The following is an 88,228-nucleotide window of genomic DNA, read 5'->3' as shown; positions in this document are numbered from 1 at the left end:
AGCGACGTCTTGCCATGGTCCACATGCCCAATCGTGCCAATGTTGCAGTGCGGCTTGTTCCGCTCGAATTTCGCCTTCGCCATGGCTTTGTCCTGCTACCTCGTTTGAGACTCGTTTCTGCCGACGCAAGCCCCGCGCCCCTGCCGGCGCGAAGGAAACCCCGCGTTCAACCCCACCGGCCACCCGCACGTGCTGGAGCGGGTGACGGGAATCGAACCCGCACAACCAGCTTGGAAGGCTGGGGCTCTACCATTGAGCTACACCCGCGCCGTGAGGCACCGACCAACCAAGTCCCCGCCGCCCGGTCGGGGGAGTGATCCCGTGGTGAACGGGCGGGCGAGATATGGAGGGGGTTGGATTCGAACCAACGTAGGCGTGAGCCAGCGGATTTACAGTCCGCCCCCTTTAGCCACTCGGGCACCCCTCCGCAGCCGCCGACCGAAATCCAGGTCAGCGGGAGCGCGCGGACTATCCGCATTGACCACCCCGTGTCAACGGAGGGCGCGATTTCGCGTAACGCTTGCTTCGCACGCAACACTGGTGAGGATGCGGCCCATGCGACGCCCCCCGAAGCGGCCTGAAGGCCGCACCCCCAACCGTCCCGCGGGACCCCCGGCCGCCCGCGGCCCTGCGTCGCGCCCCGATCGCCCCGGTGAGGCCCCGCGCAAACCCGCGCGCGGCCGCCCGGAGCGCGACGCCGAGGAGCCACGCAAGCCGCCTCGCGCCGCCCGCCCCGAGGCCAGTGACGCCCCACAACGCCCGGCCCGTGGCCGTGCCGAGCGGATCGGCGAGGCGACGCGCAAACCCGCCCGCGCGAGCGACAGCCCGCCCAAGCCACCGCGCGGCCGCGCCGAGCGCTTCGGCGAGGACCCGCGCAAGCCGGCCGCCCGCCCGCGCTTGGACCGCAACGCCGAGGCGCCGCCGAAATCCCGCCACGGCCGCCCCGACCGCCGGGGCGAGGAACCGCGCCGCCCCGGCCGTGGCCGCCCGGAACCAGTCGCCGCCCCCGTGCCGCCGCCCGAGCCGGTGCCCGAGCCGCCGCGCCCCGGTGCGGGCGCGGGGTCGGGCGCCTATTGGATCTATGGCCATCACGCGGTGCTCGCGGCGCTGTCGAATCCGCGCCGCAAGCCGCGCCGGCTGCTCACCACCACCGATGCGGAACTCGCCCTGCGCGACGAATTCGACGGCCCCTGGCGGGTCACCCCCGAACGCGCCGAGCGCAGCCGCTTCCAGACCTTCCTGACCGAGGATGCGGTGCATCAGGGCATCGCGTTGCTCGCCGAACCGTTGGAGTCGGTGATCCTGGAAGACGCCATCGAGGCCTCCGACGGCCCGGTGCTGCTGCTCGACCAGGTGACCGATCCGCGCAATGTCGGCGCCACGCTGCGCGCCGCCGCGGCCTTCGGCGCCGCCGCCGTGGTGTTGCAGGACCGCCACGCTCCGCATGAGACCGGCACCCTCGCCCGCGCCGCCGCCGGCACGCTCGACATCGTGCCGGTGGTGCGGGAGGTGAACCTCTCGCGCGCCATCTCGACCTTGCAGAAGGCCGGCTTCTGGGTGCTGGGCCTGGCCGGCGACGCCAAGCGCACCCTCGCCGAGGCCGCCCCGCGCGACCGCCGCGTGGCACTGGTGCTCGGCGCCGAGGATGCCGGGCTGCGCCGCCTGCAACGCGAGACCTGCGACGAGCTGGTGCGCCTGCCGATGGCCGAGGGGGTGGAGAGCCTCAACGTCTCCGCGGCGGCGGCGGTGGCGCTGTACGAGATCGTCCGCCGCTGAGCAGGCGAGCACCGGGTGGCGGATACGCTCGCACCGGCGCTGTGGGGTGGAAGGTTGGAGGGGCGCCGCCCCTCCAAACCACCCCGCCAAAGGCCTGAGGCCTCTGGACACCATTTTTCCGACCCGGCCGAGGGACAGCGCTGGATTTTGATTGTTGTTCTTGCTATGTTCTTATCGCCAACGCACGAGGTGCGCTTGGCGCATGCAAGGCCGATAAAAGCTTAAAATCCTAAAATCTTAAAGTGTGCAAAATCAATACATTGGCACATTTTGGCCCGCGCAAAGCGCCCGCTCCCGATGCTGATGGGTGCATTCATGCCCAGCACCAGATCGAGGTATCCAGGGACCCTTAAGCCTTTGCTGGGGGCGTGAGGCTCTGCCTCACGCGGAGGGGCAAAGCCCTCTCTGGTTCCGCCGTGCAACAGCACGATCCTGGCGCGTCTGACGCGACGCCCCTCTCGGCTCCTGCGGTCTGGATACAGGGCCCTTGGCATCACCAAACGGCGTCTGATGAGCGGCGCGTTGCGGCGCCGGCCGGGCTGCGGCATCGTTCCGGCGGCACGGACGATGCGCGGGCCCGGCACGACGGGCCCGGCAGGATGGGGAAGGAAACACGAATGGCATCCGACGCCGCCGAGGCCATTCTCGAAGCGCGCCGCGCGCGGCGCATCCTCGCCCCGCTCGGCGCCATCGCGCCGCAGACCATCGAGGCCGGCTATGCCGTCCAGAAGGAGGTCGCCCTGCGCCTGGGCGGCCTGCCCCCGGCTGGCTTCAAGATCGGCGCGACAACGAAGCAGATGCAGGCCTATCTCGGCCTGCCCGGGCCGTCCGCCGGCTTCACGCCCAAATCCGGGCTGCGCGGCAGCCCGGCCACCGCCCGCCATGCCGATTTCCTGAACCCCGGCGCCGAATGCGAGGTCGCGGTGCGGCTGGCGCGCGACATCGCCCCCGGCCCCTGCACGCGCGACCAGGCGGCGGCAGCCGTCGGCGAGGTCTTCGTGGCGATGGAAATTGTCGAGAAGCGCTATGACGACCTCGGCAAGCTCGGCACGCCGACGCTAATCGCCGACCAAGTGTTCCATGCCGGGGGTGTGCTCGGCACGCCGGTGGCCGATTGGCGCGCCGTCGACCTCGCCGCCACCCGCGGTCGGCTGTGCGTGGATGGGCAGATGCGCGGCGAGGGGGTCGGCGCCGACCTGCTCGGCCATCCCTTCGAGGCACTGGCCTGGCTCGCCGCCTCTGCCGGCGCGGCGGCCTTCGGCGGGCTGCGGGCGGGGCAGGTGGTGTTCCTCGGGTCGGTCACGCCGCCGATCTGGCTCGATGGTCCCTGCACGGTGGTGGTGGAATTCGACACGCTGGGGCGGGTCGAACTGACGCTGAGTTGATCGCGCGGCACTCGGCCGGCACCGGGGCTTTGGCGGGCGCTGTGGCGCCCGGCCAGGTGTCATGCACCCCGATCGTCACCGCCGGTTAACCATTCGCGGTGCAATTTCCCCCTGCGGCCCGCTGAGCCACGACCATCGCCAAGAAGGCGGATGACCCGAGAGGGAAAACGCCATGCGGCCTGCCGGTTGGAATCACCTGAGCGACGACGTGCAATTGGTCCTGTCACGTGAGGCGCTGCGCCGCGCCGCCGAGACGCTGGCCGACCATGCCGAAATCCTGGCCCGGGAAATGGAGGACGGTGCGCTGCTCGATCGCGGCGGCCCGGATGCGCTGCGGCTGTTTGCCGCCGTGGTGCGCAGCACCAATCGCGACGCCTTCGGCGAGATCGGGCACGCCTGATCCGCCGCTCGCCGCCTACTGCCCGTACAGGATGTAGTTGATGGTCAGGTCGATGGTGACCTGGTCCTCCGCCGTCCCGGGCGGGAAGGGCGGCAGCTGCGCCCCGCGGAACACGCTCTGCGAATAGAAATTCAGGCGGATGGAGCGCGAGGCGGTGCGCAGTTCCACCCCGCGCACGCGGCCATCCGGCCCGGTCTGGATGCGCACCGTCACCGGCCCCTGTTCACGCAGATCGATCGCCTCGCGCGGGTAGTGCAGGTTCTGGTCCAGCCATTGCCGGAAGGCATTGCGCCAATCCGGACCGGCCTGGGCACCGCGTACCCGTAGCTGCTCGGTATCGCCAGGCCCGGCCGTGGTGGCGCCGGGGCTGAGGTCCAGCCCGCGCCGCGGCGCGGCCGACCGGCCGGGATCGCCTAGATGGATCGGCGGTCGCCGCGTGAGGTCGAGCGGCGGGAGTCGCTCGGCGGTCTGCGCCGGGGGGCTCGGGGCGGGCGGTGGCGGTGGCGGCGGCGGCGGGAGTGGTAAGGGCTGCGGCGCGGCGGGGCGCTCGGCGAGCACCGGCGGCCGGGCGGGCTGCGGCGGCGGCGGCGTGCGCTCTGGCGCGGGCGGCGGCGGTGGGGCCGGCGCCTCGACCTGGCGGCGCGGCGGTGGTGGCGGGCTCTCCGGCGCCGTGACGACCGGCGGCGGGGTGGGCGGCGGCTCGGCGGGGCGGGGCGGCGGCGGCGTCGGGCTGGCGTCGGCCACGCGCGGCGGCGGTTCGGCGATCGGCGGTGGTGGCGGCAGTGGTTCGGCCACGCGCGGCGGCGGCGGCACGGGCGGCGTGGCGGGCCTGGGCGGCGCGGCGGGGCTCGGCGGCACCTCGGCGAGTGGCGGCGGGGGCGGTGCCGGTGGCGGGGCGAGGATGGTGACCGGTGCTTCCTCGGGCGCCTCGGCGCCGCGCGGCGCCTGGTCGGACCCGCCCTGGAACACGACGGCGAAGGAGGGCGGCGGCAGTTCCTGCGGTGGTTTGCTGCGTGGGTCGAGGTCGAGCAGGATCGCCACCACCAGGGCGATGTGCAGCAACGCCGAAATGAGGCCGGTCCAGCGCAGCGTGCGCCGGCCACGACGGCGCCGCGCCAGCGGGCCGAGCGGCTCGGGCATCGACATGGCGGCCGGCGGGGGCGGCAGCCGGCGGTCTCGCGGGGACAGACGCATCGGGAGGTCGGGCAACCCCTGGCATATGGACGGCAGTCACGCCGAATCGAGAATCCGGACGTCTTGCCGCATGGAAGCGCTCTGCTACACCAAGGCGGCGCGCCGGGTTAGCACAGTGGTAGTGCAGCGGTTTTGTAAACCGAAGGTCGGGGGTTCGAATCCCTCACCCGGCATGTTCCCGGAACAATTCGCATCACGATACGACCAGCCGGCAGCCCCGGTTGCGCCTCGGCTTCGCCCGTCATTGCGCGCCTGTTCCGCCCTCGGATGGGGGCAAGGCAAGCCTGGGTGGCGAAGGACGCCTCCGCCTTCCTCCGACCCTCACCCCGGCGGCGGCAGCGCACGATCCGCCCGGCAGCGCGACAACGGCAGGGCTTCCGCCGCCAGCACCCGCACCACCCGCTGCCCCGGCGCCGTCTCCAGCGTCAGGCAGGCGCAGCCATAGCCATAATGGCCGTTGGTCTCGACCCAGCCGCGCGTCGACATGTCCGGGACCTCGTCCATCCCCGCCACGGGGTCGCGCCCCTGCACCGAGAGCACCCATTCGCCGTCCCGGTCGCGCAGCCACCAATTCGCCGGGGTGGGATTCACCAGCCAGCCGCAGCGGCGTTCCGGCTTCGCCTCGGCCGGCAGCGCGCCGCCCAGCACCAGCATCGCCACACCCAGAACCAATCCCACACGCCGCATCGCGTCGCCCTCCGTGGCCGGCATCCTGCCGGGGCCGCGGCGACGGCGAAAGCCCGGTGGCGGTCGCCTGACAGCAGTCCGGGGCGGGGCTATAGCGGCGGTATCCAGCATGGGATCTGAACCTTGCGTCACATCGCCCTCGCGCTTTCCCTCTGCGGCGCGCTCGCCACGCCCGCCGCCGCGCAGACCCTGCGCATCGGTATGGCCGCCGAGACCACCGCGGCCGACCCGCACAACTACGCCGCCGCGCCGAATTCCACCTTCCGCGACCATGTCTTCGACGGGCTGACCGCGCTCGATGCGCGGCTGCGGCCGGGCCCGGCGCTGGCCACCGCCTGGTCGCGGCGCGACGACCGCAGCTGGGTGTTCGAGTTGCGCGAGGGCGTCACCTTCCACAACGGCCAGGCCTTCACAGCCGATGACGTGGTCTTTTCCTATTGCCGCGTCCTCAACAACGAGGCGGAGGTGGTCGGCTCCTTCTCCCGCGAGATCCGCCGCATCGCGGCGATGACCGTGGAGACGCCGCACCGCCTGGTGATCCGCACGGCGGAACCCGAGCCGCTGCTGGCCTCCGACCTCGCCTCCGTCGCGATCATCCCGCATGGCACGCGCGGCGGGCTGACCTTCACCCCGGAAGGCTGCGGCCGCGAAGGCCCGTGGCCCGGCGTCGCGGAGTTCAACGATGGCAGCGCGGCGATCGGCACCGGCCCCTTCCGCCTGCGCCGCTATGACCGCGCCAGCGGGATCGTGCTGGCCCGCAACGACGCCTATTGGGGCGACAAGCCGCATTGGGCCGAGGTGCGGCTTCGCCCGATCACCGCCGCCGGGCCGCGCCTCGCCGGGCTGCTGGCGGGCGACCTCGACGTGGTGGAGGCCCCGGCCACCGCCGACGTGCCGCGTATCCGGCAGAACCCGGCCTTCGCGCTGGCCGTCTCGCCCACCACGCGGCTGATCTTCCTGCAGATGGACCAGCGCGCGAACGCGCCCTTCGTACAGGGGCCGAACGGGACGAACCCGCTGCGCGACGTGCGGGTTCGCCAGGCGCTGTCCATGGCGATCGACCGCCGCGCCATTGCCGAGCGCATCATGGATGGGCTCGCCACCCCGGCCGGGCAGTTGCTGCCCGAAGGCATGCGCGGCACGGTGCCCGGTGCCGGGATGCTGCCCTATGACCCCGCCCGGGCGCGCGCGCTGCTGGCCGAGGCAGGGGTGGCGAATGGCCTCTCCTTCACGCTGCACGCCACCAACAACCGCTACGTCAATGACGCGCGGATCGCCCAGGCGCTGGCGCAGTATTTCCAGCGCGTCGGCGTGACGGTGGCGGTTGATGCGCTGCCGTCCAACGTGTTCTTCGCCCGGCGCGGGCGCAAGGAATTCTCGGTGCCGATGGGCGGCTGGGCGGCCTCCGCCGAGGAGACGCAGCTGTTCTTCCGCGCCTGGATCACCACCACCGATCGCGACAAGGGTTTCGGCATGAGCAATTACGGCGAGTTCTCCGACCCGGAGATCGACCGCCTGGCGCGCGCCGCCTTCGCCACCATGGACGAGGCCGAGCGCGAGCAGCTGATGGAACAGGCGAGCCGGCTGGCGATCGAGCGGCTTCCCGTGCTGCCGATCCATTTCGAGAATGCCGCCTGGGCCTTCCGTCGCGGCCTGGTCTTCGAGGGCCGCATGGACCAGACGACGCCGGCGCAGTCGATCAGGCCGGCGTCATGATCGACACCGAGGTCATCGCCCGCGCGCTCGCCGCGCCGGGCCGCAGCGCCACGCCGCTGACCGACCCGCTGCACGGCAAGCCTGTCGTATTGCAGGCCTATCGCGCCGCCGGTTTCACGCCCGATTCGCCGGTGGTGTTCGTACAGCACGGCATGGGCCGCAATGGCGACGAGTACCGCGATTTCTGGATCGAGGCGGCGGATCGGCACGGCTTGCTGATCCTCGCGCCCACCTTCGCCGCCGAGACGCACCCCAACGCCGAGCCCTACAATAATGGCGGCGTGCTGGACGCAGCCGGAGCGGTGACGCCACGCGAGGGCTGGGCCTACCGCCTGCCGGCGCGGGTCTTCGCGGCGGTGCAGGCGGCAGGCGTCACGCGGCGGCGCCAGGCCTTCCTGTTCGGCCATTCGGCGGGGTCGCAATTCGCCCATCGCATGGCGTCGCTGACCGACCGCGCGCCCTTCTGCGCCATCGGCTGCGGCAATGCGGGGTGGTATTCGCTGCCGCTGCTCGACCGCCCCTTCCCCGAAGGGCTGGGCGGGTTGGGGCTGACCGATGCCGATCTGGAAGCCTGGCTTGCCTATCCGCTGCTGATCCTCGCCGGGGATGCGGATGTGGAGACCAGCGGCCCCTCGCTGCCCTCCAACGCGGAGGCGGTCGCCCAGGGGCCGCACCGCTTCGGCCGGGCGCACAACTACCTGCGCGTGGCGCGAGAGGAAGCCGCCCGCCGCGGCGTGCCATGCCATTGGCGGATCGAAGTCGTGCCGGGCATAGGCCATGATGGCGATGCCATGTCCAAGGTCTGCGCGGCGATCTGGTTCGAGGGCCATCAGCCGGATGCGGCGCGCATGGCGACGCTGGCCGGCAAGGTCGCGCTGTAGAGCAGCGCCCGATCAGGTGGAAACACCTGATCGGGTGAAGATGCCCGCAAAAACAATAACCTGGCGTGGATTCCGTGAGCCGGAACGAGCGCGAGCCGCTCCGGGCTTCGCGCCGGGGCGATCCGCGAGGTGGCAATTCGCACCGCGATGAACCATCTCTGTTCCCATGAACCTGATCGCCCCCGGCCCTGTCCTGTTCATTCCCGAAAAGCGCCCGGCCCCGCCTTCCGAGCGGCCGCTGAAGGTCGTGTCCCCCTTCGAGCCCAATGGCGACCAGCCAACGGCCATTCGCGAGATGGTCAGCGGCATCCGGCAGGGCGAGCGCGACCAGGTGCTGTTGGGCGTGACCGGCTCGGGCAAGACGTTCTCCATCGCCAAGGTCATCGAGGAGGTGCAGCGCCCAGCCCTGGTGCTGGCGCCGAACAAGACGCTGGCCGCGCAGCTCTATGGCGAGATGAAGTCGTTCTTTCCCGACAACGCCGTGGAGTATTTCGTCAGCTACTACGACTACTTCCAGCCGGAAGCCTACGTCCCGCGCACGGACACCTATATCGAGAAGGATTCCCAGATCAACGAGCAGATCGACCGCATGCGGCATTCCGCGACGCAGGCGCTGCTCGAACGCAATGACGTGGTGATCGTCGCCTCGGTGTCCTGCATCTACGGCATCGGCTCGGTCGAGACCTACAGCCGCATGGTCGTGAAGCTCGAGCGCGGCGGGCGGATCGACCGCGATGCGCTGGTGAAGGGGCTGGTCGAGCAGCAATACCGCCGCAACGACACCTTCTTCGCCCGCGGCACCTTTCGCGTGCGCGGCGAGAGCGTCGACATCTGGCCGTCGCACCTGGATGACCGCGCCTGGCGCATTTCGCTGTTTGGCGACGAGATCGACGGCATTCGCGAATTCGACCCGCTGACCGGCGAGATCACCGGCGAGATGGAACGCGTCTCGGTCTATGCCAACAGCCACTACGTGACGCCGCGCCCGACGCTCACCCAGGCGATCAGCCAGATCAAGATCGAGCTGAAGGAACGCCTCGCCGTGCTGGAGGCCGAGGGCAAGCTGCTGGAACGCCAGCGCCTCGAACAGCGCACCATCTTCGATATCGAGATGATGGAGACGACGGGGTCCTGCAAAGGGATCGAGAACTACTCGCGCTACCTCACCGGCCGCCGGCCCGGCGACCCGCCGCCCACGCTGTTCGAATACCTGCCGGACAATGCGCTGCTGATCGTCGATGAGAGTCATGTCACCGTGCCGCAAATCGGCGGCATGTATCGCGGCGACTTCGCGCGCAAGGCGATCCTGTCCGAATTCGGCTTCCGCCTGCCCTCCTGCACCGACAACCGGCCTTTGAAGTTCGAGGAGTGGGACACCTATCGCCCGCAGACGGTGTTCGTTTCCGCGACACCAGGCCCGTGGGAAATGGAACGCACCGGCGGTGCGTTCGCCGAACAGGTGATCCGCCCGACCGGCCTGGTCGATCCGGTCTGCGATATCCGCCCGGTCGAGGGCCAGGTGGACGATCTGCTTGCCGAATGCCGCGAGGTGTCGAAGAAGGGCGGCCGCGTGCTGGTCACGACGCTGACCAAGCGCATGGCCGAGGACCTCACCGAATACATGACCGAGGCCGGCATCCGCGTGCGCTACCTGCACAGCGATGTCGATACGCTCGAACGCATCGAAATCATCCGCGACCTGCGCAAGGGCGTCTTCGACGTCCTCGTCGGCATCAACCTGCTGCGCGAGGGGCTCGACATTCCCGAATGCGCGCTGGTCGCGATTCTCGATGCCGACAAGGAAGGATTCCTGCGCTCCGCCACCGCGCTGATCCAGACCATCGGCCGCGCCGCGCGCAATGTCGAAGGTCGCGTCGTGCTCTATGCCGATGTCATGACCAACAGCCTCAAGCGCGCGCTGGAAGAGACCGAGCGCCGCCGCACCAAGCAGACGGCGTGGAACGTCGAGCACGGCATCACGCCGACCACCATCAAGCGCGAGATCGCCGACGTGCTGCGCGATGTCTCGCAGGGCGACTACATCACCATCGAGGCGGTGGTGGGCGAAGAAGAGACGAATTTCGTCGGCAAGGATCTGCGCGCCTCCATCGCCGAGTTGGAACGCAAGATGCGCGCCGCCGCCGCCGAGCTGGAATTCGAAACCGCCGCCCGGCTGCGCGACGAGATCAAGCGGCTGGAAGCGCTCGACCTGGGGCTGGAGCCGAACCTCGCCGGGCGGTCCCTGCGCGAGGCGACGCCCAAGGCCGATTGGAAGCCCAAGCCGATGGGCCCGGGTGGTGGTGGCTACGACCCCAAGAAGCTGAAGGGTGGCGCGCGCAAGCGGCGCGGCCCCTGACGCGATCGTGAAACCGGGGGCAGCCCTGCCCCTTTTCTGCCAGCCTCGCGACACACGCGTCGATTGTACTGCTCCCATCGAACACCATCGATGGAGGCACATCATGAAACGCATTCTGGCCGTCGTGCTTCTCGGGCTGAGCGTCACCGCCTGCGCCGACCCCGCGGGCAACCGCGCGCTGATCGGCGGCGGCCTCGGCGCCGGCGCGGGCGCAGGCGTCGCGGCACTGACCGGTGGGTCGCCACTGGTAGGCGCGGCAATCGGCGGTGCCGGCGGCGCGCTGGTGGGCGCGGCGACGACGCCACGGCCGCGGCGCGGGTATTACGACTGACATGGGGGCCTCGGAGAGGGGCTCTGCCCCTCTCCGAACCTCACCCCGCCAAAGGCCCCAGGGCCTCTGGACACCTCGACTTGACGTTGGGCCCGACGGTCCCACGAAAATGGAAAGGTCTCGCCGGGCACAATGCCGAGCAATGCGCTGGGTACCGGGTGAGACACGCGCTCAGCTCGGAGAAGCGCCCACCCTGCCCAACACCAAGCATCGGTTCCCAAAGGCCTCGGGCAGAGGGGCCCCTCCCATTGGCGTTGCTTTGCACCTTCAATAGATCCCCGCGGTGAGGTGAGATCGGGAGAAAGGCAAAGCCCGTCTGCGGTTCCAACCGTCATGCGTATGGGTCGGCGCCCTATGGCCCCACCCGCTCCAGCAGATACGCGAAGAACGGGTTCCAGGTGACGCGGGTGAAGAAGCCGGCATCCATCACCAGCACGCCGCGTTCCCCCCGCACCGCCAGCACACCCAGCGCGACGCCCATCGAATCCGTCGGATCCGGTGCCCCGCCATACAGCCCATCCGAGGCCGGAAACGGCAGCGCAACATGCGACAGCGAATAGACGTCGCGTGGCCAGTCGATGCCGAGCGGCTGCGTCGCCTCGATGTCGCTGCCCGGCACGATGCGGCGCGCCGTCGCGGCAACCGTCACACCGTCATTGCCCACCACCGTCACCGCGTAGCGTCGCGTCGCCGGGGGCAGGATGCGGTCCAGCACGCGATCGATGCCGGTTGCGAACAGCGGCCCGAACCGCATGCTGCGATTGAGGTCGAACAACACCAACTCGCTGCCATTGTCAGGCAGGCGATCATACAGCCGCGTCAGCACCGCCGGCGTCGACACCGTCGCATCCACCACCGACTGGAAGGTCAACACCGGCGGCAGCGCCGCCAGCCGCCCCGCTTGCGCCAGCCGGTCGAGTTGCGCATCCAACGCGCTGGTCAGCCGATAGGTCTGCCGCGCCGCGTTGACCGGGAAGGAATTGAACTTGAACGGGTTGAACTCCGGCAGGATGTCGAGCCAGGCCGTCTTGGCGAAACGCGGCAGGAAGGCGGGCAAGCCTGCCAGCCCGGCAAAGCGAGCGAAGGCCGTCACGCCCACCATCGGCGACAGCAGCACGAGCCGATCGGCCCGCGGCAGTGACGGATTCTCGACCGCATCCAGCGCGTGCTTCAGCGCCAGCGCGCCGCCATTCGAATAACCCACCAGATGCAGCGGCCCAACCGGCACGCGCGCCCGCGCCGCCCGCACCGCCAAGCGCGTCGCCGCCATCCAGTCTTCCCACACCGCCTCGGTCAGCCCGCCCGGCACTATGCCGTGGCCCGGCAGGCGAATGGCGACGGCCAGGTATCCCCGCTCACGATACGCCTCGGCCAGGTGCCGCAGGCTGTAGGGCGCATCCGTCAGCCCGTGCAGGAACACTGCGACGCCGGCCGGCGGGCCGGCGGGCTCCAGCACGAAGGAACGGTTCCAGTCGCTCGCCAGATTAGCCGGATTCACCGGGCTGCCCTCGAACCAGCGATTGGTGGCGACGCGATCCGTGATGTCGAGCCGCTCCGTCACGGCGGCGCGCGTCGCCGCGAAGGCGGCATTCTCGGCGGCCATCCAACCTGTCCAGTCGCTGTGGTCGAGCGCGGCGACCGACAGCTCCGGCGGGACGAATTCGTGCCACGGGCCAAGCGGTGGGCCGCTCTGCACATCCCACACGCGCACGCCGACGAAAAGCAGCAGCAGCAGCACCACCGCCACCACGGCACGGCGCAGGCTGCGCGACAGGAAACCGATCATGACAACTCCGTGCAGACCTTGCGCCCTGCATCGCGCCGATGGAGGGTGGAGCGCAACCTGCAAAGCTCACCCTGCAACACGATGACCGGGCTCGAATGATCACTGACAGCGCCCTTCGCACCATGGCCGGTGTCTGCACCGCCATCCTCGTTGCCGCGGCGTTGTCGCTGGCGCAGTCGGTGCTCGCCCCCGTCGCTTTCGCGCTGTTCGTCATCGCGCTGGCCTGGCCGTTGCAGCGCGGGCTGGAGCCACGCCTCGGCGGGGCGGTCGCAATGATCGTCACGCTGCTCGTCAGCCTTACGGTGGTGGGGGTGATGGTGTTCCTCGCCTCCTGGGGCTTCGGGCGCGTCGGCGCCTGGGTGGTCGCCAATGGCGCGATGCTGCAGGAACTCTATCTGCGCAAACTGGAATGGGCGGCAGCGCAAGGGATCGAGATCGACCCCATCATCGCCGAACATTTCAACATGCGGTCGCTAGTCCGCCTCGCGCAGGAAGTGCTCTCGCAACTCCAGGGCCTGCTGACCTTCGTCGCCGTCACGCTGGTGTTCATGATCCTCGGCCTGCTCGAGACCGGCGCCGTGGCACGCAGCCTCGCGACCATGGGCAGCACCGCCGAGGCGATGCTCGGTGCGCTGTCAGAGACCTCGTCGAAGCTGCGCACTTACATGGCCGTGCGCACGGTGATGAGCGCCTTCACCGGCCTCGCCGTCTTTGCCTTCGCCTACGCGATGGGGCTCGAGCTCGCCGCCGAATGGGGCGTGATCGCCTTCGTCCTGAACTACATCCCCTTCATCGGCTCCTTCCTCGCCACCTTGTTCCCGACGGTCTTCGCCATCCTGCAATTCGGCTCCTGGCAGGCGGCGATCGCCGTCTTCGCCTGCCTGCAGGTGATCCAGTTCCTGTCGGGCAGCTACATCGAACCGCGGCTTGCCGGCGCGCGACTGGCCATCTCGCCTTTCATGGTGCTGGTGGCGGTGTTCCTCGGCGCCTTCCTCTGGGGCGTGCCGGGCGCCTTCATCGGCGTGCCGGCGCTGATCGCTGCGCTGACCATCTGTGAGCGCTTCGACGGCAGCCGCTGGGTCGCCACGTTGCTGTCGGGCAAGCAATGAACGGAGAGGCGGCCTTGACGAACAGGCTTTCGCGCCGCCGCGGCATCGGCGTGATGGCGCTGTTCATGGCTCTCCTCGCGCTGGTCGGCTGCGGCAACATCCATCGCCTCGACCCGCCGCCGCTCGCGGCGACGCAGGCACTGCCCATCGTCGGCATCGCCAATGCGCGCTTCTGGCCCGATGCGGAAACCGAACCGCTGCTGCGCGAGATTGTCCAGCTCAATCAGCGCCAAGCCGCGATCGCCGGTCCGCGTCAGGCACTGGCGGCGCGGAATTTCCTCGCTTTGTCCGGCGGCGGCGACAACGGTGCCTTCGGCGCCGGGCTGCTGGTGGGTTGGACCGCCTCCGGCCGGCGCCCCGCCTTCGATGTCGTCACCGGCATTTCCGCCGGCGCGCTGATCGCGCCCTTCGCCTTCCTCGGCCCCGCCTATGACGCGCAGCTGCGCGAGGTGTTCGCCGACGTCGCCCCGCATGACGTGATCCAAATGGGCAGCCTGGTACGCGCCGTGCTGTTCGGCGAGGCGCTGGCGGACACCTCGCCGCTCTATCGCCTGATCGCACGGCATGTGAACGAGGCGATGATGGCGGCCATCGCCGCCGAATACGGTCGCGGTCGGCTGCTGCTGATCGGCACCACCAATCTCGACCTCGGCCGGCCGGTGCTGTGGAACATCGGTGCCATCGCGGCGAGCGGCCACCCGCAGGCGCTGGAGCTGTTCCGCCGCATCCTGCTTGCTTCCGCCTCCATCCCCGGTGCCTTCCCGCCGGTGCTGGTCGATGTGGATCTCGATGGTCACGCCTATCAGGAAATGCATGTCGATGGCGGGGCGGCGCTGCAGATGTTCCTCTACCCGCCGACGCTCTCGCTGCGTCCCGTGACGCGCGGCCGGCCGGAGCGCGAGCGCACCGCCTGGGTAGTACGAAATGGGCGGCTCGATACGGAGTGGTCGTCGACCAATCGCTCGATCCTCGGCATCGCGTCGCGCTCGGCATCGACGCTGCTGCATTTCAGTGCTGTCAACGACATCACGCGCATCTACCTCACCACGCAGCGCGACGGGGTTAATTTCCGCCTCGCCTATATCGGCCCGGAGTTCCAGGCGCCGCGCTCGGAACCCTTCGAGACGGCCTTCATGCGCGCGCTGTTCGAGTACGGGTATCGGCAGGGGCTGGAGGGCAATCGCTGGGCGACGTCCCTGCGCCCGATCGCCTCGATCGAGCGCAACAACGGCGGGCCATAGCGACAGGCCCGCGACGTCCGCAGAACGTCGCGATCAGGACGCTATGCCAACGGCACGCGGCTTTGCATCATGCCGAGGTCGCGCATGCGGCCCGCGGGAGGCCGTCGAAAGCCTGGCAATCCGGAGGATTGCGCATTACGCGAACAGCATGCCTGCGGCACGTCACGCGTAGGCGTACCTGACGACGTCAAAAGTCGAATGCCGGCGATCGAAGAATTCGGCCGCTGGTATCAGGCGCCGCGCGGCATCACTCGAGCCGCAGCGCCGCGCGCATCTCTGCCGCCCCCGCCGGGTCGGACAGCGCCGCCAGCCGTCCGGCCGCCAGCATCGCCATGCGCTGCACCAGCGCGCGCCGGCGTGCCGCGGCCAGGCGGTGTTCGGGCGCTTCGCGGATCAGTGCCGCCTCGCGGTCATCGGCCACCACGAGGCCGACCTCGGCCGGCAGCAGGCCCTGCGGGAAGTCGAGGTCTACCGCGAAATACAGCTGGTCGCACCAGGCCCGGTAATCCCACCATTTCGCGTCGGTGAGGAAATCCCGCGCGCAGGATTTCACCTCGATGATGACGAACTCGCCGCCCGGCCGCAGCGCCAGGATGTCGGCGCGGCGGCCATCGGGCAGCGGCACCTGCTCGATCGGTGCCCAGCCGCGCAGCGCACAGAAGCGCGCCGCGGCGCGGGTGACGGAGAGGGTGCGGGTGGCGGCGTCCATGGCGCTCATGTTCGCTCTATGTTCCAAACCAGGCAAGGGCCCATGCATTTGCCGGGTGCGAACGCCGCCTTCGCGAAGCTGTTCTTCCGCCGCGTGCAGCCCGACCGCAAGGTGCCATCACCAACGGATGGAAACGACGAGATGGCAGTATCAGATCTGCGCCGCCGATTGCTGGCGAATGAGACGATCCTCTGCGGCGGCGTGTGGGACTCACTCTCGGCCATCATCGAGGAACGCGCCGGGCTCGATGCGGTGAAACTTGGCTCCTCGCAACTCGCCGCCTCGGTCGGCCTGCCGGATATCGGATTGCTCTCGGCCGCCGAGACACGTGACCGCATCTTCAGCATCACCGATCATATCGAGATCCCGCTGATGGCGGATTTCGAGAGCGGCTATGGCAGCGAGCGCGACATCGCCTCCGCCGTGCACTGGGCGCATGAATTCGAACGCGCCGGCGCCGCCGCCATCCATATCGACGATTACGGCGACGACAAATGCCCGTGGCTGCCGCCCTTCATCCCGTTGCTGATGAGCGCTGAAGGCATCGCCGACAAGATCAAGGCGATCTGCGACCGCCGGCGCAGCGAGGATTTCCTCGTCATGGCGCGCTCGGGCGCGACCTCCTCCATCGCCTGCGCTGACAAGGAGGCCGCCTTCGAGGAGAGCCTGCGTCGCTTCCACCTGTGGAAGGAGGCGGGGGCGGACATCATCTGGCCGCGCGTCTTCACGGAGGAACACTTGGCGCGCGCGCGGGCCGAACTGCCCGGCGTGCTGTCGCAATCCATTGCGGGCAAGAAGGCCCAGGGCCGCGTCGGCGCCGAAGGCCGCGCCGAGCCGTCCTACAACGCCTTTGAGTATACCGATCGCGGCTACAAATTGCTCACGGTCGGCGCGACCTTCCAGACCGTGATGATGCAGGCGCTCAGCACCGCCGCGCGCAAGTACCGCGAGAGTGGCGATTGCAACGCCTTCGCCGAGATGTCGATGCCGCAGCGATCCGCCGCCCGCGTCACACTGCCCGCATCGAGGCAGCCGAGGAACAGGCGCAGGGTGACCCAATCCGGCGGCGACGGCATGATCGAGGCAGCTACCGCACCAGCCCGCTCGGCTTCGGCGTGGCGCCGACATTGCCGGCCGACCGCCCGGCATCGACCGGCAACGTCACGCCGGTGATCCAGCGCGCCGCCGGCGAGGCGAGGAAGCAGGCCGCCTCCGCGACATCCCAGGCGGAGCCTTCAACCTTCAGCAATCCCGCCGTCGCGCGCTGCTCGCGCAACTCATCCGACATGCCGCGCGAGGCGACCATCGGCGTATAGACATAGCCGGGCGCGACTGCGTTCACGCGGATCAGGTCGCCGCCGTGATGCGCGGCCATGGCGCGCGTCATCTGCACGATGGCGCCCTTCGAGGTGGCGTAGAGCAGGCCCGGATGGCCGCCCTGCAAGCCGGCGATGGAAGCCATGTTGACGATTGCGCCGGCACCCTGCTTGCGCATTTCCGGCACCGCGTAGCGCGCCATCAGCACCATGGATTTCACGTTCACGGCCATGCCGTGGTCCCAGGCATCGAGGTCGAGCACGGTCGCATCGCCCGGCGGGCCGCTGAGGCCGACATTGTTGATGAGAATGTCCACCCGGCCCCACAACCGGACCGCCTCGGCCACCGCGGCCGCGCAATCGGCGGGCTTCGAGACGTCGCACACCGCCGAGGCACTGGTGCCGCCCTCGGCATGGATCATGTCGCCGGTGCCCTTGAGCCAGCCCAGCTCGACATCGAGCAGCAGCACCTTCGCCCCGCGCCGCGCCAGCAGCGTGGCGATGGCGCGGCCATTGCCGACCGTGGTGGTGCCGGTGCCCGGGTCGCGCGACCCGGCGCCGGTAACGATGGCGACGCGGCCATCGAAACGCGTGTTGTCCTGCATGCCTGGTTTCCTCCGTTGCCGGCAAGCCTGCACCCGTACGGCACGGCTGCAAAGCTTGCGGGTCCCGGGCGGCAAGCCCACCTGCCCTGCATGATCCGCCGCGCCATCCTCACCCTCGCCCTGCTCGCCACGCCCGCATTGGCGCAGGACGCGCCGATCGTCTCGGAGCGCGCGACCTTTCGCGTCACGACGTTCGCGACCGGGCTCGAACACCCCTGGGGTGCGGCCTTCCTCCCGGACGGGTCGATGCTGGTTACCGAACGGCCCGGCCGGCTGCGCCGCGTGACACCCGATGGACGCGTCTCCGCCCCGCTCGCCGGCGTGCCGCCCGTCGAGGCCGCCAGTCAGGGCGGGCTGCTCGACATCGCCCTGGCGCCGGATTTCGTCCGCACGCGGGAGGTGTTTCTCTGCCAGGCGGCGGCAGTGCCGGGCGGCGCGCTGACGCGCCTGGTCACCGCGCGGCTCTCCCCCACCAACGATGCGCTGACCGGGTTGCGCCGGTTGCTCGACGCCACGCCGGCGCAGGAATCGGGCCGACAGCATTACGGCTGCCGCATCGCCTTCGGCCGCGACGGGCACCTGTATCTCTCGACCGGCGAGCGCAATGAGCGCGCCCGCGCCCAGCGGCTCGACGATCTGGCCGGCAAGGTCATCCGTCTGACGCGCGACGGCCGCATGCCGGACGACAACCCCTTCGTCGGCCGCACCGATGCGCGCGGCGAGATCTGGTCCTATGGCCATCGCCACCCACAGGGCCTCGCCGTGAACCCCTGGACTGGCAGTCTGTGGGAAGCCGAGTTCGGGCCGCGCGGCGGGGACGAGGTCAACGTCATCCGCCGCGGCGGCAATTACGGCTGGCCGGTGGTCAGCTTCGGGCGCGAATACTGGGGGCCGCGCATTTCACGTGAGACCTCGGCCCCCGGCATCGAGGACCCGATCCATGTGTGGGTGCCCTCGGTCAGCCCCTCCGGCATCGCCTTCTATGACGGAGCAGCGTTTCCGGGGTGGCAGCGCAGCCTGTTCGTCGCGGCGCTGAACACGCCCGGGTTGGTACGGTTGTCCACCGAGGGCGACCGCGTCACCGGGGAGGAGCGGCTGCTGTGGGGCAAGACGCGCCTCCGTAACGTGGTAGTGGGGGCGGATGGGCGAGTGTTCCTGCTGACGGATGCGCCGGATGGGGCGATCCTGCGGTTGGATCCGGTGTGAGGGGCGTTGCGCCCATGTGGCCGACGATGGTGGTGACCCGTGGCAGAACCGGAGAGGGTTTTGCCCCCTCCGGACCTCCCCCACCAAAGGCCTAAGGGCCTCTGGACACCTCGAATTGGTACCGGGCCTGCGGGTTCGCCATGCGGGAAATTGACCTAAGCTGCGGATTTTGCACGTTTTAAGGTTCTGGTATTTTAAGCTTTTATGACCCTTGCGCATGGATGCGCCGATCCCTTGATCTGAAGATCAAAACAGGAACATTTCCCCAGATCCAGTGCTGTCCCTGCCCAGGGCGGAGAAATGGTGTCCAGAGGCCTCGGGCCTTTGGCGGGGTGGTTTGGAGCGGCGGCGCCCCTCCAATCTCGCGGTCACGGCAGGTTCAGCATCACCCGATGCGTCGCGCTGGCCGTGCCTTGCGGCAACCGCACCCGCAGCTTCGCCGCCAGCAGATGCACGCCCGGGTGCCCCTTTGCCTCGGGCAATTCGGCGGTCCCTTCGGCGAGCGGCCCATCCTCCCCACACAGCCCTTGCAGCCAAGTGTTCAGCGCGCGGGCTGCCGCGGCCGCACCGTGGCCGCGATGCAGCTCATGCGCGCCGCGCAGGGCGAGCGCCTGCAGGATGCGTCCGGTCCCCAACACCCAGGGCAGACGCACTGCCAGCGCCGCGTCGGCCGTCGCCGCCGGGGCGTGGAAGCGGGGCGCCTTGTGGAGGCTTGGCGCAAGCAGGACCGCGGCGCGGTCGGGCCCGCGCGGGACCAGCAGCGTCAGGCCGGCGGTGGCCAGGGCGATCTCCTGACCGTCTGCCGGGTCGGCTTCGGTGGGGATGCTGCCGGCGGGCGGCAGGCCGGGCTCGGTACCATGCTCGCGGCCCTCGATGCCGGCGGCCCAGCCGTCGCGGTGGAAGGCGGCCACGGCGCGGGCGGCGAGCACCCAGCCGCCGCCCGTCCAACGCGGGGCGCCCTGCCCGCCGCGCGCCAGCACGCGGGGGCCGGCGAGGCAGAGGAAGCGCGCCTCCTCGCTGTCGCGAAGGGCGCGCCAGGCGACGTGGCGGGGGCCTTCGAACAGCCGCGAAGGGTCGCGCCGGGCAGGCAGTTCGGGCCAGCCGTCGAGGTCGAGCAGCATGGGGGCGATATGGGCGACCACGGGGACGAAGGCGCCGGCGCCGGCGGCGGCAAGGCCGCGCAGGGCCAGCACATCCTCGGGGCCGGCGTCGAATTCGGCATCCATCAGCAACAGGCCGAAGGGCTCGCCGGCGCCGAGGCCTTCGTCCCACAGCTGGGCGGCGAGTTCGCTGTCGGCGGGGTCCTGCACGGCGCGCAGGTCGCGCGCCACCTCGCGCTTGGTCAGCGGCATCAGCTTCACCACCACCGGGGCGTCGTCGGGGGCCTCGACCAGGCGGTGCAGGGAGCGCCAGGCGGCCTCCAGCGCGACGAAGCGCGGGTGGTTGGTGATCGCCGCCTGCATCAGGGCGATCATCGCCTCGACCTTGGCGAGCGCGCGGTCCTGCGACCCGCCGGCAGCGGTGACGGTGGGGCGGGCCGCTTCGGTCGCGGCGAATATCGCGGCGAGCGGGTCCTCGGCGTCATCCGGCGTGTCGGGCATCAGGACCTCCGCGATGGCCAGTGTCCCGCGCACGACATCCTCGGGAGGTCGGGCGCGCGCCACTGGCAGGTGGGTGGCGGCCTGACGCGGCGAGGCGCATCGGCAGCACACTGGGGGCAGGGTAGCGCCGGGCGCGGGGCCTGTCCCGCCATGGCTTGACGCGGCGGCGCATGCTGCGCTGCATGGTGGGCTTGCGCCCTGACCTTGCCCTCCTCCCCCTCCTTGCCGCCGCCGGCTTCGCCGCCGGGGGCGGCATGCGGTTGATGGACCCGCTGCTGCCGTTGCTCGCCGCCGATTTCGGCGTGGGCGTGGCGGCGGTGGCGCCGGTGGTGGCCGGCTTCACCCTGGCCTATGGCGCCGGGCAGCTGGTGACAGGGCCGCTCGGCGACCGCTTCGGCAAGCTGCGCGTCGCGGCGCTGGCGCTGCTGTTGTACGGCATCGGGCTGGCGGTCTCGACGCTGGCCTGGGACCTCGGCTCGATGGTGGTGCTACGCACGGCGACCGGGCTGGTGGCAGGGGCGGTGATCCCGCTCGCCATCGCCTGGATCGGTGATGCGGTGCCCTATGAAGACCGCCAGGCGACGATCGGGCGGTTCCTGACCGGCATGGTCATGGCGCAGCTGCTGGTCGGGCCGGCCTCGGGGATGGTGGCGGAGTTCGCCGGCTGGCGGGCGTCGTTCCTGATGCTCGCGGTGCTGGCGCTGGTGGTGGGCGGGCTGATGGCGCGGCGGCTCGGGCCGGCGATGCTGGAAGGGGCGAGCGGGCAGGCGCGCGGCTTCGGCTTCGACCAGTACCGGCGGATCTTGCGCGCCCCGGCCGGCCGGCGGCTGCTGGGGGCGGCGGCGGTCGATGGCGCGGCGCTGTTCGGCGGCGCCTTCCCGTTCACCGGCGCCTATCTGATCGAGCATTTCGGCCTGTCGCCCGGCGAAGCCGGGCTGGTGGTGGCGGGCTTCGGCCTCGGCGCCTTCATCTACACCAGGCTGGCCAAGCGGCTGATCGCGCGGCTGGGCGAGCAGCGGCTGGTCGGCGCCGGCGGCGCGATGCTGGCGCTCGCCTTGGCCGGGGTGGGCGTGGCGCCGAGCTGGTGGGTGGTGGCGATGTTGCAGGTGCCCTGCGGCATGGCCTTCTACATGTTCCACGGCGTGTTGCAGGCGCGCGCGACGGAAGCCCTGCCGGAGGCGCGGGCAACCGCGGTCTCGGCCTTCGCAATGGCGCTGTTCCTGGGGCAGAGCCTCGGCGCGCTGGTGTTCGGCGTGGTGCTGCACGCGGCGGGGTATGGCGCGGTGTTCGTGGGTGCGGCCGTGGTCACTGCGGCACTGGCGGCCTGGGTGGCGATGACGCCGGCGCGGTAGGGCCCTGCGCGCGACCGTAGCCGGCGTTGCAGCGTACGGCGTGGACGAGCAGGCCGCTGACAACAAGCGCCGGTGGCCTGGGGACGACCCCGCAGGTGCCCGAAACCGGGCCGCTCACTGCACTTCGACCGCCGGTGTCAGCCGGCCGCGTCCTCCGCCTCGTCCTCGACCATCGAGGCGATCAGCTGGTCGGTTGTGATCAGCAGAATGCGGCGGGCATCGAGGATCTGCGGCGCCTGATGCTGCAACGTCTCCCACCGCGCCTCTACCGCATCGAGGGCAGCGTCGAGGTCGGCGAAGGTTTCCATCTCGGGGGCGGCGCCGGCGGCGCGCCAGCGCAGATGGACAGGGCCTTGGGTCGTCATGGGGCGGCACCTCGGGGATCGGGGTTGAGGCTGTGCCGGCGGCGGCCGGCGGGTGCTGCACATAGGCGGGAAGCGGGCGGCTTGGCCAGGGGTGGCACCTCGCCGGCCGGCGCGCGGCACGGTAAGCAGGCGAAGCCATGCATGGCAGGAGGAAGCGAAGAATGACTCAGCAGCGCAGGACGGCCCTGATCACCGGGGCGGGGCGGAATATCGGGCGCGCGGTGGCGCTCGGCCTGGCCGAGGATGGGTTCAATGTGGTGCTGAACGGGTCGTCCGACCGGGTGGCCTGCGATGGCGTGGCCGAGGCGGCGCGCAGCTTCGGCGTCGAGGCGATGGTGGTGATGGGCGATGTCGGGAGTGCGGCCGAATGCGCGCGCATCGCCGGGGAGGCGATTAGGCGTTTCGGGGCGGTCGATGTGCTGGTGAACAATGCCGCGCTGCGGCCGGCCAAGCCGTTCCTGGAGATGGCGGAGGATGAGTGGCGGCGCGTGATCGCGGTGGACATGGATGCCGCGGTGTGGCTGTCGCGCGCCTGCCTGCCGGGGATGCTGGCGCGGGGCTGGGGGCGGATCGTCAACTTCACCGGCATGAATGCGATGCATGGATATGCCGGGCGGGCGCCGGTGAGCGTGGCCAAGCATGGCGTCTGGGGCCTGACCAAGGCGCTGGGCAAGGAATTCGGGCTGAAGGGCATCACGGTGAATGCGATCTCGCCGGGGCCGATCGCTGCCGATGAGCAGCGCACGGAGGCCGCGGACATCGCTTATCGCGCCTCAGCGGTGGCGAAGGTGCCGGTTGGGCGCGAGGGCACGCCGGCCGAGGTTGCCGCGGTGGCGCGGATGCTGGTGTCGGATGGCGGCGCCTATGTGAATGGGCAGATGCTGCAGGTGAACGGCGGCGCCCAGACCTGATACGAGCGGCACGAGGTTCTGACGCGTGCCGAGGGCGCGGATGTGGCCCGCCGGCAATCCGGCGAAAGCCAGGCAAATCGGCGGTTTGCGCGTCGCGCGGAAGGCGTGCCGCTGGCACGACGCGTCCAGAGCCGCTTTCGCGAGCATCTCCACCCGATCAGGCGATTCCACCGGATCGGGATCTGCCCTAGGGGCCCGTTCAGCCGGATACCAGCGGTCGAAGCATGCAGCCGTTGGCATGAGCCCTGGCGGCGCCTCGTCGATTTCGGAGAAATCGCGCGAAGGTCCAGGAAACTGAGTTTCCTGGCGGGGTGCTCGAGGGGCGGCGCCCCTCGTCGGCCCGACCCGTCGGATGTAGCGCCGGCCCTTGTTGCCAGTGACGAGCCTGCCCGCGACCGTCGCCGGACATCCGGCGGACGTCGCCGGCGGGACGGCTACGCTGCCGCCCCGAGTTCCTCAGGACTCACCTCGCGCTCGCTCACCGCGGCCTGGCTGATCAGCAGGTCGACCACCTTTTCCTCGAGCAAGGGTGCGCGGAGGGCCTCCAGCGCGCGGTCATTGCCGCGATAGAAGTCGAGCACCTGGCGTTCCTGCCCCGGATAGCGCGCGGCGTCCTGGCGGATGGCCTGGGCCATCTCCTCCTCCGTCACCCGCAGGTCGTGGACACGGGCGATTTCCGCGATCAGCAGGCGCAGGCGGACCCGGCGCTCGGCCAGGGCGCGGTATTCGACGTGCAGGGCGGCCTCCTCCCTGACGGCATCGGCCGCGTCGGCACGCCCGGCGCTCCGCTCGGCCCGCACACGTTCCCAGATCTGGGTGAGTTCCGCCACGCGCAGGCATTCCGGCACCGGGAAATCTGCGCTCGCGGCGACAGCCCCGAGCAGCGCCGCCTTCAGGCGCAGGCGGGCGCGCTGGTCGTATTCGCGGCGCAGGGAGCGCAGCACGGTGGCTTCCAGCGCCGCGACGTCGGCGAGGCCGACCGCGCGCGCCAGCGTATCATCCTGGGCGAGCGGCCGGCGCCGACGCAGCGCCGTGGCGGTGACGAGGTAGCGCGCGCGCTGGCCGGCCAGTTCGGTCACCGCATGGTTGGCGGGCAGCAATGCCTCGACCACGCGCGTCTCGCCCGGCGCGAGGCCTTCGAGCTGCGCCGAGAAACCGGGCGCGACGTCGGGGCCGCCGATCTCGATCGCCTGGCCCGCCAGGCTGCCGCCCCCGAACAGCAGGGCGGCGGGTTCCTCGGCGCCGGGGAAAACGCGCGCGGGGCCGATGCGCAGGGTGAGGTCGACCTCCTGGCCCGGCTTGAAGCCGATCTCGAGCACCGGGCGGGCATGGGCGAGGGTCGGGTTGTCGGTGGTCGGGACGGTCAGGCGCATCTCCTCGGCGCCGAGCTTGGCGGGTTGGCGCAGGCTGCGTAGGAAGGCCGCCTCGGAGCGTTCGTTGAAGCCGAGCCGGACCTCGCTGCCGGCCGGCAGGGCGCCGGCGAGGATGCGCGCGCGCATGCATAGCGTCAGCACTTGTCCGGCCGTGGCCTTGAGCCCGTTCGGCCTGGCCGCGAAGACGCGCAGGAAAGCCCCGGCGCGGGTCGTGCCGCGCAGCGCGAGGTCGAGGCAGGGCAGCCCGCCGTCGAGGCCGGTGGCAGTGATCTCCTGTTCCAGCCCGGGGGAGAGGTCGATCGACCAATCCGTCGGCGGCAGGCCGGGAATGCCGGCGCGCGCCCCCCGGCCGGCGCCGTTGCTGAGCAAGTCGACGGGCAGTCCGCCTTCGAGGTCGCAGACCAGGATGTCGCCAGGTGCCGCCGGCCGGGGTGGGACATCCTCCGTCGTGCCGTGCCGGTCGGCGAGGCGGGCGAGGGCCTGGCGCAGATGCGTCTCGGTCGGCTGTGCGCGCAGCCGCTCGACCCGGATGCCGGTGACGTCGGGCAGCGGCACGTCGGGCAGTTCCTCGAGCGCGACATTGATCGTGAGGTCACGGCCCTCGATGAAGGTGCCGACGACGATCCTCGGCTCCTGCGCCGGCCGCAGCGCATGGTCGGCGAGCAATTGCCGCACCGCGGTGGCGACTTCCTGTTCCACCACCTCACCCAGCACCGAGGTGCCGAAGCGCTGCATGACGGCGGGAAACGGAGCCTCCCCGCGGCGAAAGCCGGAGATCGGCACGGACCGGGCGATCTCGGCCACCCGCTGGTCGCGCAGCGCGGCGATATGGGCCGCCGGCAGGGTGATGACGTAGGCGCGCTTCAGGGCATCATGGACGGTCTCGGTGACCTGCATCGGGCGGTATCCGTCGAGGTGCTTCAGGTGGCCGACCGGACCCGGCGGCCCGGTCGACGGCCTCGTCCGGTGTAGCGGAGGCCCTGTCGAGTTCCAAGGCGGCGGGATGATCGCGTCGCCCGCGCGCGCCTGCGTCAGGGACCTGGAGCATGCTGCGTTCACGCCGCCTGCTCCCGGCGATCCTGGACGACCACCTCAACGCCGCCGGTTGGCTCCGTCCGACGGCGATCTGCCCCTGAGTGGATCGCGCGTGACTGGAGCCATGCCAACGTCGCTGTTTGACGACCGAGGAGGAAAGGTTGGAGGGGCGCCGCCCCTCCAAGCCACCCCGCCAAAGTGCAGTGCACTTTGGAATGCCGTCTTTTGGCGCTGGGCGTGAAGCGCATGCGGTGGCCGCAGCGAGCGCTTCGTGCGCAAGGGTGGGTCTCGGTACCGCTGCTGACCGTGGCGCAGAGCACCAGGTCGAGGTTTCCAAAGGCCTTGGAGCAGATCGCGCCTGACTGGAATCAGTCAGGCGCGTGACGATGCTCTATCAAACAGAAGGTTCGAGCGATTTGCGTGAGCGCAGTCGAACGCAATCCGCTCTGGGGCTCAGAGACCGTTTGAAAGGCCCAGCACCGGCCCGCACCCCCACCCGGCCACCCATTCCAGAATACTGGCGTGGGTGGCCGGGTGGGGGTGCGGGCCGGTGCCGGACCTCAAAATGCGCCTCCTGGCGCATTTTCAAACGGTCTCTCAGGTGGGGAGAACGCGAAAGGGGCGACGCCCCTCTCGGTCCCACCGGTCAAGGTCAAGGGCCGCTGGTATGGCCCACCCGCCGCCGATGCGCGCGCTCGCCGCCCCATCCGGCGCGCTGGATGCGTCGGCGCACGATGTCCACCTGCAGCCCCGGCGCAGGCCCGACCATGCCGACCAGCTCAGTGAAGCGCGCCGCCGGCAAGCAGACGCCGCCGATGCTGCCGCCGGCCCGGCCATCCGCGCCATGCAGCAGCAGCGGCGCGCCACCCTCCACCGCTTCAAGAAGCAGCGCCGAAGCCCCCAGCGCCTCGCGCAGCGGCTTGTCCAGCGCGGCCACGCCGCTGGCGAGCACATCCGTGCCGGACAAATCCACCAGGGCGACGACGCGATAGGTGCCGGGCAGCATCGCGCCACCCAGCCGCCCAGGCGTCGCCTCCGCATTGCCGAGCGCCTGGGACAGCGCGGCCGGCGGCGCCCAGGGTGCCGCGATCGGGCCGAATAGCACGGCATCGCCACGTTCGAGCCGCAGGCCTGGCCGGTCATCGCCGCGCGCGAGCTCGACCACCAGCCGCAGCGGCGCGCCGGACTGCGTGCCACCGCCACGCGCCGCACGCAGCGACCGCCAGGCGAGGAGCACCAGTACGACCGCCCCCAGCAGGAACAGGATGGACAGGATCATGGCGCGGCCGCCGGGGGCTTGCCGCCCGTCGTCTGCGGCGGCGGCGTGGCTGGCGCGGTGCGCCGGCGCTCCGCCGCCTCGATCAGGCCGGTGGCAGCGGGGTTGGGCCGCGCGTCGGCCGTTGGTGCCCAATAGCGCGGCGAGAGTGGCGCGGCCGGCGGCAGACTGGCCGCGCGAGCGGCGGCCTCGACGAAGGCACGGTCGGTCGCCGCGCCGTTCCACCGCGCCACGGCGAACAGCATGCCGCCGAACAGCATCAGCACGGCGGCGCCCAACAGACAGAGCCGGGCACGCAGGACCAGCGGGTTCATGCCGCACCACCCGCTGGCGGGGCGAGCCTCAACACCGCCGCGTCCGCCGCCGCGATGGCGGCCGTCCCGCCCGTGGCGAGCCCGGCCACGAGGCCCGGCAGTTCCCGCGCCAGCGCCGCCCGCGCGGTGCTCTCGGCAGGGCCGTTCGAGAAGGCGATGACGGCGCGGAACAACCGGCCCGCGGCGGCCTTCTCGGCGGCCGGCATCGCCGCTCCGGCACGGACGAGTTCGCCGAGCAACGCCGGCACCGCCGCCACCTGCAAGGCGCTGCGCGCCGCCTCGGGCAGCGCGGCGGCCGGGGTCGGCTTCGGGTCCTGCTTCGCCGCGCCACCATTCAGCAGCCAGGCATCGAGCCGCTGGCCGGGCCCGCCGCCGAACATCGCGGCGAGCCCGCCGGCCAGCGGCGGCAGCACCACGAAGCCGAGCCAGAACACCGCGCCATGGGGCAGCAGCAGCAGTCCCACCAGCAGATAGGCGATGCCGGCACCGAACAGCGCGAGGACGACGCGCCGCTGGAAATTCGTCAGCAGCGTCTCGTGTGGCTGCGCCGCGCGCAGCGTAGCCCGGGTGCGCTGGACGGCATCGGTGGCCTTCATCGCTCAGCCCCCCGACGAATAGCTGCGGCCGGTCGACCCAAAGCCGGCGCGGGTGACGACCGAGGTCGGCCGTGAAATGCTGGTACCGCCCTGCCGAGCGCTGGTGCCGCCGTCATAGGTGGCCATGCGGTTGGCCGGCGCGAGCGAGCGGGTGCCGCTGTCCCAGGCGCGCAGCGGGCCGGTGCCGGTGGCCGGGCGATAGGCGGCGGTGGGCTGGCGGTCCGCCGTCCAGGTCCAGCCCTGGTAGCGCGGGCCGATGCCGCCGCCATAGCGGCCATACCAGAAGGAATTGTAGCCGCCCCACCAGGTGCGCGGCGTCGTGCTGCTGCTCCCGCTGGTCGGCGGGTTGGCGGCTGCGACGGCCAGCGCGGCCGGCGGCAGCTCGACCTCCTGGCATTGCGACCAGCTGGCGCGACAGCTCTCCTGCGTCCCGAAGCGCGTCGGCAGCGGCAGGTCGAGGCGTTCGCAGGACCGCCATTCAGCGTCGCAACTCGCCTGGTCCGGATAGACCGGCGCGAGGCGGTAATAGGCGAGGCTGACATTGAGCGGCGTGCGTGCATTGGCGGTGTAGTCGAGCGTCGTCACCGCGCGCGGCGGCGGCTGTGTGGCAACGGGGTTGGCGGCAAGCTTGGTCGGCTCGGGCAGCGCCCAGCTCTGGCCGTCGCGGTCGCGGATGGCCGGTTCCACCGCGCCCGTGCCGCCCGGCACGCGCACCCAGCCGACCAGCGTGGGCCGCCAACCCGGGCCGGTGGCGGCGAGTGTTTCGCCCTCGCAGGCGCCGCGGCCGAACAGGGTTTCGCAGGCGGCGACGGTGGCGAAGCGCGGGCGCGTCTCGGTCTGTTCGCGCGCCAGGACGTCCTCCAGCCGGTCGCAATTGGCCGGGTCGTCACCGAGGCGCCGATGTGCCGCGCGGCAGGCGTCCAGCCGGGATTCCGTGCGGTCCGGCAGGTCGGCCGGCGTGTCGTCGCAGCCCACCACGCCGAGGCCCAGCGTCACCAGCGCGGCGGCGCGGATGGTGCGGGAACGGCGGCGGGGGGGGCGCACGGGCTGCGTCATCGCGGTGCGTCAGCCCGACATGACGGCGTTGTTCAGGATGCCGGCGCCGACCTGCATAAAGGCAACGAAGACGGCGGCGCCGCCGAGCTGGTCAGCGTCGATCTCCTGCTTCAGCCGGCCGGCCAGCAGTGTCGTCAGGATCAGGTGGACGACAAGCTGCACGGCGACCGCGACGATGCACCAGATGATCTGGTCGAGCGGGCCGGCGGCGGTGCGCGCGACGGCGGCGATCGGCAGCACCATGCCGAGCGCCTTGCCGCCAAAGGCCAGGGCGCAGGGCAGGTTGCCGGCGCGCAGCAGCGTCAGTTCCGAGATCGGCGTGATCAGCGAGACGATGACGAGCCCGCCCACCCAGAACACCGCGCCGAGCGAGAAGGCGACGAGGAAGCTGAGGAGGGTGGCGGGAAACAAATGCAGGATCTCGGCGGCGGACATGCGGGGCGTCCCTTCTTGGCGCGCGTCAGCCGCGCAGGATATGCGGCACGAAGCGCGCGGCGGGCCCGGTGACGGGGCCGAGCGATTCACGGAAGGCGATGCCGGCGGGTTCGCCACCGATCATCCAGACGGAGAGGTTGGCGTGGACCTCGCCGGAGCCGGCACGCAGCACCGGCAGCGGGCAATGCGCCTGGTAGAGCAGTGGGCCCATCTCATTCTCCGGCACCTCGCCGGGCGTCTGGCCGGGCAGGTAGACATGTTCGCCATCCCAGCCGCGCCGCGGCTTGGCGACGAAAGCGCCGGTGGCGGAGCGTTCGAGGAAAGTCGGCAGCAGGTTCGGCGCCCCTGGTTCCATGTGCCACAGCAGGGCCATCATGGTCTTGTCGGCGACGAGGCGCGTCCAGGCGCCGGGCAGGATGCGCGTGCGGCTTTGGGGGAGCGCCTCGACATTCGGCTCATCCTCCATCCAGTCCCAGGGGTAGATCTTCACCATCGCTTGCAGCGGTTCGTCGGCCTCGTCGGTGAAGCATTTCGCGTCGAGATCCCAGCCGACCTGTTCCATGCTGCAGATGCCGGGGCGCAGGCCGGCGTTGCGGGCGATCTCGGCGATGAATTCGGCGTCGAAGCGCTCGCCGGTATCGGCGGGGCTGCCATTGACCAGCGTCTCCCCGCCACAGGCGATGACGAAGCGCGTCGGCAGGGCGGCAAGGGGCAGATGCGCCGTGAGCTTTTCGAAGATCAGGTTCTCCTGGCTGTCGGAACCTGTGCCGGAGGCGGCCTGCCAGGACTCGAACCATTCCCACTGAACGTAGGCTGCCTCGGCCAGGCCGAAAGGAGAATCGGCCTCGTAGTCGAGCAACATCGGCGTGCCGTCTGGCGTGAAGGAGAAGTCCATCCGGCCGTAGAGGGGCGAATCCTTGGCGCGCCAGGACTTGGTGATGGTCTCGCGCATCGCCGGGTTGTGGATGCCGAAATAGTTGTAGTCGCCGCTGGCGACCAAGGCCTCGACCGCGGCGTAGCAGCGCTTCTGGATGCCGGTCGCGGCCTCGTAGACGCGGTCGACCAGCGCCGCGTCGATCAGGTAGGCCGCGTCGGTCACCCACCAGGGTTGGCCGTCCGGGCCGGGAGCGAGCATGCCGAGGTCGCGCAGCCGGGCGATGGCGTCGGCGGGCGTGGTGACGGGGATGCGTTGGAAGGGCATCGGCGCCTAGAGCGGATGGCGTTCGGAGGGCATCATCCGAACGGGTGACGACGCTCGCCGACGCATGGCTGGAACAGGTGGCGTGAACGCAGGTGTTTGCGGCATGCGCTACAGCACGACATGGGGCACGAAGCGGTCCTCGAGCGTCGTCACCAGTTCTTCTCCCTCCCGGATGCCGAGCCCACAGGGCTCATCGCCGACGATCCACACGCCCATGACCGGGAAGGCGTCACCCTGCGGTGTCGCGTGCCCCGGCAGCGGCGCCCATTTTTGCCAGATCGTAGGGGATGAAGGCAAACCTTCGGCGATCTCGGTCGAGGGGTCGTTCGCCACGCCTTCCACGCGCATGCCGTGTCCTTCCAGGCCAAGGGCCGGCTTGCCGATCGCCGGGCCGTCGATCGCCGCGCGGTCGAGCGAGGCCGGCAGCAGCAGAGGATGACCGGGAAACATCTCCCACAATGTGACTAGGATCGCTTTGTTGGCGTGCAGCATGCGTCGCGCCGGCTCGATCCAGCGGGTGCCGCCGAGCGGCAGCAGGCGGCCGCCTTCCTCGGCATCGAGCCAGTCCCAGGGGTAGAGCTTGAAGCAAGCGGCGAGCGGGGTGCCGTCGGGCGTGACGAAGCCGGTCTCGGCCTGCCAGGAGATGTCCTCGACCGGGATGAAGGCGGCCGCGTGGCCGGCGGCGCGCGCGGTGGCCATCAGGTAGGCGACCTGGGCAACTTCATCCGTGCGTTCGTGTTCGGCGGCGAAGTGAATGTGCGGCGGCAGGCCGAGCCGCGGCCAGCGCGCGACGAGGGCATCGTCGATGGCGTTCCACTGGTCGGTGCCGGGGCGCGTCGTCGGACCCGGCGGCGTTTCCTCGAACCAGGCGAGTTGCACCACGGCGGCTTCGAGCAAAGCGGCGGGCGTCTCGGCGTTGAATTCGAACAGCTTGATGCTGCCATCGGGGGCGAGGCGGAAATCGAAGCGGCCGTAGAGGGAGGGTTCGCGCGCCTGGTACGAGGCCTCGACCAGCGCGGCGAGGCGGTCGGTGAAGCCGAAGGCGCGGTAGTCGCCGCGATGGACGACGCGGTCCACGGCTTCGGCGATCATGGCGTTGGCCTCGCGCGCGGCCGTGTCGAGGGCGTCGATCGCCTCGGGGGTCAGGGCGTAGCAGGCGTCGCGCGCCCAGTATTCGCGCTCGTCGGGGGAATGGAAGCCGAAGCCGAGCGCCTCGGCGCGACGCGGGAAGGCGTCGTCGCGGCGAAGCAGGTGGCGGGCGATGGCGGGGTTGGACGCAGGCATCGCCGCCGAGTGTAGGGCGGGACGGGCGGCGGCCGAAGACGGGAATCGGACCGCCGCGCCGCGCGGGTTCAGCGCCGGATGAAGACCTGGGTGAGGTCCTGGTACCAGCTCTTGGCCTGGGCGAAGCCCTGCACTTCGGGCCGTAGGGCGCGCGGGTTCACGTCATGCACCACCCACAGCCAATAGGCGTTGTCGACGACATGCTCGTGGATACGGGCGACGATCGCGTCGCGCTCGGCGGTGTCGAAGGTGGTCGAGGCCTGGTCGAGCATTGCCTGCAATGACGGGTCGCAGACGCCGGCCTAGTTCAGGCCGCGCGGCGGTGCGGCGTCGCAGCTGAAATGGCGCTGGAAGGCATCGAAGGGGGTGGATGTCCCCATGCTGTTGTTCAGCGCGTGCAGGCTGCGCGCGGTCGCATCCAGCGGCCCGCGGCTGCGTTGCTGGCGCAGCGCGTTCCATTCCACCACCTCGAAGGTCAGGTCGACGCCGACTTCGCGCAGGTTCTGCTGGACGAATTCGTTCATCGGCAGCGGCTGCATCTGGCCCGAGCCGGAGGCCGAGATCATGAAGCGGATGCGCAGCGGGTTGGACGGGCCGTAGCCGGCCTCGGCGAGCAGGCGTCGCGCCTCGGCCGGGTCGTAGCGGATCCTGAAGGTCGGGTGGCCGAACCAGGGGCTGTCGGGCAGCACCATGCCCTGCGCCGGTTCCGCCATGCCGCCGAGCAGCACCACCAGTTCCTCGCGGTTGATGGCGAGGTTCAGCGCCCGGCGGACGCGCACATCGGAAAGCGGCGTGTTGTCGCCGGACAGGCGCAAGATATAGGGCCAGATATGCGGGTAGGGATTGGTCTTGATGACCATGCCGGCGGAGCGCAGGCGGCGGACGGCATCGGGCGGCGGTGCCTCGATGAAATTCACCTGGCCGGTGAGCAGCGCGGCGACGCGGATATTGCCGTCAGGGATCGGCAGCAGCATCAGGCGGTCGAGCTTGGGCCGCCGCGCGACGTCCCAGTATTCGGTGTTGGGCAGCAGCACGGCGCGCTGGCGGGGGACGATCTCCTGCGCGCGGAAGGGGCCGGTGCCGGAGGGCTGCAGGCTGAAGGCCTCCCAGCCGCCGAGCTTGCGCCATTGCGCCGGGCTCGAGATGTGCATGAAGACGACTTGGTCGAGCATGGAGGCATCGGGCGCGTCGCCGCCGATCGCCACTTTGAAGTCGTTGATGCGGCGCCAGGTCTTGATGCCGGGGATGCGGAAGCCGAGCGTCAGGGATTGCTGCGGGTCATACTGCGGCGCGTCGCGCTTGAGCAGCTTCTCGAGGTTCCAGATCACCGCGTCGGCGTCGAAGGTCGAGCCGTCATGGAAGCGCACGCCGCGGCGCAGTTCGAAGATCCATTCCTTCGGGTTCTCGGGATTCGGGTAGTAGCGCTCGGCGAGGGCGGGGACGATGTCGGGGATCGTCCGTTCCTGGTCGAGATTCCAGTAGACCAGCGAATCATAGAGGGTGAAGCCCATCCAGCGGATGCCCTCGCCGCCCTGGTCGGGAGCGCCGCGCGCGGTCGGGATGTCGCTCAGCGTCATGCCGATGCGCAGTTCGCCGCCCGAGGCCGCCTGTGCCAGGGCGGGCGACGAGAAGGCGCCACCCACTATCGCGGCACCGAGGGCGAGGCTGTCGCGTCGCGTGAATTCCGTCATGGCAATCGGTCTCCTGTCAGCGGTGGCATGGCGGCACGTCACGGCGCGTATCCGGTGAAGCGGAACACGTTCGACGGTTCCTCGGCGAAGCCGCGCGGTCGGCGCAGCCGGCGCGCCATGGCTTCGACGTAGGGCGCCGATGCGCAGAGGAGTTCGAATTGCCGTTCGTTCAGCGACAGCCCGGCACGACGCGCGACCAGCGCGACGGCGTCGCGATCGGCGGCGGAAATCTCGGCCGGCGTCGGGTCGGGCAGCGGCGGCAACGCGGTCGAGAACGCGGCCTTCGGGTCGAGCACCGGGCGGCGCTGCCGCCAGGGTGTCGCGCGTTCATAGGCGTCGGCGATGCGCATCACCGTCGCATCGGCGAAGGGCGCGCCCACCACCTGCATCGACAGCGGCAGACCTTCCGGCGTGTAGCCGATGCAGTGAGCAAGCGCCGGCCCGCCGAGCACGTTGAACGGCGTGGTCAGCGACGGCTTCTGCCAGAATTGGATGGTGCGCCAGGCATCGAGCGGCACCGCGGGCCCGGGACCGGCGGTGACCAGCGCGTCGAAGCGCGACCAGAGCGGCTTCGCCTCGGCCACCATGGCGCGGCGCTCGCGCTGGGAATTGACGTAGTCCTCGGCGCGGATCAGCACGGCGGCGAGCGAACGGCCGAGGAAATCCTCGCCGAACAAGCCGGGGTTCGCGCGCAGCCCGGCCTCGTGCACCGCGTAGAGTTCGCTTTCGGCGCCGACGATCTTCACGTCGGTATAGTCCTGCGCCGGGCGGATGCGGACCTCCTCGAGCGTCGCGCCGAGGCCGCGCAGCACCTCGAGCGCCGCTTCCATCGCCACCCGCACCACGGCGGGCACCGGCACCTCGACCTCGTATTGATGGCGCAGCACGCCGATGCGCAGGCCACGGATGTCGCCGGTCAGCGCGGCGGCGTAGTCGGGCACCGCCAGGGTCGCGCTGGCGGGGTCGAGCGGATCGTGGCCAGCGAGGGATTGCAGCATCAGCGCGCAATCCTCGACCGTCCAGGTCATCGGCCCGGCATGGTCGTAGGAGAAGCTGTTGGTCCAGATGCCGCGCCGGCTGATCAGCCCATAGGTCGGCTTTAGCCCCGCCAGGCCGCAGAGCGCGGCGGGGTTGCGGATCGACCCACCGGTGTCGGAGCCGAGTGCGCCCATCGCGAGGCCGGCGGCCACCGCCGCGCCGGAACCCGACGACGACCCGCCGGTGATGCGGCCGCGATCCCACGGGTTGCGCGCCGGCGGCCAGGGCAGGTCGAAGCTCGGACCGCCATGGGCGAACTCATGCGTCGCGAGCTTACCGAGCAGCACCGCGCCGGCCATGCGCAACCGGGCGACGGTCTCGGCATCCTCGCTCGGCACGAAGTGTTGTGCGCTGCGCGAATGGCCCGTCGTGCGGATGCCGGCGGTGCAGTAGATGTCCTTCAACGCATAAGGAATGCCGTGCAGCGGGCCACGGTAGCGGCCGGCCATGATCTCCGCCTCCGCCTCTCGCGCCTGGTTGAGGGCAAGGTCCGCCGTCACCAGCAGGTAGGCGTTGAGCTGCGGGTCCACGGCCTCGATGCGCGCGAGGAAGGCGCGGGTGAGTTCGACCGGCGAGAGCCGCCGCGCGGCGATCAGCGCAGCGGCCTCGGCGATGGTCAGGTGATGCAGTTCGGCCGGTGCCGATGCGGTGTCGGGCATGGCGGTCACTCCGCGTCGAAGAGGTTGGTGGTGGCGAGTTCCGCGCCGAAGGGCAGGTTGCGCGGCAGCGCGGCGCCCATCGCCTCGACATGCGGCAGCGCCTCGCAGGCCTGGGCGAATTGTCGTGCATCGAGCGGGAGCGCGGCGCGGGCGGCGAGGACCGCGTAGGTTTCGCGCGCCGCATCCGATGGTGGTGGTGCCGTCTGGTCGGCGGCGCTGTCGATGAAGGGCGTGGCCGGCACCTCTGGCCGGCGTGCGCGCCAGGGCGTTGCCTGTTCGTAGGCATGGCCGATGCGCAGCACCGTCGCTTCGTCGAAGGCGCGACCGGCGATCTGCATCGACAGCGGCAGCCCGGCGGCCGAGAAGCCGTTGCACAATGACAGCGCGGGGAGTTGCGAGACGTTGAACGGGTTGGTCAGCGGCGGGGCGGCGAAATTCGCCTCGGCGCGCATCGGCGCCATCAGCGGTGCCTCGCCCCAGATGCTGGCGGTGACCAGCGCATCGACGTCGCGCAGCGCGTCGAACATCTGCTGCGCCAGCACGCGTTGCAGGCGCAGCGCCTGCACGTAGTCCGTCGCGGGCACGAAGGCGCCGGGCATGATGCGGTAGCGGAAGACTTCGCCATAGTCCTGCGGCGTGTCGCGCAGATGATCGGCATGGATAGCGAAGGATTCGGACAGGCCGATGATGCGCATGCAGGCCTGGTAGTCGGCGAGTGGGCGCAGCGTGACCTCGCGGATCTCGGCGCCCAGCGCGCGGAGCACCTCGATCGCCGCATCCATGGCGGCGATGACCTCGGGCGACGCCCGGCGATCGCCATCGTACCAATGGCGCACCACGCCGATGCGCAGGCCCTTCACGCCATTGGCCAGCGTGGCGCGGAAGTCGGGCAGCGGGACGTCGGCGCTGGCGGGGTCGAGCGGGTCATGCCCGGCGATCGCCTGCAGCAGGATCGCGCAATCCTCGACCGTCCAGGCGAGCGGGCCGGCATTGTCGAGCGTGAAGGAGAGCGGCAGCACGCCGCGCTTGCTGACGCGGCCATAGGTCGGCTTGATCCCCGCCGTGCCGCAGAAGGCGGCGGGCAGGCGGATCGAGCCGCCGGTGTCCGAGCCCATCGCGCCCGGCACCAGGGCGGCCGCGACCGCCGCGCCCGAACCGGAGGAAGAACCGCCCGGGAAACGCGCGATGTCCCATGGGTTGCGTGCCGCCGGCCAGGGCAGGTCCCAGGACGGGCCGCCGGTGGCGAATTCATGCGTGGCGAGCTTGCCGAGCAGCACGCCGCCGGCCGCGCGCAACATGGCCACCGCATGTGCGTCCGTGTCCGGGACGCGGTCCTTGCAGCGGGCGGAATGCGCCGTCGTCGCCAGGCCGGCGGTGTCGTAGATATCCTTGAGGGCGTAGGGCACGCCGTGCAGCGGGCCACGCGCCCCCCCGGCCATGATGGCGGCCTCGGCCTGCTTCGCCTCGGCCAGCGCGGCATCCGCGGTGACGGCGATGAAGCTGTGCAGCACGCCGTCCGTGGTGGCGATACGGTCGAGGAAGGCGCGGGTGAGCTCGACCGGTGAGAGGTCGCGCGCGGCGATGCGCCGCGCGGCCTCGGCAATGGTCAGCAGGCGCAGCGCGGTCATGCGCGCCGCCCCTGCCGCGACCATGCGGCGGCAGGCATGCCGCTGCCATGCGATGAAGGGCTGAATACTCGGTGGTCCGGCGCGATACGCATGCGACATCCTCAGGATGACGTGCCTGAGCCGTGTGCGCCGATGCTCCCGGAAAAGCGTTGGGGTGATAGTCGCAGGAATGTCGCGCGCGTCAATCGCGCGAATCGTCGCGCAGGCGCCGCGCGGCTTTATCCACCGGCAGCGCGAGCAGCGTCACGTCGATAGTGGTGACGATGTGCGGTGCCGGCAGCAGCGCCGTCGACGCGAACTGCGGCGGGGGCCATCACGCACCTTCGCATGGAGCGTCTTGCGTTCGACTGCGCTCGCGCAAGCCGCGCCGTGCCATTGTTTGATCGCGCATGTTCACGCGCCAAGCTGATGCCGGTCAGGCGCGATCTGCTCCAGGCGGCGAGGAAGCCGATGACGGTTGGCGCGGCGCAGGCCATGGACGCGACGACGTGCGCATTCATGATCGCCGCGCGGCGGCGCGGGACGGTCGTAGCCAGTGTCGGAACGTCGTCGCCGACGCCCATCCCATCACGCGCGCGCCGTGATGCGGCGTCGCGTGCCGTCATACCTCACGGCCGGCGATGAAACCTTCGTAGATCGCTTCCTCCGCGCTGCGCGGCGACAGGCAATCGCCGACCAGCCGCACCGGGCAGGCAAGGTTTTCCAGCGCCTGTTCCAGCGCCGTCTCCGCCGTATGGCCGCTGGCCAGCACCACCGTGTCCACCGCCTCGCGGATGATCGGGTCGCCAGAGGTGGCGTGCAGGAGATACGCGGTGGTGCCATCGACGCCGTAGAGGCGCGCATCGGGCAGGATCTCGACGCCGAGGCGGTGCAGCCGGCCGACCCAATGGCTGCGCAGATAGAGTTGCAGGTTGAAGCCGGCATGCGGCGCATTCACCGCGAGCGTAACCTGGTGGCCGGCGAGCGCCAGCTTCTCGGCAAGACCCATGCCGACCCAATCGGCACGCCAGTCGGCCACCAGCACGCGGCTGCCGATATTGGCGCTGCCCTGGATCGCCGACCAGGCATCGACGAGGTGGCCATCCTCGCGGCCTTCGATCTCGGGGTCATAGGCGCGCGCGCCGGTGGCGAGGATGACGGTATCAGGGGCGAAGTGTTCGACCATGGCGCGATCGACGAGGGTGTTCAGGCGCAATTCCACGCCGCCCTGGGCCAGTTCGTGTACGAGATTGGTGATCAGGCCGCCGAACTCCGCACGGTCGGGCAGTAGTTGCGCGAGCAGGGCCTGGCCGCCGAGGCGGGGCGCGGCCTCGCACAGGGTCACGCAGTGGCCCCGTTGCGCGGCGGTCACCGCGGCCTTCATGCCGGCCGGGCCGCCGCCGATGACGAGGATGCGTCGGGCCGGGACTGCGGGGGGCAGCGACGTGAGCGTCGCCTCGCGCCCCGTCACCGGGTTCTGGATGCAGGAGATGCTGTAGCCGGCGTGGAAATGGCCGATGCAGGCCTGGTTGCAGGCGATGCAGGCGCGGATGTCATCGAGCCGGCCCGCCTGCGCTTTCACGGCGAGGTCGGGGTCGGCGATCATCGCGCGCGTCATGCCGCACATGTCGGCCTGGCCGGCGCGCAGCACGGCTTCGGCGATCTGCGGCTGGTTGATGCGGCCGGCAACGAAGACGGGCAAGCCGGTCTCGGCGCGCAGCGTGCCGGCCTGGGGCGCCACATAGGCGGGGGCGTAGCCCATCGGCGGCACGACATGGATCGAGCCGCCCTGCCCGGCCATCGAGCCCATGGTGATGTTGACGTAGTCGAGCGCACCAATGGCCGCCAAGGCCTTGCAGGCGGCGATCACCTCATCGGCCTGCAGGCCGTCCGGCTCGATCTCCTCGGCGGAGATGCGCATGCCGACGATGCGGTCCCCCACAGCGCGGCGCACCGCGGCGAGGCCCTCGGCCAGGAAGCGCAGGCGGTTCTCCGGCGAGCCGCCATAGCGGTCATTGCGCAGGTTGGTGCGGGGGTTGAGGAATTGCGCGAAGAGCAGGCCGTGGCTGGCGAGCAGTTCGACGCCGTCCAGCCCGGCCTCGGCGAGGCGGCCGGCGGCGGCGCCGCTGCTTGCGACGATTTCCTCGACCATAGCGACCGGCATTTCGCGCGGCATGGTGTGGAACCGGTTGTCCGGCACGGCGGAGGGCGCGTAGGCGACCTCGCGCAGGCCGCCCCTGACGCGCTTGGAGACGCGGCCGGCATGGGAGAGCTGGCCGAAGATCCTCGCACCGTTGCGATGCACTGCCTCGGCGAGGGCACGATAGGCCGGGATGCAGCGGTCGTCGGTGACGATCAGTTCCGGGTAGTCGGTCAGCGAGGAGGCGTGGAAGCGCGCGGATTCGACGATGATGAGGCCGGCGCCGCCGCGGGCGCGGGCCTCATGATAGGCGATCATCGCTTCGCCCGGCAGGCCGTCGCGGGCGAGGAAGGTCTGGTGGCCGGTGGAGAGGATGCGGTTGCGGATTTCTGTTCCGCGCAGGCGAAAGGGTGAGAACAGCATCTCGAAGGGGCGTGCCATGGGCTCGGCCTTTGCGGGTGGCGTCAGGCGTGGCGTTCGAGATAGGTGTCGAGGGCGGCGCGGAATGGCAGCATGCTTTTGTAGCGCTCCATCTCGGGCGGGAGGGCGCGCACTGCGGCCAGCAGGCGGGCAGCCTCGCCGGGTTGCGCGACGATCGGCGCCAGGGGCGTGACGTGCACGCGGATGCCGAAGGCGATGCCGCCGGTCGTGGGCAGGCGGCGGAAGGTCTGGCGTTCGACGCGCATGACGAGGGCCTCGCCGGCGGTGTCGGGGGTGACCTGGCTTTCGCCGTCATTCACGCCATGGCCGGTGGGCTGGAACAGGGTGGCGTCGTCCATGATCGACCAGTTCAGGCGCTGGGCGATGCGGCCGGCCTTCAGCGCGGCGAGGAAGCGGTCGACCGGGCGTTCCAGCTTGTCCTTGTACAGCGGCACCGGGCCGTGGATGGCGCCGAGGGGGCGGCCGATCTTGCTGGACAGGCGCCAGCGGCTGGGGAAGCAGAGGATGGCGGCGACCAGGGTGAGCGTGGCGTCCGGCTCCTCCCGCAGCAGGCAGAAATCCTCCTGCACCAGGCGGCCGATGCGGTCGAGCGGGTCGTCGGTGAGGGGCAGGGTCTCGCCCAGGAGGTGGTTGTGCAGCGTGGTGCCGTGGCGGGTGAACCAGCCGGGGTGGTGGTGGCAGAGGTGAGTTGCCAGGAGGTCGAGCAGTTCGTCCTGCATCGGTTCGGAGCCGGGGGTGGCGTCGAGCACCTCGGGGCGGTGGTGGGCGAGCAGGCGGCGGCGTTCGGCGAGATGGGCGGGGTAGTGGTGGTCGAACTCGATCCAGGCCGGTTCCGGCACCACGGTCAGGCCGAGCGCCATGCGGAAGGCGCCGGGGTCGTAGGGGAGGTACAGGGGGGCGCGGGGGAGTGGGGCGGTGTCCCACAGGGCTGGCGCGGCTGGCGGGTGGGTCATCGGCACTCCCTCAAGGACGAGGATGCGCCTGAAGGCGGCCGGGGTTCAACGGGGCGCCCGCCCAAGGCTCTCCGGTGTCCGGGAGATGCAAGATGAAGGCCATCGTCGGTAAGGCTGATGCGGAACGATGGTGCCGGCACGCGGATTTGAACCGCGGACCTACTGATTACGAATCAGTTGCTCTACCACTGAGCTATGCCGGCTCCGTCGACGCCGCGTGTCACCACGCCGGCCCGGGCGGCGCTCTCTACCCCCCGGCGGCCCGGCGCGCAACCGTGTGTTTCACCACCCCGCGTCGCAGCACTTCCCGTGCTAACCATGCCACACCATGCGCCGCCGTATCATTATCCTGATCTTCCTCATCCTCACCCTCGGCGCCGGGTGGTTCTGGTGGACCATGCCGCCCGCCGTCGCCATCGCGATGGCGACCACCGGCCCCGCGCTGCGCGCCGTCTATGCCACCGGCAGCGTCGAGCCGGTGCAATGGGCCCGCGTCGGACCCGCGGTGCGTGCCCGCGTCACCGAGGTGATGGTCCAGGAAGGCCGGCGCGTCACCGAGGGTGAACCCATGGCCCGGCTCGATGACCGCGAGGCCCGCCACCGCGTCGTGGAAGCCGAGGCCCGGGCCCGCTTCGCCGAGGATGAGCTCGCGCGCATCCGCACCCTGGTCACGCGGGACATCGCTTCGCGCTCCGCCCTCGACCGGGCCGAGTCCGAATCACACGCCGTCGGCGCCGCGGCCGATGCGGCACGCCGGCGGCTCGACGACTATATCGTGCGCGCCCCCTCGGACGGCGTGGTGCTGCGCCGCGATGTCGAAGTCGGCGAGGTCGTGGACACCCCAGCCAGCCTGTTCTGGATCGGCGAGCCCCGCCCGCTGCGCATCACCGCAGAGGTGGATGAGGAAGACATCGCGCAGGTCCATGAAGGCCAGCGCGTACTGCTGCGCGCCGATGCCTTCCCCAACCAGGTCCTGAACGCGACTGTCGGCCAGATCACCCCCAAGGGCGACGCGACGCGCAAGGCCTATCGCGTCCGGCTGAACCTGCCCGACGACACGCCGCTGATGATCGGCATGACGGTCGAGGCGAATATCGTACTGCGCCAGACCGACGACGCCGTGCTGGTGCCGCCCGCGGCGGTGCATGATGGCCGCGTCTTCGTGGTGAAGCGCGAAACCGTCGAACGCCGCCCGGTCGAGGTCGGCGTGCAGGGCCCGCGCGCGGTCGAAATCCTTCACGGCCTCGCGCGTGGCGAAGCGGTGGTCCTCAACCCGCCGGCCAGCCTATCGGATGGCCAGGCGGTCCGCCTGCGGCCATGAGGCTGATTATAGACCTCGCCCGCGGCATGCTGTCGCGGCGACGACGGCAGACGCTGGTCAGCGTGCTTGGGGTCGCGCTGGGTGTCGCCTTCTTCATCGCCATCACCTCGATCATGCGTGGCTTCCAGACCTACTTCATCCAGCAGGTCATCGATGTGCAGCCGCACATCGTCATCAAGGACGAAACGCGTAGCCCGGCGCCGCAAGCCGCGCACATGGCGGCACCCGATGGCGCCGTCGCGATCAACGGCGTGAAGCCGGTGGACCGCCTGCGCGGCATTCGCGCGTCCGGCGAAAGGCTCGCGGTGCTGGAGGCGATCCCCGGCGCTGCCGCGGCCCCCATCCTCACCGGCGCGGCGCTGCTGCGCTACGGCTCACGCGACGTGACGATCACCGTCACCGGCGTCGACCCGACACGCTATGCCCGCGTCTCCAACATCGAGAAGGACATGCTGTCGGGCCGGCTGGAGGATCTGCGCGCTACCGCCAATGGGTTGATCATCGGCGACAGCCTCGCGCTGCGCCTCGGCGTCCAGCTTGGCGATACGGTCGTCGCGGTCTCGCCGCGCGGCGTCTCGCTGCAGATGAAGATCGTCGGGCTGTTCCACACCGGCCTCGCCACGCTCGACCAATCGGCGGGCTATGTGCTGCTCAAGGTCAACCAGGTGCTGCAGGACCGGCCCAATGTGGTGAACCAGATCCTGCTGCGGCTGGGCGATGTGACGCAGGCCGAGCCGCTGGCGCGCGAGATCGAGGCGCGGTTCGGCGAGCGCACCGAGAGCTGGGAGGAGCAGAACCGCAACATACTCACCGTCTTCGTCATCCAGAACGCCATCATGTATAGCGTGACGGGTGCGATCCTTCTCGTCGCGGCGTTTGGCATCTACAATATCATCTCGACCGTCGTGTTCGAGAAGACGCGCGACATCGCCATCCTGAAGTCGCTCGGCTTCACCGAGGGCGATGTGCAATTACTGTTCCTGGCGCAGGGGCTGATCGCGGGGTTCCTCGGCGCCGCCCTCGGCTGCCTGATTGGGCAGTTGATGATCGAGGGCCTCGCGCAGGTGCGTTTCCACACCGAGACGCCGGCCGGAAATGATCGATTCCTGCTGGCGCGCGACTGGCGGATCTATGCCATCGCCTCCGGTTTCGCGATGGCCTCGGCGGCGCTGGCGGCGGTGATCCCGGCACGTCGCGCCGCACGGCTCGACCCGGTGCAGATCATCCGCGGGGCGGCGTGAGCACGCCTGCGCCGCTGCTCGTCGCGCAAGGGGTGACCAAGACCCTGCCCGAAGGCGTCACGCTGGTCAGCGACATCAACCTGACGATCGACGGCGGCGAATTCGTCGCCATCACCGGGCCGTCGGGGTCGGGAAAATCCTCATTGCTTTATCTGCTCGGGCTGCTTGACCGGCCGACCAGCGGGCGTGTCCTGCTCGAAGGCCGCGACACCGCGGCGCTGCCCGCGCCGGACCTCGCGGCTATGCGCCTCGCACGCCTCGGCTTCGTGTTCCAGTTCCACTTCCTGCTGCCGGAATTCAGCACCCTCGACAACGTGCTGATCCCGATCCGCCGGCGTGCCGCGCTGGCCCGGCCGGCTGCCGAAGCGCGGGCGCGGATGCTGCTCGACGCGCTCGGCTTGGCGCCGGCGGCGGAGAAGATGCCCGACCAACTGTCGGGCGGCATGCGCCAGCGCGTCGCGGTGGCGCGCGCCCTGGCCAACGACCCGGTGCTGCTGCTGGCCGACGAACCGACCGGCAATCTCGACACGAAGAATGCCGCCGCCGTCTTCGACATCTTCGCGCGGCTGGCCAAGGAGGACGGCCGCGCCGTGCTGGTGGTGACGCACGACGCGGAACTCGCGCGACGGGCGACACGCCGCGTGCATCTGGTCGATGGCCGGATCACCAGCGACGAGAAGAACTGATCGCGGCGCGCGTCGGCTGTCCGGCGATGGCGATTCGAGGGGCGTCGCCCCTCCAAACCACCCCACCAAATGACAGTGTCATTTGAGAAGCCGTCTGTTGGCACCGGGCAGTGTAGGCGTGCTGTTTCGGCGACGCGCGCGCGGTGCGCAAGGGCGGACTACCGCCAGGGATGGCGCGTCCAGAGCGCGCGCAGCGCGGCATCCGCGCTCAGCACGATCTGCCGCGTCGCCGCCGCCGGTTGATAGGCCAACGGCAGACGTAGTCGCGCCGCGGCCTCGATCCAGGCCGGATTGCGCATCGTCTCCGCCAGTATCAGTTCGAGCCGCGCGAGGACCGGCACCGGCGTCGCGGCCGGTGACACCAGGCTGACCACATTGCGCGTGTCGATCGGATAGCCGGCTTCGGTGAAGGTAGGGACGTCCGGTGCCATCGGGTAGCGACGCGGCCCGGCCGACGCCAGCGCGCGGGCACGCCCGGCACTGACCAGGCCGAGATTGCCGCCCAGCTTCATCGAGGCGACCTGGACCTGCCCGCCGGCAAGCGCCGCGACGATCTGCGCCTCCTGCGCGAAAGCCACATGGCGAAACCGGACGCCGGCGGCATCCTCAAATTCGACCATCAGCAGGTGGTCATCCGTCCCGATGCCGCCGGTACCCACCGCGATGGTGCCCGGCGCGGCCTGCGCCGCGCGCACCAGCGCCGCGACATCGCGCAAGGGGCTGTCGGCGGTGACGAAGAAGGCGCTCGGATCCTCCAGGATCGAGCCGAGATAGACGAAGTCGCGCAACGAGTAGCGCGCCCCCGGCTCGATCGAGCCGACCTGCAGGCCGGGGGTAACGACGATGCCGATGGTGAACCCGTCCGGCGCGGCCTGCGCCAACGCGGCGTAGCCCTCGGCCGGCTGCTGGTGGACGAGGCTGAATCGCGCGCCGGGCAGTTGCGCCGCGAGGTAAGGCAACATCGGGCCGATCGCCGCATCCGCGACGCTGCCGGCGGCGAAGGGCGCGATGATGCGGATCGGGCGGTCACTCGGCCAAACGCCCTGCGCACGCGACGCGCCTGGCGCGGCGACGGCCCCGGCGAGGCCTGCGACCATGAGGCCGCGACGCGATGGTATCATCCAGATCGTCCTTCCCGCCGGGCGCATCACGTGGCGCCGTCCATGCCGCGAGGCTAGAGCGGTTCACCAGACGGTGGAACCGCTCCCGTCCTCCTGGCGCAAGCATCGTCATCGGTCCGGGTGTTGGCTTCCGGGCCGGCGCTGTGGTGGCGCAGGCCACCGGAAGCAGCCCCCGGCGCACCGATGCGCCCCGCGATGCCGGAGCGTTTGCTTGCGCGCGACCTCGGCACAGGTGCCGGGGGCGCGTCAGCCGCGCGCCGTCGCCGCCAGCAGCCCGCCGCCAGCCACAAGCACCGCCGCGACGCCCGCGCGCCAAGTCAGCACCCCCTCCCCCGCCACTACCAGCAGCAGCGTCGAGGCGACCGGCACCGCATAGGCCAGGGTGCCGAGCAGCCGTGGGTCGCCGCGCTTCATCCCGGCATCCCACAGGAAGAAGGCCGCGCCGAGCGGCCCGGCGCCGAGCAGCAGCACCGCCACCCATTGCCGCGCATCGGGCACCACGGTGGTCTCGAACAGCAGATGCGTGACGCCGGCAAGCAGCGCCGTTGCCAGGCAGAACCCGGCCACGGCTTCGGTCGGCACCGCCTGCATACGTTTGGACGTCACCGAATAGACCGACCAGACCAGCGCGCAGCCCGCCGCCGCCAGGAAACCGAGCGCGGCCCCCGGCGGAAATGACGCCCCGGCGCCGACCAGCAACACGCAACCGGCAAAGCCCAGCGCCACCCCGGCCAGCCGCCGCGCCCCCAGCCGCAGCCCGAGAATCGGGGCTGAGAGCAGCACGATGAGCAGCGGCCACAGGTAGTTGAGCAGGTTCGCCTCGACCGCCGGCGCGAGGGCCAGCGCCGCGAAATACAGTGCGTGGTAGCCGAACAACCCGCCCACCCCATGCGCCCAGGCGAGTGGCCCCTGCCGCAGCAGCGCCAGCCCGCCGCGCGCCGCGACGACGGCGAGCGCCAGCACCCCGCCCGCGGCGAAGGCCAGCGCGGTGAGTTGCAGCGGCGGCACGCCGGCGGCCATGCGCGCCAGCAGGGCGAGGAAGGCCCACAGCGCGAGTGCGCCGCAACCGGCCAGAGTGGCGCGGGAGACGCGCTCGGGCGCCGATGTGGCGGGGCTATTCAACAATGACGACATCCCTCGTCCTTCGTGTCTGTCGGAGAATGCGCTAACTGGCGCATTCTGGTGCCCGGCGCCGGCCCGGACCCCACCCGCCGCAGTATCCTGGAATGGGTGGGGGTGCGGGCCGGTGCCTGACCTATCAACATGCCGGAGACATCAGCACGCTATGATCGGCTTTTTCATCCGCACCGCCGTCACGGCCGTAGCGCTTTGGGTGGCGGTGGCCATCGTGCCCGGGATTTCTGCGCAGGATACCGGCACATTGGTCCTCGCGGCGATCGTGCTCGGCGTCATCAACGCAACGGTCCGCCCGCTCGCGGTGCTGCTCTCCATCCCGATCACCATCATCACCTTCGGGTTGTTCCTGCTGGTCGTGAATGCGGGGATGCTGGCGCTGGTCGCCTGGCTGGTGCCGGCCTTCAACGTGGCAGGGTTCGGCTCGGCACTGCTGGGCTCGATCGTGGTGTCGATCGTCTCGGCGGTGATCGGCGGCGCGATGGCGGAGAGTTGAAAGCCGGCGTCATGCCGGGCGGCGCAGTACGGCGCGGACCACTTCCGCCAGGCCCTGGTGGCGCGGGCCTTCATCGAGCCGCACGCTGCCTTCGAGCAGTTCCAGCACCTCCAGCCCGGCGAAGTGGTGTTCCACCAGCGCGCGCGACCACAGCAGGGAGGGTTCCTTCGGCCCGCCGCTGCGGCGGCCTTCCTGCGCCGGGGTGAAGCATTCCATCACCAGCAGCCCGCCGGGTGCCAGCGCACGCATCGCGCCGGCGCAGGCCAGCGCGCGGTCAGCCGGCGGCAGATGCACGAAGATCCAGGCGATGAGGTCGAAGCGCGCGGCGGGCCAATCCCAGTGCGACAGGTCCGCCGTCACCGTCGTGATCGGCACGCCGTGTCGTGCCGCGAGGGCGCGCGCCTTCTCCAGCCCCACCGCCGACCAGTCGACCGCGGTGGCATCGAGCCCCTGTTCGGCCAGCCAGACGCCGTTGCGCCCCTCGCCATCGCCCGCGGCCAGCGCGCGCATGCCGCGCCGCAGACGGTGCGCCTGCGAGAGAAGGTAAAGGTTTGGCGCTTCGCCAAACTGGAAGCCGCCGCCGGCGTAGCGTTCGTCCCAGGCGAGTGACGTGCTCATGCGCCCAACACCACCGGCTGCGGGTCCAGGAAGGTCTCGAACCAGGAGAAGGAGAAATGCAGATGCGGGCCGGTGACGCGGCCGGTCGCGCCGCTGCGGGCGACGGGTTCGCCCTTCGTCACCATCTGGCCCTCGCGCACATCGAAGGCGGAGAGATGCGCGTAGAGCGAATTCACCCCGTGCCCGTGATCGATCACCACCAGATTGCCGAAGAAGTGGAAGCTGTCGGCCAGCGTCACCCGGCCCGGCGCAACGGCCTTCAGCGGCGTGCCGGTCGGCACCGCGAAGTCGAGCCCGTAATGCGGCTGGCGCGGTTGCCCATTGAGGATGCGGCGGCTGCCATAGACGCCGGAAATGCGGCCTTGGGCCGGGGCGATGAAGCCCTCGGTGAAGCCGGTCAGCGGGCTGTCCACGGCCCGCACCGCGGCGAGTTTTTCGCGTTCGCGCAGGATGCGCTGCAGGGTTTCCGGGTCAGGCGTGACCTGTGCGGGCGGCAGGCCGTTGATGCGCTGTTCCTGCCATTGGCGGTGCGCGACGGTGAGGCGCCGTTCCTCGCGCCGGTTGTCGGGGTGGATGATCGTCAGCGCCGCGCGGGGGCCCTGGTCGCGGCTGAAGCCGAAGGCGAAGGCGCCCTGCAGGGTGACGCGCAGGGCCCGGCCATCGAGCGAGACGCGGGTGCCCGGCGCGGCCTGACCGATGACGAAGCCGCCCTGGGTGAGGCCGCGTTCGGTGAGCGTGACCGCCGCAGCGGGGCGGGCGAGCAGCAGGGCGGGGGTGGCGAGCAGGGCGCGACGGGCGAAGGCGGAGGGGCCTTGCCCCTCCGAACCATCCCACCAAAGGCCTAAGGGCCTCTGGACACCTCGATTTGGTGTTGGGCCCAACGGGGCGGCCGGGGGCGGGCAGACGTGTTCGGTCGCCGCACGCCGGAACCAGGCGCGTATCGCTCCCACTGTGCCGCGCATGCGGGAAGATCGCCCGTTGGCCCGGTCGTTCGTAGCCAGCGCGACGTCCGACATCCGTTCCTGCATCCCGTCGCCTTTTGCAACTGGGCAACCGTCCAAATCGAGGTGTCCAGAGGCCCTTAGGCCTTTGGTGGGGAGAGGCTCGGAGAGGGGCAAAGCCCCTTTCCGATCGCCCGACGCGCTCACAGCAACGACCCCTGATCCGGCGCCGGCGCCTTGCGGCGCGCCGGCGCAGCATGCCCCTCGGCAGTGGCGCGCACATCGCCATCGGCGAAGGTCAGCCGCAGCGCCTGGCCCGGCGCGACGCGCGCGGCGGCGGTGACGGCGTGCCCCTCCGCATCGCGCACCAGCGCGAAGCCACGGGCGAGCACCGATTGGTAGGACGCGCTCTCCAGCCGCGCCGCCAGCCCTTCCAGCACGGCGCGTTTCTGGCGCACCAGCGCCTGCACCGGGGCGGGGGAGAGGCGCGCCATGGCCGGCGCCGTCGCGCGCGCATCGCGCTGGCGGCCCCAGGCGGCGGAGAGGCGCAGCGACAAGCCCTGCACGGCGGCGCGGCGGGCGAGGATGCCCTCGCGCGGATGCGGCACGCGCAGGCCAGAGAGTGCCTGGCGCCGCCGGCTCAACAACCCGACCAGGGCGCGCGGCAGGCGCTCGCCGATGTCATCGACGCGCTGGCGCGATTGCGCGAGCCGTGCCGGCACATCAGGCAGGCCGCGTTCCGCGCGCAGCAGCCGCAGCCGCGCGCCGTTCAGCAGGCCGGCGGCAGCCTGGGCGAGACGCGCGGCGGTCTGGGCGAGGGCTGCCGCCATTTCCGCCCGCGCCGGCACGGCGAGTTCGGCGGCGGCGGTCGGCGTCGGCGCGCGACGGTCGGAGGCGTAGTCGATCAAGGTGGTATCCGTCTCATGCCCCACCGCGCTGATCAGCGGGATGGTGCAGGCGGCGGCGGCGCGGATGACGATTTCCTCGTTGAAGGCCATCAGGTCTTCGAGGCTGCCGCCGCCGCGCGCGACGATCACCACATCGGGGCGCGGAACGTGGCCGCCGGGCTGGATGGCGTCGAAGCCACGGATGGCGGCGGCGATCTGTTCCGCCGCGCCCTGCCCCTGCACCACCACCGGCCACAACAGGATGCGACGGGGGAAGCGCCGCGCGATGGTGGTGCGGATGTCCTGGATGACGGCGCCCTTCTCGGAGGTGACGACGCCGATCACCAGCGGCAGGCGCGGGATAGGCTGCTTGCGCGCCTCGTCGAACAGGCCTTCGTCGAGCAGACGCTTGCGCAGCGCCTCGATCTTGGCGAGCAGCGCGCCCTCGCCGGCGTATTCAAGGCGCTCGATGACCAGCTGGTATTTGGAGCGGTCGGCATAGGTCGAGATGCGGCCGGTCGCGATCATCTCGACACCGTTTTCTGGCATGGTGCCGATGTTGCGCACGCTGTACTTCCAGATCACCGCCTCGATCTTCGCGTCGGCATCCTTCAGCGAGAGATAGATGTGGCCGGAGGGATAACGCTTCAGCTCGGTGATCTCGCCGCGCACGCGCACGCGGCCGAAGGCGCCTTCCAGCGTGCGGCGGATCGCGCCGGCCAGGTCCGAGACGCTGTAATCGGGCACATTGGTGACGGTCGGGGTGTCCATGGCGCCACCCTATGCTAAGGCGCCCCCATTGCGGAACGGGGGTGGGCGCGATGAAGGTCCTGGTGGTCGGTGGCGGCGGGCGGGAACACGCGCTGTGCTGGGCGATCGCGGCATCCCCATTGCTCGACACATTGTGGTGCGCGCCGGGCAATGCCGGCATCGCGGAAGTCGCGGAATGCGTGCCGATCGGGGCGGAGGACATTCCGGCGCTGGTCGCCTTCGCCAAGGACAAGGCGGTCGACCTTGTGGTCTGCGGACCGGAGGGGCCGCTGACGCTCGGCCTGGCGGATGCCTGCGCCGCGGCCGGCATCAAGTGCTTCGGGCCGAGCCAAGCGGCAGCCCGGCTCGAAGGCAGCAAGGCCTTTACCCGCGAGGTGGCCGATGCCGCCGGCGCGCCGGGGGCTCGCTGGGCCCGCTTCACCGACCCGGCCGCCGCGAAGGCCTATGTGCGCGAGCAGGGCGCGCCGATCGTGGTGAAGGCCGATGGCCTCGCGGCCGGCAAGGGCGTGGTGGTCGCCGCGAGCGTCGAGGAAGCCGAGGCCGCCATCACCGACATCATGGAATCCCGCATCCATGGCGAGTCCGGCGCGGTGGTGCTGGTCGAGGAATGCCTGGTCGGGCAGGAGGTGTCGTTCTTCGCGCTGTGCGACGGCAGCACGGCGCTGCCGCTCGGCGCGGCGCAGGACCACAAGCGCGTCGGCGACGGGGATACCGGCCCCAATACGGGCGGCATGGGCGCCTATTCCCCGCCGCCGGTCTTCACCGATGCGCTCCGCGACGAGGTGATGGCGCGCACCGTGAACCCCGTCCTCGCCGAGATGGCCCGGCGCGGCACACCGTTTCGCGGCGTGTTGTTTGTCGGGCTGATGATCACCGCGGAGGGACCGCGGCTGATCGAATTCAATGTCCGCTTCGGCGACCCTGAATGCCAGGCGCTGATGGTGCGGTTGCGGTCGGACCTGCTGCCGGCGCTGCTCGCCGCCTGCGATGGGGAGTTGGCCTCCTTCGACCTGCGCTGGGAGAAGCTGCATTCCCTCGTCGTTGTGATGGCGGCGAAGGGGTATCCGGGCGCCTATGCCAAGTGCACGGAGATCCGTAGCCTGGAACGCGCGGCGCAGATCCCGGGCGTGCAGGTGTTCCATGCCGGCACGGCGCGGCGGGAGGATGGCGCGCTGGTCGCGACCGGCGGGCGCGTGCTGGGGGTGACGGGCACGGGGGCGACGCTCGAGCAAGCGCAGGCCGCCGCCTATGCCGCGGTGGACGTGATCGACTGGCCGGAAGGCTTCTGCCGACGGGATATTGGCTGGCGGGCGCTATAGCGCCTCGCCAGCAAGACGGCGTGCCTGGCCTTCCCGCGCCATCTTAGGGGCGTTGTTAGATGGCTGGCCTGTGAAAGTCGTCACAGGGACCTGCGGGAAGACCAGTCTCGTGGAAGGCGGCGTGCCGCCCTCGATGGGGTCATGCGGCGGCAGTCGGGGACAAATCCCGAAACACAAGCCGCGCTGTCTTTGGATCGGACCGATCGAGGATGCTGCGCTCCTCAGGTTCGGCCGTGAGGTGGTGGGCCACGGTATCGGTCGCGACACTCGCGGGCAGACATGCGTGACTGTCGGGGGGATCACCCTCCGGGACCCTGATCCTCGGGATCGGAAGCCACATGTGGCATTCGACGCCTGACGGCGCGAAATCAAGCTGCACGTCGCCGCCGAATTCAAGCGCGAGTTCCCGTTCGATCATCCTCGTGCCGAAGCCGCGCCGCGACGGGGGCCGAACAGGCGGACCCGCCCATTCGCGCCAGGTCAGCGTCACCACCGGGTCGGCCATCTCCGGCCGCCGTTCCAATGCCCAGGTCACCGCGACCCGGCCTTCGGGCACCGACAGCGATCCGTGTTTCACCGCGTTGGTGGCGAGTTCCTGCAGCGCCAGCCATACCGACACCGTCGCATCTGGCGGCAGCAGGACCGGCGGACCGTCGACGCTGATGCGTCCCGCCCTGTCTCCCGTGACGTGAGCGGTGAGGACGCGATGGACGAGCGGCTCCAGCGCGGCGCCTCCGGCACGGGTCTCGTCGAGCATGTCATGCGCCTCGGCCAGCGCGGTCAGACGCGGCCCAAAGGCATCGCGTAAGATGGCGGATGAACCACTGCTGCGCACCGCCTGTGCGGCGGCGCTCGGTGCGCCGGGAAGCGTGTCCTCTACCCGGTGGTTCAACGCGCGCAGCGGGATCTCCGTCTGCGCCAGCTCCCGCCTGGCCTCGGTACGGTCGCGCTTGATGACGACAAAGCCCCGCAATGTTCCGGCGGCGTCGCGCAGCGACGCCAACACGCCGCTCGCCCAGAACCGCGAGCCATCCTTGCGCAGACGCCAGCCTTCGATCTCGACATGATGTTGGACTTCCGCCCTATCGAGCATGTCGGCGGCGGGGCGATCGTCGGACCGGGCCTCGGGTGGGACAAGTCGATCCGGCGTATGGCCAAGCATCTCGCTCGCCTCCCAGCCAAACAACTGGCGGGCGCCCTCTGTCCAGCTCGTCACCCGGCCGGCCGGGTCGAGCGTGTAGATGGCATGCCCGATGGCATTCTCCAGAATGAGCGGCAGGCAGGCATCACCGGCGTCCGGCACCACGTCGGTCATGGTCGGACCGGCCGGCTCGGCGGCGATCAGCCGGGCGCGCCCGTCATCGGCAGCCTCGATCCGTCGGCATTCCGCCTCGATCAAGTCGATCGCGCCTTGCAGGGCCTCGCGCGCCCCGATGCGCACCGTGGCGCGCGGGGCGCCTCGTTGGCCGTCCTGATCCCCGAAGGTCCAGAACATGGCCGCCAGCTGCGCCCGCCTGCGTGTCACATCGACCAGGGCGTCGATCAGCCGTTTGGGCGCGGCCTCCTCGCCATGCCGGGAAGCATCGCGCTGCTTCAATTGACGGAGCATCGGGCCGTCCTGGCGCGACAGCGGGCCGGCCGTGAGGGCACGCACGCCGCCATGGAATGATCCGCCAAGCGGCTGACGTGCACGAGCCCTTCTGGTCGACCGTGAGCCGCCATGCCGCTGCAGGGACCCATCGGGACGTTCATCGGGCTCGCGGGCCACCGGCTCGATCGCCATGCTCGATGGCAGCATGTCGCCCGACGGGTCGGGCTCAGCCAGTGGTCCGGCGGGGGGCTGGCCCTGGGCGAGGCGCATCCGCGGGAACATGCGTCCCATTACAGAGAGCAGGGAATGGATGAGCCTCAGCCGCTCAGCGGGCTGCGCCGCGAGCTGACGACGGGATGCCGCGGCAACTTCGATCAGGACGGCGACGTCCGGATCGCCATGGGGAGGATGGGCAGCTTTGCCGAGACTGAGCAGCGACAAGCGGGCCGCCGCCTGCGACGCCAGGAGCGCGACACGCGGCCGTTGGCGTCTGAGTGCACGCATCGCGAGGTCGGTGGCGGCGAGCACCTGCTGTTCACAATCAGCCGTCTTGCCGAAAAAGAAGCTCACGACGCCCCCTTGCCGATAAGGTCAGTCTGCCGTTTAGGTCATGACCGCCTGCCCGACTGTCCGAATGCGTACAGTAGCTAAGGCTTCCCCGATATACGGCGCAGGATGTAGCGGCGGGTCAGTCCCGGCGCGCACGCCAACCCGGCCCGAGCAACCGGTCGTATTCGCGCCGGACCACGCCGTAGCATTCACAGGCATGGGCCTCGAGACCGGCCCGGTCGGTAACCGTCATGAGTCCCTTGCGATACCGAATGAGGCCGGCCTTCTGGAGCCGGCCGGCAACGACCGTGACGCCCGCGCGACGCACACCCAGCATCATCGAGAGGAATTCGTGCGTTATCGGGAACTCATCGGCCTCGTCACGGTCATGCGCCACCAGCACCCAGCGCGCCAGGCGTTGCTCGATGCTGTGGCGGCCATTGCAGGCCGCGGTCTGGGACACCTGCGCGGTGAAGCACATGGCGTAGCGCAGCACCAGCGAACGCAGCGTTGTCCCTTCCGCGGTCGCTTCCCGGAACGCCTCGGCGGACATTCGCAGGGCGACGCTGCCGGACTGCCACATTGCCTCGGCCGGAGAGCGGTCCGTGCCGAAGAAGAGGGGGAGCCCCACCACGCCCTCGCGGCCGATCAGCCCGACTTCCGCCGCGCCCCCGTCGGCGAGGACCGCGAGCATCGATATCCAGCCGCTCTCGGGGAAATGCACGGCGGTTATCGGCTCACCAGGCGCGTGCAGGACCTGCCGGATGGGATACACCACCCGTTCCAGGTGAGGCAGGCACCGCTCTAGTTCAGGCCGTGGCAAGGCTGCGAGGATGCGATTGCTTCGCGCGCGGTCAAGCGTCGTCTCAACAGCCACGGCAGGCTCCTGCGAAAATCCGGGCGGGAGCACAGGCGGCTCGTGGTCCTCACGCCAATTGGCCGGCGACCAACTTTCTAATCATAGGTACGTTACTTTCGTCGCGCCAAGAAAAAACCATCCGTTACGTACGGCGACATCCGAAGAAGCCTAGACCGGGCGACGTTTTTTTCTCGCCAGGGCGCACTTCACCAGATGAGGTTCACAGCTCGGACGATTTGTGCCGGCTGATTACCGCGCCGCCTGGCCCACCAGCCTGTCGATCGCCGTCGCCAGCGCCACGTCCCGCGCGGAAAGCCCGCCCGCGTCATGGGTGGACAGGGTGATCTCCACCCGGCTCCACACATTGGCCCATTCCGGGTGATGGTCGTGCCGTTCCGCCAGCAGCGCGACGCGGGACATGAAGCCCCAGGCCTCGCTGAAATCGGCGAAGCGGAAGGTGCGAGTGATGGCGTCGCGGCCGGCGACCATGGCCCAGCCGGGCAGGTCGCGCGCCAGGGCCGCCCGTCCCGCCTCGTCAAGTTTTTCGACCATCACTGCCTCCCTTGCTTGACGATACGACGCCCAGACCCGCATGAGGCGCCATGCGCTTCAACACCCCGCCTGGCCTCGACGATCTGGTGGAGATGGCCGAGCATGCGCTCGCCGCCATCCCTGCCCCGTTGCGCGACCTGGTGCGCGGCACCGCGATCCTGGTCGAGGACGTGCCGGATGACGAGACCTTGCAGGAGATGGGGCTCGAAAGCCCCTGGGAACTGACCGGCCTGTACCAGGGCGTGCCGCTCACCCAGAAATCCTCCGGCGACGTCGCGGGCGAGCCCGACCGCATCATGCTGTACCGCGAACCCATCCTGCTCGAATGGATCGAGACCGGGGAGGACCTGTTCCACCTGGTGCGCAACGTGCTGATCCACGAGATCGGCCACCATTTCGGCCTGTCGGACGACGATATCGAGCGGCTCGAGAAGGACGAGTAGGCGCCGCCCGACGCCCCCTCAGGCCCGCCACCAGGCGACGCGCACCAATCCGCCCGCGCGCACGCAGGCCGACGACCGCGCCCCGCACCAGATGACGGCAAGCCAAAGGCCCCGAGCCGATGGGCACCCAATGGCGGGGTGGTCTTGAGGGGCCGCGCCACGCCGTTCGGCTGACGCTCAGCTCAGCCCCAATACCTCGGCATTGTGCTCGCCAAGTCGCGGCGCGCCGCGCGCCGATCGCGGCCTTTCGCCATCGAAGGAGATCGGCAGCCCGACCACCCGCGGCCCGCTGCCGGGCAGGTCCTGCATGATGTCGATGGCGGCGAATTGCTCGCTCGCCGCTACCTCGCCGATGTCATTGACCGGCGCGCAGGGCACGCCCGCCGCCTCCAGGGCCGCGATCCATGCGTCGCGCGGGCGTGTGGCCAGCACCGCGGCGATCAGCGGGATCAGCACCGGCTTGTTGCGCACCCGCGCGGCACCCTTGGCGAAGCGTTCGTCGCTCGCCCATTCCGGGTGCCCCAGCACGGTCGCGCAGCGCGCCCACAGCCGGTCATTGCCGGCGGCCAGGCACATCGGCCGGTCGGCGCAGTCGAACACCTGATACGGCACGATCACCGCGCCACCCGTGCCGTGGCGCTGCGGGATGTCCCCGGTGGCGATGTGATTGTTGACCTGGCCCTCGACCCAATGAACCGCCGTCTCGAACAGCGAAGTATCGACCAGGCAGCCCTTGCCCGTGATGTCGCGCCGGCGCAGCGCGCCGAGTGCGCCGATCACGCAGAACATGCCGGTGCCCTTGTCGTTGATCGAGGCGCCGCAGAAGGTCGGCGGGTCCTGCGGCCGGCCGGTCACGCTCATCATGCCGCCATAGGCCTGCAGCAGCGGGTCGAAGCCCGGCTTCATCCGCATCGGCCCGGTCGCGCCAAAGGCCCAGATCGAGCAATAGACCAGCCGCGGATGCCGTTCGAGCATCGTCGCCGGGCCGATACCGATCTCATCGACCACGCCAGGGCGCAGGTTCTGGATCAGGATGTCGGCGGTCTCGCACAGGCGGTGCAGCGCCTCGACATCCTCGGCCTTCTTCAGGTCGAGCGTGATGGAACGCTTGTTGCGATTCTGGCTGTGGAAATACAGCGAGGTGACGCCGTCATCCGAGAAGGGAGGCCCCCAGCCGCGCGCATCGTCGCCGCCATCGGGCTTTTCGACCTTGATCACGTCGGCGCCCATGTCGGCCATGATCGCCCCGGCAAGAGGCCCGGCCAAGGCCTGGCCCACCTCGATGACGCGGACACCTTCCAGCGGCAGATTCAACCGTCCCACTCCCCTGCAACCCGGGCCCGCGAAAGGCCCTTTGGCGGAATGCTAGGGCAGCCGCGTTGAGCCCGATAGCCAATGGCGCGTAAACTGCCCCTGCCGCTCACGGCACAGAGATCACGCATGGCTTTGGTTCGCGACGACGTCATTCACGCCTATCGCGCGCTGCTCGGGCGGGACCCCGAAAGCGAGGCGATCATCGAATCGCGGATGGCGGCGGAGAGCATCGAGGTCCTGCTGAACGAGATCCTCGCCTCGGCGGAATGGCAGCGGCGCCAGCGGCCGCCGGAGACCGGCTCGGCGCCGCCCGGCCTTGTCACCGATGAGGAGGTGGCAGCGATCTACGGCGCGCTGCTCGGCCGCGCGCCGGAGGATGTCGGCCTCGGCCCGCGCTTCCGCGCCGCGACGATGACCGCGGTCGACCTCATGCTGTTCGTCATGCGCAGCCCGGAATTCAAGAATGGCGCGGGCAAGCGGTTCTCGCGCCCGACCGCGCCGGACGCCGCCGAGGACGCCCCCCAGCCGGCCGGCCATGGCGCGCTTCGGCTGCCCTTCAGCCTGGAGCCGCGGCTGGTGCCGCTGTACCACTTCCTGCACATCCCCAAGACCGCCGGCACCAGCCTCAACCGTGTCTTCGACCGGATGTTCCGCAGCCTGGTCTGCTACACCAGCCCGCGCGAGCTGGTGAAGGTTGTGCGCGACGACCACGCCTTCTTTCACCGCTACCTGCTGGTCACCGGGCATATCGACGTCACCAACGCGGCCGCCGCGGCGGCGGTGCGCGACAACGTGTTCCTCGCGGTGTTCCGCGACCCGGTGAAGCGCACCGTCTCGCTCTACGACTACATCCGGGCGACGACGGACCACCCGCTGCACGTCGCCATCCGCGGGCTGACGCTGGGTGAGGCCTTCCGTGGCTCGGCGCCGTTCCGCCATGTCACGGTCAATGCGCAGCTGCGCACGGTGTTCGGCGGCACCGCGATGCGCGAGGTGCGCGAGGCGCTGCAATCGCGCAGCTACGTGCTCGGGCGCGCCGATGCGCTGGAGGATTTCGTCGACGCCGTCGCGCGCTACACCGGCTTTCCGCGCCCGCCGGCCATCCCGCGGCTCAATACCGCCGAGGAGAAGGCCGGGCCCGACCTGGCCGTGACGCAGCCGGACTACCCCGAGGCGATCGAGGCGATCGCCGAGGCCAGCCGACGGGAGGCCACCTTCGTGTCGCAATGGCTGTCCCGGCCGCTGGCGACGGTCGGCACGCCGCCACGGCCGGGCGGCTGACGCGCCAGGCGTCAATCCGTTGCGAGCAGACCGCGCAGCGCGTCCAGCATGGCGGGGATGTCGACCTGCCAGCGTTCCTGCGCGCCATGCGAGGGCTCCAGCCACAGGACATGGCGATGGCCGACGATGCGCGACGGCCGTGCCATCGCGAAGCGCGTGTTCCGCCAACCCGGCGTGACGGGCATCAGTTCCGGCACTTTCGTGCCGGGCCGCGCCGTCAGCAGATGCGCGAGCGTCGCGCCATGCGGGGCGACGATGCAGTCGGCGCCACGAACAAGGGTGACCTCTGGCGCGCGGTGAAAGCGGCCGCCTTGGGCGGCGCGGCCGCCGCCGTCACGCCGGGACCGGCACCCGCGAGGCGGCGGGGTCGAGCAACCCCTCGATCGCCGCCGGTTCTTCCCATTCCAGCTGCACGGTCACCACCGTCACCCGGTTGCGGAAGGCTGGCGGGATGCGCACGAAATCCTTGCGCGTGGTGACCGGCGTGGCGCGCAGCCGGTCCGCCTCGGCCAGCAAGTCGCGCAGGTCGCCTTCATCGAAGGGGTAGTGGTCGGCATAGGATTGCCGGCCAGCCAGGAAGGCGCCGGCCTCCTGCAGGGTCGTGAAGAATTTGCGCGGATTGGCGATGCCGCAGAAGGCAAACACTGGCTGGCCGGCGAGCAGTTCGGCCTCCGGCCCCGGCTTCAGCCGGGCGCGCAGCACCGGCATGCCCGGCGGCAGCATGGCCAGGGCGCCGGTTTCGTCCTCGCCGATCAATATCGCCGCATTGCTGCGCGATGCGGCGGCGGCGACCGGTTCGCGCAGCGGCCCGGCGGGAATGACCCGGCCATTGCCGAAGCCGTAGGAACCGTCGATCACCAGCAGCGAGAGGTCCTTGGCGAGCGTCGGGTTCTGCAGCCCGTCATCCATCACGATCGCCTGCGCGCCGGCGGCGATCGCGGCGCGCGCACCAGCGGCGCGGTCGGCGGCCACCCAGGTTGGGCGCTCGGCGGCGAGCAGCAGTGCCTCGTCGCCCACCGCGGTGCTGTCATGCTGGGCGGTGTCGACGCGGGCCGGACCCTTGATCCGCCCGCCGTAGCCGCGCAGCAGGAAATGCGCGCCGATGCCGCGATTGCCCAGGCGGCGCCCGAGGTCGAGGGCGACCGTCGTCTTGCCGGCGCCGCCGGCGGTGGCATTGCCGCAGCAGATCACCGGAATCGGCGCCTGCCAGCCGGGTTGCGCCATGCGACGGGCGGTCGCGGCGGCATATAGGGCGGAGAACGGCGACAACAGGATGGGCGCGAGCCCCCCGCCACCGCCGCTCCAGAACTCTGGAGCGCGCATCAGTTCGTGTCGTCCACTATCCCTGTGTCTGGCGGGCCGGAGGTTTCCGACCCCGCCATAATCCGGCTGCCCGGTTCGGCCGCCGCCTCGTCCCGCAGCGACAGCAACGGCAGCAATGCCGCGGCGATCCGCTCGGGCAGCCCGGCCTCCTCGGCCGCCACCCCGGCGGCGGCCTCGGCCTGAGCCCGCCCCCGGTCCGGACTCGTTAGCATGTTGGAAACCGCCTCGGCCAGCGCGGCAGTGCGATCGGCGCCTGGAGGGATGCGCGTCAGACCCCCCACGGCCTCCAGCCGGCCGACGATTTCGGTGAAATTCCAGTCATGCGGCCCGAGCAGCACCGGGCAACCGAGCCGCACGGGTTCGAGCGGATTCTGCCCGCCATGGGGCACCAGCGAGCCGCCGATGAAGGCGAGCGCCGCCAGGCGATAGAACAGGCCGAGCTCGCCCAGGGTGTCGGCGACCAGCACCTCGGTCTCGGGCGTCGGGTCCTGCCCGGCGGCGCGGCGGGCGACCGCCAGCGGGGCGGCCAGGGCGGCGATGTCGGCGCCACGCTCGGGGTGGCGCGGCACGATGATGGTTAGCAAGCCGGGATGATCCGCGGCGATGCGCCGATGGGCGGCGAGAATGATCGCCTCCTCCCCCGGATGGGTGCTGGCGGCAAGCCAGACCGGGCGGCCGTCGAGCAGCGTGCGCATTCGGTCGAACTCGGCCGCCTCCACCGGCAGCGGCGGCGCGGCGTATTTCAGGTTGCCCCAGCATTGCGCCGGCGCGCCGAGGCTCCGCAAGCGGGCCGAATCGGCCTCGGTCTGCGCCAGCACCAGGCCGAAGGGGGCCAGCACCTTGCGGGCGAAACCGGCCGAGCGGCGCCACCAGCGGGCGGATCGCTCGGTCATCCGCCCATTGACCAGCACGAGGGGGATGCGGCGGCGCGCCGTGGCGGCGATCAGGTTCGGCCATAGCTCGGATTCGACGAAGACCGCCGCATCCGGCCGCCAGCCATCCAGGAAGCGCCCGACCCAGCGCGGCACGTCGAGCGGGACGAAGCGATGCGCGACGCGCGGCGCCAGCGCCGCAGGCAGCCGGCGGCCGAGCAACGTCGCCGAGGTGACGGTGCCGGTGGTGATAAGGAAGGACAGGCTCGGCGCGGCATGGCCCAGGGCGTCGAGCAGCGGCAGGATCGATAGCGTCTCGCCGACGCTGGCGGCGTGCAGCCACAGCAGCGGGCCGTCGGGACGTACCGCGCCAAGGCCGAAGCGTTCGGGCAGGCGGTGCCCGATTTCCTTGCCGCGACGCACGCGGCGACTCAGATAGGCCGGCAGCACCGGCGCCGCCGCCGTCGCCGCCCAATGCCAGGCGCAGGCCAAGGGCGTCATGCGCGGCGCCAGTCCTGGAGGCGCGCGTGCCGTCGCGTGGCGGAACCGGAGAGGGCTTTGCCCCCTCCGGACCACCCCCACCAAAGGTCTAGGGGCCTCTGGACACCAATACCTGGCGCCGGGCTGTGAGGGCCGTCTTCGCGAACAACGGTCGCATTGGGCATGGGGGGGAGTCTTGCCACTGGTCCCGCACGCGACGCGCAGTACCAAGTATCGGTTTCCAAAGGCCCCGGGCCTTTGGTGGAGTGGACTGGAGGGGCAAAGCTCCTTCGGATTCCGCCCGCCACGCTCATGCCCCCGCCATCGCATCGGCCTGCGCGCAGGCTTCGTTCAGGGCCGCTGCGATCGCTGGCAATGCAGCCTCCGCGCCGTCGCGCGCAACCGCGATCGGCGCGCCGACCACGGCGATGCCGCGGGCGAAGGGCAGTGGAAACCGCATCCGGTCCCATGACCTGGCGAGCCGCATGCGTGACGAGGCGACCGCACAGGGCAGCACGGGCACGCCGGCCATCGCGGCCAGTTGGGCGATGCCCGGGGCGGCCACCCGCACCGGCCCGCGCGGCCCGTCGGGGGTGATCACGGCGACGCCGCCACCGGCCAGGATGCGCAGCAGCCCACGCAATCCCGAAGCGCCCCCCTTGGAGGAGGAGGCGTGCACCACGTCGATGCCGAAGGGTCGCACCGCATTGGCGATCAGCCGCCCGTCGCGATGGCGCGAGATCAGCACCTGGGCACGCCGGCCACCCGCCTGCGGCACCCGGCGCGACAGCAGCCGCCAGCCGAGTGTGGCGAGCGGCAGGCGTTCATGCCAGAAGGCCAGGATCATCGGGGCGTCGCGGAAGGGGTGGGCGTGCTCCTCGCCAACCAGCGTCCAGCGGGTGGTGGCCCAGACGAACCGCAGATACAGCGCCACCAGGCGCGCCAGCATCCCCTGCACCGCGGGGTGGCGGATCAGGCGCTTGGCCATCGGGCGGGGCGGGACGGGTTGCTCACGGGCTCGGCCCTAGCATGCCGCGCCCGCAAGGCGAAACGGGACCCGCCGAGGCGTCGTCGAGCCGCCATCGAAACGGCGAGCCGCCGCAGTTTCTTTCCGGCGCCGTGGCATGCGAGAGTGCGCACGGCTGTCCGCAGCATGCATGTCCGCTTCAGGCGCTGGCGACGCAGCGAGCCTTGGCGTAGGGCGAGCAGCATTGGGGCAAATCGGTTTTGGGGATGACGTGCATGCAAGGTCGGTGCGAGCAGCGCAGCAAGCGTGGCAGGGGCGTCACTCTGACGGTCCTGTGCGCCTCGGCAGCCTTGGCCCTGCCGCTCGCGGCCTGCAAGGAACAGGCGCCACCACAGCAGCAATCGGCGATGGCGCCGGCGGTCATGGTCACCCGCGTCGCGCGCCAGCCGATTTCCCAGGGGGCGGAGTTCATCGGACGGGTCGAGGCGGTCGACAAGGTCGAGATCCGCGCCCGCGTCACCGCCTTCCTGGTCAGCCGCAACTTCACCGAAGGCGATCCGGTGAAGGCGGGCGACCTGCTGTTCACACTCGAACAGCCGCCCTTCGCCGCCGAGGTGGCGCTGCGCCAGGCGCAGCTCGAACGCGCCGAGGCCGAATTGCGCAATGCCTCCCTGCAGGTGGCGCGCGGGCGCGAGCTGGTGCGCACCAACAACATCCCGCAATCGACGCTCGATGAACGCATCGCCGCCGAGGGCGAAGCCAAGGGCAGCGCCGACGCCGCCCGCGCGCAGCTCGACCTGGCGCGCATCCAGTTCGGCTACACCGAGATCCGCGTGCCGTTCGACGGGCGCGCCGGCCGCTCGCCGATCAGCCCGGGCAACCTGGTGGGGCCCGATACCGGCGTGCTGGTGACGATCGTGCGCGAGGACCCGATCCGCGTCTCCTTCCCGGTGACGCAGCGCGAGTTGCTGCGTGTTCGCCAGGCCGGCACGAACCTGCAGCAGGACGGCATCAGGGTTCGTGCGCGGCTGCCCGATGGCGCGCTGATGGACACCAACGGCCGGCTGGAATTCATCGATGTCGCCGCCAACCGTTCGACCGATTCGGTGCTGGTGCAGGCCATGCTGCCCAACCCGAACCGGTTGCTGACGGATGGCCAGGCGATCTCGGTGGTGATCGAGGCGGCCAATCCGGCCGAGGTCATCGTGATCCCGCAAGCGGCGCTGCAGGTCGACCAGCGGGGCGCCTTCGTGCTGGTGGTCGGCGCCGACAACAAGGTCGAGGTCAAGCGCGTGACCACCGCTCCCGGCCCTGCCGGACAGGTTGTGATCACGGAAGGGCTCGAGGTTGGCCAGCTGATCATCGTCGAAGGGTCCCAGCGCGCCCGGCCCGGCCAGCCGGTGACGCCGCGCGACGAACCCCCACCGCCGGCCGGCGCCGTGCCCGCCAACGCCCCGCGCGGCGGCTGAACCCATGATCAGCAAGGTATTCGTCGACCGGCCGCGGCTCGCGATCGTCATCGCCATCGTCATGACCATCGCCGGGCTGGTGGCACTGAGGCAGATCCCGGTCGCGCAGTTCCCCGACATCGTGCCGCCGCAGGTGACGGTGACGGCGAATTACCCGGGCGCCTCGGCCGAGGTGGTGGAGGCGACGGTCGCCCAGCCGATCGAGAGCCAGGTCAACGGCGTCGACAACATGATCTACATGCGGTCGACCAGCGGCAATGACGGCTCCTACACGCTGACCATCAGCTTCCGCGTCGGCACCGATCCCGACCAGAACACCACCAACGTCAACAACCGTGTGCAGCTGGCCCTCGCCCAGCTGCCCGAGGAAGTGCAGCGCCAGGGGCTTGCCGTGCGCAAGAAGTCCTCCGCGCTGCTGCAGGTGGTGACGCTGCGCTCGTCGACGGGCGCGCAGGACCCGCTGTTCATCTCGAACTACGCGACCATCAACGTGATGGACGTGCTAAAGCGCGTGCCGGGCGTCGGCGACGCCATCATGTTCGGCGCGCGCGACTATTCCATGCGCATCTGGTTCCAGACCGACCGGCTGACCGCGCTGAACCTGACGCCCGGCGACATCGTCAACGCCATCCGCGCGCAGAATCAGGTAGCGCCGCTCGGTCGCGTCGGCGCGCAGCCGGCCAGCACCGACACGTCGTACCAGCTCAACATCCGCACCACCGGCCGTCTCGAAAGCGCCGACCAATTCGGCAACATCGTGGTGCGCGCCAATCCCGACGGCTCGGTGCTGCGGGTGCGCGACGTGGCGCGCATCGAGCTCGGCGCATGGAACGAGGATGTCGGCACCAGGCTGAACGGGCAGGATGCGATCGGCATCCAGATCTACCTCGCCCCCGGTGCCAATGCAGTCGGCACCGCCGACGGCGTGGCACGGGCGATGAGCGACCTCGCCTCGCGATTCCCCGAGGGCCTCGAATACGCGGTGGTCTACGACACCACCACCTTCGTGAAGCTGACCATCGATGAGGTCATCAAGACCCTGATCGAGGCCTTCGTGCTGGTGGTGCTGGTCGTCTTCCTGTTCCTCGGTTCGATCCGCGCGACGATCATCCCGCTGATCGCCGTCCCGGTCAGCCTGATCGCGACCTTCGTCGTGCTGAACGCGATGGGGTATTCGGCCAACACCGTCTCGCTGCTGGCGATGGTGCTCGCCATCGGCATCGTGGTGGACGACGCCATCGTGGTGGTCGAGGCGGTCGAGGCGACGATGGAGGCCGACCACACGCTTTCGGTGAAGGACGCCACCAAGAAGGCGATGGACGGCATCACCGCGCCGATCATCGCCATCACCCTGGTGTTGCTGTCCGTCTTCGTGCCGCTCGCCTTCATTCCTGGCATCTCGGGCGAGTTGTTCCGCCAGTTCGCGGTCACCGTCTCGGTCGGCATGTTCTTCTCGGCGATCAACGCGCTGACGCTCTCCCCGGCGTTGTGCGGCGTGTTGCTGCAGCCGCATCATGGGCCGAAGAAGGGCATCATGGGCCGCATCTCGCGCGGCATCGACTGGGTGCGGGACGGCTATGCCGGCATCGTCGCGCGGCTCGTGCGCGTGGCGATCGTCTCGATCGCGCTGCTCGCGCTGTTCATGGGCGGCATCGTCGGTGTCGGCAGCATCACGCCGACCGGCTTCCTGCCGCAGGAGGACCAGGGCGCCTTCTTCGTTGAGATCCGCCTGCCGGAGGGGGCCTCGCTCAACCGCACGCTCGATGTCGCGAAGCAGGTCGAGGAGGCCGCGCGCAATATGCATGGCGTGCGCGACGTCATCACCATCACCGGCTACTCCATGCTGAACGGCCTGGCGCAGTCGAACTCGGCCTTCCTCATCCTGACGCTGGAACCCTTCGAGGAACGCACGACGCCGTCGCTCAGCGTGAACGGGCTGATCGCCACGGTGGCACGCGAGACGGCCGGCGTGCCGGCGCTGATCATTCCCTTCAACCTGCCACCGATCATCGGCCTCGGTACCTCGGGCGGCTTCGAGTTCCAGTTGCAGAACCTCGAAGGCCGGCCGGTCGGCGAAATGGCGGCGGCGATGCGCGCCCTGGTGCTCGCCGCCAACCAGGACCCGGCGCTGACGCGCGTCTTCTCGACCTTCGCCGCGAACAACCCCTCGGTGTTCCTCGACATCGACCGCGACCGGGCGCAGGTGCTCGGCGTGTCGCTCAACGACATCTTCCAGGGGCTCTCGGCCGCGATGGGCGGGGCCTATGTCAACGACTTCAACCTGTTCGGCCGCACCTGGAAGGTCAGCCTGCAGGCGGAGCTGCTCGATCGCGACGGCATCCCCGACATCTATCGCGTCAACATCCGCAACCGCGACGGGGAGATGATCCCGCTGCGCGCCCTCGCTGAGGCACGCATCGAGCTCGGGCCGCAATCCATCATCCGCTACAACAACGTGCGCAGCCTGACGATCAATGGCGAGCCGGCGGCGGGACGGTCCTCGGGCGACGGCCTGGCGGCGATGGAACGTGTCGCGCGGAATACGCTCCCGCGGGGCTATTCCTTCGAATGGACGGGCACCGCCTTCCAGGAAAAGGCGGCGTCGGGCCAGACCGGCACCATCCTGGTGCTCGCCGTGCTGTTCGCCTTCCTGTTCCTGGTCGGGCTGTACGAATCCTGGACCATCCCGGTGCCGGTGCTGCTGTCGGTCTCGGTCGGCGTGCTCGGCGCGATGATCGCCATCGGGCCATCGGGGCTGGCGCTCGACCTCTATGCCCAGGTCGGCATCGTCGTGCTGATCGCGCTCGCCGCGAAAAACGGCATCCTGATCATCGAGTTCGCCAAGGACGAACGCGAGAACCAGGGCAAGTCGATCCAGGAAGCGGCGATCCAGGGGGCGAAGTTGCGCTTCCGCGCGGTGATGATGACCTCCTTCGCCTTCATCCTCGGCCTCTATCCGCTGGTGACCGCCTCAGGCGCCTCCGAGATCAGCCGTCGTGCCGTCGGCACCCCGGTCTTCTGGGGCATGCTGGCGGCGTCCTCCCTCGGGATCTTCATGATCCCAATGCTTTACACAGTGTTCCAATCCGTCCGCGAGCGCATCAAGGCGAAGTTATTCCGGCAGGAGCCGGCGTCGCCCGACAGTCACTCCGCCCCCCCTGCTTGACCCGGTGGCCCCGGCACCCGATTTCTGTCACAACCCGGGGGCCGGCGGCCCCCAAACCGAATGATGGAGACCCCCCGATGGGTGACAACACCAAGCCCGTCTCCGACGATACCTTCAAGCAGGACGTGCTTGAGGCGCCGGGGCCGGTGCTCGTGGATTTCTGGGCGGAATGGTGCGGCCCCTGCCGCATGGTCGGCCCGATCCTCGACGAAATCGCCGAGGAGATGGCCGGCAAGCTGACCATCGCGAAGGTCAACATCGACGAAAACCCGATGACGCCAACCGAATATGCGGTGCGCGGCATCCCGACGATGATCCTGTTCAAGGACGGCAAGCCAGTCGAAACCAAGGTCGGCGCGATGCCGAAGGGCGCGCTGAAGTCGTGGATTTCGGGCGCGATCGGGGCGTGACGGGAGGCCGGATGGGCGCTGCCGCTCCGGCGTGACGGAAGGTCGAGGGGCCTCGCCCCTCGAACACCGCGGCAGTAAACTCAGTTTGAATCATTCGTGAAGATCGAGGGGCGCCGCCCCTCGAGCACCCCGGCAGGAAACTCAGTTTCCTGCACCTTCGCTCGATTTCTACGAAATCGTGAGGGCGCACAGGGGCCGTGGCCGGCGTTCCCCGTGCCAGACACCACAGATGGCATTCCAGGGAGAACGACCCTCTGGAAGCCGATATTTGGTGTCTGGCATGACAGCCGGGATCGGCGCCACGAATCTTCCCCGGTCCGACGCGATCCGAGTACCCGGAAACAAACCGTCTCCTCGGGTGCCAACTATCGGTTTCCAAAGGCCTTTAGGCCATTGGTGGAGGAGGTCCAAAAGGGGGCAAGACCCTCTCCGGTTCCGCCGCCGGACGGCAATATCCGCGCGCGAATGGGCCAGCGCCCCTCCAACCTTCAGCCAGCCACGACCGGCACCAGCGCCGCCCTGAACTGCGCCGCGCAGGCCTCCCAGGACCACGCCTCGGCGTGGCTCCGGCAGGCGGTGCGGTCACCCTCCAACGCTCGCAGGCCGGCGGCGCGCAGATCCTCGTCCAATGCGCCAATGCGTGGATCGGTGATCACATCCAATGGCCCCGTCACCGGAAAGGCCGCGACCGGCGTGCCCGAGGCCAGCGCCTCCAGCAGCACCAGGCCGAAGGTGTCGGTGCGAGAGGGGAACACGAAGACATCCGCCCCGGCATAGGAGCGCGCCAACTTGCCATTGTCGCGATAGCCGGTGAAATGCGCGGACGGAAAGCGCTTCTGCAGCCCTTCGCGCGCCGGCCCGTCGCCGACCACGACCTTGGTGCCAGGCAGGTCGAGGGCCAGGAAGGCCTCGATGTTCTTCTCCACCGCGACACGCCCGGCATAGAGGAAGACCGGGCGCTGCAAGCCCTCCCACGGCTCGCGCGGCTCGGGGCGGAAGCGGGCGAGGTCCACCCCGCGCGTCCAGGCGCGCACCTTGGTGAAGCCGCGCCGCGCCAGTTCCTCGCGCAGCGACCGCGTCGCCGCGAAGGTGCCGGCGCCGGCTTGGTGGAAGCGGCGCATCATCGCCCAGGACCAAGCCACGGGAATGCGCGTTCGCGCATGCAGGTATTCAGGAAAGCGTGTGTGGAAGGCGGTGGTGAAGGGCCAGCCGCGCTTGCGGCACAGTGACCGCATCGCCCAGCCAAGCGGGCCTTCCGTCGCGATGTGCACGACCTCCGGCTTGAAGGCATCGACCAGCTTGCGCAACCGCCGCCCCGGTGCGATCGCCAGGCGGATTTCCGCATAGCCCGGCATGGGGACGTTCACGAAGCGGTCGGGGCCGATCACCTCGACGGTGTCGCCGCCGGCGCGCAGTTGCTCGGTGACGATCGACATGGTGCGGACCACGCCATTCACCTGCGGGAACCAGGCATCGGAGACGATCAGGATGCGCAGCGGCGCCCGATGCGCGCCGATGCAATCGGCGGCCTGCATGGCCCCGGCATCATCCATCGGCATCAGGCCGCCGTCGCGGTGGCGGCGGCGCGACGCGGGGAGCGGGCGAAAGACAGGCGGTTCTCGCGCACCCAGTCCACCAGTTCGAAGCGGCCATCTGCGTGTTCGACCAGCGCGGTGCAGCTTTCCACCCAGTCGCCGTCGTTCATGTAGAGCACGCCCTGCACGGTGCGCATCTCGGCGTGGTGGATGTGGCCGCAGATCACGCCATCCATGCCGCGGCGCTTGGCTTCATTGGCCAGGGCGGATTCGAAGCGGTCGATCGCCTTCACCGCTTCCTTGACCTGGCGCTTGAGCCACTGCGACAGCGACCAGTAGGGGTAGCCGAAGCGCCGCCGCGCCGCGTTGAACCAGCGGTTCATCGTCAGCGCCCAGTCATAGGCCCAGTCGCCGAGGTGGGCGATCACCTTGGCGTAGCGGATGACGCCGTCGAACTCGTCGCCGTGAATGACGAGGAAGCGGCGGCCGTCGGCGGCCTCGTGCTCGGCCTCGCGCATTAGCTTGATGCCGGCGATCTCGAGGCCCAGCCAGTCGCGGAACATCTCGTCATGGTTGCCGGGGATGTAGATGACCTCGGTGCCGTGCCGCGCCATGCGCAGCACCAGGCGGATCACCTCGTCATGGTCGGCGTCCCAGTACCAGGACTTCTTGAGCCGCCAACCATCGACGATGTCGCCCACGAGGTAGAGGCGCTCGCATTCGACCTTCTTGAGGAAATCCACCAGGAAGTCGCTGCGGCTGCCCTTGGTGCCGAGATGGACATCCGACAGGAAGATACTGCGATAGCGGCGGCGGGGGCTGGCTTCGTGCATCCGACTCAGTCTCCGGAGCGCCACCGGGTTTCCACGCGAATCCCGGCGGCGTGCTGCAGATGCGCCGGGCGATACCGTGCCATGCGGCATGCGCGCGTGAATCTTGAATGAAGGGTGCATCGGAAGCGGCTGCGAATGCGCCATGTCATGCGAGGGTCTCGGCAGCGACGCCGAATCGTCATCGTCGCGCTGCCAGAAGCCCGCTTCATGCCGACGCGCATGCTCATCGTCTTCAATCCCGCCGCCGGGGCGCGCCGTCGCCGCCGGCTCCTGGCCGCGCTCGACCTGATGCGCGGCGTCGGGCTGCGGCCGGAGGTGGCGGACACCGCGCGCCGCGGCCACGCCGTCGAACTTGCGCGCGATGCCGCACGGTGTGGCGTGCCCATCGTGGTGGCGGCCGGTGGCGATGGCACGATCGCCGAGGTCGCCGACGGCCTGGCCGGGTCGGATACCGCGCTCGGCGTGCTGCCGCTCGGCACCGCGAATGTGCTGGCGCTGGAACTCGGCATCCCGCGCGCGCCGGCGCAGGCGGCCGCGGTACTGGCGATGGGGCGCACCGCGCTGCTGCATCCTGGACTCGCGCGCCATGCCGATGGGCGGGAGTTGCTGTTCGTGCAAATGCTCGGCGCCGGCTTCGACGCGGCGGTGGTGCATAATCTCTCGACCCCGCTCAAGCGCGCCATCGGCAAGGGCGCCTATGTCTGGCAGACCCTGCGCGAGATGCCGCGCTACAGCTTCGCCCCGATCCGCGCGGTGATCGACGGGCGGGTCGAGGATGCGGCGAGCGTCATCGTCAGCAAGGGGCGGCTCTATGCCGGGCGTTTCCTGCTCGCGCCCGGGGCGGATCCGCGGCTGGAGGGCTTCCACGTCGCGCTGTTCCGCGATGCGGGGGTGGTGGCGGCGATGCGCTACGGCGCGGCCCTGCCGCTCGGCCTGCTGCCGCGGCTGCGCGGGGTGGACATCATGGTTGGGCAGGAAGTGCGGCTCGATGGTGCCGGCTGCCCCGCCCAGGCCGATGGCGACGCGGCCGGCTGCCTGCCGGTGACGATCGCGGCGGCGCCGCGGCCAATGCGCATCGTGGTGCCGTAGCGCGCGCCATTGTTTGCTCGGCGCAGGCCCGCAGCACCCCCACCCGGCCATCCGGGTGGCTGGGTGGGGCGCGGGCCGGCGCGGTTTCAGCGAAAGCGACATCGCCGGGCGCCGGCGAGCCCTGCCCTTGCCGAGCCGGGGCCGGATCGCCCACAAGCTTCCGATGCGCCGCCCCTCCCCGCTCCGGCCACGCCCCGCATGACGCCCTTCGGCGCCAGGCTGCGGGTGCTGCGCGAGCAGCGCGGCGTCACGCTGAAGGACCTCGCGGCGGCGCTGCAGGTCTCGGCGGCGTATCTTTCCGCGCTGGAACACGGCAGACGCGGCCGGCCCTCGGCCGGGCTGGTGCATCAGGTGAACGAGTATTTCGGATTGATCTGGGATGACGCAGAGGAACTGGCGCGGCTCGCGCGGCAATCACACCCACGGGTGGTGCTCGACACGGCGGGACTCGACCCGGCGGTGACCGACTTCGCCAACCGGCTGGCGCGCGACATTCGCCAGATGACGCCCGAGGTCGCGACGCGCATGGCCGCGGTGCTCGACACGCTGCCGAAGGGGCGACGCTGATGCAGGCGGTCTCGGCCGGGCTGCTCGCCGGCTTCGTGGGGTTTGCCTCCTCCTTCGCCGTGGTCTTGCAGGGGCTCGTGGCGGTCGGGGCAAGCCCGGCCCAGGCGGCTTCGGGGCTGATGGCGCTGTCGGTCGCGATGGGGCTGGCGGGCATCGTGCTGTCGCTGCGGCTGCGGTTGCCGATCTCGGTGGCCTGGTCGACGCCCGGGGCGGCGCTGCTGGCGGCGACGGCGGCCCCGGCGGGCGGCTTCGCCGAGGCGGTGGGTGCCTTCCTGGTCTGCGGCGCGCTGCTGACCCTCGCCGGGCTGTGGAAGCCGCTGGGGCGTGCCGTGGCGGCGATCCCGGCGCCGCTCGCCAATGCGATGCTGGCGGGTATCCTGTTCACGCTGTGCCTCGCGCCGGTGCGCGCGGTGGCGGAACAGCCGGTGGCAGGCCTCGGCATCGTGCTGGCCTGGGCGGTGATGGCACGCATCAACCGGTTGCTGGCGGTGCCGGCGGCGGTGCTGGTGGCGGTCGCGGTGATCGCGACTGTCGCGCCGCTGCCGATGGCCGGCTGGATGCCGCAGGCGGCCTTCGTGCTGCCGGCCTTCTCGGTCGCGGCGCTGACCGGCATCGCGCTGCCGCTGTTTATCGTGACCATGGCCTCGCAGAACATCCCGGGTCTCGCGGTGCTGTCGGCGAACGGGTACCGGCCGGAAGCGGGGCCGCTGTTCACCACGACGGGGCTGTTCAGCCTGGTCGGCGCGCCCTTCGGCGGGCATGCGGTGAACCTCGCGGCGATCACCGCGGCGCTGTGCGCCGGGGAAGGCGCGGGGCCCGACCCGGCGCGGCGCTGGGTGGCGGCGGTGGTTGCGGGGGCGGTCTATGTCGTGTTCGGGCTGCTGGCGGGGGCGGTGACGGCCTTTGTCGCCTCGGCGCCGCCGGTGCTGATCCAGGCGGTGGCGGGGCTCGCGCTGCTGGGGCCGTTCGGCGGCGCGATGCTGGGTGCGGTCTACGCGCCGCAGGGGCGCGAGGCGGCGCTGGTCTGCTTCGTCGTCACCGCATCGGGTGTTGCCTTCCTCGGCATCGGCGGTGCCTTCTGGGGGCTTCTGGCGGGGGGCGCGATGATGATGCTGGCTCGGTGGCGCGCTTGAACCGGCGCTGGTGGCCCTGGGCCGCGATCATCGGCATCCTCGCCGCCGTCGCCGGCGCGGAATACGCGCTGGGGCGCGTGCCGATCTGCACCTGCGGCTATGTCAGCCTGTGGCATGGCGATGTGTGGTCCTCGGGCAATTCGCAGCACATGATGGACTGGTACACGCTGTCGCACCTGGCGCATGGCTTCGTCTTCTACGCCGTGCTGCGCTGGCTGTTGCCGGGGGTCAGCGTGCCCTGGCGTGCCGTGGTGGCGATGCTGCTGGAGGGCGGGTGGGAGGTGCTGGAGAACACGGCGCTCATCATCGACCGCTACCGCGAGGTAACCGCCTCGCTCGACTATTATGGCGACAGCATCATCAATTCCTTCGGCGATGGCGTGGCGATGCTGGTGGGCTTCTTCCTCGCCGCGCGGCTGCCGGTGCTGGCCTCGATCCTCATCGTGATCGGCATGGAGCTTCTCGCCGCCTGGGTGATCCGCGACAACCTCGCGCTGAACATCGTGATGCTGGTCTGGCCGCTCGAGGCGGTGCGCGAGTGGCAGGTGCAGGGCATGCCCTCGACCCGCTGACGCCGCGGGGCCATCATCGCGGGCAAGAAACCGGAGGAAGCCACCATGCTGCGCGTGTTCCTGGCGCATACGCCCGAAATGTTCGTCGGCTATTACGGGGATCGCGCGCTCGCCGCCCTGCGGCAACATGCCGAAGTGGTGCGCAATCCCGGCACCACGGTACTGACCGGCGCCGCCCTGGCCGAGGCCGCGCGCGGCTGCCAGGCGATCGTCGCCGACCGCGCGACACCGGGCAACGCGCAAACGTTTGCCGCCGCGCCGGACCTTGTCGCCTTCCTGCGCGTCGCGGTGGATATCAGCACGATCGACGTGCCCGCGGCGAGTGCGGCGGGCGTGCTGGTGACGCGCGCCACGCCCGGCTTCGTCGACAGCGTCACGGAAGTCGGGATCGGCTTCATTGTCGACCTGGCGCGCGACCTGTCGGGCTATATCCAGGCCTATCGCCGTGGCGAGGAGCCGCAGGGGAGGATGGGGTTGCAGCTTTCCGCTGCGACGCTCGGCATCGTAGGCTATGGGCGGATCGCGCGGCGGCTGGCGGAGGTGGCGCTCGCGCTGGGCATGCGCGTGCTGGTGTCGGATCCTTATGCCAGTGTCGAGGATCCGCGCATCGCCAAGCGCGACTTCGCCGATGTGCTGGCCGAGGCGGACATCGTCGTCTGCCTCGCCATCTCCAGCCCCGAGACGCGCGACCTGTTCGACGCAGCCGCCTTCGCGCGGATGAAGCGTGGCGCGCGCTTCATCAACCTCTCGCGCGGGGAGTTGGTGGATGAGCGCGCGCTGGAAGCCGCCCTCGACAGCGGGCAGCTTTCCGGTGCGGCGATGGATGTCGGCCGCGCGGCGGACCAGCGGCCATCGGCGTTTCTCGCGCGGCGACCGGATGTGATCGCCGCACCGCATATCGCCGGCATGACGCCTGAGGCGATGGAGCACCAGGCGATGGACACAGTGCAGCAGATCGCCGCCCTCGCCCGCGGCGAGATGCCGGAAAACGCGGTGAATGCACCGGCCGCGCATCGCCTGGCGCGGATCGGCGTGCGGCCGGACTGAGCGGGGCGGCTATCCGGCCGCCAGACCAGCGCGGCGCACCACGTCACGCCAGCGCGCCGTCTCGGTCTCGATGGTGGTGGTCAGCCCGTCGCGGCTGCTGGCTTCCACCAGGAAGCCGGTGGCGGCCAGGCGCTGCGCGACATCCGGCGTGCGCAGTGCCGCCGTCACCGCGTCATGGATGCGTGTGGCGAGCGGTTCGGCCATGCCGCGCGGCGCGACGATGCTGTGCCACGACCCCGAGGTGAAATCGGGCAGACCGGCTTCCACCATCGTCGGCACCTCAGGCAGCAGCGGGTGGCGGGTGCGGCCGCCCACGGCGATCGCGCGCAGCCGCCCGGCCTGCACCTGCGGCACCACCGTCGCCATGTTGAGCAGCGCGAGCTGCAAGGTGCCGCCGACGAGATCGGTCGTCGCCGCGCCGCCGCCCGGATATGGCACATGCGTCATCTCGGTGCCGGTAACCTGCTTGAACAATTCCATGCCGAGATGCTCCGAGGAGCCGATGCCGGAACTGCCGTAGGACGCCTTGTCGGGATTGGCGCGCAGCCAGGCGATCAGCTCCTGCAGGTTGTTGGCGGGGACGGAGGGGTTCACCACCATCAGGTTCGACGCGCTGATTGCCACGGTGATGGGCGTGAAGTCGCCGATCGGGTCATAACCGGCGCGGGCGAGCAGCAGCGGATTGATGGTCATGATTCCGCTGGCGGCAATAAACAGGGTCGCGCCGTCCGCCGGCTGGCGCGCGACATATTGCGCGGCGACGGCGCCATTCGCGCCGGTGCGGTTCTCCACCACGAAGGGTTGGCCAAGCCGCGCATTGAGCTGCTGGGCGAGGGTGCGCGCCAGGATGTCGGACGGCCCGCCAGGCACGTAGGGCACGACGATGGTGGTCGGCCGCGTCGGCCAGGGGGACTGCGCGCGGACGGCAGGCGCCACGCCCAGCGATGCGGCGGCAAACAACAGGCTGCGACGGTTCATGCTGATTCTCCGGGTGTTGGACCCGGAGAAGCAAGGGCCGTGCCGTCAGGCCACCGCCCGTTTGCGGCGGAAGATTCCGCTCAGCCCCGGGATCGACCAAGCCGCCGCCAACAGCGTCAGCGCGCAGAGCCCCATGCTGATCGGCCGGGTGAAGAAGGGCGTGAGGTCGCCACCCGACAGCACCAGCCCGCGCAGCAGGTTCTTGTCGAGCAGATCCCCCAGCACGATACCGAGCACCAGCGGCGCCATTGGGAAGCGAAACTCCCGCAGTACGAAGCCGAGCAGCCCGGCGCCCAGCATCACCCAGATGTCGAACAGCCGCGAGGTGATGGCGAAGGCGCCGACGGTGCACAGCACGAAGACAATCGGCATCAGCCGCGAGCGCGGGATCAGCAATATCCACAGCAGCGGCCGCACCAGCACCAGGCCGTAGAACATCTTCACCATGTCGGCGACCACCAGCATGGCGACGATCTGGTAGATGAATTCCGGCGCGGTGATTGCCAGCATCGGCCCGGGGTTGAGGCCGTGGATCATCATCGCCGCCATCAGCACGGCCGCCGGTGCGGAACCGGGGACGGCCAGCGTAAGGACCGGGATGATGGCGCCGGGGACGCAGGCGCTCTCGCCGGTCTCGGCGGCCATCAGGCCCTCGATGCTGCCCTTGCCGTATTTCTCGCGCTCCTTGCTGGCGCGCTTGGCGGCGGCGTAGGAGGTCCAGGCGGCTATGTCCTCGCCGAGGCCCGGCATGGCACCGATGAAGGTGCCGAGCGCACCGGAGCGCAGGATGGTCTTCCAGTACTGCGTCACATCGCGGATGCGCGGGATCACGCTGTCGATCTTGCTCGACACCGCTTTCACCGCCGGGCCGCGCATGGCGGACAGCACCTCCGCCACGCCGAACACGCCGACCAGCACGGGCAGCAGACCAAGCCCGCCGGCGAGGTCGCCATTGCCGAAGGCGAAGCGTGGGTAGGCGTGGTTGGTCTCCTGCCCGATCGTCGCGACGAACAGGCCGATGAAGCCGGCGATATAGCCCTTCAGCGCGTCCCCACCAGACAGCGACCCGGCGATGACGATGCCGAACAGCGCCACCCAGAACATTTCGTACGAGCCGAACTGCAGCGCGAATTCCCCGAAGGACGGCGCGAAGAGCGCGAGAATCAGCGTGCCGAACAGCGTGCCGAACCACGACCCGGTGGTGGAGATTCCCATCGCCCGCCCGGCGAGGCCCTGTCGTGCGAGCGGAAAGCCATCGAGCGTCGAGGCCGCCGAGGCCGGTGTTCCCGGTATATTCAGCAGGATCGCGCTGCGCGACCCACCATAGATGGCGCCGACATAGACGCAGATCAGCACCAGCATGGCCTTGTCCGGCCCCATGCCGAAGGTCAGCGTGGTCAGCAGGGCGACGCCCATCGTCGCGGTCAGGCCGGGCAGCGCGCCGATGATGATGCCGATCAGCGTCGCCCAAAGGGCGTGGAATATCGCGCCGCCGCCGAGCACATGGGCGAAGCCGCCGGCCAGATTGTTCAAGGCATCCATCAGGGCAGCCGCAGCAGAAAGAGTTTCTCGAAGACCAGCATCACCGCCACCCCCGTGCCGATGCCGATCAGCGCGGCCTCGATGATGCGGCGCACGCGGCCCTGCTTGCCCAGATCCCATTCGAAGGCGGAGGTGAAGGCGAAGACGAAGAGCGCGGAGGCGAGCCAGAAGGGCACCCGGCCAACCATGCCGCCGGCATAGACCAGGCCGAGCGCCGCCGCCGTGGTGAGCTGCCGGCGATCGGCCGCATTGCCTGTCGCGGCGCCACGCACCACCCAGCCGCCACGCCCGATCGCGCGCAACCCGAGCGCCACCGAAAGCAACGACAGCACCGCACCGTAGAAGCCGGGCACGATGCCCGGCGCCGTCAGGCCGGTGCCCGATTGTTCGATGAAGCGCGGCATCTGCCAGGCCTGCGCCACGATGGCGACACCGAGCGCGAACAACACCGCCGCGGTGATGAGATCGGCCCGCGGCGAGGTGGGCGCCTTCTCCCCATCGAAGGGGGAGGCCGCGTCCACGTCGCTCATGCGCGCGCCACGTGATGGAGGCCGGGCCGAGGCATCAAAGCCGCGCGATGCCGACGGTGTCCGGGCTCACCCGCGCCTTGCCGCCGTCGAAATACAGCCAGGCGGTCTGGCGCACCATCTTCCACGCCTCGTCATAAGCCTGCTGGCCATAGAGCGGCGTGAACAGCGCCGCGCGCGACGTGGCGTAGTCCTTCAGACGCTGCGAGTTGGCGATGGTGTCGCGCCAGATCGTCGTCATGGTCTGCACCACCGGCTCCGGCACGCCCTTGGGCGACCAGATGCCGAAATAGTTGAGCGGCGCGGGCATGTTCGGCACCCAGCGGCGCACCGACGGGATCTCGATGGCCGGGCTGCTGCCCTGGGCGGCGAGCGTCACCGGGTTGTCCGACTGCACGGCGAGCGGGATCAGCCGGCGGGCGCGGATCATCTCGGCGGCTTCGACCAGCAGCATGGCACCGAGCGGCGTCTCGCCCGACACGGTCGCGATCATGGCGGGGTTGCCGCCGTCATAGGTGGCGTGGCGGTATTGCATGCCGGGCGAAGCGGCGCGCAGCGCCTCCAGCATGTTGTGCCCGGCGGAGGAGACGCCCGCGGTGGCGACGCCGATGCCCTGGCCACGCGTCTTGAGCGCCTCGAAGGCCGCGCCAAAGTCGCGGAAGCCGGCCTGCGGATTGGCGACCAGCACGTTCACATTGGCCACGGCGAAGAACAGGTTCCAATCCGACAGCGCGGTGTCGAGCAGGCCGAGCACCTTGTAGCAGCCGACATCGACGGCCGCGCCGGCGGCCCAGGTCAGGCCATCCTTCGGCGCTTCCAGCGCGTTGCGTGTGCCGATCGAACCCGAGGCGCCGGGCTGGTTCACCACCACCACGCGCTGGCCGAGCGGCGCTTCCAGCTCGGCGGCGACGATGCGCGCCATCTGGTCGGTCGAACCGCCGGCGGCCCAGGGGACGATGATCGTCACCGGGCGATCCGGCCGCCAGGCAGCGCCCTGGGCGCGCAACGTGACGGGGGCGGCGATACTGGCGGCAGTGGCAGCGAGAAGATGCCTGCGGAGCATGTCTTCGACCTTTCCTTCGTTCCCGCGCCGCGTTTGCCGCGGCGTCGTCGATCAGTAACCTGTCAGTTACCGACGATGGTGCGGCGCCCCAGGCGGCGGCGTCAAGCCAGGGACTTCAGCCGAATTCCGGGCCGGCCACGGCCGCGATCAGCGCCGGCTCGCCCGGCGTGTCGTCCCCGAGCGCCATGCGCGTGAACGGCCGCAGCACCTCGCCGCCACGCCGGGAAAGCCAATCGGCGAGGCCCGGCCGCGCATTAGGCAGGTCCAGCACGGCCGAGCCGGGCAGCGCGTTGCGCGCGGCGGCGATCAGCCCGCGCGCGGTAATATCGTCCGCCGCGACGACGGGGCCGATCTGCGGGCCACGCGCTCCGTCGCGGGCGATGGCAAAGCCGCTGCCATCCTCGGCGATGAAGGCGGCCTGCGGCAGCCGCGCCGCGACATCGTGCAGCAACGCGGCACGCGGCGCCCCGAAGGCGGCGGTGTCGAGCGCGAGCACCGCCGGCCAATCGCTGTCACGCAGCCGGCGCACACCGGGCGCGCTCGGCAAGGGATGCGGCAGTGACCAGCGCGCAAAACCCCACAGTTCGCGAAAGCCGAGTTGGCGATAGACCGGCTGGCCCGCCGGTGTGGCATCGAGCGCCGCGCAGCTTGTGCCGCACAGGCTCTCGACGGCCCAGCGCATCAGCGCGGTGGCGTAGCCGCGCCGGCGCTGGTCGGGCCGCACCAGCACCATCGAGATCCAGGCGAGATCCTCGCCATACCGAATGAAGGCCGCCGTCGCGACGAGCGCCTCCTGCCCGTCATCGATCGCCAGCGCCGCACCCTCGCGCAGGAATAGCGACCAGTCGCGCTCCACCTGGTTCCAGCCGATCAGGCGGGAGAGGGCGGCGGCGCGTGGCAGGTCGGCCTCGGTCATCGGACGCATGGGCGGATGCGACGATGCGGTGACGCGGGCGTCAAGTGCTTGACGCGCAGGCGCGATGACGGCCCACTTCGCGCCATGAGCGATCCTCGCCTGCTGCTGATCGGCTGCGGCGCCTTTGGGCGCGTCCATCTCGCAGCCTTGCGCCGGCTTGGCGTCGCGGCGATGGCCTTCGATGCGGATGAGGCGACTGCCACCGCGACCGGCCTGCCGGTGGCCGCCAGCATCGAAGCCGGCCTCGATGCCTGCGACGCGGCGATCGTGGTGACGCCGGTGCCGACGCATGTGCCGGTGGCGACGACCGTGCTGCGGGCCGGGCGCGACCTGTTCCTGGAGAAGCCTGCGACGGAGACGGCGGCCGAGGCGGCGGCCCTCGCCGACCTTGCCGGGCAGATGGGCTGCATCGCGCAGGTCGGGCTGTATTTCCGCTTCCATCCGAAGGCGATCGCACTGCGGCGCATGGTGGCGGCGGGCGAGTTCGGCGCGCTGCATTACCTGGCGGCGCGGTTCTCCGGCCTGAAGCGCGCGCGCGGCGATTCCGGCGCGCTGCTGAATGACGCGGTGCATTTCGCCGACCTGCTACCGTGGATCGCCGGCGAGGCACCGCATCGCATCTTCGCCACGCTGTCCGACCCGCTGCGGCGTGGGCGTGAGGATCTGGCGGTGATCCAGATGATGTTTCCCTCCGGCCTGACGGCGATGATCGAGGCCGGCTGCGTGCTGCCCGGCCGCTGGCCCGATGCGGTGGTGCCGGGTGCGGAGACGCGCAAGGAGGTCCTGGTCGCAGGGCATGACGCGTTGGCCGAGGTGGATTTCGCCGCCGAGAGTTTCGCACTGCGTCGTGGCACGCATGTGCCGGGTGAGAATGGTGCCTGGCTGCCGCGGCACGCGGCGCGCGAGGATGTCGCGATCCCGGCGGCGGATCCGGTCGAGGTCGTCGCCGCCGAACTCGCCGCCTTCATCGAGGCGCTGCGCAGCCGGCGTGCGCCGGAAGCCGGGCTGCGTTCCGGTGCGGTCGCCCCAGGTCGCATTTTGGATGCCGCGCGGCGTTCCGCGCAGCAAGCGCGCGTGGTCGCGTTGGAGGAACTCGCGTGATGCGTATCAGCCTGTGCAACGAGGTCGTGCGCGACCTGCCCTTCGAGGCGCAATGCGTCCTCGCGGCATCGCTCGGCTATGATGGGCTGGAAGTCGCACCCTTCACGCTGGATGCCAAGGCGCCGCATCTGCTGCCGGCCTCGCGCCGCGTGGCGCTGCGCCGGGCGGCAAGCGAGGCGGGCACCGCGATCACCTCCTTGCACTGGTTACTGGTCGTGCCTGCTGGGTTGTCGATCACCAGTGCCGATCCCACGCGGCGCGCCACGACGCTCGATGTCATGGAGCGGCTGGTGGGTCTCGCCGCCGATCTTGGCGCGACGCTGCTGGTGCACGGCTCGCCGGGCCAGCGGCGCGTGGAGGCTGACGGCGATGCGGCCCGCGCCGAGGAAGCGATGGCGAAGGCGGGTGAGGCCGCTGCGCGGCATGGTGTCACATACTGCGTCGAACCGCTCGATCCGGGTCAGACCAACTGGTGCACTAGCGTTGCCGACGGCGCAGCGGTGGTCGAGCGCATCGGCAATCCGGCGCTGCGGACGATGCTCGACACCTGTTCGGCTGGGAATGGCGAGAGTGAGAGTGTCGTCGCGCTACTCGAGCGCTTCATCCCGACCGGCGCGATCGCGCATGTGCATTTCAACGATCGCAACAGGCGCGGGCCGGGACAGGGGACGGATCGCTTCGGGCCGATCCTCACGGCGTTGAAGCGCACCGGCTACAGCGGCTTCGCGGCGGTCGAACCCTTCGACTATGTGCCGGATGGGCCGACCAGCGCGGCGCGCGCCATCGGCTATCTCCGCGCCCTGGAGGAGACCATCGCATGACCGCGCCCCGGTTCCGGTTGCTGGAGACGCACTGCTTCGAATGGCCGTTCAAGCTGCGCATGCCGTTCCGCTTCGGCGTGATCACTGTGACGCAGGGGCGCCAAGCGGTGGTCCGCGCGCGCATCGTGCTGGAGGACGGCCGCGAGCAGTGGGGCGTGGCGGCCGAGACGCTGGCGGCGAAGTGGTTCGACAAGGACCCGCGCTGGTCCGATGCGCAGAATGAGGACCAGCTGCGCCGCGCGTTGGAGATCGCCTGCGACGCGACGATGGCGGCCGGCGCCAATACCGCCTTCGGGCATTACGCGGATGCCTATGCCGCGCATGTCGCCGCCTGCGGTGCCGAGGGGCTGAACCCGCTCGTCTCCGCCTATGGCCGTGCGCTGCTCGACCGCGCGATGTTGGACGCGTTACTGAAGGCGAAAGGGATTTCCTTCGCCGCAGGGCTGCGCGCCAATATCGGCGGCATGGCAGCGCATGCGGTGGTGCCGGATCTCGCCGGGTATGATCTCGGCGCGATGCTGGCGTCGTTGACGCCGGCGCGGCGGATGCATGCGCGCCACACGGTCGGGCTGGTGGATCCGATCACCGCCGCCGACCAGGTCGAGCGGGTCAATGATGGTCTGCCGGAGACGGTCGAAGAGGTCGTCGCCACCTATCGCCACAGTTGGTGGAAGCTCAAGGTCGGCGGCAATGTCGCGGCGGATGTGGACCGGCTGTGCCGCATCGCCTCGGTGCTCGACCGGCTGCACGGCTATCACGTCTCGCTCGACGGCAATGAACAGTATGAGGATGCCGAGGGCGTGCTGGCGCTGTGGCGGGCGATGCAGGCGGAACCGCGCCTCGCCCGCCTGAATGCGTCGATCGCCTTCATCGAACAGCCGGTGAAGCGGGCGCGCGCGTTGGACGGTGCGATGGGCGCGCTCGCCGCCGCGCGGCCGGTGATCGTGGATGAAAGCGACGGGCCGCTCGATGCCTTCGTGCAGGCCAAGGCGCTCGGCTACACCGGCATTTCGTCGAAGGCATGCAAGGGAGTGTGGCGGTCGTTGGTGAACCTCGCCCGCTGTCGCGCGTGGAATGCGACGGAAGCCGAGCCGCGCTACTTCATGAGCGCGGAGGATCTGACGACGCTCGCCGGCGTCTGCGTGCAGCAGGACCTGGCGTTGGTCAGCGCCATGGGCCTCGTGCATGTCGAGCGCAACGGGCACCATTTCGTCGATGGCTTTGCCGGCCGCCCGAAGGCCGAGGCGGTGCGGTTCATGGAAGCCTATCCCGACCTCTATGCGGACACGCCGCATGGGCCGCGACTGGCGATCCGCGAGGGCATGCTCGAACTCGGCGCGGTGGTCGATGCCAAGGGCCTCGGCGCCGCCATCGAACCCGACACCGCTGCGATGGACCACATGCCCAAGGCCGCTTGGCCACCCATCTGATACCGCAGGTTGAGTGGAGCGGCGTGCCGGGCCATGCTGCGGCCCGACGCGTAACGAAGGGGGAAACCACACCATGACCGACGACGCACGCTGGCAGCCGAGCGAACGCTACCCCGACCCCTCGATCGTCGCGCTCGACCTGTCCTTCAAGCGCTATCACCTGCCACTGTCTGCGGTGGAGCGGCTGTATCACGGCACGCGCTGGGGCGAGGGGCCAGTCTGGCTTGGCGATGCGCGCTGCCTGCTGTGGTCCGACATCCCCAACAACCGCGTGTTGAAATGGGAGGAGGAGACGGGCGCCGTCTCCGCCTGGCGCAAGCCATCCAACAACGCCAATGGCCATACGCGCGACCGCCAGGGCCGCATCATCGCCTGCGAGCATCTCGGCCGCCGCGTGGTGCGCTTCGAGTATGACGGGTCGATCACCGTCCTCGCGGACAGCTACGAGGGCAAGCGGCTGAACAGCCCGAATGATGTGGTGGTGAAGTCCGACGGGTCGGTCTGGTTCACCGATCCGCCCTTCGGCATTCTCGGTTGGTATGAAGGCGAGAAGCACACGCCGGAACTCCCGCCGACCAATGTCTATCGCATCGATGGCCAGAGCGGCGAGATCACCTGCGTCGCCGATGACATCGACCATCCGAACGGCCTCGCCTTCAGCCCAGATGAGAGCATTCTCTATATCATCGAGAGCCGATCCGAACCGCGCAACATCCTCGCCTATGACGTGAATGGCGCGACGCTGCGCCGCCGCGGCACCTTCGTCGCGTGCCAGCCCGGCGAGACGCCGGACGGCTTCCGCGTCGACATCGACGGCAATCTGTGGTGCGGCTGGGGCATGACGGCCGCCTTCGATGGCGTGCGCATCTACAACAAGGCCGGCGCGCCGATCGGGCATGTCCATCTGCCGGAGCGCTGCGCGAATCTCTGCTTCGGTGGACGGCACCGCAATCGGCTGTTCATGGCCGCGGCGCAGTCGCTGTATAGCCTCTATGTCGGGACGCAGGGCGTCGCCGGCGGGTGAACCCTCCGCGTCCCCTCAGCCGGCGAGCGGGATGCTGATGCGCCGCACCGCATCTTCATCCACCTCGACGCCGAGGCCCGGGCCGGTGGGGACGATCGTCTCGCCGGCCTCGATGCGGATCGGGGTGCGCAGGATCTCGACGCCCATCACGAAGGTCGAGGTGTAGAACTCCGCGCCCAGCGCGATGTTCGGCGTCGCCGCCACCAGATGCAGCCCGGCGGCGATGGCGAGCCCGCCCTCGAACATGGTGCCGCCATAGGCGGTGATGCCGGCCGCCTCGGCGATGCCTGCCACCTCGCGCGCACGGAAGATGCCGCCGCTCTTCATGATCTTCACGCTGACCAGGTCGGCAAAGCGGTCGCGCACCAACTCGATGGCATCGATCGGGTCGAAGACGCTTTCATCGGCCATGATCGGCGTGTCGAGCGCGCGCGTAATCTCCGCCATCGCCGCGCGCTGGTGGCGCTTGACCGGTTGCTCGATGAAGGTGGGGTTGAAGCTCTCCATCTCGCGCAGTTGGCGGATGGCATCCCAGGGGTCGAGACCCTGATTGTAGTCGATGCGGATGTCGGCGTCGGCAGGCAGCACCTCGCGCAGCCGCGAGAGCCGGCGCATATCCTCGGCATGCGAGGTGAAGCCGGTCTTCACCTTGAAGATGTTGACGCCGTGGGAGGCGATGACGCCGCGCGCGAAGTCGAGGTCCTCCTCGAAATCCGGATTGGCGATCGAGACGCTGAGCGGCACGCGGGCCCGGTGGCAGCCACCGAGCAACTGCCAGACGGGCGTGCCGAGCCGCTTGCCGGTGATGTCGAGCAGCGCCATCTCCACCGCGGCCTTCGCCTCGGTGTGGCCAGTGACGGCCTTGTCCATCGCGCGCAGCAGGCTCGCCACCCGCATCGGGTCGGCGCCGATCAGCACCGGCCTGAGGTATCGCGCGATCGCAGTGGCATTGCCTTCCGCGGTGCCGGTGAAGACCGCCCAGGGTGCCGCCTCGCCCCAGCCGGTGATGCCGCCATCGGTGTCGATGCGCAGAATGACGCCGGGCATCGAAACATCGATGTCGCCGACCCCGTGGCGCCGCTTCATCCGCAGCGGCCAGTTCACCAGATGGACGGTGATGTCGGTGATGCAAAGGTCGCCCATGACGGTATCCTGTTCCCCGTGATCAGGCCCGAGCGACGGCAGACGGCGGCACCCGCACGGTCAGGCCAAGCAGCCTGAAGGACAGGCTCTTGCCATGCCCATCCAGGTTCAGCGAGCCGTTCACCCCGCCTTCCAGCACGTCGTCGATGACGAAGTTGAAAGCGTGCATCAGCGGCAGGTCGTAGCGCATGCAACGCGTCGCCCCGCGATGCGCGAACAGCGCGAGCACCCGCGCTTCCGTCACCTGCTCCGCCAGCAGCGGATACAGCGCCGGGTCGTAAGGCATCAACGACATGTTGCCGCGATTGCCCTTGTCACCCGCTCGGGAATGCGCGACCGCGTGCAGCGGCACCTCGATCAATTCCATGACCGCGCCTCCAGCACGCGAACCTCGGTGGGCACCATTGCGCGCGGCACCAGGAAGGACCGCGTCAGGATGCGCGGCGTCACGCGCCAACGCGCACCGGACGTCCCCGCCGTGCCGCAGCACAGCATCGCCAACGCCTCGCGCGCCGCCTGGTCGGCATCGTCGCGCGACGCGCTTTCGACGGCGAGGCGGATGCGGATCTCGGGTGGTTCCGGCCCGTCATAGGAGCGCCACAGTGCGCCATCATCGGAATCATGCACGGCGCTGATGCCGATCAGATCCGCCCGCGCGCGTCGGCCGAGACCGCGCTGCTTCACCCGCTGCAACAACACATCCGCCGTCGCGCGCGCCCGCGCCAGGCTGTTCGGCCCGGCGACCGAGACCTCGCCCTCGCCGAGCCAGGACCCTTCATAGCAGGCCGTCACCTTCAGCCGGTCCGGCCGCGCATGGCCACGCACGCCCGACAACGCAACACGGTCGGCGCCCGCCGGCGCCAGCGTCACGCCAGTGATGTCCATGGTGACATCGGGCGTCAGATAGGCGGCGGGGTCGTGCAATTCGTACAGCAACTGTTCCTTCACGCTGCGCAAATCCACCGCGCCGCCGGTATCCTCGGCCTTGGTCACCAGCAGGCCGCCGTCGCGCGACACCTCGGCGATCGGGAAGCCGATATTCGCCGGGTCGGGAATGTCCTTGAAGCCGGGATCCCAGAACACGCCGCCGGTCACCTGCGAGCCGCATTCCAGCAGATGCCCGCAGGCCGCACCCAAGGCGAGATTGTTCCAGTCATTCTCGGCCCAACCGAAGTGATGCATCAGCGGCGCGATGGCCAGCGACGGGTCCGATGTACGCCCGGCGACCACGACCTGCGCACCCCGCGCCAGCGCCTCGGCGAGCGGTGCGGCGCCGATATAGGCATTGGCCGACACGAGCGCCCAGGACGACATGTCGAGCCCGGCATCCGCTTCATGCGGCATCAGGCTGTCGAGGTCGATGCTGCCCGACACATCATCGCCAGTGACCACGCCGATGCGCAGGTCGGGAATGCCGAGCCGCCGCGCCAGCCTCGCGACGCAGCGCGCCGCCGCGACCGGGTTGGCCGCGCCGAAATTGCCGAGGATCGGGATCCCCGCCCGCGCGCAATTCACCAGGATCGGTTCCAGCAGCCGTTCGAGCATCGGCTCGTAGCCCGCTTCCGGATCGCGCCGCTTCTCGATCTGTGCCAGCGCGATGGTGCGCTCCGCCAGGCATTCGAAGAACATCGCGGCCGGCAGGCCGCGCTTGACCAGCGTGCGCACCACCGGGATCGGCGCATCGACGCGATCGCCGGAGAAGCCGGCCCCATTGCCGACGAGGAAGAGGTCACTCATGCACAGCATTCCTTCAGCGCGGCGGCCAGCGCCGGCAGGTCGGCATCATCCAAGGCGATCGGGTTCACCGCCAGCAAGCCGCGGCGGATGCGGGACGCATCGAGATGCACCGGCGGATTGCGCATTCGCAAGGCAACATCGGCGCGCTCGGCCGCCTCGCGATCGGCGAAGGCGATCTCCAGCAACGTCAGGCCGGGCTTCGCGCGATCCGGCGTGAGCGTGGCCCGCGGCACGGCCGGTTGCAGCGCCGCCAGCCGCGCCATCCAGCGTGCCGTTCGCGCCCCCTGGCCTTCCGCGACGAAGCGCCGCAGCGCGGTGACCAGCCCGACGATCTCCTCCTTCCCCACCTTCGCGACGCGGCCGATCCCGTGATGCGGCAGGTAGCGAAGCTGGTTCAACGGCGCGAATTCCATCGGCGCGACGAACTGCGATTCCGGCAGGTCGAGATCCAGCATCTGAATCAGCGCGCTGCTCACCAGGTCGCCCCGACCGGCCAGGATACCCGAGGCCTGCGGCCCGCCGATCGCCTTGCCGCCCGAGAAGCAGACGAGGTCCGCCCCTTCGGTGATGAAGCGATGCAGATTCTCCGCCGGCGGCAATTGCGCCGCGGCATCGACCAGCACGGGCACGCCGCGCGCCCGGGCGACGCGCACCACCTCGGACAGCGACGGTTCGGCAGCCGCGCCGGCGAGGTGGAACACCGCGGCCGTGCGCGACGTGATCGCCTCGGCAAGTTCACCCGCGCTGGCATCGCGCACGCCGGGGCCGGAGAGGCGATCGGGAATGCCGACCTCGACGATCACGCCGCCGGCGATGCGCAGCGCGCGGTCATACATGTTGCGCTGGCTGCGGCTGACGATGAATTCGTTCGCCACGTCGGCGCTGTCCGGCAGCCGGTTCATCACGGCCGGGTCGAGCCGCGCGATGCAGGCGGCGGCGCCGAGCATCAGCGCGGCGGCGGCACCGGCGGTGACGATGCCCGCCTCCGCACCAGTGGCATCGACGATGGCGCGCGAGGCGGCCGCCTGGATGTCGTGCATCTCGACGCAGCCACGCGCGGCGGCGGCCATGGCGTCGGTCACCTCCTTCGCCATCAGCCCGCCGCCGAGCCGCGTATTGGTGCCATAGGCATTGATGATGCGCCGGGCGCCCAACCAATCGCTCATGCCGGGGAAAGCCCATCCTCGGCATCGGTCAGACGGCTTGGCCGCAGCGCGCCGATGCGTTCCAGCAGCGGATGCGCCGTCGCCGCGAGATGGCCGCCGACGCGCTTGAGGTCGCGCACCACCTCCAGCAACACGCCCTGGGTCGCGATGGCGCCGGGTTCTGTCGCCAGTGAGAAGCAGTGCGCCACCTCGGCCTCCTCGATGCGCATACGCTCCTTCTCCTCGATCAATTGACGCGCGGCGGCGACGTCTTCGCGCATGAAGGCGGCGATGGCGAGTTGCAGCTGTTCCAGCCCGCGCGCATGCATCGATTGTATGGCATCCATCATGCCGTCATCCAGCCGTACGCCTTCCTTCGCCCATTTCGCGGCGACGCGCGCCAGGCTGCGATCGAGCACGTCGCCCGCGCTTTCAAGATGCAGTGCAAAGGCGCGGATCTCGGCGACGCGGCGCTGTTCCTCCTGCCCCAGCAGATCCGTGCTCAGGCCAGCCAGGTAGACCTGCACGGCGCGGTTCAGCCGGTCCACCACCTCATTCAACCGGGCGACGCGTTTGCCGAGGTCGCGATCCTCGGTGCGGAAGCCTGTGGCGATGGCGCGCAGCATTTCCTCCAGCGCATCGGCCTGGCGCAGCGCCTCGCGTTCCGCATTGGCCAAGGCGACCGGCGGCGATTGCAGCGCCGACGCGTCCAGATAGCGCGGCGCCGCCGGGTCGCCCGTGCTGCCGGCCTCCGGCAGCATGCGTTCCAGCAGCCGCGCGAAGGCGGGCAGCAGCGGCAGCGCGGCCAGCGCCAGCACGACGTTGAAGGCGAGATGCGCATTGGCGACGAACCGCGCCGGCGAGGGATCGAGCCGTACCATCACCTCGGTGACCCAGGGCAGCGCAGCCAGCACCAGAATGCCGCCAACCACCCGGTTCACCAGATTGCCGATCGGCACGCGCATGCGCGCCCATTCGCTGCGGTCGCCTTCCAGCAACGGATTGACCGCGCTACCGATATTGGCGCCGACCACCATGGCGAGCGCCGCCTCCGGCCCGATCACGCCGGCGGCATGCAGGGAGGCGACGAACAACACCGCCGCCACCGAGGCATGCATCGCCCAGGCGATGATGGCAGCGATCAGCAGGTTCGGCAGCGGCATGTCCGCCACCGCCGAGAGCACCGCGCGCAGGGCAGGCGATGTCTCCACCGGCGCCATGACGGCGACCATCATGTGCAACGCCAGCAGCATCAGCCCGAGCCCGATGCTCGCACGGCCGAGGTCGCGCCGGCGCGTATGCTCGCTGCTGCGGAAGGCGACGACGCCCACCAGGATCAGCAACGGTGACAGTGCCGAGACATCGAAGGACAGCACCTGCACGATCAGCGCCGTGCCGACATTGGCGCCAAGCATCGCCGCCAGCCCCGGCACCAGCGCCACCGCCCCGCCGGCGCAGAACGACGTGACCATGAAGGCCGTCGCCGTGCTGCTCTGCAGCAGCGCTGTCACGCCGAGCCCGGCCGCGAAGCCGCGACGGCGATTGGCGAGGCCGACGCCGAGCCGTTGCCGCAGCCGGCTGCCATAGGCCCGCATGATGCCGCTCTGCACCATGTGCAGCCCCCACAGCAGCAGCGCGGCATAGCCGGCAAGTTCGAACAGCAACCAGGCCTCGGCCATCATGATCCTTCCGGTCAGTGCGTCAGGGTGCGGCGCACCGCATCCTGCCAGATCGCGTGGCGGCGCGCTGCTTCCTCCCGCGCCATGGCGGGAACGAAACGGCGTTCCAGCCGCCAATGCGTCGCCCCCGAGGCACCCGGCGCCGGGCACAGCCCCGCCTGCAAGCCTGCGAGATAGGCTGCACCGAGTGCCGTCGTCTCGCGCACCGCCGGCCGGTCCACCGGCGCGCCGAGCAGGTCGGCGAGGAACTGCATCGTCCAATCCGAGGCGACCATGCCGCCATCGACGCGCAGCACCGTGGCCGAGTGGCCGGGCCAGTCGGCGCGCATCGCATCCACCAGGTCGCGCGTCTGGAAGGCGACGGCTTCCAGCGCGGCGCGGCACAGCTCCGCCCGCCCCGCGCCACGCGTCAGGCCGAAGATCGCCGCGCGCGCCTCGGCATCCCAATGCGGCGCGCCGAGGCCGGTGAAGGCGGGCACCAGCACCACCTCCTGCGCCGGGTCGGCCTG

General features: G+C 70.2%; 79 protein-coding genes and 4 tRNA genes (1 of these 83 cut by a window edge). 33 read left to right on the top strand and 50 right to left on the bottom strand.

Annotated elements, in window-relative coordinates:
* Positions 1-193 precede the first annotated feature (193 nt).
* A tRNA-Gly gene (locus IEY36_RS26335) sits at positions 194-267 on the bottom strand.
* 77 nt (positions 268-344) lie between these two features.
* Positions 345-427, bottom strand: a tRNA-Tyr gene (locus IEY36_RS26330).
* 128 nt (positions 428-555) lie between these two features.
* On the opposite strand from IEY36_RS26330, the gene rlmB reads away from it, so the two are divergent.
* The 3 genes from rlmB to IEY36_RS26315 all read left to right on the top strand — a co-directional run bounded on the left by rlmB (position 556) and on the right by IEY36_RS26315 (position 3,561).
* Positions 556-1,776 carry a 23S rRNA (guanosine(2251)-2'-O)-methyltransferase RlmB gene (gene rlmB, locus IEY36_RS26325; protein ID WP_188972553.1) on the top strand — a complete coding sequence of 407 codons (1,221 nt, stop codon included), beginning with the start codon at positions 556-558 and terminating at the stop codon, positions 1,774-1,776.
* A gap of 617 nt (positions 1,777-2,393) precedes the next feature.
* Positions 2,394-3,161 (top strand): 2-keto-4-pentenoate hydratase, encoded by a 768-nt coding sequence (locus IEY36_RS26320; protein ID WP_188972551.1) that lies wholly within the window; start codon positions 2,394-2,396, stop codon positions 3,159-3,161.
* A gap of 172 nt (positions 3,162-3,333) precedes the next feature.
* Positions 3,334-3,561 carry a hypothetical protein gene (locus IEY36_RS26315; RefSeq protein WP_188972549.1) on the top strand — a complete coding sequence of 76 codons (228 nt, stop codon included), beginning with the start codon at positions 3,334-3,336 and terminating at the stop codon, positions 3,559-3,561.
* 15 nt (positions 3,562-3,576) lie between these two features.
* Here IEY36_RS26315 and IEY36_RS26310 read toward each other — a convergent pair whose 3' ends face one another.
* Positions 3,577-4,707: an energy transducer TonB gene (locus tag IEY36_RS26310; protein WP_229681590.1), complete on the bottom strand. Its 1,131-nt coding sequence runs from the start codon at positions 4,705-4,707 to the stop codon at positions 3,577-3,579.
* A gap of 149 nt (positions 4,708-4,856) precedes the next feature.
* Between IEY36_RS26310 and IEY36_RS26305 the strand changes: the two genes are divergently transcribed.
* A tRNA-Thr gene (locus IEY36_RS26305) sits at positions 4,857-4,928 on the top strand.
* A gap of 148 nt (positions 4,929-5,076) precedes the next feature.
* On the opposite strand, the gene IEY36_RS26300 is transcribed toward IEY36_RS26305, so the two are convergent.
* Complete coding sequence (locus IEY36_RS26300; protein ID WP_188972544.1) at positions 5,077-5,442, bottom strand: DUF4087 domain-containing protein; 366 nt, start codon at positions 5,440-5,442, stop codon at positions 5,077-5,079.
* Between the two features lie 123 nt (positions 5,443-5,565).
* On the opposite strand from IEY36_RS26300, the gene IEY36_RS26295 reads away from it, so the two are divergent.
* From IEY36_RS26295 to IEY36_RS26280, 4 genes are all read left to right on the top strand, one after another.
* On the top strand, positions 5,566-7,158 hold the full coding sequence (locus tag IEY36_RS26295; protein ID WP_229681589.1) for an ABC transporter substrate-binding protein: 1,593 nt from the start codon (positions 5,566-5,568) through the stop codon (positions 7,156-7,158).
* Positions 7,155-8,039 (top strand): alpha/beta hydrolase, encoded by an 885-nt coding sequence (locus tag IEY36_RS26290; RefSeq protein WP_188972542.1) that lies wholly within the window; start codon positions 7,155-7,157, stop codon positions 8,037-8,039. The genes IEY36_RS26295 and IEY36_RS26290 overlap by 4 nt, the downstream gene beginning before the upstream one ends.
* A 166-nt stretch (positions 8,040-8,205) precedes the next feature.
* Positions 8,206-10,395, top strand: coding sequence for an excinuclease ABC subunit UvrB (uvrB, locus tag IEY36_RS26285; RefSeq protein ID WP_188972540.1), 2,190 nt, complete (start codon positions 8,206-8,208; stop codon positions 10,393-10,395).
* Between the two features lie 103 nt (positions 10,396-10,498).
* On the top strand, positions 10,499-10,726 hold the full coding sequence (locus IEY36_RS26280; protein WP_188972538.1) for a hypothetical protein: 228 nt from the start codon (positions 10,499-10,501) through the stop codon (positions 10,724-10,726).
* Between the two features lie 352 nt (positions 10,727-11,078).
* Here IEY36_RS26280 and IEY36_RS26275 read toward each other — a convergent pair whose 3' ends face one another.
* Positions 11,079-12,512 (bottom strand): alpha/beta hydrolase, encoded by a 1,434-nt coding sequence (locus tag IEY36_RS26275; RefSeq protein WP_188972536.1) that lies wholly within the window; start codon positions 12,510-12,512, stop codon positions 11,079-11,081.
* 95 nt (positions 12,513-12,607) lie between these two features.
* Between IEY36_RS26275 and IEY36_RS26270 the strand changes: the two genes are divergently transcribed.
* Both IEY36_RS26270 and IEY36_RS26265 read left to right on the top strand, forming a co-directional pair.
* On the top strand, positions 12,608-13,621 hold the full coding sequence (locus IEY36_RS26270) for an AI-2E family transporter (protein ID WP_229681588.1): 1,014 nt from the start codon (positions 12,608-12,610) through the stop codon (positions 13,619-13,621).
* Between the two features lie 14 nt (positions 13,622-13,635).
* The gene (locus tag IEY36_RS26265) at positions 13,636-14,862 is read left to right on the top strand and encodes a patatin-like phospholipase family protein (RefSeq protein ID WP_188972534.1); all 1,227 of its coding nucleotides are present in this window, start codon (positions 13,636-13,638) and stop codon (positions 14,860-14,862) included.
* Between the two features lie 247 nt (positions 14,863-15,109).
* Here the strand turns inward: IEY36_RS26265 and IEY36_RS26260 are convergent, their stop codons facing one another.
* Positions 15,110-15,580: an MmcB family DNA repair protein gene (locus IEY36_RS26260; protein ID WP_188972532.1), complete on the bottom strand. Its 471-nt coding sequence runs from the start codon at positions 15,578-15,580 to the stop codon at positions 15,110-15,112.
* A 33-nt stretch (positions 15,581-15,613) separates the two neighbouring features.
* On the opposite strand from IEY36_RS26260, the gene IEY36_RS26255 reads away from it, so the two are divergent.
* A complete protein-coding gene (locus IEY36_RS26255; RefSeq protein WP_188972530.1) occupies positions 15,614-16,744 on the top strand; it encodes an isocitrate lyase/PEP mutase family protein in 1,131 nt (376 codons plus the stop codon).
* Here the strand turns inward: IEY36_RS26255 and IEY36_RS26250 are convergent.
* Complete coding sequence (locus IEY36_RS26250; RefSeq protein WP_188972528.1) at positions 16,659-17,492, bottom strand: SDR family NAD(P)-dependent oxidoreductase; 834 nt, start codon at positions 17,490-17,492, stop codon at positions 16,659-16,661. The two genes, IEY36_RS26255 and IEY36_RS26250, sit on opposite strands and share 86 nt — an antisense overlap.
* Positions 17,493-17,582: 90 nt before the next feature.
* Here IEY36_RS26250 and IEY36_RS26245 point away from each other — a divergent pair, with 90 nt between their 5' ends.
* Positions 17,583-18,698 carry a PQQ-dependent sugar dehydrogenase gene (locus tag IEY36_RS26245; protein ID WP_188972527.1) on the top strand — a complete coding sequence of 372 codons (1,116 nt, stop codon included), beginning with the start codon at positions 17,583-17,585 and terminating at the stop codon, positions 18,696-18,698.
* Positions 18,699-19,066: 368 nt separating this feature from the next.
* On the opposite strand, the gene IEY36_RS26240 is transcribed toward IEY36_RS26245, so the two are convergent.
* Positions 19,067-20,332: a type VI secretion system contractile sheath domain-containing protein gene (locus IEY36_RS26240; protein WP_188972525.1), complete on the bottom strand. Its 1,266-nt coding sequence runs from the start codon at positions 20,330-20,332 to the stop codon at positions 19,067-19,069.
* Between the two features lie 149 nt (positions 20,333-20,481).
* Here IEY36_RS26240 and IEY36_RS26235 point away from each other — a divergent pair, with 149 nt between their 5' ends.
* Positions 20,482-21,651: an MFS transporter gene (locus IEY36_RS26235; RefSeq protein WP_188972523.1), complete on the top strand. Its 1,170-nt coding sequence runs from the start codon at positions 20,482-20,484 to the stop codon at positions 21,649-21,651.
* 137 nt (positions 21,652-21,788) lie between these two features.
* On the opposite strand, the gene IEY36_RS26230 is transcribed toward IEY36_RS26235, so the two are convergent.
* Positions 21,789-22,016, bottom strand: a complete 228-nt coding sequence (locus tag IEY36_RS26230; RefSeq protein ID WP_188972521.1) for a hypothetical protein — start codon at positions 22,014-22,016, stop codon at positions 21,789-21,791.
* A 161-nt stretch (positions 22,017-22,177) separates the two neighbouring features.
* On the opposite strand from IEY36_RS26230, the gene IEY36_RS26225 reads away from it, so the two are divergent.
* Positions 22,178-22,927: an SDR family NAD(P)-dependent oxidoreductase gene (locus IEY36_RS26225; protein ID WP_188972519.1), complete on the top strand. Its 750-nt coding sequence runs from the start codon at positions 22,178-22,180 to the stop codon at positions 22,925-22,927.
* A gap of 434 nt (positions 22,928-23,361) precedes the next feature.
* Here the strand turns inward: IEY36_RS26225 and IEY36_RS26220 are convergent, their stop codons facing one another.
* The 15 genes from IEY36_RS26220 to IEY36_RS26155 form a co-directional block, all read right to left on the bottom strand.
* Complete coding sequence (locus IEY36_RS26220) at positions 23,362-25,197, bottom strand: trigger factor (protein WP_188972517.1); 1,836 nt, start codon at positions 25,195-25,197, stop codon at positions 23,362-23,364.
* A 790-nt stretch (positions 25,198-25,987) separates the two neighbouring features.
* Positions 25,988-26,614: a hypothetical protein gene (locus tag IEY36_RS26215; protein ID WP_188972515.1), complete on the bottom strand. Its 627-nt coding sequence runs from the start codon at positions 26,612-26,614 to the stop codon at positions 25,988-25,990.
* Entirely contained in the window at positions 26,611-26,925 is a 315-nt protein-coding gene (locus IEY36_RS26210) for a hypothetical protein (protein WP_188972513.1), read from the bottom strand. The genes IEY36_RS26215 and IEY36_RS26210 overlap by 4 nt, the downstream gene beginning before the upstream one ends.
* On the bottom strand, positions 26,922-27,521 hold the full coding sequence (locus IEY36_RS26205) for a hypothetical protein (protein ID WP_188972512.1): 600 nt from the start codon (positions 27,519-27,521) through the stop codon (positions 26,922-26,924). Before IEY36_RS26205 ends, IEY36_RS26210 begins: the two co-directional genes overlap by 4 nt.
* A 3-nt stretch (positions 27,522-27,524) precedes the next feature.
* Positions 27,525-28,565, bottom strand: coding sequence for a DUF1190 domain-containing protein (locus IEY36_RS26200; protein WP_188972510.1), 1,041 nt, complete (start codon positions 28,563-28,565; stop codon positions 27,525-27,527).
* 21 nt (positions 28,566-28,586) lie between these two features.
* Positions 28,587-29,012, bottom strand: a complete 426-nt coding sequence (locus IEY36_RS26195) for a DUF350 domain-containing protein (protein WP_188972508.1) — start codon at positions 29,010-29,012, stop codon at positions 28,587-28,589.
* Positions 29,013-29,037: 25 nt separating this feature from the next.
* Entirely contained in the window at positions 29,038-30,213 is a 1,176-nt protein-coding gene (locus tag IEY36_RS26190) for a glutathionylspermidine synthase family protein (RefSeq protein ID WP_188972506.1), read from the bottom strand.
* A 108-nt stretch (positions 30,214-30,321) separates the two neighbouring features.
* The gene (locus IEY36_RS26185) at positions 30,322-31,497 is read right to left on the bottom strand and encodes a glutathionylspermidine synthase family protein (RefSeq protein ID WP_188972504.1); all 1,176 of its coding nucleotides are present in this window, start codon (positions 31,495-31,497) and stop codon (positions 30,322-30,324) included.
* A gap of 68 nt (positions 31,498-31,565) precedes the next feature.
* Positions 31,566-31,769, bottom strand: coding sequence for a hypothetical protein (locus IEY36_RS30840; protein ID WP_229681587.1), 204 nt, complete (start codon positions 31,767-31,769; stop codon positions 31,566-31,568).
* Positions 31,770-31,799: 30 nt separating this feature from the next.
* Positions 31,800-33,188: an ABC transporter substrate-binding protein gene (locus IEY36_RS26180; protein WP_229681586.1), complete on the bottom strand. Its 1,389-nt coding sequence runs from the start codon at positions 33,186-33,188 to the stop codon at positions 31,800-31,802.
* A gap of 38 nt (positions 33,189-33,226) precedes the next feature.
* The gene (locus IEY36_RS26175; RefSeq protein WP_188972502.1) at positions 33,227-34,885 is read right to left on the bottom strand and encodes an amidase; all 1,659 of its coding nucleotides are present in this window, start codon (positions 34,883-34,885) and stop codon (positions 33,227-33,229) included.
* A 5-nt stretch (positions 34,886-34,890) separates the two neighbouring features.
* Positions 34,891-36,513 carry an amidase gene (locus tag IEY36_RS26170; RefSeq protein WP_188972500.1) on the bottom strand — a complete coding sequence of 541 codons (1,623 nt, stop codon included), beginning with the start codon at positions 36,511-36,513 and terminating at the stop codon, positions 34,891-34,893.
* Between the two features lie 601 nt (positions 36,514-37,114).
* Positions 37,115-39,073 carry an oxidoreductase gene (locus IEY36_RS26165; protein WP_188972498.1) on the bottom strand — a complete coding sequence of 653 codons (1,959 nt, stop codon included), beginning with the start codon at positions 39,071-39,073 and terminating at the stop codon, positions 37,115-37,117.
* Between the two features lie 23 nt (positions 39,074-39,096).
* The gene (locus IEY36_RS26160) at positions 39,097-40,026 is read right to left on the bottom strand and encodes a heme-dependent oxidative N-demethylase family protein (protein WP_188972496.1); all 930 of its coding nucleotides are present in this window, start codon (positions 40,024-40,026) and stop codon (positions 39,097-39,099) included.
* 128 nt (positions 40,027-40,154) lie between these two features.
* A tRNA-Thr gene (locus tag IEY36_RS26155) sits at positions 40,155-40,229 on the bottom strand.
* Between the two features lie 125 nt (positions 40,230-40,354).
* Between IEY36_RS26155 and IEY36_RS26150 the strand changes: the two genes are divergently transcribed.
* From IEY36_RS26150 to IEY36_RS26140, 3 genes are read left to right on the top strand one after another with little or no spacing between them, the layout of a single operon-like run.
* Positions 40,355-41,347, top strand: a complete 993-nt coding sequence (locus IEY36_RS26150; protein WP_188972494.1) for an efflux RND transporter periplasmic adaptor subunit — start codon at positions 40,355-40,357, stop codon at positions 41,345-41,347.
* Positions 41,344-42,588, top strand: a complete 1,245-nt coding sequence (locus IEY36_RS26145; RefSeq protein WP_188972492.1) for an ABC transporter permease — start codon at positions 41,344-41,346, stop codon at positions 42,586-42,588. The genes IEY36_RS26150 and IEY36_RS26145 overlap by 4 nt, the downstream gene beginning before the upstream one ends.
* Complete coding sequence (locus tag IEY36_RS26140) at positions 42,585-43,274, top strand: ABC transporter ATP-binding protein (RefSeq protein ID WP_188972490.1); 690 nt, start codon at positions 42,585-42,587, stop codon at positions 43,272-43,274. Before IEY36_RS26145 ends, IEY36_RS26140 begins: the two co-directional genes overlap by 4 nt.
* 158 nt (positions 43,275-43,432) lie before the next feature.
* Here the strand turns inward: IEY36_RS26140 and IEY36_RS26135 are convergent, their stop codons facing one another.
* Positions 43,433-44,395, bottom strand: coding sequence for a tripartite tricarboxylate transporter substrate binding protein (locus tag IEY36_RS26135; protein WP_188972489.1), 963 nt, complete (start codon positions 44,393-44,395; stop codon positions 43,433-43,435).
* Positions 44,396-44,641: 246 nt separating this feature from the next.
* Positions 44,642-45,517, bottom strand: a complete 876-nt coding sequence (gene yddG / locus IEY36_RS26130) for an aromatic amino acid exporter YddG (protein ID WP_229681585.1) — start codon at positions 45,515-45,517, stop codon at positions 44,642-44,644.
* Between the two features lie 163 nt (positions 45,518-45,680).
* Here yddG and IEY36_RS26125 point away from each other — a divergent pair, with 163 nt between their 5' ends.
* On the top strand, positions 45,681-46,025 hold the full coding sequence (locus IEY36_RS26125) for a phage holin family protein (protein ID WP_188972485.1): 345 nt from the start codon (positions 45,681-45,683) through the stop codon (positions 46,023-46,025).
* Between the two features lie 9 nt (positions 46,026-46,034).
* Here the strand turns inward: IEY36_RS26125 and IEY36_RS26120 are convergent, their stop codons facing one another.
* The 3 genes from IEY36_RS26120 to xseA form a co-directional block, all read right to left on the bottom strand.
* A complete protein-coding gene (locus IEY36_RS26120) occupies positions 46,035-46,643 on the bottom strand; it encodes a class I SAM-dependent methyltransferase (RefSeq protein WP_188972483.1) in 609 nt (202 codons plus the stop codon).
* Positions 46,640-47,605, bottom strand: a complete 966-nt coding sequence (locus IEY36_RS26115; protein ID WP_188972481.1) for a M23 family metallopeptidase — start codon at positions 47,603-47,605, stop codon at positions 46,640-46,642. The genes IEY36_RS26120 and IEY36_RS26115 overlap by 4 nt, the downstream gene beginning before the upstream one ends.
* A gap of 182 nt (positions 47,606-47,787) precedes the next feature.
* The gene (gene xseA, locus IEY36_RS26110; RefSeq protein ID WP_188972480.1) at positions 47,788-49,242 is read right to left on the bottom strand and encodes an exodeoxyribonuclease VII large subunit; all 1,455 of its coding nucleotides are present in this window, start codon (positions 49,240-49,242) and stop codon (positions 47,788-47,790) included.
* Positions 49,243-49,292: 50 nt separating this feature from the next.
* Here xseA and purD point away from each other — a divergent pair, with 50 nt between their 5' ends.
* The gene (purD, locus tag IEY36_RS26105) at positions 49,293-50,561 is read left to right on the top strand and encodes a phosphoribosylamine--glycine ligase (protein ID WP_188972478.1); all 1,269 of its coding nucleotides are present in this window, start codon (positions 49,293-49,295) and stop codon (positions 50,559-50,561) included.
* A gap of 139 nt (positions 50,562-50,700) precedes the next feature.
* On the opposite strand, the gene IEY36_RS26100 is transcribed toward purD, so the two are convergent.
* From IEY36_RS26100 to IEY36_RS26090, 3 genes are all read right to left on the bottom strand, one after another.
* Positions 50,701-52,722 (bottom strand): PAS domain S-box protein, encoded by a 2,022-nt coding sequence (locus IEY36_RS26100; protein ID WP_229681584.1) that lies wholly within the window; start codon positions 52,720-52,722, stop codon positions 50,701-50,703.
* A 118-nt stretch (positions 52,723-52,840) separates the two neighbouring features.
* Positions 52,841-53,611 (bottom strand): Crp/Fnr family transcriptional regulator, encoded by a 771-nt coding sequence (locus IEY36_RS26095; protein ID WP_229681583.1) that lies wholly within the window; start codon positions 53,609-53,611, stop codon positions 52,841-52,843.
* 198 nt (positions 53,612-53,809) lie between these two features.
* Positions 53,810-54,112 carry a 4a-hydroxytetrahydrobiopterin dehydratase gene (locus IEY36_RS26090; protein WP_188972474.1) on the bottom strand — a complete coding sequence of 101 codons (303 nt, stop codon included), beginning with the start codon at positions 54,110-54,112 and terminating at the stop codon, positions 53,810-53,812.
* Positions 54,113-54,162: 50 nt separating this feature from the next.
* Here IEY36_RS26090 and IEY36_RS26085 point away from each other — a divergent pair, with 50 nt between their 5' ends.
* Positions 54,163-54,555: a metallopeptidase family protein gene (locus tag IEY36_RS26085; protein ID WP_188972472.1), complete on the top strand. Its 393-nt coding sequence runs from the start codon at positions 54,163-54,165 to the stop codon at positions 54,553-54,555.
* 177 nt (positions 54,556-54,732) lie between these two features.
* Here IEY36_RS26085 and IEY36_RS26080 read toward each other — a convergent pair whose 3' ends face one another.
* A complete protein-coding gene (locus tag IEY36_RS26080; protein ID WP_188972470.1) occupies positions 54,733-55,869 on the bottom strand; it encodes a CaiB/BaiF CoA transferase family protein in 1,137 nt (378 codons plus the stop codon).
* Between the two features lie 126 nt (positions 55,870-55,995).
* Between IEY36_RS26080 and IEY36_RS26075 the strand changes: the two genes are divergently transcribed.
* On the top strand, positions 55,996-57,150 hold the full coding sequence (locus IEY36_RS26075) for a sulfotransferase family protein (RefSeq protein WP_188972468.1): 1,155 nt from the start codon (positions 55,996-55,998) through the stop codon (positions 57,148-57,150).
* Positions 57,151-57,161: 11 nt separating this feature from the next.
* Here the strand turns inward: IEY36_RS26075 and IEY36_RS26070 are convergent, their stop codons facing one another.
* From IEY36_RS26070 to IEY36_RS26055, 4 genes are all read right to left on the bottom strand, one after another.
* The gene (locus tag IEY36_RS26070) at positions 57,162-57,335 is read right to left on the bottom strand and encodes a hypothetical protein (RefSeq protein WP_229681582.1); all 174 of its coding nucleotides are present in this window, start codon (positions 57,333-57,335) and stop codon (positions 57,162-57,164) included.
* 148 nt (positions 57,336-57,483) lie between these two features.
* Positions 57,484-58,473, bottom strand: coding sequence for a tetraacyldisaccharide 4'-kinase (gene lpxK / locus IEY36_RS26065; protein WP_188972466.1), 990 nt, complete (start codon positions 58,471-58,473; stop codon positions 57,484-57,486).
* Complete coding sequence (locus IEY36_RS26060; RefSeq protein ID WP_188972464.1) at positions 58,473-59,846, bottom strand: 3-deoxy-D-manno-octulosonic acid transferase; 1,374 nt, start codon at positions 59,844-59,846, stop codon at positions 58,473-58,475. Before IEY36_RS26060 ends, lpxK begins: the two co-directional genes overlap by 1 nt.
* 289 nt (positions 59,847-60,135) lie before the next feature.
* On the bottom strand, positions 60,136-60,813 hold the full coding sequence (locus IEY36_RS26055; RefSeq protein ID WP_188972462.1) for a lysophospholipid acyltransferase family protein: 678 nt from the start codon (positions 60,811-60,813) through the stop codon (positions 60,136-60,138).
* A 254-nt stretch (positions 60,814-61,067) separates the two neighbouring features.
* Here IEY36_RS26055 and IEY36_RS26050 point away from each other — a divergent pair, with 254 nt between their 5' ends.
* From IEY36_RS26050 to trxA, 3 genes are all read left to right on the top strand, one after another.
* Positions 61,068-62,261, top strand: a complete 1,194-nt coding sequence (locus IEY36_RS26050; protein ID WP_188972459.1) for an efflux RND transporter periplasmic adaptor subunit — start codon at positions 61,068-61,070, stop codon at positions 62,259-62,261.
* A gap of 4 nt (positions 62,262-62,265) precedes the next feature.
* Positions 62,266-65,427: an efflux RND transporter permease subunit gene (locus IEY36_RS26045; RefSeq protein WP_188972457.1), complete on the top strand. Its 3,162-nt coding sequence runs from the start codon at positions 62,266-62,268 to the stop codon at positions 65,425-65,427.
* 77 nt (positions 65,428-65,504) lie between these two features.
* Positions 65,505-65,837: a thioredoxin TrxA gene (trxA, locus tag IEY36_RS26040; protein WP_188972455.1), complete on the top strand. Its 333-nt coding sequence runs from the start codon at positions 65,505-65,507 to the stop codon at positions 65,835-65,837.
* Positions 65,838-66,325: 488 nt separating this feature from the next.
* On the opposite strand, the gene IEY36_RS26035 is transcribed toward trxA, so the two are convergent.
* Together IEY36_RS26035 and IEY36_RS26030 are read right to left on the bottom strand one after the other, a co-directional pair.
* On the bottom strand, positions 66,326-67,372 hold the full coding sequence (locus IEY36_RS26035; protein ID WP_229681581.1) for a glycosyltransferase family 4 protein: 1,047 nt from the start codon (positions 67,370-67,372) through the stop codon (positions 66,326-66,328).
* A 23-nt stretch (positions 67,373-67,395) separates the two neighbouring features.
* A complete protein-coding gene (locus IEY36_RS26030) occupies positions 67,396-68,205 on the bottom strand; it encodes a UDP-2,3-diacylglucosamine diphosphatase (RefSeq protein WP_188972453.1) in 810 nt (269 codons plus the stop codon).
* Between the two features lie 207 nt (positions 68,206-68,412).
* On the opposite strand from IEY36_RS26030, the gene IEY36_RS26025 reads away from it, so the two are divergent.
* The 5 genes from IEY36_RS26025 (at position 68,413) to IEY36_RS26005 (ending at position 72,613) form a co-directional block, all read left to right on the top strand.
* A complete protein-coding gene (locus tag IEY36_RS26025) occupies positions 68,413-69,294 on the top strand; it encodes a diacylglycerol/lipid kinase family protein (protein ID WP_229681580.1) in 882 nt (293 codons plus the stop codon).
* A gap of 198 nt (positions 69,295-69,492) precedes the next feature.
* Entirely contained in the window at positions 69,493-69,861 is a 369-nt protein-coding gene (locus IEY36_RS26020; protein ID WP_188972451.1) for a helix-turn-helix domain-containing protein, read from the top strand.
* The gene (locus IEY36_RS26015; protein WP_188972448.1) at positions 69,861-70,994 is read left to right on the top strand and encodes a benzoate/H(+) symporter BenE family transporter; all 1,134 of its coding nucleotides are present in this window, start codon (positions 69,861-69,863) and stop codon (positions 70,992-70,994) included. The genes IEY36_RS26020 and IEY36_RS26015 overlap by 1 nt, the downstream gene beginning before the upstream one ends.
* A complete protein-coding gene (locus IEY36_RS26010) occupies positions 70,982-71,566 on the top strand; it encodes a DUF2585 domain-containing protein (RefSeq protein WP_188972446.1) in 585 nt (194 codons plus the stop codon). Before IEY36_RS26015 ends, IEY36_RS26010 begins: the two co-directional genes overlap by 13 nt.
* Positions 71,567-71,611: 45 nt before the next feature.
* The gene (locus IEY36_RS26005) at positions 71,612-72,613 is read left to right on the top strand and encodes an NAD(P)-dependent oxidoreductase (RefSeq protein WP_188972444.1); all 1,002 of its coding nucleotides are present in this window, start codon (positions 71,612-71,614) and stop codon (positions 72,611-72,613) included.
* A gap of 9 nt (positions 72,614-72,622) precedes the next feature.
* Here IEY36_RS26005 and IEY36_RS26000 read toward each other — a convergent pair whose 3' ends face one another.
* The 5 genes from IEY36_RS26000 to IEY36_RS25980 form a co-directional block, all read right to left on the bottom strand.
* Entirely contained in the window at positions 72,623-73,591 is a 969-nt protein-coding gene (locus tag IEY36_RS26000; protein ID WP_188972443.1) for a Bug family tripartite tricarboxylate transporter substrate binding protein, read from the bottom strand.
* 45 nt (positions 73,592-73,636) lie between these two features.
* The gene (locus IEY36_RS25995) at positions 73,637-75,133 is read right to left on the bottom strand and encodes a tripartite tricarboxylate transporter permease (protein WP_188972441.1); all 1,497 of its coding nucleotides are present in this window, start codon (positions 75,131-75,133) and stop codon (positions 73,637-73,639) included.
* Complete coding sequence (locus tag IEY36_RS25990; RefSeq protein WP_188972439.1) at positions 75,133-75,663, bottom strand: tripartite tricarboxylate transporter TctB family protein; 531 nt, start codon at positions 75,661-75,663, stop codon at positions 75,133-75,135. The genes IEY36_RS25995 and IEY36_RS25990 overlap by 1 nt, the downstream gene beginning before the upstream one ends.
* A 34-nt stretch (positions 75,664-75,697) precedes the next feature.
* Positions 75,698-76,723 carry a tripartite tricarboxylate transporter substrate binding protein gene (locus tag IEY36_RS25985; protein WP_188972437.1) on the bottom strand — a complete coding sequence of 342 codons (1,026 nt, stop codon included), beginning with the start codon at positions 76,721-76,723 and terminating at the stop codon, positions 75,698-75,700.
* Positions 76,724-76,838: 115 nt separating this feature from the next.
* Positions 76,839-77,648: a GNAT family N-acetyltransferase gene (locus IEY36_RS25980; protein ID WP_188972435.1), complete on the bottom strand. Its 810-nt coding sequence runs from the start codon at positions 77,646-77,648 to the stop codon at positions 76,839-76,841.
* Positions 77,649-77,723: 75 nt separating this feature from the next.
* Here IEY36_RS25980 and IEY36_RS25975 point away from each other — a divergent pair, with 75 nt between their 5' ends.
* The 4 genes from IEY36_RS25975 (at position 77,724) to IEY36_RS25960 (ending at position 82,015) form a co-directional block, all read left to right on the top strand.
* Positions 77,724-78,740, top strand: a complete 1,017-nt coding sequence (locus tag IEY36_RS25975; RefSeq protein WP_188972433.1) for a Gfo/Idh/MocA family protein — start codon at positions 77,724-77,726, stop codon at positions 78,738-78,740.
* Positions 78,740-79,561, top strand: a complete 822-nt coding sequence (locus tag IEY36_RS25970) for a sugar phosphate isomerase/epimerase family protein (RefSeq protein WP_188972431.1) — start codon at positions 78,740-78,742, stop codon at positions 79,559-79,561. The genes IEY36_RS25975 and IEY36_RS25970 overlap by 1 nt, the downstream gene beginning before the upstream one ends.
* Positions 79,558-80,991, top strand: a complete 1,434-nt coding sequence (locus IEY36_RS25965; protein ID WP_188972429.1) for an enolase-like domain-containing protein — start codon at positions 79,558-79,560, stop codon at positions 80,989-80,991. Before IEY36_RS25970 ends, IEY36_RS25965 begins: the two co-directional genes overlap by 4 nt.
* 73 nt (positions 80,992-81,064) lie before the next feature.
* Positions 81,065-82,015 carry an SMP-30/gluconolactonase/LRE family protein gene (locus IEY36_RS25960; RefSeq protein ID WP_188972427.1) on the top strand — a complete coding sequence of 317 codons (951 nt, stop codon included), beginning with the start codon at positions 81,065-81,067 and terminating at the stop codon, positions 82,013-82,015.
* Between the two features lie 15 nt (positions 82,016-82,030).
* Here IEY36_RS25960 and IEY36_RS25955 read toward each other — a convergent pair whose 3' ends face one another.
* The 6 genes in view from IEY36_RS25955 to glpK are tightly spaced (at most 22 nt apart) and all read right to left on the bottom strand, a layout consistent with a single transcriptional unit that may run on beyond the window.
* The gene (locus IEY36_RS25955) at positions 82,031-83,158 is read right to left on the bottom strand and encodes an enolase C-terminal domain-like protein (RefSeq protein WP_188972425.1); all 1,128 of its coding nucleotides are present in this window, start codon (positions 83,156-83,158) and stop codon (positions 82,031-82,033) included.
* Between the two features lie 22 nt (positions 83,159-83,180).
* On the bottom strand, positions 83,181-83,525 hold the full coding sequence (locus tag IEY36_RS25950) for an AtuA-related protein (RefSeq protein ID WP_188972424.1): 345 nt from the start codon (positions 83,523-83,525) through the stop codon (positions 83,181-83,183).
* Positions 83,516-84,895: an acyclic terpene utilization AtuA family protein gene (locus IEY36_RS25945; RefSeq protein ID WP_188972422.1), complete on the bottom strand. Its 1,380-nt coding sequence runs from the start codon at positions 84,893-84,895 to the stop codon at positions 83,516-83,518. The genes IEY36_RS25950 and IEY36_RS25945 overlap by 10 nt, the downstream gene beginning before the upstream one ends.
* Positions 84,892-86,061, bottom strand: coding sequence for a DegT/DnrJ/EryC1/StrS family aminotransferase (locus tag IEY36_RS25940; RefSeq protein ID WP_188972420.1), 1,170 nt, complete (start codon positions 86,059-86,061; stop codon positions 84,892-84,894). Before IEY36_RS25940 ends, IEY36_RS25945 begins: the two co-directional genes overlap by 4 nt.
* On the bottom strand, positions 86,058-87,722 hold the full coding sequence (locus tag IEY36_RS25935) for a Na/Pi cotransporter family protein (RefSeq protein WP_229681579.1): 1,665 nt from the start codon (positions 87,720-87,722) through the stop codon (positions 86,058-86,060). The genes IEY36_RS25940 and IEY36_RS25935 overlap by 4 nt, the downstream gene beginning before the upstream one ends.
* An 11-nt stretch (positions 87,723-87,733) precedes the next feature.
* On the bottom strand, positions 87,734-88,228 hold the 3' end of the coding sequence (gene glpK / locus IEY36_RS25930) for a glycerol kinase GlpK (RefSeq protein WP_188972418.1). 999 nt of this gene lie beyond the right edge of the window; 495 of the gene's 1,494 nt are visible here — the last part of the coding sequence; its start codon lies off the right edge, out of view; its stop codon occupies positions 87,734-87,736.

The organism is Neoroseomonas lacus, from assembly GCF_014644535.1.
Classification (GTDB): domain Bacteria; phylum Pseudomonadota; class Alphaproteobacteria; order Acetobacterales; family Acetobacteraceae; genus Neoroseomonas; species Neoroseomonas lacus.
This window is presented reverse-complemented; position numbering and strand designations above follow the sequence as displayed.

Coding starts and splice junctions, on each gene's coding strand:
- rlmB (WP_188972553.1), top strand. CDS start 556: ATGCGACGCCCCCCGAAGCGGCCTGAAGGCCGCACCCCCAACCGTCCC.
- IEY36_RS26320 (WP_188972551.1), top strand. CDS start 2,394: ATGGCATCCGACGCCGCCGAGGCCATTCTCGAAGCGCGCCGCGCGCGG.
- IEY36_RS26315 (WP_188972549.1), top strand. CDS start 3,334: ATGCGGCCTGCCGGTTGGAATCACCTGAGCGACGACGTGCAATTGGTC.
- IEY36_RS26310 (WP_229681590.1), bottom strand. CDS start 4,707: ATGTCGATGCCCGAGCCGCTCGGCCCGCTGGCGCGGCGCCGTCGTGGC.
- IEY36_RS26300 (WP_188972544.1), bottom strand. CDS start 5,442: ATGCGGCGTGTGGGATTGGTTCTGGGTGTGGCGATGCTGGTGCTGGGC.
- IEY36_RS26290 (WP_188972542.1), top strand. CDS start 7,155: ATGATCGACACCGAGGTCATCGCCCGCGCGCTCGCCGCGCCGGGCCGC.
- uvrB (WP_188972540.1), top strand. CDS start 8,206: ATGAACCTGATCGCCCCCGGCCCTGTCCTGTTCATTCCCGAAAAGCGC.
- IEY36_RS26280 (WP_188972538.1), top strand. CDS start 10,499: ATGAAACGCATTCTGGCCGTCGTGCTTCTCGGGCTGAGCGTCACCGCC.
- IEY36_RS26275 (WP_188972536.1), bottom strand. CDS start 12,512: ATGATCGGTTTCCTGTCGCGCAGCCTGCGCCGTGCCGTGGTGGCGGTG.
- IEY36_RS26270 (WP_229681588.1), top strand. CDS start 12,608: ATGATCACTGACAGCGCCCTTCGCACCATGGCCGGTGTCTGCACCGCC.
- IEY36_RS26260 (WP_188972532.1), bottom strand. CDS start 15,580: ATGAGCGCCATGGACGCCGCCACCCGCACCCTCTCCGTCACCCGCGCC.
- IEY36_RS26255 (WP_188972530.1), top strand. CDS start 15,614: ATGCATTTGCCGGGTGCGAACGCCGCCTTCGCGAAGCTGTTCTTCCGC.
- IEY36_RS26250 (WP_188972528.1), bottom strand. CDS start 17,492: ATGCAGGACAACACGCGTTTCGATGGCCGCGTCGCCATCGTTACCGGC.
- IEY36_RS26245 (WP_188972527.1), top strand. CDS start 17,583: ATGATCCGCCGCGCCATCCTCACCCTCGCCCTGCTCGCCACGCCCGCA.
- IEY36_RS26235 (WP_188972523.1), top strand. CDS start 20,482: ATGGTGGGCTTGCGCCCTGACCTTGCCCTCCTCCCCCTCCTTGCCGCC.
- IEY36_RS26230 (WP_188972521.1), bottom strand. CDS start 22,016: ATGACGACCCAAGGCCCTGTCCATCTGCGCTGGCGCGCCGCCGGCGCC.
- IEY36_RS26225 (WP_188972519.1), top strand. CDS start 22,178: ATGACTCAGCAGCGCAGGACGGCCCTGATCACCGGGGCGGGGCGGAAT.
- IEY36_RS26220 (WP_188972517.1), bottom strand. CDS start 25,197: ATGCAGGTCACCGAGACCGTCCATGATGCCCTGAAGCGCGCCTACGTC.
- IEY36_RS26215 (WP_188972515.1), bottom strand. CDS start 26,614: ATGATCCTGTCCATCCTGTTCCTGCTGGGGGCGGTCGTACTGGTGCTC.
- IEY36_RS26210 (WP_188972513.1), bottom strand. CDS start 26,925: ATGAACCCGCTGGTCCTGCGTGCCCGGCTCTGTCTGTTGGGCGCCGCC.
- IEY36_RS26205 (WP_188972512.1), bottom strand. CDS start 27,521: ATGAAGGCCACCGATGCCGTCCAGCGCACCCGGGCTACGCTGCGCGCG.
- IEY36_RS26195 (WP_188972508.1), bottom strand. CDS start 29,012: ATGTCCGCCGCCGAGATCCTGCATTTGTTTCCCGCCACCCTCCTCAGC.
- IEY36_RS26190 (WP_188972506.1), bottom strand. CDS start 30,213: ATGCCCTTCCAACGCATCCCCGTCACCACGCCCGCCGACGCCATCGCC.
- IEY36_RS26185 (WP_188972504.1), bottom strand. CDS start 31,497: ATGCCTGCGTCCAACCCCGCCATCGCCCGCCACCTGCTTCGCCGCGAC.
- IEY36_RS30840 (WP_229681587.1), bottom strand. CDS start 31,769: ATGCTCGACCAGGCCTCGACCACCTTCGACACCGCCGAGCGCGACGCG.
- IEY36_RS26180 (WP_229681586.1), bottom strand. CDS start 33,188: ATGACGGAATTCACGCGACGCGACAGCCTCGCCCTCGGTGCCGCGATA.
- IEY36_RS26175 (WP_188972502.1), bottom strand. CDS start 34,885: ATGCCCGACACCGCATCGGCACCGGCCGAACTGCATCACCTGACCATC.
- IEY36_RS26170 (WP_188972500.1), bottom strand. CDS start 36,513: ATGACCGCGCTGCGCCTGCTGACCATTGCCGAGGCCGCGCGGCGCATC.
- IEY36_RS26165 (WP_188972498.1), bottom strand. CDS start 39,073: ATGGCACGCCCCTTCGAGATGCTGTTCTCACCCTTTCGCCTGCGCGGA.
- IEY36_RS26160 (WP_188972496.1), bottom strand. CDS start 40,026: ATGACCCACCCGCCAGCCGCGCCAGCCCTGTGGGACACCGCCCCACTC.
- IEY36_RS26150 (WP_188972494.1), top strand. CDS start 40,355: ATGCGCCGCCGTATCATTATCCTGATCTTCCTCATCCTCACCCTCGGC.
- IEY36_RS26145 (WP_188972492.1), top strand. CDS start 41,344: ATGAGGCTGATTATAGACCTCGCCCGCGGCATGCTGTCGCGGCGACGA.
- IEY36_RS26135 (WP_188972489.1), bottom strand. CDS start 44,395: ATGATACCATCGCGTCGCGGCCTCATGGTCGCAGGCCTCGCCGGGGCC.
- IEY36_RS26125 (WP_188972485.1), top strand. CDS start 45,681: ATGATCGGCTTTTTCATCCGCACCGCCGTCACGGCCGTAGCGCTTTGG.
- IEY36_RS26120 (WP_188972483.1), bottom strand. CDS start 46,643: ATGAGCACGTCACTCGCCTGGGACGAACGCTACGCCGGCGGCGGCTTC.
- IEY36_RS26115 (WP_188972481.1), bottom strand. CDS start 47,605: ATGCGCGGCACAGTGGGAGCGATACGCGCCTGGTTCCGGCGTGCGGCG.
- xseA (WP_188972480.1), bottom strand. CDS start 49,242: ATGGACACCCCGACCGTCACCAATGTGCCCGATTACAGCGTCTCGGAC.
- purD (WP_188972478.1), top strand. CDS start 49,293: ATGAAGGTCCTGGTGGTCGGTGGCGGCGGGCGGGAACACGCGCTGTGC.
- IEY36_RS26090 (WP_188972474.1), bottom strand. CDS start 54,112: ATGGTCGAAAAACTTGACGAGGCGGGACGGGCGGCCCTGGCGCGCGAC.
- IEY36_RS26085 (WP_188972472.1), top strand. CDS start 54,163: ATGCGCTTCAACACCCCGCCTGGCCTCGACGATCTGGTGGAGATGGCC.
- IEY36_RS26075 (WP_188972468.1), top strand. CDS start 55,996: ATGGCTTTGGTTCGCGACGACGTCATTCACGCCTATCGCGCGCTGCTC.
- IEY36_RS26070 (WP_229681582.1), bottom strand. CDS start 57,335: ATGCCCGTCACGCCGGGTTGGCGGAACACGCGCTTCGCGATGGCACGG.
- lpxK (WP_188972466.1), bottom strand. CDS start 58,473: ATGCGCGCTCCAGAGTTCTGGAGCGGCGGTGGCGGGGGGCTCGCGCCC.
- IEY36_RS26060 (WP_188972464.1), bottom strand. CDS start 59,846: ATGACGCCCTTGGCCTGCGCCTGGCATTGGGCGGCGACGGCGGCGGCG.
- IEY36_RS26055 (WP_188972462.1), bottom strand. CDS start 60,813: ATGGCCAAGCGCCTGATCCGCCACCCCGCGGTGCAGGGGATGCTGGCG.
- IEY36_RS26050 (WP_188972459.1), top strand. CDS start 61,068: ATGCAAGGTCGGTGCGAGCAGCGCAGCAAGCGTGGCAGGGGCGTCACT.
- IEY36_RS26045 (WP_188972457.1), top strand. CDS start 62,266: ATGATCAGCAAGGTATTCGTCGACCGGCCGCGGCTCGCGATCGTCATC.
- trxA (WP_188972455.1), top strand. CDS start 65,505: ATGGGTGACAACACCAAGCCCGTCTCCGACGATACCTTCAAGCAGGAC.
- IEY36_RS26035 (WP_229681581.1), bottom strand. CDS start 67,372: ATGCAGGCCGCCGATTGCATCGGCGCGCATCGGGCGCCGCTGCGCATC.
- IEY36_RS26030 (WP_188972453.1), bottom strand. CDS start 68,205: ATGCACGAAGCCAGCCCCCGCCGCCGCTATCGCAGTATCTTCCTGTCG.
- IEY36_RS26025 (WP_229681580.1), top strand. CDS start 68,413: ATGCCGACGCGCATGCTCATCGTCTTCAATCCCGCCGCCGGGGCGCGC.
- IEY36_RS26020 (WP_188972451.1), top strand. CDS start 69,493: ATGACGCCCTTCGGCGCCAGGCTGCGGGTGCTGCGCGAGCAGCGCGGC.
- IEY36_RS26015 (WP_188972448.1), top strand. CDS start 69,861: ATGCAGGCGGTCTCGGCCGGGCTGCTCGCCGGCTTCGTGGGGTTTGCC.
- IEY36_RS26005 (WP_188972444.1), top strand. CDS start 71,612: ATGCTGCGCGTGTTCCTGGCGCATACGCCCGAAATGTTCGTCGGCTAT.
- IEY36_RS26000 (WP_188972443.1), bottom strand. CDS start 73,591: ATGAACCGTCGCAGCCTGTTGTTTGCCGCCGCATCGCTGGGCGTGGCG.
- IEY36_RS25995 (WP_188972441.1), bottom strand. CDS start 75,133: ATGGATGCCTTGAACAATCTGGCCGGCGGCTTCGCCCATGTGCTCGGC.
- IEY36_RS25990 (WP_188972439.1), bottom strand. CDS start 75,663: ATGAGCGACGTGGACGCGGCCTCCCCCTTCGATGGGGAGAAGGCGCCC.
- IEY36_RS25985 (WP_188972437.1), bottom strand. CDS start 76,723: ATGCTCCGCAGGCATCTTCTCGCTGCCACTGCCGCCAGTATCGCCGCC.
- IEY36_RS25980 (WP_188972435.1), bottom strand. CDS start 77,648: ATGCGTCCGATGACCGAGGCCGACCTGCCACGCGCCGCCGCCCTCTCC.
- IEY36_RS25975 (WP_188972433.1), top strand. CDS start 77,724: ATGAGCGATCCTCGCCTGCTGCTGATCGGCTGCGGCGCCTTTGGGCGC.
- IEY36_RS25970 (WP_188972431.1), top strand. CDS start 78,740: ATGCGTATCAGCCTGTGCAACGAGGTCGTGCGCGACCTGCCCTTCGAG.
- IEY36_RS25965 (WP_188972429.1), top strand. CDS start 79,558: ATGACCGCGCCCCGGTTCCGGTTGCTGGAGACGCACTGCTTCGAATGG.
- IEY36_RS25960 (WP_188972427.1), top strand. CDS start 81,065: ATGACCGACGACGCACGCTGGCAGCCGAGCGAACGCTACCCCGACCCC.
- IEY36_RS25955 (WP_188972425.1), bottom strand. CDS start 83,158: ATGGGCGACCTTTGCATCACCGACATCACCGTCCATCTGGTGAACTGG.
- IEY36_RS25950 (WP_188972424.1), bottom strand. CDS start 83,525: ATGGAATTGATCGAGGTGCCGCTGCACGCGGTCGCGCATTCCCGAGCG.
- IEY36_RS25945 (WP_188972422.1), bottom strand. CDS start 84,895: ATGAGTGACCTCTTCCTCGTCGGCAATGGGGCCGGCTTCTCCGGCGAT.
- IEY36_RS25940 (WP_188972420.1), bottom strand. CDS start 86,061: ATGAGCGATTGGTTGGGCGCCCGGCGCATCATCAATGCCTATGGCACC.
- IEY36_RS25935 (WP_229681579.1), bottom strand. CDS start 87,722: ATGATGGCCGAGGCCTGGTTGCTGTTCGAACTTGCCGGCTATGCCGCG.